General features: G+C 57.9%; 84 protein-coding genes, 4 tRNA genes, 2 rRNA genes and 1 other RNA gene. 40 read left to right on the top strand and 51 right to left on the bottom strand.

Annotated elements, in window-relative coordinates:
* The 13 genes from MUM_RS0122730 to mrcB form a co-directional block, all read right to left on the bottom strand.
* A 23S ribosomal RNA gene (locus MUM_RS0122730) occupies positions 1 to 1,352 on the bottom strand; the annotation flags it as partial.
* 246 nt (positions 1,353 to 1,598) lie between these two features.
* Positions 1,599 to 1,674: transfer RNA gene (locus MUM_RS0122725), tRNA-Ala, on the bottom strand.
* 30 nt (positions 1,675 to 1,704) lie between these two features.
* Positions 1,705 to 1,781: transfer RNA gene (locus tag MUM_RS0122720), tRNA-Ile, on the bottom strand.
* 83 nt (positions 1,782 to 1,864) lie between these two features.
* Positions 1,865 to 3,403, bottom strand: a 16S ribosomal RNA gene (locus MUM_RS0122715).
* Positions 3,404 to 3,947: 544 nt separating this feature from the next.
* Positions 3,948 to 4,568, bottom strand: coding sequence for a protein-methionine-sulfoxide reductase heme-binding subunit MsrQ (gene msrQ / locus MUM_RS0122710; RefSeq protein ID WP_010174441.1), 621 nt, complete (start codon positions 4,566 to 4,568; stop codon positions 3,948 to 3,950).
* On the bottom strand, positions 4,568 to 5,581 hold the full coding sequence (gene msrP / locus MUM_RS0122705; protein ID WP_010174439.1) for a protein-methionine-sulfoxide reductase catalytic subunit MsrP: 1,014 nt from the start codon (positions 5,579 to 5,581) through the stop codon (positions 4,568 to 4,570). The genes msrQ and msrP overlap by 1 nt, the downstream gene beginning before the upstream one ends.
* A 64-nt stretch (positions 5,582 to 5,645) precedes the next feature.
* Positions 5,646 to 6,503 (bottom strand): CDP-diacylglycerol--serine O-phosphatidyltransferase, encoded by an 858-nt coding sequence (pssA, locus tag MUM_RS0122700; protein WP_003212123.1) that lies wholly within the window; start codon positions 6,501 to 6,503, stop codon positions 5,646 to 5,648.
* Positions 6,504 to 6,647: 144 nt separating this feature from the next.
* Entirely contained in the window at positions 6,648 to 7,664 is a 1,017-nt protein-coding gene (gene ilvC / locus MUM_RS0122695) for a ketol-acid reductoisomerase (protein WP_003212125.1), read from the bottom strand.
* Positions 7,665 to 7,714: 50 nt separating this feature from the next.
* Positions 7,715 to 8,206 carry an acetolactate synthase small subunit gene (gene ilvN, locus MUM_RS0122690; RefSeq protein ID WP_003176102.1) on the bottom strand — a complete coding sequence of 164 codons (492 nt, stop codon included), beginning with the start codon at positions 8,204 to 8,206 and terminating at the stop codon, positions 7,715 to 7,717.
* Between the two features lie 2 nt (positions 8,207 to 8,208).
* The gene (locus MUM_RS0122685) at positions 8,209 to 9,933 is read right to left on the bottom strand and encodes an acetolactate synthase 3 large subunit (protein WP_010174427.1); all 1,725 of its coding nucleotides are present in this window, start codon (positions 9,931 to 9,933) and stop codon (positions 8,209 to 8,211) included.
* 431 nt (positions 9,934 to 10,364) lie between these two features.
* Complete coding sequence (locus MUM_RS0122680) at positions 10,365 to 10,694, bottom strand: YqcC family protein (protein ID WP_010174425.1); 330 nt, start codon at positions 10,692 to 10,694, stop codon at positions 10,365 to 10,367.
* On the bottom strand, positions 10,694 to 11,434 hold the full coding sequence (locus MUM_RS0122675) for a tetratricopeptide repeat protein (protein WP_010174422.1): 741 nt from the start codon (positions 11,432 to 11,434) through the stop codon (positions 10,694 to 10,696). Before MUM_RS0122675 ends, MUM_RS0122680 begins: the two co-directional genes overlap by 1 nt.
* A 16-nt stretch (positions 11,435 to 11,450) precedes the next feature.
* Complete coding sequence (mrcB, locus tag MUM_RS0122670) at positions 11,451 to 13,775, bottom strand: penicillin-binding protein 1B (protein WP_010174421.1); 2,325 nt, start codon at positions 13,773 to 13,775, stop codon at positions 11,451 to 11,453.
* Between the two features lie 118 nt (positions 13,776 to 13,893).
* Between mrcB and MUM_RS0122665 the strand changes: the two genes are divergently transcribed.
* The 3 genes from MUM_RS0122665 (at position 13,894) to MUM_RS0122655 (ending at position 16,362) form a co-directional block, all read left to right on the top strand.
* Positions 13,894 to 15,450, top strand: a complete 1,557-nt coding sequence (locus MUM_RS0122665; protein WP_010174419.1) for a bifunctional aminoglycoside phosphotransferase/ATP-binding protein — start codon at positions 13,894 to 13,896, stop codon at positions 15,448 to 15,450.
* A 94-nt stretch (positions 15,451 to 15,544) separates the two neighbouring features.
* On the top strand, positions 15,545 to 15,889 hold the full coding sequence (locus MUM_RS0122660; protein ID WP_010174417.1) for a pentapeptide repeat-containing protein: 345 nt from the start codon (positions 15,545 to 15,547) through the stop codon (positions 15,887 to 15,889).
* Between the two features lie 200 nt (positions 15,890 to 16,089).
* The gene (locus MUM_RS0122655; RefSeq protein WP_010174414.1) at positions 16,090 to 16,362 is read left to right on the top strand and encodes a TfoX/Sxy family protein; all 273 of its coding nucleotides are present in this window, start codon (positions 16,090 to 16,092) and stop codon (positions 16,360 to 16,362) included.
* A gap of 247 nt (positions 16,363 to 16,609) precedes the next feature.
* Here MUM_RS0122655 and MUM_RS0122650 read toward each other — a convergent pair whose 3' ends face one another.
* Genes MUM_RS0122650 through MUM_RS0122640 form a run of 3 tightly spaced genes read right to left on the bottom strand, consistent with a single transcriptional unit; the run spans position 16,610 to position 19,289 of the window.
* Positions 16,610 to 17,377 (bottom strand): heme ABC transporter ATP-binding protein, encoded by a 768-nt coding sequence (locus MUM_RS0122650; RefSeq protein WP_010174412.1) that lies wholly within the window; start codon positions 17,375 to 17,377, stop codon positions 16,610 to 16,612.
* A complete protein-coding gene (locus MUM_RS0122645) occupies positions 17,377 to 18,360 on the bottom strand; it encodes a FecCD family ABC transporter permease (protein ID WP_177325012.1) in 984 nt (327 codons plus the stop codon). Before MUM_RS0122645 ends, MUM_RS0122650 begins: the two co-directional genes overlap by 1 nt.
* A 50-nt stretch (positions 18,361 to 18,410) precedes the next feature.
* Positions 18,411 to 19,289, bottom strand: coding sequence for a heme/hemin ABC transporter substrate-binding protein (locus MUM_RS0122640; RefSeq protein WP_010174409.1), 879 nt, complete (start codon positions 19,287 to 19,289; stop codon positions 18,411 to 18,413).
* 205 nt (positions 19,290 to 19,494) lie between these two features.
* Between MUM_RS0122640 and MUM_RS0122635 the strand changes: the two genes are divergently transcribed.
* Positions 19,495 to 19,812, top strand: coding sequence for a Rieske (2Fe-2S) protein (locus MUM_RS0122635; RefSeq protein ID WP_010174407.1), 318 nt, complete (start codon positions 19,495 to 19,497; stop codon positions 19,810 to 19,812).
* On the opposite strand, the gene sfsA is transcribed toward MUM_RS0122635, so the two are convergent.
* Together sfsA and MUM_RS0122625 are read right to left on the bottom strand one after the other, a co-directional pair.
* Positions 19,809 to 20,522, bottom strand: a complete 714-nt coding sequence (gene sfsA / locus MUM_RS0122630; protein WP_010174405.1) for a DNA/RNA nuclease SfsA — start codon at positions 20,520 to 20,522, stop codon at positions 19,809 to 19,811. The two genes, MUM_RS0122635 and sfsA, sit on opposite strands and share 4 nt — an antisense overlap.
* A complete protein-coding gene (locus tag MUM_RS0122625) occupies positions 20,522 to 21,694 on the bottom strand; it encodes a pyridoxal phosphate-dependent aminotransferase (protein ID WP_010174403.1) in 1,173 nt (390 codons plus the stop codon). Before MUM_RS0122625 ends, sfsA begins: the two co-directional genes overlap by 1 nt.
* A gap of 321 nt (positions 21,695 to 22,015) precedes the next feature.
* Between MUM_RS0122625 and dksA the strand changes: the two genes are divergently transcribed.
* The 14 genes from dksA to MUM_RS0122555 all read left to right on the top strand — a co-directional run bounded on the left by dksA (position 22,016) and on the right by MUM_RS0122555 (position 41,459).
* Positions 22,016 to 22,450 (top strand): RNA polymerase-binding protein DksA, encoded by a 435-nt coding sequence (gene dksA / locus MUM_RS0122620; RefSeq protein WP_010174401.1) that lies wholly within the window; start codon positions 22,016 to 22,018, stop codon positions 22,448 to 22,450.
* A gap of 84 nt (positions 22,451 to 22,534) precedes the next feature.
* Complete coding sequence (gene gluQRS / locus MUM_RS0122615) at positions 22,535 to 23,422, top strand: tRNA glutamyl-Q(34) synthetase GluQRS (protein ID WP_010174399.1); 888 nt, start codon at positions 22,535 to 22,537, stop codon at positions 23,420 to 23,422.
* 62 nt (positions 23,423 to 23,484) lie between these two features.
* Positions 23,485 to 23,661 (top strand): hypothetical protein, encoded by a 177-nt coding sequence (locus MUM_RS1000000133860; RefSeq protein WP_003176118.1) that lies wholly within the window; start codon positions 23,485 to 23,487, stop codon positions 23,659 to 23,661.
* Positions 23,645 to 26,599: a sensor histidine kinase gene (locus MUM_RS0122605; RefSeq protein WP_029616058.1), complete on the top strand. Its 2,955-nt coding sequence runs from the start codon at positions 23,645 to 23,647 to the stop codon at positions 26,597 to 26,599. Before MUM_RS1000000133860 ends, MUM_RS0122605 begins: the two co-directional genes overlap by 17 nt.
* 22 nt (positions 26,600 to 26,621) lie before the next feature.
* Positions 26,622 to 28,058 (top strand): sigma-54-dependent transcriptional regulator, encoded by a 1,437-nt coding sequence (locus MUM_RS0122600; RefSeq protein WP_010174370.1) that lies wholly within the window; start codon positions 26,622 to 26,624, stop codon positions 28,056 to 28,058.
* Between the two features lie 711 nt (positions 28,059 to 28,769).
* Positions 28,770 to 30,176: a polynucleotide adenylyltransferase PcnB gene (locus MUM_RS0122595; protein ID WP_010174368.1), complete on the top strand. Its 1,407-nt coding sequence runs from the start codon at positions 28,770 to 28,772 to the stop codon at positions 30,174 to 30,176.
* Positions 30,177 to 30,180: 4 nt separating this feature from the next.
* Positions 30,181 to 30,678 carry a 2-amino-4-hydroxy-6-hydroxymethyldihydropteridine diphosphokinase gene (folK, locus tag MUM_RS0122590; RefSeq protein ID WP_010174366.1) on the top strand — a complete coding sequence of 166 codons (498 nt, stop codon included), beginning with the start codon at positions 30,181 to 30,183 and terminating at the stop codon, positions 30,676 to 30,678.
* A 215-nt stretch (positions 30,679 to 30,893) separates the two neighbouring features.
* Positions 30,894 to 31,694, top strand: coding sequence for a 3-methyl-2-oxobutanoate hydroxymethyltransferase (gene panB, locus MUM_RS0122585; protein WP_010174364.1), 801 nt, complete (start codon positions 30,894 to 30,896; stop codon positions 31,692 to 31,694).
* On the top strand, positions 31,691 to 32,542 hold the full coding sequence (gene panC / locus MUM_RS0122580) for a pantoate--beta-alanine ligase (RefSeq protein WP_010174361.1): 852 nt from the start codon (positions 31,691 to 31,693) through the stop codon (positions 32,540 to 32,542). The genes panB and panC overlap by 4 nt, the downstream gene beginning before the upstream one ends.
* A 225-nt stretch (positions 32,543 to 32,767) precedes the next feature.
* Positions 32,768 to 34,432, top strand: coding sequence for a glucose-6-phosphate isomerase (gene pgi, locus MUM_RS0122575; protein ID WP_010174359.1), 1,665 nt, complete (start codon positions 32,768 to 32,770; stop codon positions 34,430 to 34,432).
* A gap of 105 nt (positions 34,433 to 34,537) precedes the next feature.
* The gene (acs, locus tag MUM_RS0122570) at positions 34,538 to 36,475 is read left to right on the top strand and encodes an acetate--CoA ligase (RefSeq protein ID WP_010174357.1); all 1,938 of its coding nucleotides are present in this window, start codon (positions 34,538 to 34,540) and stop codon (positions 36,473 to 36,475) included.
* A 6-nt stretch (positions 36,476 to 36,481) separates the two neighbouring features.
* Positions 36,482 to 37,357 carry an oxygenase MpaB family protein gene (locus tag MUM_RS0122565; RefSeq protein ID WP_010174354.1) on the top strand — a complete coding sequence of 292 codons (876 nt, stop codon included), beginning with the start codon at positions 36,482 to 36,484 and terminating at the stop codon, positions 37,355 to 37,357.
* A 43-nt stretch (positions 37,358 to 37,400) separates the two neighbouring features.
* On the top strand, positions 37,401 to 38,417 hold the full coding sequence (locus MUM_RS0122560; protein WP_010174352.1) for a class I SAM-dependent rRNA methyltransferase: 1,017 nt from the start codon (positions 37,401 to 37,403) through the stop codon (positions 38,415 to 38,417).
* A 108-nt stretch (positions 38,418 to 38,525) separates the two neighbouring features.
* Entirely contained in the window at positions 38,526 to 41,459 is a 2,934-nt protein-coding gene (locus MUM_RS0122555) for a DUF748 domain-containing protein (RefSeq protein WP_010174350.1), read from the top strand.
* Between the two features lie 170 nt (positions 41,460 to 41,629).
* On the opposite strand, the gene MUM_RS0122550 is transcribed toward MUM_RS0122555, so the two are convergent.
* The 16 genes from MUM_RS0122550 to rlmE all read right to left on the bottom strand — a co-directional run bounded on the left by MUM_RS0122550 (position 41,630) and on the right by rlmE (position 57,584).
* Positions 41,630 to 41,977, bottom strand: coding sequence for a BON domain-containing protein (locus MUM_RS0122550; protein ID WP_010174348.1), 348 nt, complete (start codon positions 41,975 to 41,977; stop codon positions 41,630 to 41,632).
* A 296-nt stretch (positions 41,978 to 42,273) separates the two neighbouring features.
* On the bottom strand, positions 42,274 to 44,379 hold the full coding sequence (gene pnp, locus MUM_RS0122545; RefSeq protein ID WP_010174346.1) for a polyribonucleotide nucleotidyltransferase: 2,106 nt from the start codon (positions 44,377 to 44,379) through the stop codon (positions 42,274 to 42,276).
* A 194-nt stretch (positions 44,380 to 44,573) separates the two neighbouring features.
* Positions 44,574 to 44,843: a 30S ribosomal protein S15 gene (gene rpsO / locus MUM_RS0122540; protein WP_003177875.1), complete on the bottom strand. Its 270-nt coding sequence runs from the start codon at positions 44,841 to 44,843 to the stop codon at positions 44,574 to 44,576.
* Between the two features lie 115 nt (positions 44,844 to 44,958).
* Positions 44,959 to 45,876 carry a tRNA pseudouridine(55) synthase TruB gene (gene truB / locus MUM_RS0122535; protein ID WP_003212182.1) on the bottom strand — a complete coding sequence of 306 codons (918 nt, stop codon included), beginning with the start codon at positions 45,874 to 45,876 and terminating at the stop codon, positions 44,959 to 44,961.
* Positions 45,877 to 45,879: 3 nt separating this feature from the next.
* On the bottom strand, positions 45,880 to 46,281 hold the full coding sequence (gene rbfA, locus MUM_RS0122530; RefSeq protein WP_003212184.1) for a 30S ribosome-binding factor RbfA: 402 nt from the start codon (positions 46,279 to 46,281) through the stop codon (positions 45,880 to 45,882).
* A 159-nt stretch (positions 46,282 to 46,440) separates the two neighbouring features.
* Entirely contained in the window at positions 46,441 to 48,963 is a 2,523-nt protein-coding gene (gene infB, locus MUM_RS0122525) for a translation initiation factor IF-2 (protein WP_010174338.1), read from the bottom strand.
* Between the two features lie 27 nt (positions 48,964 to 48,990).
* On the bottom strand, positions 48,991 to 50,472 hold the full coding sequence (nusA, locus tag MUM_RS0122520) for a transcription termination factor NusA (RefSeq protein WP_003212187.1): 1,482 nt from the start codon (positions 50,470 to 50,472) through the stop codon (positions 48,991 to 48,993).
* A 47-nt stretch (positions 50,473 to 50,519) separates the two neighbouring features.
* On the bottom strand, positions 50,520 to 50,978 hold the full coding sequence (rimP, locus tag MUM_RS0122515; protein WP_003235029.1) for a ribosome maturation factor RimP: 459 nt from the start codon (positions 50,976 to 50,978) through the stop codon (positions 50,520 to 50,522).
* Between the two features lie 140 nt (positions 50,979 to 51,118).
* Positions 51,119 to 51,195: transfer RNA gene (locus tag MUM_RS0122510), tRNA-Met, on the bottom strand.
* A gap of 96 nt (positions 51,196 to 51,291) precedes the next feature.
* A tRNA-Leu gene (locus tag MUM_RS0122505) sits at positions 51,292 to 51,377 on the bottom strand.
* A gap of 21 nt (positions 51,378 to 51,398) precedes the next feature.
* Positions 51,399 to 51,782, bottom strand: a complete 384-nt coding sequence (gene secG, locus MUM_RS0122500) for a preprotein translocase subunit SecG (protein ID WP_026078118.1) — start codon at positions 51,780 to 51,782, stop codon at positions 51,399 to 51,401.
* A 4-nt stretch (positions 51,783 to 51,786) separates the two neighbouring features.
* The gene (gene tpiA, locus MUM_RS0122495) at positions 51,787 to 52,542 is read right to left on the bottom strand and encodes a triose-phosphate isomerase (protein ID WP_010174326.1); all 756 of its coding nucleotides are present in this window, start codon (positions 52,540 to 52,542) and stop codon (positions 51,787 to 51,789) included.
* 66 nt (positions 52,543 to 52,608) lie between these two features.
* Positions 52,609 to 53,946 carry a phosphoglucosamine mutase gene (gene glmM, locus MUM_RS0122490; RefSeq protein WP_010174324.1) on the bottom strand — a complete coding sequence of 446 codons (1,338 nt, stop codon included), beginning with the start codon at positions 53,944 to 53,946 and terminating at the stop codon, positions 52,609 to 52,611.
* 16 nt (positions 53,947 to 53,962) lie between these two features.
* A complete protein-coding gene (gene folP / locus MUM_RS0122485) occupies positions 53,963 to 54,814 on the bottom strand; it encodes a dihydropteroate synthase (RefSeq protein WP_010174322.1) in 852 nt (283 codons plus the stop codon).
* 8 nt (positions 54,815 to 54,822) lie between these two features.
* Positions 54,823 to 56,733 (bottom strand): ATP-dependent zinc metalloprotease FtsH, encoded by a 1,911-nt coding sequence (gene ftsH / locus MUM_RS0122480; protein ID WP_010174320.1) that lies wholly within the window; start codon positions 56,731 to 56,733, stop codon positions 54,823 to 54,825.
* A gap of 200 nt (positions 56,734 to 56,933) precedes the next feature.
* Complete coding sequence (gene rlmE, locus MUM_RS0122475) at positions 56,934 to 57,584, bottom strand: 23S rRNA (uridine(2552)-2'-O)-methyltransferase RlmE (protein WP_003212203.1); 651 nt, start codon at positions 57,582 to 57,584, stop codon at positions 56,934 to 56,936.
* Positions 57,585 to 57,689: 105 nt separating this feature from the next.
* Between rlmE and MUM_RS0122470 the strand changes: the two genes are divergently transcribed.
* Positions 57,690 to 57,998, top strand: coding sequence for a YhbY family RNA-binding protein (locus tag MUM_RS0122470; protein WP_010174318.1), 309 nt, complete (start codon positions 57,690 to 57,692; stop codon positions 57,996 to 57,998).
* 8 nt (positions 57,999 to 58,006) lie between these two features.
* Here the strand turns inward: MUM_RS0122470 and MUM_RS0122465 are convergent, their stop codons facing one another.
* The 8 genes from MUM_RS0122465 to grpE all read right to left on the bottom strand — a co-directional run bounded on the left by MUM_RS0122465 (position 58,007) and on the right by grpE (position 68,473).
* Positions 58,007 to 58,411: a hypothetical protein gene (locus tag MUM_RS0122465; protein WP_010174315.1), complete on the bottom strand. Its 405-nt coding sequence runs from the start codon at positions 58,409 to 58,411 to the stop codon at positions 58,007 to 58,009.
* 28 nt (positions 58,412 to 58,439) lie between these two features.
* Positions 58,440 to 58,916, bottom strand: coding sequence for a transcription elongation factor GreA (greA, locus tag MUM_RS0122460; protein ID WP_010174313.1), 477 nt, complete (start codon positions 58,914 to 58,916; stop codon positions 58,440 to 58,442).
* Complete coding sequence (carB, locus tag MUM_RS0122455) at positions 58,913 to 62,134, bottom strand: carbamoyl-phosphate synthase large subunit (RefSeq protein ID WP_010174311.1); 3,222 nt, start codon at positions 62,132 to 62,134, stop codon at positions 58,913 to 58,915. Before carB ends, greA begins: the two co-directional genes overlap by 4 nt.
* Before the next feature lie 105 nt (positions 62,135 to 62,239).
* On the bottom strand, positions 62,240 to 63,376 hold the full coding sequence (gene carA / locus MUM_RS0122450) for a glutamine-hydrolyzing carbamoyl-phosphate synthase small subunit (RefSeq protein WP_010174309.1): 1,137 nt from the start codon (positions 63,374 to 63,376) through the stop codon (positions 62,240 to 62,242).
* Between the two features lie 259 nt (positions 63,377 to 63,635).
* The gene (gene dapB, locus MUM_RS0122445; RefSeq protein ID WP_010174307.1) at positions 63,636 to 64,442 is read right to left on the bottom strand and encodes a 4-hydroxy-tetrahydrodipicolinate reductase; all 807 of its coding nucleotides are present in this window, start codon (positions 64,440 to 64,442) and stop codon (positions 63,636 to 63,638) included.
* Positions 64,443 to 64,452: 10 nt separating this feature from the next.
* On the bottom strand, positions 64,453 to 65,577 hold the full coding sequence (dnaJ, locus tag MUM_RS0122440; protein WP_010174305.1) for a molecular chaperone DnaJ: 1,125 nt from the start codon (positions 65,575 to 65,577) through the stop codon (positions 64,453 to 64,455).
* A 316-nt stretch (positions 65,578 to 65,893) separates the two neighbouring features.
* A complete protein-coding gene (gene dnaK / locus MUM_RS0122435) occupies positions 65,894 to 67,810 on the bottom strand; it encodes a molecular chaperone DnaK (RefSeq protein WP_003212222.1) in 1,917 nt (638 codons plus the stop codon).
* A 102-nt stretch (positions 67,811 to 67,912) separates the two neighbouring features.
* Positions 67,913 to 68,473 carry a nucleotide exchange factor GrpE gene (grpE, locus tag MUM_RS0122430; protein ID WP_003212224.1) on the bottom strand — a complete coding sequence of 187 codons (561 nt, stop codon included), beginning with the start codon at positions 68,471 to 68,473 and terminating at the stop codon, positions 67,913 to 67,915.
* A gap of 253 nt (positions 68,474 to 68,726) precedes the next feature.
* Between grpE and recN the strand changes: the two genes are divergently transcribed.
* Positions 68,727 to 70,400 (top strand): DNA repair protein RecN, encoded by a 1,674-nt coding sequence (gene recN / locus MUM_RS0122425; RefSeq protein ID WP_010174302.1) that lies wholly within the window; start codon positions 68,727 to 68,729, stop codon positions 70,398 to 70,400.
* A gap of 98 nt (positions 70,401 to 70,498) precedes the next feature.
* On the opposite strand, the gene fur is transcribed toward recN, so the two are convergent.
* The gene (gene fur, locus MUM_RS0122420; RefSeq protein ID WP_010174299.1) at positions 70,499 to 70,903 is read right to left on the bottom strand and encodes a ferric iron uptake transcriptional regulator; all 405 of its coding nucleotides are present in this window, start codon (positions 70,901 to 70,903) and stop codon (positions 70,499 to 70,501) included.
* A gap of 98 nt (positions 70,904 to 71,001) precedes the next feature.
* Here fur and MUM_RS0122415 point away from each other — a divergent pair, with 98 nt between their 5' ends.
* Positions 71,002 to 71,529, top strand: coding sequence for an outer membrane protein assembly factor BamE (locus MUM_RS0122415; protein WP_010174297.1), 528 nt, complete (start codon positions 71,002 to 71,004; stop codon positions 71,527 to 71,529).
* A gap of 62 nt (positions 71,530 to 71,591) precedes the next feature.
* Here the strand turns inward: MUM_RS0122415 and MUM_RS0122410 are convergent, their stop codons facing one another.
* Both MUM_RS0122410 and MUM_RS0122405 read right to left on the bottom strand, forming a co-directional pair.
* A complete protein-coding gene (locus tag MUM_RS0122410; RefSeq protein WP_010174295.1) occupies positions 71,592 to 71,906 on the bottom strand; it encodes an RnfH family protein in 315 nt (104 codons plus the stop codon).
* Positions 71,899 to 72,333 carry a type II toxin-antitoxin system RatA family toxin gene (locus tag MUM_RS0122405; RefSeq protein ID WP_003212236.1) on the bottom strand — a complete coding sequence of 145 codons (435 nt, stop codon included), beginning with the start codon at positions 72,331 to 72,333 and terminating at the stop codon, positions 71,899 to 71,901. The genes MUM_RS0122410 and MUM_RS0122405 overlap by 8 nt, the downstream gene beginning before the upstream one ends.
* A gap of 168 nt (positions 72,334 to 72,501) precedes the next feature.
* On the opposite strand from MUM_RS0122405, the gene smpB reads away from it, so the two are divergent.
* Positions 72,502 to 72,984, top strand: coding sequence for an SsrA-binding protein SmpB (smpB, locus tag MUM_RS0122400; RefSeq protein WP_003212238.1), 483 nt, complete (start codon positions 72,502 to 72,504; stop codon positions 72,982 to 72,984).
* A 55-nt stretch (positions 72,985 to 73,039) separates the two neighbouring features.
* On the opposite strand, the gene MUM_RS0122395 is transcribed toward smpB, so the two are convergent.
* Positions 73,040 to 73,807: an FCD domain-containing protein gene (locus MUM_RS0122395; RefSeq protein WP_010174292.1), complete on the bottom strand. Its 768-nt coding sequence runs from the start codon at positions 73,805 to 73,807 to the stop codon at positions 73,040 to 73,042.
* Between the two features lie 261 nt (positions 73,808 to 74,068).
* Here MUM_RS0122395 and MUM_RS0122390 point away from each other — a divergent pair, with 261 nt between their 5' ends.
* From MUM_RS0122390 to MUM_RS01000000132655, 12 genes are all read left to right on the top strand, one after another.
* Positions 74,069 to 75,763: a lactate permease LctP family transporter gene (locus MUM_RS0122390; RefSeq protein ID WP_010174290.1), complete on the top strand. Its 1,695-nt coding sequence runs from the start codon at positions 74,069 to 74,071 to the stop codon at positions 75,761 to 75,763.
* 70 nt (positions 75,764 to 75,833) lie between these two features.
* Positions 75,834 to 78,644 (top strand): FAD-binding and (Fe-S)-binding domain-containing protein, encoded by a 2,811-nt coding sequence (locus MUM_RS0122385; protein WP_010174288.1) that lies wholly within the window; start codon positions 75,834 to 75,836, stop codon positions 78,642 to 78,644.
* A gap of 186 nt (positions 78,645 to 78,830) precedes the next feature.
* The gene (locus MUM_RS0122380; RefSeq protein WP_008436825.1) at positions 78,831 to 79,115 is read left to right on the top strand and encodes a hypothetical protein; all 285 of its coding nucleotides are present in this window, start codon (positions 78,831 to 78,833) and stop codon (positions 79,113 to 79,115) included.
* A 103-nt stretch (positions 79,116 to 79,218) separates the two neighbouring features.
* Positions 79,219 to 79,616: a transfer-messenger RNA gene (ssrA, locus tag MUM_RS1000000133470) on the top strand.
* Positions 79,617 to 79,803: 187 nt separating this feature from the next.
* Complete coding sequence (locus MUM_RS0122375) at positions 79,804 to 81,060, top strand: integrase domain-containing protein (RefSeq protein WP_010174284.1); 1,257 nt, start codon at positions 79,804 to 79,806, stop codon at positions 81,058 to 81,060.
* Between the two features lie 566 nt (positions 81,061 to 81,626).
* Positions 81,627 to 83,063: a DUF262 domain-containing protein gene (locus tag MUM_RS01000000132660; protein WP_010174282.1), complete on the top strand. Its 1,437-nt coding sequence runs from the start codon at positions 81,627 to 81,629 to the stop codon at positions 83,061 to 83,063.
* Positions 83,060 to 85,036, top strand: coding sequence for a DUF262 domain-containing protein (locus tag MUM_RS0122360; protein ID WP_010174280.1), 1,977 nt, complete (start codon positions 83,060 to 83,062; stop codon positions 85,034 to 85,036). Before MUM_RS01000000132660 ends, MUM_RS0122360 begins: the two co-directional genes overlap by 4 nt.
* Positions 85,037 to 86,145: 1,109 nt before the next feature.
* The gene (locus MUM_RS0122355; protein ID WP_010174278.1) at positions 86,146 to 87,546 is read left to right on the top strand and encodes a YfjI family protein; all 1,401 of its coding nucleotides are present in this window, start codon (positions 86,146 to 86,148) and stop codon (positions 87,544 to 87,546) included.
* Positions 87,530 to 87,889 (top strand): hypothetical protein, encoded by a 360-nt coding sequence (locus MUM_RS0122350; protein ID WP_010174276.1) that lies wholly within the window; start codon positions 87,530 to 87,532, stop codon positions 87,887 to 87,889. The genes MUM_RS0122355 and MUM_RS0122350 overlap by 17 nt, the downstream gene beginning before the upstream one ends.
* Entirely contained in the window at positions 87,867 to 88,847 is a 981-nt protein-coding gene (locus MUM_RS0122345) for an integrase domain-containing protein (RefSeq protein ID WP_029616055.1), read from the top strand. Before MUM_RS0122350 ends, MUM_RS0122345 begins: the two co-directional genes overlap by 23 nt.
* On the top strand, positions 88,844 to 89,140 hold the full coding sequence (locus MUM_RS1000000134815; protein WP_010174272.1) for a hypothetical protein: 297 nt from the start codon (positions 88,844 to 88,846) through the stop codon (positions 89,138 to 89,140). Before MUM_RS0122345 ends, MUM_RS1000000134815 begins: the two co-directional genes overlap by 4 nt.
* A gap of 165 nt (positions 89,141 to 89,305) precedes the next feature.
* The gene (locus MUM_RS01000000132655; protein WP_010174270.1) at positions 89,306 to 90,322 is read left to right on the top strand and encodes a hypothetical protein; all 1,017 of its coding nucleotides are present in this window, start codon (positions 89,306 to 89,308) and stop codon (positions 90,320 to 90,322) included.
* A 471-nt stretch (positions 90,323 to 90,793) separates the two neighbouring features.
* On the opposite strand, the gene MUM_RS0122330 is transcribed toward MUM_RS01000000132655, so the two are convergent.
* Genes MUM_RS0122330 through MUM_RS0122310 form a run of 5 tightly spaced genes read right to left on the bottom strand, consistent with a single transcriptional unit; the run spans position 90,794 to position 99,182 of the window.
* Positions 90,794 to 91,501, bottom strand: coding sequence for a M48 family metallopeptidase (locus MUM_RS0122330; protein WP_010174268.1), 708 nt, complete (start codon positions 91,499 to 91,501; stop codon positions 90,794 to 90,796).
* On the bottom strand, positions 91,502 to 94,765 hold the full coding sequence (locus tag MUM_RS0122325; protein ID WP_010174266.1) for a type I restriction endonuclease subunit R: 3,264 nt from the start codon (positions 94,763 to 94,765) through the stop codon (positions 91,502 to 91,504).
* Positions 94,762 to 95,367 carry an AlbA family DNA-binding domain-containing protein gene (locus MUM_RS01000000132650; protein ID WP_010174264.1) on the bottom strand — a complete coding sequence of 202 codons (606 nt, stop codon included), beginning with the start codon at positions 95,365 to 95,367 and terminating at the stop codon, positions 94,762 to 94,764. The genes MUM_RS0122325 and MUM_RS01000000132650 overlap by 4 nt, the downstream gene beginning before the upstream one ends.
* A complete protein-coding gene (locus MUM_RS0122315; RefSeq protein ID WP_081480119.1) occupies positions 95,360 to 96,643 on the bottom strand; it encodes a restriction endonuclease subunit S in 1,284 nt (427 codons plus the stop codon). The genes MUM_RS01000000132650 and MUM_RS0122315 overlap by 8 nt, the downstream gene beginning before the upstream one ends.
* Positions 96,636 to 99,182, bottom strand: a complete 2,547-nt coding sequence (locus tag MUM_RS0122310) for a type I restriction-modification system subunit M (RefSeq protein WP_010174260.1) — start codon at positions 99,180 to 99,182, stop codon at positions 96,636 to 96,638. The genes MUM_RS0122315 and MUM_RS0122310 overlap by 8 nt, the downstream gene beginning before the upstream one ends.
* Positions 99,183 to 99,385: 203 nt before the next feature.
* Between MUM_RS0122310 and MUM_RS0122305 the strand changes: the two genes are divergently transcribed.
* The 6 genes from MUM_RS0122305 to MUM_RS0122280 all read left to right on the top strand — a co-directional run.
* Positions 99,386 to 100,306 carry a restriction endonuclease gene (locus MUM_RS0122305; protein WP_010174258.1) on the top strand — a complete coding sequence of 307 codons (921 nt, stop codon included), beginning with the start codon at positions 99,386 to 99,388 and terminating at the stop codon, positions 100,304 to 100,306.
* 660 nt (positions 100,307 to 100,966) lie between these two features.
* Entirely contained in the window at positions 100,967 to 103,978 is a 3,012-nt protein-coding gene (locus tag MUM_RS0122300) for a DEAD/DEAH box helicase (protein WP_010174256.1), read from the top strand.
* A gap of 679 nt (positions 103,979 to 104,657) precedes the next feature.
* Complete coding sequence (locus MUM_RS0122295) at positions 104,658 to 104,945, top strand: DUF6124 family protein (protein ID WP_010174254.1); 288 nt, start codon at positions 104,658 to 104,660, stop codon at positions 104,943 to 104,945.
* Between the two features lie 110 nt (positions 104,946 to 105,055).
* Positions 105,056 to 105,565, top strand: a complete 510-nt coding sequence (locus tag MUM_RS0122290) for a hypothetical protein (RefSeq protein WP_010174252.1) — start codon at positions 105,056 to 105,058, stop codon at positions 105,563 to 105,565.
* Positions 105,562 to 106,110, top strand: coding sequence for a nucleotidyltransferase family protein (locus MUM_RS0122285; protein ID WP_010174250.1), 549 nt, complete (start codon positions 105,562 to 105,564; stop codon positions 106,108 to 106,110). The genes MUM_RS0122290 and MUM_RS0122285 overlap by 4 nt, the downstream gene beginning before the upstream one ends.
* A 111-nt stretch (positions 106,111 to 106,221) precedes the next feature.
* Positions 106,222 to 106,996 (top strand): ArnT family glycosyltransferase (locus tag MUM_RS0122280; protein ID WP_010174248.1); only part of this gene is annotated, 775 nt, incomplete at its 3' end.

Below are 106,996 nucleotides of genomic sequence, written 5' to 3'. Positions count from 1 at the left end.
CCTCGCCTTAGGGACCGACTAACCCTGCGTCGATTAACGTTGCGCAGGAAACCTTGGTCTTTCGGCGTGGGTGTTTTTCACACCCATTATCGTTACTCATGTCAGCATTCGCACTTCTGATACCTCCAGCAAGCTTCTCAACTCACCTTCACAGGCTTACAGAACGCTCCTCTACCGCATCACCCGAAGGTGATACCCGTAGCTTCGGTGTATGGTTTGAGCCCCGTTACATCTTCCGCGCAGGCCGACTCGACTAGTGAGCTATTACGCTTTCTTTAAAGGGTGGCTGCTTCTAAGCCAACCTCCTAGCTGTCTAAGCCTTCCCACATCGTTTCCCACTTAACCATAACTTTGGGACCTTAGCTGACGGTCTGGGTTGTTTCCCTTTTCACGACGGACGTTAGCACCCGCCGTGTGTCTCCCATGCTCGGCACGTTGTAGGTATTCGGAGTTTGCATCGGTTTGGTTAAGCGGGATGACCCCCTAGCCGAAACAGTGCTCTACCCCCTACAGTGATACATGAGGCGCTACCTAAATAGCTTTCGAGGAGAACCAGCTATCTCCGAGCTTGATTAGCCTTTCACTCCGATCCACAGGTCATCCGCTAACTTTTCAACGGTAGTCGGTTCGGTCCTCCAGTTAGTGTTACCCAACCTTCAACCTGCCCATGGATAGATCGCCCGGTTTCGGGTCTATTCCCAGCGACTAGACGCCCTATTAAGACTCGCTTTCGCTACGCCTCCCCTATTCGGTTAAGCTCGCCACTGAAAATAAGTCGCTGACCCATTATACAAAAGGTACGCAGTCACAGAACAAGTCTGCTCCCACTGCTTGTACGCATACGGGTTTCAGGATCTATTTCACTCCCCTCTCCGGGGTTCTCTTCGCCTTTCCCTCACGGTACTAGTTCACTATCGGTCAGTCAGTAGTATTTAGCCTTGGAGGATGGTCCCCCCATATTCAGACAAAGTTTCTCGTGCTCCGTCCTACTCGATTTCATGACTAAGAGATTTTCGCGTACAGGGCTATCACCCACTATGGCCGCACTTTCCAGAGCGTTCCGCTAATCTCAAAGCCACTTAAGGGCTAGTCCCCGTTCGCTCGCCACTACTAAGGGAATCTCGGTTGATTTCTTTTCCTCAGGGTACTTAGATGTTTCAGTTCCCCTGGTTCGCTCCATACACCTATGTATTCAGTGTAAGGTAACCATCTTATGATGGCTGGGTTCCCCCATTCAGACATCTCCGGATCAAAGTCTGTTTGCCGAGTCCCCGAAGCTTTTCGCAGGCTACCACGTCTTTCATCGCCTCTGACTGCCAAGGCATCCACCGTATGCGCTTCTTCACTTGACCATATAACCCCAAGCAATCTGGTTATACTGTGAAGACGACATTCGCCGAAAATTCGAATTTCTCAACTAAGAGAACTCACAAATTTTACCTTAGCCTGATCCGTTACCAGTGAAAGTAACGTTCAGTCTATCTTTCTATCACATACCCAAATTTTTAAAGAACGATCTAATCAAAGACTAGAAATCAACATTCACCATCACAATGATGGAATGCTCATTTCTAAGCTTTCAAGACAGAAGCAGTTAGTGGTGGAGCCAAACGGGATCGAACCGTTGACCTCCTGCGTGCAAGGCAGGCGCTCTCCCAGCTGAGCTATGGCCCCGTATTTCTACAGGCGTTTCCCACACAAAATTGGTGGGTCTGGGCAGATTCGAACTGCCGACCTCACCCTTATCAGGGGTGCGCTCTAACCAACTGAGCTACAGACCCAATTTCGGGCTGCTTCTTTATCGTCTTCTTCAATGAATCAAGCAATTCGTGTGGGAACTTATGGAGCAGCTGATGTCGTCGATTAAGGAGGTGATCCAGCCGCAGGTTCCCCTACGGCTACCTTGTTACGACTTCACCCCAGTCATGAATCACACCGTGGTAACCGTCCTCCCGAAGGTTAGACTAGCTACTTCTGGTGCAACCCACTCCCATGGTGTGACGGGCGGTGTGTACAAGGCCCGGGAACCTATCCCCTGTGTGCCTTCTGATTCGCGATTACTAGCGATTCCGACTTCACGCAGTCGAGTTGCAGACTGCGATCCGGACTACGATCGGTTTTCTGGGATTAGCTCCACCTCGCGGCTTGGCAACCCTCTGTACCGACCATTGTAGCACGTGTGTAGCCCAGGCCGTAAGGGCCATGATGACTTGACGTCATCCCCACCTTCCTCCGGTTTGTCACCGGCAGTCTCCTTAGAGTGCCCACCATTACGTGCTGGTAACTAAGGACAAGGGTTGCGCTCGTTACGGGACTTAACCCAACATCTCACGACACGAGCTGACGACAGCCATGCAGCACCTGTCTCAATGTTCCCGAAGGCACCAATCTATCTCTAGAAAGTTCATTGGATGTCAAGGCCTGGTAAGGTTCTTCGCGTTGCTTCGAATTAAACCACATGCTCCACCGCTTGTGCGGGCCCCCGTCAATTCATTTGAGTTTTAACCTTGCGGCCGTACTCCCCAGGCGGTCAACTTAATGCGTTAGCTGCGCCACTAAGAGCTCAAGGCTCCCAACGGCTAGTTGACATCGTTTACGGCGTGGACTACCAGGGTATCTAATCCTGTTTGCTCCCCACGCTTTCGCACCTCAGTGTCAGTAGTCAGTCCAGGTGGTCGCCTTCGCCACTGGTGTTCCTTCCTATATCTACGCATTTCACCGCTACACAGGAAATTCCACCACCCTCTACCATACTCTAGCTCGTCAGTTTTGAATGCAGTTCCCAGGTTGAGCCCGGGGATTTCACATCCAACTTAACGAACCACCTACGCGCGCTTTACGCCCAGTAATTCCGATTAACGCTTGCACCCTCTGTATTACCGCGGCTGCTGGCACAGAGTTAGCCGGTGCTTATTCTGTCGGTAACGTCAAAACAGCAAAGTATTAATTTACTGCCCTTCCTCCCAACTTAAAGTGCTTTACAATCCGAAGACCTTCTTCACACACGCGGCATGGCTGGATCAGGCTTTCGCCCATTGTCCAATATTCCCCACTGCTGCCTCCCGTAGGAGTCTGGACCGTGTCTCAGTTCCAGTGTGACTGATCATCCTCTCAGACCAGTTACGGATCGTCGCCTTGGTGAGCCATTACCCCACCAACTAGCTAATCCGACCTAGGCTCATCTGATAGCGCAAGGCCCGAAGGTCCCCTGCTTTCTCCCGTAGGACGTATGCGGTATTAGCGTCCGTTTCCGGACGTTATCCCCCACTACCAGGCAGATTCCTAGGCATTACTCACCCGTCCGCCGCTCTCAAGAGAAGCAAGCTTCTCTCTACCGCTCGACTTGCATGTGTTAGGCCTGCCGCCAGCGTTCAATCTGAGCCATGATCAAACTCTTCAGTTCAAACATCTTTGGGTTTTTAAGAAACCCTAAACTTGGCTCAGCAATCGTTGGTTACATCTTTGATTTCTCGCGGAGTAACTTGTGATGCTGATAATCTTGCTGACTATCAGTCTGACTCCACAAGCACCCACACGAATTGCTTGATTCAGTTGTTAAAGAGCGGTTGGTTAAGATCTTTCGTCTCAACCGAGGCGCGCATTCTACAGCAGCCTCATTTGCTGTCAAGTGATTATTTTCAGAAGTTTTCAAAGTTTCCTTTGTAACTTCAACCACTTGCGCTTCCGATCTCTCGTTAGCGGGAGGCGAATTCTACAGCGTTACACGCTGCTGTCAACACCTCTTTTTCTCCGCTTTCGACCGAGAAGATCGAACCGTTAACAGAGCCAAACTACACCGCTCTATCAACTCCTTCTGGGCTTCGATGATCTGAAGTAACTCGCTGTCGAAACCTACATAACTCTTTGTTTACCAAGGAGTTTTCCGTTTCGACTGCGCCGGAAGTGGGGCGAATTATAGACTTCCAGAATCTGCCGTCAAGGGTTAATTACGCTTTTGTTGCAGAAGATGGTTTTTTAGCAATAAGACGAGGAATTCGGCGCATCACAGGCGATACACGCAGCACCAGAAGCAGCGCCCCTATAGATGCATAGATAGCCCACTCCTTCAGATCAGCCCGCACGATCCACAACATATGCAGCAAACCAAGCCCGAGGATCACGTAAACCAAGCGATGCAGCTTCTTCCAGCGCGAACCAAGGCGTCGCTGACTGTATCGATTGGAGGTTACCGCCAGTACCAATAAAGAAAGGAACCCCAGGGCCCCCACTATAATGTAGGGCCGCTTACGCAGCTCGACACCCAATTGCGACCAGTCCAACCCAAGGATGAACACACAGTAAGCCGCAAGATGCAAAACCACATACGCGAAACACCACAACCCCAACTGCCGTCGCACAGCGATCCACCCCGCCCAACCACTGAGTTTCTGCAGCGGCGTCATGCCCAGGGTGATCAACAACAGAATCAAGGTGCCAAGTCCCAGCCGATCCATCAGCACTTTGCCCGGGTCAGGCCCCAGCGCAAAGCTCCAGGCCTCGTACAACCAGAACAGCGGCCACACCGCCGCTGCTATAAAGACGCCAACGCGCCAGATCGGGTAGCGCATCAATAGTTCTTCCGCAGATCAAGGCCCGTATAGAGAGAGGCGACTTCATCGGAGTAGCCGTTGAACATTTGCGTCTCACGTACATTGGGACTGAACAAACCACTAGGCAGGCGCCGCTCGCGTGCCTGGGTCCAGCGCGGATGGTCGACGGTAGGATTCACGTTCGCATAAAACCCATACTCACTCGCGGCAATGCTTTGCCAGGTGGTTTTAGGCTGCTCGCTGACAAGACTGATGCGCACGATCGACTTGACGCTCTTGAACCCATATTTCCACGGCACCACCAACCGCAGCGGGGCGCCATTCTGGTTTGGCAGCTCCCGGCCATACATCCCCACAGCCAGGATCGCCAAGGGATTCATCGCTTCATCCAGTCGCAGCCCTTCGACATAAGGCCAGTCGATCAAGGCGAAGTTGGACCGCTGCCCCGGCATGCTCTTGGGATCTTGCAGCGTTTCGAAACGGATGTACTTGGCATTGGATGTTGGCTCAACGTGCTTGAGCAATTCAGAAATAGGGAAACCTATCCAGGGAATGACCATCGACCACGCCTCCACACAGCGCAGACGATAGATTCGCTCCTCCAGCTGATAGGGCTTCATGAAGTCTTCAAGCGCATAGCGCCCTGGTTTGGCAACCTCACCATCAATCACCACACTCCACGGCTCAGTCTTCAGAGACCCGGCATTGGCCGCCGGGTCGCCCTTGTCCGTCCCAAACTCGTAGAAGTTGTTGTAGTGAGTCGCGTCCTTGAATGGAGTGATCGCCTCATCCTTGACGGTTACCGCCTGCCATTTCGTACCCGGCAACTTTTCGGCAAACCATCCGGGCGCCTTGCCCGGCTCGACATCCGCATAACGCGCAGCATCATCCGCACTAGCCCAACGCGGCAGACTGCTGGCAGCCATGCCGGCAAGCGCACCGCCAAGCAAGCTGCGGCGAGAGAAATAGAGGGATTCAGGCGTAACGTCCGATTCTTTGCAATCAGACGCTTTGGGGAACTTGATTAACATGGCAACTCCGCAGCTTTTGGAGAACAGATGCACCAATAGACTGCGGAGTATGGGGGAAATTACATTAAGGCAACGTTTTGCGCTGCCGAAGATGCAGCAAATACTGCACAGGGCCTGACGCGGCATAGACGAGGAACGCCAGCAGCAGGATTCGCGGCGGGTCGCTGAAGACCACGGCGAACACCAGCACCACTGCCAGGATAGCCACAAACGGTACACGCCCCTTGAGGTCCAGCTCCTTGAAGCTGTTGTACTTGATGTTGCTGACCATCAGCATGCCGGCCGCCGCGACCATCAAGGCCACCAGGAACGACATCTTGGAGCCCTGGATGCCGTAGTCACTGAACGCCCAGACAATACCGGCCACTACCCCAGCCGCAGCCGGGCTGGCCAGGCCAATGAAGTAACGCTTGTCAGCAGTCCCCACCTGGGTATTGAAACGTGCCAGGCGCAATGCCGCACCCGCCACATAGATGAAGGCAACCATCCAGCCGACCTTGCCCATATCTCCCAGCGCCCACGCAAATGCGAGCAACGCCGGCGCCACACCAAAGGCCACCATGTCCGACAGCGAGTCATATTCGGCGCCGAAGGCACTCTGGGTGTTGGTCATGCGCGCAACCCGTCCGTCCAGGCCATCAAGGACCATGGCGACAAAAATCGCAATCGCGGCAAAACCAAAATACTTGCTCGCCCCGGCAGCATCGCCGGCCGCCAGCGCGCTCTGGGCACTCATCGAGTTGATGATGGAATAGAACCCTGCGAACAGGTTCGCTGTGGTGAACAAATTGGGCAGGAGGTAGATACCACGATGCCGGACTTTACGGCCTTCAGCATCATGCCCTTCTTCGACATGTTCATCGATCGGCAGCAGGCTTTCGGCGTCAGAGGCCTGGTTTGGCTCTTCGGGACGTTCGCTCATGGACTTTACCTTGCAACGGTGTGAAAAATTTCGACAGAAACTTGCGGCGAGTGTTCGCCCGCAAACGATGCAGCTTTATACCAGAACCTGCCCCGCAAACGAAAAAACGCGGCCTAGGCCGCGTTTTCCCTTGATACGTACGACTTAGTTTTTGGCTTTGTCGACGATCTTGTTGGCACCGATCCACGGCATCATGGAGCGCAGTTGCTCGCCGATGATCTCGATACCGTGAGCGGCGTTGTTACGACGCTTGGCGGTCATCGAAGGGTAGCCGGTTGCGCCTTCGCTGATGAACATTTTGGCGTACTCGCCGTCCTGAATACGTTTCAGGGCGTTGCGCATGGCCTGACGGGACTCGGCGTTGATCACTTCCGGGCCAGTCACGTACTCGCCGTATTCGGCGTTGTTGGAGATCGAGTAGTTCATGTTGGCGATACCGCCTTCGTACATGAGGTCAACGATCAGCTTCAGTTCGTGCAAGCATTCGAAGTAGGCCATTTCTGGCGCGTAGCCAGCTTCAACCAGAGTTTCGAAACCAGCCTTAACCAGCTCAACGGTACCGCCGCACAGTACGGCTTGTTCGCCGAACAGGTCGGTTTCAGTCTCGTCCTTGAAGGTGGTTTCGATGATGCCGGTACGACCGCCGCCAACGCCGGCAGCGTAGGACAGCGCAACGTTTTTGGCGTTGCCCGAGGCGTCCTGGTAGATCGCGATCAGGTCAGGAATACCGCCGCCTTTGACGAACTCGGAACGCACGGTGTGGCCCGGTGCTTTCGGCGCGATCATGATCACGTCGAGGTCAGCGCGTGGCACAACCTGGTTGTAGTGGATCGCGAAGCCGTGGGAGAAGGCCAGGGTGGCGCCCTTCTTGATGTTCGGCTCGATTTCGTTCTTGTACAGCGCGGACTGGAACTCGTCCGGGGTCAGGATCATGACCAGGTCGGCAGCAGCAACAGCGGAAGCCACGTCAGTTACTTTCAGACCGTGAGCTTCAGCCTTGGCAACAGTGGCCGAGCCTTTGCGCAGGCCAACAGTCACGTCAACGCCGGAATCTTTCAGGTTGCACGCTTGAGCGTGGCCCTGGGAACCGTAGCCGATGATGGCGACTTTTTTGCCCTGGATGATCGACAGGTCACAATCTTTATCGTAATAAACTTTCATGAGGTTCCTCTATATATCCAGGCCGTTTAAGGCCATTCGCTAAATTTGAGTTAGATGCTGAGTACTTTGTCGCCACGAGCAATCCCGGTGACGCCACTGCGTACAGTTTCCAGAATCGAGGCCGTCCCGATCGACTGGATGAAGCTGTCCAGCTTGTCGCTTGTACCGGTCAATTGAACGGTATAAACGCTGGCGCTCACATCGACGATCTGCCCGCGATAAATGTCGGTAGTGCGCTTGATCTCGGCCCGTTGTGCACCCGTAGCCTTCACTTTTACCAGCATCAGCTCACGCTCGATGTGGGCACTTTCCGACAAGTCGACCAGCTTGACCACTTCGATCAGCTTGTTGAGGTTTTTGGTGATCTGCTCGATCACCTCATCATGGCCAACGGTGGTCAACGTCAGGCGCGACAGGGTCGGGTCTTCGGTTGGCGCCACGGTCAGGCTTTCGATGTTGTAGTTGCGTTGCGAAAACAGACCGACCACACGTGACAGAGCACCCGGTTCGTTCTCCAGAAGCAGGGAGATAATGTGCCGCATGATTAGGTCCGCTCCGTCTTGTTCAGCCACATATCGCGCATGGAACCGTCTTTGATCTGCATCGGGTAGACGTGCTCGCTGGTGTCGACCTGAATATCGAGGAACACCAGGCGGTCCTTCATGGCGAACGCCTCTTCCATCATCGGCTTCAAATCCTTCAAATCGGTGATGCGCATGCCGACATGGCCATAGGCTTCAACCAACTTGACGAAATCGGGCAGAGATTCCATGTAGGAGTGCGAGTGACGGCTACCGTAGCTCATGTCCTGCCACTGGCGAACCATGCCCAGTACACCGTTGTTCAGGCAGACGATCTTCACCGGCAAACCATATTGCAGGCACGTCGACAGCTCCTGGATGTTCATCTGGATACTGCCTTCGCCGGTGACGCACGCAACGTCGGTATCCGGGAAGCTCAGCTTCACACCCATCGCCGCAGGGAAACCAAAGCCCATCGTGCCCAGGCCACCGGAGTTGATCCAGCGGTTAGGCTTGTCGAACTTGTAGTACTGCGCCGCGAACATCTGGTGCTGGCCCACGTCGGAGGTCACAAAGGCGTCGCCCTTGGTCACTTCGCACAGGGTTTCGATCACGGTTTGCGGCTTGATGACGCTGCCGTCGCCCTTGTCGTAAGGGAACAGGCCGCGGTCACCGCGCCACTCGTCGATCTGCTTCCACCAACTGGCAACGGAGTCCTTGTTCGGGGCTTCGCCGATTTCCTTGAGCGCAGCGACCATTTCGGTCAACACGCTTTCCACCGGACCTACGATAGGCACGTCGGCCTTGATGGTCTTGGAGATGGATGCCGGGTCGATATCGATGTGGATGATCTTGGCATTCGGGCAGAATTTGCTCGCGCCGTTGATCACCCGGTCATCGAACCGCGCACCGACGGCGAGGATCACGTCAGCGTGGTGCATGGCCAGGTTGGCGGTGTAGCTGCCGTGCATGCCGAGCATGCCGACGAACTGACGATCCGAACCCGGGAACGCGCCGAGGCCCATCAAGGTGTTGGTTACCGGCAGGTTGAGCATCTTGGCCAGTTCGGTCAACGGTGCGGAACCGCCGCCCAGAATCACCCCACCACCCGAGTAGAGCACCGGGCGCTTGGCCGCCAACAGCATTTCTGCCGCCTTGCGGATTTGCCCCGAGTGCCCGCGAACGGCCGGGCTGTAGGAACGCAGCTTGGCTTTCTTCGGGAAGACGTATTCGAATTTCTCAGCCGGGTTGGTCATGTCTTTCGGGATATCGACCACGACAGGGCCCGGGCGACCGGACTGTGCGAGGTAGAACGCCTTCTTCATGACTTCCGGGATTTCCGAGGCATGCTTGATCATGAAGCTGTGTTTCACGATCGGCCGGGAGATACCGATCATGTCGGTTTCCTGGAATGCATCGGTACCGACCATGGTGCTTGCCACCTGGCCAGAAATGATCACCATCGGAATGGAGTCCATATAAGCCGTCGCGATGCCGGTGATGGCATTGGTCGCGCCAGGGCCGGAAGTCACCAGTACCACACCGGCTTTACCGGTGGCACGGGCGTAACCGTCAGCCATATGGGTAGCAGCCTGTTCGTGGCGAACCAGGATGTGGGTAACAGCCGGTTCCTTGAACAGTGCGTCGTAGACATGCAGCAGAGCACCACCTGGGTACCCGTAGATATAGTCGACGCCTTCGTCACGCAAAAAGCGGACGAGCATCTCACCGCCAGATAAAAGCTCCACGTTGTTCACCTCTAAAACGCCAGAATACCGTCCGTTAAAAACCGACGGGTCTTAATAGGTTTACTTCTCAGCAGAGCATGAGCGACGGTGGTCGCCGACTACGTCAGCACTGACTGAGCAAGTATTGGGAGCGTCCCAAGTGTTGCGGGATTTTCCCACCCAGCGCGAGGTAACGCGTTGCGGGTGTAACAGGTCGGCGCGGGTGTGCGCCTCATGATCTGCTGAGTGGGTCTGCTTCTGGCAGTCCCTCTACAGCGGACTTTGGATTCTTCTGTTTCAGCCTCTCCAAGTCAAGCAATAATTGCGCTTTTTTCCAACTAAGCGCATGAGAACGTAGAAGAAAGGGGCTTGAGGAGGGATAAAACTCGCCTGAATGGCGCAAAGCGGTAGAAATATGCGCAAGACTGCCGAAAAAACCGGCAGCCAGGCAATTAACGAGCGTCGACGATCAGTTGATCGAACTTTTTCAGCGCAGTCCGCAGGCCGAGACTCTCAAGCGGCCGATCGGCGTATACCATCTCGGCCATCTCCAGAATCCCCGACGCATTGGGCAGCGGCAGGTCCTGCTCAAGGATTTGCTTCATCCTTGTCAGGAATATCCATTGCAGCCACTGGTGAAAGTCCAGGGTGTCGACGGAAAAGGGTTCAACGCTGCTCAAGGCTTCAGCGCTGGGGGACACTTCGTCCCACCAGCCCTGCATGCGCAGTTCGCGCTCGATCAACAATAACTGTTCGGCAATCGCCGGAAAGCGTGCATCCATCAGAGGCTTACCTTGGCTTTTTGCCGAGCCTGGGCAGCACCGGCGGCATCGCCCTGTTTCTCACGGGCATCACCGATCAGGCTCCACAGGCTGGCCTGCAGATCAGGACGGCCATTGGCCAGGGTCAGGCCGCGACGTGCAAATTGCTCAGCTTGCGGGGCATCGCCCTGGGCCATGCGAACCTGAGCCAGGCGGTAAAGCACTTGCGGCTCACGAGGCGCCACACGCTGGGCGCGCTCAAGGCTCGACGATGCACCGTTCAAGTCGCCGCCAGACTGCTGCTGCTGAGCGGTAGTCAGCAAGGCCAGCACCGGGCCATCCAGCTGCTCATCGGCCGACAAGCCACCAGCGCTGCTGGCAGACGGAATCCCGCTTGGTGTCGACGGCATGTTGTAGGTGCCCTGGTTGATCGGTGCCGCTTGAACCGGCGTGGTGTCGATCGGACCCGAGGTGCTTGGGCCTGGAGTCCATGGCTGAGTACTGATCGGTGCGGAGGTGGCCGCACCACCGCCCGGGATCATTACCACTACACCCGAATCCTGAGGCACGGCCTGCGCCTGAGCGCGGGCCTGAGTTGGACGGTTGGTGACGGTTTGACGGAAGCCGCCGTTGGCCGAGATCCGGTCGTTGTTGGACACCGTTGTACTGGAATCCACCACCGGGATAGAACCCCGCTCCACACTGGCGCAACCACCGAGCAAAGCCAAAACTGTAATAGCTGGAATCAACAACTTGTTCACGTGAAACCCTCTTTGCTTAATTCATCCAGCCCTTGACCCAATCCATCACCGATTCAGCGCTGGCAGGCGCACTGGCGCCGCACGCTGCACCGGGAGGTGGTTCGCTGCCGCGAATATACGGCATCTGCACCGCGCCCGGACAGTTGGCATCGGAGCCCTGCCCCGTATGCGGATCAATCCAGGCCTGAACGATATTGTCCGGCTGCGGCATGTTCAGCGGCAGTGGATCGGCCTTCTTCATGAAACTGGTCCATACCTGCAACGCGCCGGTGGCACCGGTGAATGGTGTCTTGCCGTTGTCATCACGCCCCAGCCAAACCACCGCCAGCAGGTCCTGACTGAAACCGGCGAACCAGCTGTCGCGGGAATCGTTACTGGTGCCGCTCTTGCCTGCCAGCGTCAGGTTGGCCGGCAGCACGTTGTAGGCCGAGCGCCCGGTACCCTCACGCATCACGCGCTGCATGGCGTTCTGGATCAGATAGATCGAGGCCGGGTCAAAGCGTTGCTGAATCTGGAACGGATAACGCTTGAGGGGTTCGCCCTCAGCCGTCAATACGCTACGGATCCCGCGCATCGGTGTATTGAAACCACCGTTGGCCAGGGTCTGGTACATGGTGGCCACTTCCATCGGGCTCATCGCGCCAGCGCCCAGCAGCATCGACGGGAACGCCGGGAACTCGCGAGTGATGCCCAACCGGGCGAGCGTCTTGAGGACATTCGGCACACCCAGCTCAAGGCCGAGGCGGGAAGTCGAAATGTTGTAGGAATGCGCCAACCCCTGGTACAGGAAAATCGTACCGTGGGAACGACGATCAAAGTTATGCGGCGTCCACATCTGGCCATCGGCACCTTTGACCGACAATGGGTCATCGGACAGCCAACTGGTCAGGGTGTACTTGCTCGGTTTTTCCAGCGCGGTCAGGTACACCGCCGGCTTGACCAGCGAGCCAATCGGCCGCACCGCGTCCAGCGCCCGGTTGAACCCGGCAAAGCTGGCCTGCCGGCTGCCGATCATGGCCTGGACTTCACCGGTTTCCGGATTGGTCACCACCATCGCCGCCTCGACGTCATCAGCGCCTTTACGGCCCGCCAGGCGTTTGAAGGTGTCATTGACCGAGGCTTCGGCTTTCATCTGCAGGATCGGGTCGAAACTGGTGAAGATTCGCAGGCCCTCTTCGGTCAAATCTTCGTCGCGGTAGTCGTCACGCAACTGGCGTTTGACCAGGTCGATAAAGCCGGGGAAGGAACTGTCGGCAAGCTTGCCACGGGTGGTTACACCCAGTGGCATTTTCTTCGCGGCAGCCACTTGCTCAGGGGTGGCGACACCTTGCTGTTCAAGCACGTCGAGCACCAGGTTGCGCCGCTCCAGCGCACGCTCCGGGTTACGGCGCGGATTGTAGTAGGAAGGCCCCTTGACCATGCCCACCAGCAACGCTACCTGATGCAACTTCAGCTCGGACAACGGCTGGCCGAAGAAGAACTGGCTGGCCAGACCGAAACCGTGCACGGCACGCTGACCGTCCTGGCCGACGAACACTTCGTTGAGGTAGGCCTCAAGAATTTCCTGCTTGCTGTAATGCAACTCCAGCAGCATCGCCATCATGGCTTCGGTGAGTTTACGGGTCAGGCTGCGTTCGTTGGTCAGGTAGAAGTTCTTGACCAATTGTTGCGTCAGCGTACTGCCGCCCTGGGTCATCTTGCCGCCAGAGGTGTTCACCCAAATGGCACGCGCGATGGATTTGGGCGATACACCCCAGTGGCTGTAGTAGTCCCGGTCTTCCACTGCGATCAGGGTATCCAGCAGGTAAGGCGGCACTTGATCGAGCTTGATCAGAATGCGGTCTTCCAGGTTTTTAGGATAAATCCCACCGATCAATAAGGGCTCCAGGCGCACCACCGGCAGTTTCGAGCCGTTGAGCGAGGACAGTTCGGCCACATAGTCGCCAGAGAAACGCACGCGGACCGGCTGGGGTTTTTCCAGGCCTTCATAGAACTGGAAGCCGCGGGTGTTCAAGTCGACGGTGTTGCCGGTAACGGCTGCGGCGCCGGGGCCATTGCTCACGGCCTCGCGGCGATAGCCCAGGGCATCGAGCTCGGTGAGGAAGTCATCCTTGCTCAGCTTCTGGCCGGTGAACAGCTCCAGCGGGCGTGCATAGACCTTGGCCGGAATGGTCCAGCGCTTGCCAGAGAACTTCTCCTGGACCACAGCATCGAGGTAAACCGCGAAGCCGGCGATCACTACAAGCCCTACCAGACTGAGCTTAAGCGCCCAGCCCAGCCATGGGCGCAGGCCGCGGGAAGGAGGTTTTTTACGGGAACGGGGAGATCGGGTACGAGTCATGGCGGCGGATTATACGCACTTTATTGATGACCAACATGAGCCGGACAGCGGTTTGCACGACCGCTTGTAGGAGCCATAATGCCCGCCATGAATTTTCCCAGACTCTGAAGGATCGCCCGTGAGCCAGTCCCTGATTGCAGCCCTACAAAACCCGGCCCTGTTTCCCCATCCTGTGGATAAGTTCCAAGTCATCGAAACCCATATTTCCTGGGTTCTGCTCACGGGTGACTACGCCTATAAAATGAAGAAACCGGTCAATTTCGGCTTCCTCGATTTCACCTCCCTGGAAGCCCGCGGCCACTTCTGCAATGAAGAGCTTCGCCTCAACCAGCGTCTGACCGACGATTTGTATCTGGAAGTGTTGCCAATCACCGGCAGTGCCGAAGCACCGCAAGTGGGCGGCGACGGCCCGGTGCTCGACTATGTGCTGAAGATGCGCCAGTTCCCGCAAAGCCAGCTGCTTAGCACCCTGCAAGCCAACGGCGAGCTGACCAGCGCGCACATCGACGAAATGGCCAGGCAGATTGCGCACTTTCACCTGAATGCCCCCAAAGTGCCTGCCACCCACTCCGCCGGCACACCGCACGATGTCATGGCACCGGTGCTGCAGAACTTCGAGCAGATTCGCCCGTTCCTCAGCGACAAGGCCGACCTGGCACAACTGGAAGCCCTGCAGGCCTGGGCCGAAAGCAGCTTCGAGCGCCTGAAACCATTGTTCGAACAACGCAAGCTCAATGGCTTCACTCGCGAATGCCACGGTGATATCCACTTGGGCAACGCCACGATGATTGATGGCCACGTGGTGATCTTCGACTGCATCGAGTTCAACGAACCGTTCCGTTTTACCGACGTGTATGCCGACACCGGCTTTCTGGCGATGGACCTGGAAGACCGTGGCCTCAAGAGCCTGGCGCGACGTTTCATCAGCCAGTACCTGGAGCTGACCGGCGACTATCAGGGCCTGGAGGTGCTGAACTTCTACAAAGCCTATCGCGCGCTGGTACGCGCCAAGGTCGCCCTGTTCAGCATGCCTTCCGAAGCGGACGCAGTGCAGCGCGCGACCACCCTGCGCCAATACCGCAACTACGCCAACCTGGCGGAAAGCTACAGCACCATCCCGTCGCGCTTCCTGGCCATCACCCACGGCGTATCGGCCGTCGGCAAAAGCCATGTGTCCATGCGCGTGGTAGAAGCACTGGGGGCAATTCGCCTGCGGTCGGACGTAGAGCGCAAGCGCTTGTTCGGTGAGCAGAAGGTCGAGAACACCCCGCAGGCCGGAATCTACGCAGCAGATGCCAGCGCCGCGACCTACGCGCGCTTGAACGAAATCGCCGACACTGTACTGCGCGCCGGTTTCCCGGTGGTACTGGATGCCACCTTCCTCAAGCGCGAGCAACGCGATGCTGCGGCCAAAATCGCCGAGGCCACCGGCGCGCCGTTCCTGATCCTCGATTGCAATGCGCCACAGGCCGTTATCGCCGCGTGGTTGGCACAACGTCAGGCGGACAAGAACGATCCATCCGACGCCACCCTGACCATCATCGAAGAGCAACAGGCCACCCGTGACCCACTCAGCGCCGAAGAGCTGCTGCTTAGCAAGCGCGTGGAGACCAACGAAAGCGGGACCCTGGACGCACTGGTGGCACATATTCGCCAGCGCTTGCCGGGCCTGTAAGAAATATTTCTTGGTCGTGTAGCCTTCCGGGGCTCACGATCAAGCAATAGTGGCACTATAATGGCGTCATAATTCCAACACGGGAGTCGCCATTGTGAGCCAGCCGAAGCTACTTGATACCCCGCTTTACGCGCTTCTGCATAAAGATGACATCCGCGGCTTCAACCAGGAGCGCCCTAAAGGCGGCGTTATCGATATGCGTGGCGGCGACTTCCGCGGCCTGGACCTGCGCGACCTGAATGCCGAAGGTGTGGACTTTACCGACGCTTATTTCCGCTCCGCCGACTTGCGCGGCCTGGATTTGCGTGGGTGCCCGCTGGAAGGTGCGAGCCTGGCGCACGCACAGATCTCCGGCGCTTACTTCCCGCCCGAGTTGAGCGCCGACGAGATTCTGATGTCCGTCAACTTCGGCACACGTTTGCGCTATCGCACACGGTAAGTCGCTGCATCTGCCCCCGGCTACGCGCAAGGTGTACCGGGGGCATTACCCTTTCCTACGCCAAAATCCACGCCCGCCTTAGAAGCTTTTAGGTCGTTGCCGACCAAAGAACTACGCTTTTCCTACTGAGCGCTACACTCCTTTCAGGCTTGCCTGGTCACGATACCCACCGAACCATTCGGCCGTCGCAAGGAGGCTTGATGAATGATGAGTTGCAACACCTGAAAAACCTTGGCAAGACATCGGCGCAATGGCTGCATGCGGTGGGCATCCACAGCGCCTCTGATCTACGCCGCCTGGGGGCAGTCGACGCTTACCGTGCTGTACGCACCCGTGGCTTCAGGGCATCCAAAGTGCTGCTGTATGCGATTGAAGGCGCACTGATGGATGTGCACTGGAATGACATTCCCGTTGAGCGCAAGGAGGCATTGAACCGTCAGCTGGACGCTCTTTCCGCTCGCCAAAAGAATTGAGACGGCAATTTCCCCCCGCGTTTCCGGGGATTCCGAACACATGTTTGAGGAAATTCAAAAAGCCCGCAAAAACAAATGTTGACTCTCAAATGAGAATCGTTATGATTATCACAACTGATCGCGAGATCAGCCGATAACTGAAAGACCATTGGTTCGGACTCTCAGATTATCTCCTCATCAGGCTAATCACGGTTATTTGACCCGGCTCTTGCCGGGTCTTTTTTTGCCCGTAAAAAAGCGGTGATTTTCAGCGTGCAATGATCAACGGATGCCCGCGCTCCGGATGCGGCTGCACCAACACATCCAGCCCGAACACTGCCTTGAGCGGCTCCGGACGCAAGACCTGCGCAGGTGTATCCAGCGCATGGGGTCGCCCATCCTCCAGCAACAGAATGCGATCACAGTAGCGCGCCGCCAGGTTCAGGTCGTGAAGGATCACCAGCACTGCCGCGCCACGGTCGGCAAAGGTGCGTATCGCTTGCAACGTGGTGTGCTGGTGCAGCGGATCAAGCATCGACGTCGGCTCATCCAGCAACAGGGTCTGCCCTGCTTCCCCCGGCCACAGCTGCGCCAGCACCCGCGCCAGGTGCACGCGCTGGCGCTCGCCGCCCGACAACGCCAGGTAGCTGCGCCCGCTCAGGTGTCCGACATCGGCGGCCTGCAGGGCGGCGTCGGTGATTTCGTCGTCACGCACACGGCCGGTTTGATGGGGCAAGCGGCCCATGCCGACAACCTCTTCGACACGAAAGGCAAAATCCAGGGTCGAGGTCTGCGGCAGGACCGCCAGGCGCTGGGCACGTTGTGCGCCGCCCCAGTCCTTCAACTCGCGCTGATCCAGCCACACACGACCCTGATCAGGCTGCAGCTCGCCGCATAACGCACCGAGCAAGGTACTTTTTCCCGCACCGTTGGGACCCAATACACCGAGCACTTCACCCGGCAGCAGATCCAGGGTGACGTCCGCCAATACGGTTTTGCGCCCTCGGCGAATCTGCAGCTCTTCTACTCGCAGCATCAGGCGCGCCCTCGCAATAACAGGTAGAGAAAAAACGGCGCACCGATAAACGCGGTAACAATGCCGATCGGCAACTCGGCCGGCGCCAAGGCCAGGCGTGCCACCAGATCGGCAAACAACAGCAAACTCGCCCCCGCCAGCACGGAAGCCGGCAGCAATACCCGATGATCAGGCCCCGCCAACAGGCGGACCAGATGCGGCACCACCAGCCCGACAAAGCCGATCATCCCCGCCGCCGCCACGGCGGCGCCCACACCCAGCGCGGTGCAGAACACCAGTTCGCGCTTGAGACCCTCAACATCAATGCCCAAGTGGCTCGCTTCCGACTCGCCCAGCAGCAGCGCATTCAGCGCCTTGGCCCGGCGCGGCAGCCACAGGGCGACGGCGGCGCTCACCAGCAGCAGCGGCCATAAGCGCGAATAACTGGCGCCATTCAGGCTGCCCAGGTTCCAGAACGTCAGGGTGCGCAAGGTGGCGTCGTCTGCCAGGTAGGTGAACAGGCCCACCGCCGAACTGGCGAGGGCCGTCAGGGCAATACCGGCCAGCAGCATGGTCGCGACATTGGTTTGGCCGTTGCGCCGCCCCAGGCGATAGACCAGCGCCGTCACTCCCAGGCCGCCGAGAAAGGCGCACAGCGACAACAAGTAAGGCCCGAAGGCATCCGGCAAACCTCCAAAGAATGATCCGCCGACAATCGCAATCGCCGCGCCCAGCGCCGCACCACTGGAAACCCCGACCAGGCCGGGGTCGGCCAAGGGGTTGCGAAACAGCCCCTGCATGGCCACGCCCGAAAGCGCCAACACGCCTCCCACTGCCAGGCCCAACAGCGTGCGGGGCAGGCGAATCTGCCCGAGAATCAGCTCCGCCTGCTCCAGTCCCTGAGCCTCGATCGGCACACCCAGCAAGCGTAAGGCTGCCCGTAGTGTGTCCATCAGCGGCAGGCTGACCGGCCCCAAGGCCAGTGACAGCCAGATCGCCAGCACACACAACAGGCTCAAGCCAATAAACAGGGTGCGCGGTTTAACCAGAGTGGTCATGGGGCGGTTTTAGCCTGGGACGGATAGAACCCGGCAGACAGCTTGACCAGGCTTTGCGGCAGGCGCGGCCCAAGCCCGCCGACCAGCAAGGTGGGGTCCAGCTCATAGACGCGACCGTTCTTGGCCGCCGGCGTTGACGCCAGGATCGGGTTCTCCTTGAACAGCGCCGCGCGGGCCGCATCGCCCGTCAGCGCACGGTCGGCAAACACCAACACTTCAGGATTGAGCCCCGCCAGGGACTCCACGGAAAACGGTTTGTAACCACTGTGGGTCGCAAGGTTATGGCCGCCGGCCTGTTGCAGCATCCAGTCAGCCGCCGTGTCTTTACCCGCAATCAGCGGCTTGCCACCTGCATGCCCCAGCAACAACAGCACGCCAGGCGCCTTTTGAGTCGCCTGGGCCTTGGTCACCCAGGTCTTTTGTTGATCCAACTGTTGCTGATAGTCGCTAAACAGCTCCGCAGCCTTGGCCTCACTGCCCAGCAATTTGCCCAAATGCTGAAGGTTGCCTTGCAGGGTCGGCAGGTCCGGCTCGGCCGAAAACAGCTCCACTTTCACACCGGCATTGCGGATTTGCGCCAGAACCGGCGGCGGGCCCATTTCCTCGGTGCCCACCAGGATTTGCGGGCGCAGGCTGAGAATGCCTTCCGCCGATAACTGACGCTGATAACCGATGCTCGGCAACGCCTTGAGGGATTCAGGATGCTGACTGGTGGTATCCACGCCCACCAACTTTGACTCACCGCCCAGGGCCGTCACCCATTCCGACAACGCACCACCAGCGCTGACCCAGCGTTGTGGCAGTTCAGAGGCCTGGGCCCCAGCGCTGACCAGCAGTCCGACAACGAGCGCAATAGCACTGGCACTCAGGCGCATAAAAGGGTTTCCTTCCAAGGGTGGGCCCGCTGAAACACTCGCAATGTGACAGATCCAGGCTGCCCGACATCGTACAGAGCGCCCAGTCAGCTTATGGGCGAAGCCGGCATTTGATAATTGTTTGCATTTGCACGTCAAGCACCGGGCTCTCCGGCAAAACCAGGACAGCCTTGCAGCCCGCAAACGGCGGCACTTAAGGACCTATATGAAGTTTCTCTGCGCCTCCAGCGAACTCGCCCCCAACGCGAGCCTCGGCTTCGATATCGACGGCCGCAAGTTGTTGGCAGTGCGCCGTGAAGGCGTTGCCTACTTCTATATCAACCGTTGCCCACATCGCGGGGTACCGCTGGAATGGCAGCCGCACCAGTTTCTCGACCCCAGCGCCAGCCTGATCCAGTGCGCCACCCATGGTGCGCTGTTCTTGATCGAGAGCGGTGAGTGCGTTGCCGGACCTTGCGCCGGACAGAGCCTGACCGCCCTGCCCGGCCGCGAGGACGAACAGGGCCTGTGGGTGCAAATCTAGTCGCCGAGCAGCACTTCCAGGCGACGATCGACGCAGATTTCCTCTGACGTCACCCGCACGCCATACGCCAACACCTCAACACCTGCCGCCTTGGCTTCCCGCAACGCCGCCGCATAACCGGCATCAATTTCTTCGGCAGGACGCACCGAGTCGATCCCCGAGAGGTTGACGCAATACAGTTGCACCGCCCGCACGCCTTCACGCGCCAGGTGTGCCAACTCCCGTAGATGCTTGGCTCCACGCTGGGTCACGGCATCGGGAAACGCCGCAGTCGAAGTCCCGTCAAACCCGAGGGTGACGCTTTTTACCTCGACATACGCCGCGCCCGTCGGGTAATCCAGGCGGAAGTCGATCCGGCTGTTTTCCTGACCGTAAGGCACTTCACGCTTGAGCGCCGTAAAGCCATTGAGTTCGGTGATCAGCCCGGCCCGCAGCGCTTCTTCCACCAACTGATTGGCCCGCGCCGTGTTCACACACGCCAGGCGCCCTTGAGGGGTTTCGCTGATTTCCCAAGTGCCGGGCAGCTTGCGCTTGGGGTCATTGGAGCGGCTGAACCAGACCTGGCCACCTTCCACCATGCAGTTGAACATCGAGCCGGTGTTCGGGCAGTGAATGGTCAGCAACTCGCCGGTAACGGTTTCGATATCGGCGAGAAAACGCTTGTAACGGCGGATCAGCCGGCCTTCTTCGAGGGGAGGATTAAAGCGCATCAGCCTTGCCAGCTCCGCAAGCCACGGGCAATCCGCTCAACGGCCTCCTGTAGGCGATCAAGGTTTTGGGTGTAGGCAAAACGCACATGGTGACCGGCTTGATAACGGCCGAAATCCAGGCCCGGCGTGAACGCCACGTGCTCGGTTTCGAGGAAGTGCCGGCAAAAAGCGAAGGCATCTCCGCCGAATGCGCTGATATCGGCGTACAGGTAGAACGCACCTTCCGGCTCAACGGCGATGCCAAACCCCAGCTCCCGCAAGGTGGGCAGCAGGAAGTCGCGGCGCCGACCAAACTCGGCCCGGCGATCCTCAAGAATGTTCAACGTTTCCGGGGTAAAACAGGCCAGGGCCGCATGCTGGGCCATGCTCGGCGCACTGATGTAGAGATTCTGCGCGAGCTTCTCCAATTCACCGACCGCTGCAGGCGGCGCTACCAGCCAGCCCAGGCGCCAGCCGGTCATTCCGAAATACTTCGAAAAACTATTTAGAACGAAGGCTTCATCGTCGACCTCCAGCACACTGGCGGCATCGGTGCCGTAGGTCAGGCCGTGATAGATCTCGTCCACCACCAGGTGCCCGTTGCGCGCCTTGATGGCGCTCGACAACCCCGCCAACTCATCCCGCGTCAGGATCGTGCCAGTCGGGTTCGCGGGCGAGGCAACCAACGCGCCCACACTGTCCTGGTCCCAATGGCGTGCCACCAGGTCGGCGGTCAATTGATAACGCACGTCGGGGCCGACCGGGACCAGTTGGGCCGCGCCTTCCACCAGTCGCAGGAAGTGCCGGTTGCACGGGTAGCCGGGGTCCGCCAGCAGCCAGTGCTTGCCAGGATCCACCAGCAAACTGCTCGCCAGCAGCAGAGCACCGGAGCCGCCGGGGGTGATCAGAATTCGCTCAGGATCGACGCTCAACCCATAGCGCTGCTGGTAGAAACCGCTGATGGCTTCACGCAACTCCGGCAGCCCGCGGGCCGCGGTATAGCGGGTCTTGCCGTTGGCCAGCGCCGCCTGCCCGGCCTTGATGATGGGCTCGGCGGTGGTGAAGTCCGGCTCGCCGATTTCCAGGTGAATTACGTCGTGCCCGGCGGCCTGCAATTCATTGGCCCGCGCCAGCAACGCCATGACATGGAAAGGTTCGATAGCGCGGCTGCGCGCACTGTAGGGCTGAGCCATTAGCCTTCCTTAACTGTGAGGACAAACCCCGATTCTACCCAACCCGCCGCGCAAAACCCGCTCTATTGCCGCAAGAGATGTAGCAAGCGCGGCGGGCAACTACCTGCAAAACAGCTAAAATCAACATTCGAGACCGTACAAGCCCGCCCTGCTGGGGCCTGCGGCGGTTTGCAACCCTCAGGAGACGGGACCTCGACAACCGGGAGTGGCGCACCCCGAATCTATCTGGTAAGTTCGCCCGCTTGCAGCCGCAGGGCCGGCAGGTGTCGGTGATGTTGCAATCCTGCGCAATGGATTAGAAGAGTGAGAGGCGGTCCATTCATGCCCACCCAAGCAAAGCAACAGAGCATCAGCGGCTTCCAACCCTACGTCGAATCGAAGGGTGAGGAATACATGGGCAAGCCCATGCGCGAACACTTCTCCAAGATCCTGAAGCAGTGGAAACAGGACTTGATGCAAGAGGTTGACCGTACCGTTGACCATATGAAGGACGAAGCGGCCAACTTCCCGGACCCGGCAGACCGTGCCAGCCAGGAAGAAGAGTTCGCCCTTGAACTGCGCGCCCGTGATCGCGAGCGCAAGCTGATCAAGAAAATCGACAAGACCCTGCAACTCATCGAAGACGAAGAGTATGGCTGGTGCGAGTCTTGCGGCGTCGAGATCGGTATTCGTCGCCTGGAAGCGCGTCCTACCGCCGACCTGTGCGTGGACTGCAAGACCTTGGCTGAAATCAAGGAAAAACAGGTCGGCAAATAATCATTGCCGGGCTGAACAAATGGGGCGTGCGAACGCCCCATTTTTGTTTCTGGCGTTTGCCGGTTTTCCAGTAATATCCGGCCCATGACTGCCTCCTCCTATATCGGGCGTTTCGCCCCCACGCCCAGCGGACACCTGCATTTCGGTTCCCTGGTAGCCGCCCTCGCCTCCTATCTCGACGCCCGCGCCAATCAAGGCCGCTGGCTGATGCGCATGGAAGACCTCGATCCGCCTCGGGAAGAGCCTGGCGCCCAGGCAGCCATCCTCAATGCCCTGGAAAGCTACGGCTTCGAATGGGACGGGGAACTGGTCCGACAAAGCGAACGTCACGATGCCTACGCCGAGGTGCTCAATCGCCTGTTCAATCATGGCCTGGCCTACGCTTGCACCTGTTCGCGCAAGCAACTGGAACCCTACAACGGGATTTATCCGGGACTGTGCCGCAATGCCGGCCATGGCCAGCAAGATGCCGCCATCCGCCTGCGCGTACCGGAGCTGGAATATCATTTCACCGACCGTGTACAAGGCGAATTCCGACAGCATCTGGGCCGCGACGCAGGCGACTTCATCATCCGCCGCCGGGACGGCCTGTATGCCTACCAACTGGCGGTAGTCCTCGATGATGCCTGGCAAGGGGTGACCGACATCGTGCGTGGTGCCGACCTGCTCGACTCCACACCGCGTCAGCTGTACCTGCAAGAGCTGCTCGGCCTGCGCCAACCGCGCTACCTGCACGTACCGCTGATCGTCCAGCCAGACGGTAACAAACTGGGCAAATCCTACCGCTCACCGCCCTTGACCACCGACCAAGCCACGCCTTTGCTGTTAAGAGCGCTGCGTGCCCTGGGCCAGCAAGCGGGCAACGAACTGAACCACGCCAGCCCACGGGAACTGCTGGACTGGGGCATTCGACACTGGGACGCCGCACAGATCCCGCGCACACTCACGCTGGCAGAAGCGCAATTGCGCTGAAGGCGCTTGCAGCTTGTGAGCCATCCGTTACCATCGCCGCAGTTTTTCAATCAGAGGCCAACATGTACATCTATCGATTGGTCCTGCTGCTGGTCGTCGGGATCTACCTGTTTTCTCCCGCCATCATGGATTGGTGGATCGACGCCACAGGCGCCTGGTACCGGCCCTATCTGCTTTGGCTGATTCTGATCGTCGTGACTTTCATCCTGCAGAGCCAAAAAGATGCCGATGAGCTTTAGCCTGACCGAGATGCTGCTGATCAGCGCCGCCTACCTGGCCGCGCTGTTCGGGGTGGCCTGGATCAGTGAACGTGGAATGATTCCGCGGGCGATCATTCGCCATCCGTTGACCTACACCTTGTCGCTGGGCGTATACGCCAGCGCCTGGGCGTTTTATGGCACGGTGGGCCTGGCCTATCAGTACGGTTACGGCTTTCTTTCCAGTTATCTCGGGGTGTCGGGGGCGTTTTTGCTGGCGCCGGTGCTGCTGTATCCGATCCTGAAAATCACCCGCACCTATCAGCTGTCGTCCCTGGCCGACCTGTTTGCGTTCCGTTTTCGCAGCACCTGGGCCGGTGCGCTGACCACGATTTTCATGCTGATTGGCGTGCTGCCGTTGCTGGCCTTGCAGATTCAGGCCGTGGCCGACTCCATCAGCATCCTGACGCGCGAGCCGGTGCAGCACCGGGTTGCATTGAGTTTCTGTGCGCTGATTACCCTGTTCACGATCTTCTTCGGCTCACGGCATATCGCCACCCGTGAGAAACATGAAGGCCTGGTGTTCGCCATCGCATTTGAATCGGTAATCAAGCTGATCGCCATCGGCGGCGTCGGGCTGTACGCGCTCTATGGCGTATTCGACGGCCCGCAACAGCTGGAACTCTGGCTGCTGCAAAACCAGACGGCCCTGGCCGCGCTGCACACACCATTGCAGGAAGGCCCATGGCGCACGCTGCTGCTGGTGTTTTTCGCCTCGGCCATCGTGATGCCGCACATGTACCACATGACCTTCACCGAAAACCTCAACCCGCGCTCGCTGGTCAGCGCCAGTTGGGGCTTGCCGCTGTTCCTGCTGCTGATGAGCCTGGCGGTGCCGCTGATCCTGTGGGCCGGCCTGAAGCTTGGCGCCACCACTAATCCGGAATACTTCACCCTGGGTGTCGGCATTGCCGCGAACAGCAAGTCCCTGGCGCTGCTGGCGTATGTCGGCGGGTTATCAGCCTCCAGCGGGCTGATCATCGTCAGCACCCTGGCGCTGTCGGGGATGGCGCTCAATCACCTGGTGCTGCCGCTCTACCAGCCGCCGGCCGAAGGCAATATCTACCGCTGGCTGAAATGGACCCGCCGGGCCCTGATCGTCGCGATCATCATGGCCGGCTATGGCTTTTACCTGTTGCTGGGTGCCGAGCAGGACCTGGCCAACCTGGGCATCGTCGCCTTTGTGGCCACGTTGCAGTTCCTGCCGGGCGTTCTGTCGGTGCTGTACTGGCCGACCGCCAACCGCCGTGGGTTTATCGCCGGGCTGCTGGCCGGGATTCTGGTGTGGACCGTGACCATGCTGTTGCCGCTGGTGGGCAACTTGCAGGGCTTCTACATCCCGCTGTTGAACATGATCTACGTGTTGGATGACACCAGTTGGCACATGGCGGCGATTGCTTCCTTGGCGGCCAACGTGCTGATGTTCACCCTGATCTCGCTGTTTACCAACGCCAGCCCTGAAGAAACCAGCGCGGCCGAAGCCTGCGCGGTAGACAACGTACGCCGCCCTCAACGCCGCGAACTGCACGCCGCCTCCCCCCAGGAATTCGCCACGCAACTGGCCAAGCCGCTGGGCGCCAAGGCTGCGCAAAAGGAAGTAGAGCAGGCCCTGCGCGATCTCTACCTGCCGTTCGACGAGCGCCGGCCATATGCGTTGCGCCGCCTGCGGGACCGCATCGAAGCCAACCTTTCCGGCTTGATGGGCCCAAGCGTGTCCCAGGACATGGTCGAGACCTTCCTGCCCTACAAGGCTGGCGGCGAAAACTACGTGACCGAAGACATCCACTTCATCGAGAGCCGACTGGAGGACTACCACTCCCGCCTCACCGGCCTTGCCGCCGAACTCGACGCCCTGCGCCGCTATCACCGCCAGACGTTGCAGGAACTGCCGATGGGCGTCTGCTCCCTGGCCAAGGATCAAGAGATCCTGATGTGGAACAAGGCCATGGAAGAACTCACCGGCATCGCCGCCCAGCGCGTGGTGGGCTCGCGCCTGAACACCATTGGCGACCCGTGGAAAGAATTGCTCCAGGGCTTCATCAACCTGCCCGACGAGCACTTGCACAAACAGCACCTGGCCCTCGACGGCCAGACCCGCTGGCTCAACCTGCACAAGGCCGCCATCGACGAGCCCCTGGCGCCCGGCAACAGCGGCCTGGTACTGCTGGTGGAAGACCTCACCGAAACCCAGATGCTCGAAGACAAACTGGTGCACTCCGAGCGCCTGGCCAGCATCGGGCGCTTGGCTGCCGGCGTGGCCCATGAAATCGGCAATCCGATCACCGGTATCGCCTGCCTCGCGCAAAACCTGCGGGAAGAGCGCGAAGAAGACGGCGAGATCACCGAAATCAGCGGGCAGATTCTCGAGCAGACCAAGCGCGTTTCCCGCATCGTGCAGTCGCTGATGAGCTTTGCCCACGCGGGCGCCCACCAGAATCACGACGAAGCCGTGTGCCTGGCTGAAGTCGCCCAGGATGCCATTGGGCTGCTGGCCTTGAACCGGCGCAATTTCGAAGTACAGTTCTTCAACCTGTGCGATCCGGAACACTGGGTCGACGGTGACTCACAACGCCTGGCCCAGGTGCTGATCAACCTGCTGTCCAACGCCCGCGACGCATCGCCGGCCGGCAGCGCAGTACGGGTCAAGAGCGAGGCTTTCGAGCACACGGTCGATTTGATCGTGGAGGACGAAGGCAGCGGCATTCCACAGAACATCATGGATCGATTGTTCGAACCCTTCTTCACCACCAAGGATCCGGGTGAAGGTACCGGTCTGGGCCTTGCACTGGTCTATTCCATCGTTGAAGAGCATTATGGACAAATCACCATCGACAGCCCGGCTGACACCGAAAGCCAACGCGGCACCCGTATTCGGGTGACCTTGCCGCGTCATGTCGAAGCGACGTCCGCTGTGAACTGAGACCGTCGAGAGAGTTGAATCAATGCCGCACATTTTGATCGTCGAAGACGAAACCATTATCCGCTCTGCCTTGCGTCGCCTGCTTGAACGTAATCAGTACCAGGTCAGCGAAGCCGGCTCGGTGCAGGAAGCCCAAGAGCGTTTCAGCATTCCCACGTTCGACCTGATCGTCAGTGACCTACGTTTGCCGGGCGCCCCTGGCACCGAGTTGATCAAACTCGGCCAAGGCACCCCGGTGCTGATCATGACCAGCTACGCCAGCCTGCGTTCTGCTGTGGATTCGATGAAGATGGGCGCGGTGGACTACATCGCCAAGCCTTTCGACCACGATGAAATGCTCCAGGCCGTGGCCCGCATCCTGCGTGACCGCCAATCCGCCAGCAGCGCACCGGCTGAGCGCCCGGCAGCGGGCAAGGCCGTCAACGGTGCTGAAAAGCCCGGCGTTGATAACAGTAATGGCGAAATCGGCATCATCGGCTCCTGCCCACCGATGCAGGACCTGTACAGCAAGATCCGCAAAGTGGCGCCAACCGACTCCAATGTATTGATCCAGGGCGAGTCGGGTACCGGTAAAGAACTGGTGGCCCGCGCCCTGCACAACCTGTCCAAGCGCGCCAAGGCACCGATGATCTCGGTGAACTGTGCGGCGATCCCGGAATCCCTGATCGAATCCGAATTGTTCGGCCATGAAAAAGGTGCCTTTACCGGCGCCAGCGCTGGCCGCGCGGGTTTGGTTGAAGCCGCCGACGGCGGCACGTTGTTCCTCGACGAGATTGGCGAACTGCCGCTGGAAGCCCAGGCACGCTTGCTGCGGGTACTCCAGGAAGGTGAAATCCGCCGCGTCGGCTCGGTTCAGTCGCAGAAGGTCGATGTACGACTGATCGCGGCCACACACCGTGACCTGAAAAGCCTGGCCAAGATCGGCCAGTTCCGTGAAGACCTTTATTACCGCCTGCACGTGATCGCACTCAAACTGCCGGCCCTGCGTGAACGCGGCGCCGACGTCAACGAGATCGCTACCGCCTTCCTGGCGCGCCAGAGTGCGCGCATCAACCGAACCGACCTGAAGTTTGCCGCCGATGCCGAACAGGCTATCCGCCACTACTCCTGGCCCGGTAACGTGCGGGAGCTCGAGAACGCGGTAGAGCGCGCGGTGATTCTGTCGGAGAGCCCGGAAATTTCCGCCGAGCTGCTGGGGATCGATATCGAACTCAGCGACCTGGATGACGACGACTTCATCGGCCTGCCGCCGCAGCAGGGTGGCAGTAACAACAGCCACGAGCCGACGGAAGATTTGTCACTGGAAGATTACTTCCAGCATTTCGTCCTCGAACACCAGGACCACATGACCGAGACCGAACTGGCGCGCAAACTGGGCGTCAGCCGTAAATGCCTGTGGGAACGGCGCCAGCGCCTGGGTATCCCGCGGCGTAAAACCGGGGTTGCCAGCGAAAGCTGAGTGGGTCGCCCCCACAGGTAACACCCTCAGATGTGAAAAAACTGTTACCGCTGATTTTTCACGTAACAAAAGCCGGGGCTTACGGTAACGAAGCCCCGGCTTTTTTTCGCCTTCAAAAAAGCCGAAAACGCCTCGAACCCCTTATTTTGCTGGGCCCCGCAAAAGTTGGCACGCACCCTGCTATATGCTTAGTACAAAAACAATAACAAGCAAATGTACAAGACAATAAAAATAAGACGAATCGACTCACGCATAACAAAAACAACACGGCGGAGGCGCAGCTAACTGATTCTTTTGGAGAGGCGTTGCATTTGGGGCTTGCCCCGCAACCAGGCCGAGAACAACAAAAACTGCCCTAAGGCAGAGCCTGAACTGGTTGGATCGTAGATCAGCAACACAGCGACCAAAGCAATCCGTTTGCTCTTGGCTCCCGATTGGGAGTGTCATGAAGGTGAAACTTCATGGCGAGGGCGATCAACAAAAACAAGAAGCCCGAAACCAATAATAAAAATAGAGCACGCAACTACTTCTGGGGGAGCTTCGGCTCCCCTTGTAGTTTCCGCGATTTGGCGCTTGCCACCCTTCTTTTAAGCTTCTGGCTCAAGCCTTGCAGCTAGTTCCTACACCATCCCCTGACTAAATGCTAGAATCCCCGCCCATCATGCGGTCATTCTTCGTTATGGCCGAACATTCCTTCAAACAGTGCATCCCATGCTGAAGAAGTTGTTCCAGTCATTCCGTTCTCCCTTGCGTCGTACGCAACACAAACGCAGCACGCCTGAAGTGCTCAACAGCAGCCAGCATTCGCTGCAACGCGCCCAGTTCAGCCGTTATGCGGTGAACATCGTCGAACGTTTGCAGAACGCCGGCTACCAGGCTTACCTGGTTGGCGGTTGCGTGCGCGACATGCTGCTCAATATCACTCCCAAGGATTTCGACGTCGCCACCAGCGCCACGCCGGAACAGGTGCGTGCCGAATTCCGCAATGCGCGGATCATCGGCCGGCGCTTCAAGTTGGTGCATATCCACTTTGGTCGCGAGATCATCGAGGTCGCGACCTTCCGCGCCAACCACCCGCAAAACGATGAAGAAGAAGACACTAACCAGTCTTCCCGCAATGAAAGCGGACGCATCCTGCGGGACAATGTCTACGGCACGCTGGAAGAAGACGCGCAACGCCGCGACTTCACCATCAATGCCTTGTATTACGACCCGGTCAGCGAGCGCATTCTCGATTACGCCAATGGCGTACACGACATCCGCAACAACCTGCTGCGCCTGATCGGCGACCCGACGCAACGCTACCAGGAAGACCCGGTGCGCATGCTGCGGGCGGTGCGTTTTGCCGCGAAGCTGAACTTCGGGATCGAGAAGCACACGGCCGCGCCGATTCGCGACCTGGCACCGATGCTGCGGGAAATCCCCTCGGCCCGGTTGTTCGAAGAGGTGCTCAAGCTGTTCCTCTCCGGTTATGCCGCCGACACCTTCGAAATGCTGGTGGACCTGCAGTTGTTCGACCCCTTGTTCCCGGCCAGCGCCGAAGCACTGGAGTACAACCCGACCTACACCCACACGCTGATCAGCGAAGCCTTGATCAACACCGACCTGCGCATCAAGCAGAACAAACCGGTCACCCCGGCGTTCCTGTTTGCCGCCCTGTTGTGGCCAGCGCTTCCAAAACGCGTGATGCGCCTGCAAGACCGTGGCATGCCGGCAATTCCTGCCATGCAGGAGGCCGCTCACGAGCTGATCGCCGAGCAATGCCAGCGCATCGCCATCCCGAAACGCTTCACCATGCCGATCCGCGAGATCTGGGACATGCAGGAGCGCCTGCCACGTCGCAGCGGCAAACGCGCCGACCTGCTGCTGGACAACCCGCGCTTCCGTGCCGGCTACGACTTCCTGCTGCTGCGCGAAAGCGCCGGCGAGCAGACCGACGGCCTGGGCGAATGGTGGACTGACTACCAGGACGCCAACGACAGCCAGCGCCGCGAGATGATCAAAGAGCTCAGCAGCAAAGGCGAAGCCACTGGCGATGGCCCGAAAAAGCGTCGCCGCAGCAGTGGCAGCAAGCGCAAACGCAGCGCTGGCGACGCCTCGAGCGCGTCTGGCGAGTAAGCCCGTGGAACGTATCTACATCGGCATGGGCAGCAATCTGGCGGCCCCTGAACAACAATTGCGCCATGCCGTCGAGGCCTTGGCGCAATTGCCGGACACCACGCTGGCGGGCGTCTCTGCCTTCTATCAAAGTGATTCCCTGCTCCCGGGCCAACCGCGCTACACCAACGCGGTCGCGGCCCTGGACAGCGCCCTTGCGCCGCTGGAACTGCTCGATGCGCTGCAAGCCATCGAGAATGACCAGGGCCGCGAGCGTCTTGAGCGCTGGGGTCCGCGCACCCTCGACCTGGACATCCTGGTATTTGGCGACCGGCTGATCGATGAGCCACGCCTGAAGGTGCCGCACTATCAAATGCACCTGCGGGCATTCGTACTGTACCCGCTGGCAGAACTGGCCCCCGCCGGCCTGCAACTGGCCGATGGCCGCTTGCTTAGTGACCTGCTGGACGCCTGCCCGTTTGTCGGCCTGGAACGTCTCGCGCCTGCTGAATCGCATCAGTAACAGCGGTAACACCACCGCCGTAACAATGCGGTAACACATCCAATTGACTTCCAGAGTTCTCCTCACGACTATAGGCGTCCCGCTGCCGCCTACCCGGCGCTAAAGGGCGCAATCCAGGCCTTATAAGCACTGATCCTTAAGAAAGTGCGCCTGTATAAACGAAGACTCACGCGCGTTACTCGCTGTTTCCAAGCGCCTGAATGAGGACCCTTTTCATGCCAAACGTTACCCTGAGCACCTTGCAGAGCCTCAAGCTCAAAGGTGAAAAGATCACCATGCTGACCTGTTACGACGCCACTTTTGCCCAGGCCAGCAGCCAGGCAGGAGTTGAAGTGTTGCTGGTGGGGGATTCCCTGGGCATGGTTCTACAAGGGAATGACAGCACCCTGCCCGTGACAAACGATGAAATCGCCTACCACACGGCCTGCGTCAAGCGCGGCAACGAGGGCGCCTTCATCATTGCCGACCTGCCCTTCATGGCCGATGCCACCATCGAACAGACGCTGACCAACAGCGCTCAACTGATGCGTGCCGGTGCGCACATGATCAAGGTTGAAGGTGCCGCCTGGCTTGCCGAGTCGATCCGCCTGTTGGCCGAGCGTGGCGTGCCGGTTTGCGCGCACATGGGCCTGACGCCACAGTCGGTCAATATCCTCGGCGGCTACAAGGTGCAAGGCCGCGGCGAAGCCCAGGCGCGCCAGATGCGCGCCGATGCCATCGCCCTGGAACAGGCCGGTGCGTGCATGATTTTGCTGGAATGCGTACCCAGCGAGCTGGCAGCGGAAATCACCCAGGCGGTCAAGGTACCGGTGATCGGTATCGGCGCAGGCGCTGACACCGATGGCCAGGTTCTGGTACTGCACGACATGCTGGGCCTGTCCCTCACCGGCCGCGTACCCAAGTTCGTGAAAAACTTCATGACCGGCCAGGACAGCATCCAATCGGCAATCGCCGCCTACGTCAGCGAAGTCAAAGCCGTCACCTTCCCGGGCGCCGAACACGGATTCTCTGCATGAACACCGTCAAGACCGTGCGCGAACTGCGCGCCGCCGTCGCCCATGCCCGCAGCGCGGGCAAACGCATCGGCTTCGTGCCCACCATGGGCAACCTGCACAGCGGCCACGCCACGCTGGTCACCAAGGCCGCGCAACAAGCGGACTTCGTGGTCGCGAGCATTTTCGTCAACCCGCTGCAATTTGGCGCCGGCGAAGACCTGGACAAGTACCCGCGTACCCTGGCGGCCGACCAGGAGAAACTCCTGCAGGCCGGCTGCAACCTGCTGTTCGCCCCCACCGTTGACGAGATGTACCCCGACGGCATGGCCGGCCAGACGCGCGTCAGCGTGCCGCAACTGTCCGAAGGCCTGTGCGGCGCCAGCCGTCCGGGGCATTTTGAAGGTGTGGCCACGGTGGTCAGCAAGCTGTTCAACATGGTCCAGCCCGACCTGGCGATCTTTGGCCAGAAGGACTACCAGCAACTGGCGGTCATTCGCGCCATGGTCCATGACCTGAACATGCCGATCCAGATTATCGGCGAACCCACCGTACGGGCCGATGATGGCCTGGCACTGTCATCGCGTAACGGTTACCTCACCGAGGAGCAGCGAGCCATCGCACCGGTGCTGTACCGCAGCCTCAGCCAGATTGCGACGGCGATTGAAGCCGGCGACCGCGACTTCGCCACACTGCGCGCCGCACAGGTCCGGCAGATCGAAGCCGCAGGCTTTCGCATGGATTACCTGGAGGTCCGCCAGGGCGTGCACCTGCGTCCGGCCACCGCTGAAGACCGGGACGTGGTGATTCTGGTCGCTGCCTACCTCGGCGCCACCCGCCTGATCGACAACCTGCATTTGCAGCTGAACTGACCCCGCGACACACCCCGCCTGTTGCACTGCCTGATCGGCCGGTATAAAAAAGTACCGGCCACAGCGCAGACAAAGCCAAGACAGATCGACACGCTAGGTTTAATGTATTCGCCCTACGCTATTCGTTGGCGTCGACCGGAGCCTGTCATCTTCACAAAGACAGGACATTCCCGGCTTTAAAGTGTCCTACAAGCAGTCCCAGCAATAAAAAGGAAACCCGCAGCGATGGCGTACTACCGCACTCCTCATGACGTTACCGCTCTGCCCGCCTGGCAAGCGCTCAATCAACATCGCCAAGCCATGCAGGATTTCAGCATGCGCGAAGCCTTTAATGCCGATCCCCAGCGCTTTACCCAGTTCACCTTGAGCAGCTGCGGACTTTTCCTCGATTACTCGAAAAACCTGATCACCAGCGAAACCCGCGACCTGCTGGTGGGCCTGGCCAAGGAAGTCGACCTTCAAGGCGCGATCAAGTCGTTGTTCAACGGCGAGCCGGTCAACTCTTCAGAAGGCCGCCCGGCGCTGCACACTGCGCTGCGTCGCCCGGTAGGTGACAAGCTGTCGGTCAACGGCGTGAACATCATGCCGGACGTGCACAAGGTGCTGAACCAGATCACTGACCTGGTCGGCCGCATCCACGACGGCCTGTGGCGTGGCTACACCGAGAAGCCGATCACCGACGTGGTGAACATCGGTATCGGTGGCTCGTTCCTCGGCCCGGAGCTGGTCTCCGAAGCGCTGTTGTCCTACGCCCACAAAGGCGTGCGCTGCCATTACCTGGCGAACATCGACGGCAGCGAGTTCCACGAGCTGACCATGAAGCTGCGCGCCGAGACCACGCTGTTCATCGTCTCGTCCAAATCCTTCAACACCCTCGAAACCCTGAAGAACGCCCAGGCCGCCCGCGCCTGGTACCTGGCCCAGGGTGGTTCGGAAGCCGAGCTGTATCGCCACTTCATCGCCGTGTCCAGCAACAACGCGGCCGCCGTGGCCTTCGGTATCCGCGAAGAAAACATCTTCCCGATGTGGGACTGGGTCGGCGGTCGTTACTCGCTGTGGTCGGCCATCGGCCTGCCGATTGCGCTGGCGATCGGCATGTCCAACTTCAAGGAACTGCTGTCCGGTGCCTACACCATGGACCAGCATTTCCAGACTGCACCGTTCGAGGCGAACATGCCGGTGCTGCTGGGCCTGCTGGGCGTGTGGTACGGCAACTTCTGGGGCGCGCAGAGCCATGCGATCCTGCCGTACGACCACTACCTGCGTAACATCACCAAGCACTTGCAACAGCTGGACATGGAATCCAACGGCAAGAGCGTGCGCCAGGACGGTACGCCGGTTTCCACCGACACCGGCCCGGTTATCTGGGGCGGCGTAGGCTGCAACGGCCAGCACGCTTACCACCAACTGCTGCACCAAGGCACCCAACTGATCCCGGCCGATTTCATCGTGCCGATCGTCAGCTTCAACCCGGTCTCCGACCACCATCAGTGGCTGTACGCCAACTGCCTGTCCCAGAGCCAGGCACTGATGCTGGGCAAGACCCGCGCCGAAGCTGAAGCCGAACTGCGCGAAAAAGGCATGGCCGAAGCCGAAGTGCAGAAACTTGCACCGCACAAGGTGATCCCGGGTAACCGCCCGAGCAACACCATTGTGGTTGAACGCATCAGCCCTCGCCGCCTCGGCGCGCTGGTGGCGATGTATGAGCACAAAGTGTTCGTGCAGAGCGTCATCTGGGGCATCAATGCCTTCGACCAATGGGGCGTGGAGCTGGGCAAGGAGCTGGGCAAAGGCGTCTACAACCGCCTTACCGGCACTGAAGAACAGCCTGCGGACGATGCGTCCACCCAAGGGTTGATCAACTACTTCCGCGGTCGTCACCGCGGTTGAGGGTATGCCTGCAAGGCCAACGTCTGTTTGGACGTTGGCCTTGAACCCGCCTGCCACAGGGTGCATCTTTATTGCTTGTCGCAAAAACAAGAATAAGGATCCCTCATGTTCGATATCAGCACGTTCCCCACCGCCGATGCCGTCCGCCGGGCTGCGCAACTCAGTCAAGAGGACTACCAGCGCCTCTACCGCCAATCCGTCGAGCAACCCGACACGTTCTGGGCCGATCAGGCCAAGCGCTTTCTCGACTGGACCACGCCTTGGCACACCGTCCAGCAGTCCGACATCAAGACCGGCGCCGCCCAATGGTTTGCCGGCGGCCAACTGAACGTCAGCTACAACTGCATCGACCGTCACTTGGCACAACGCGCCGATCAACCGGCCTTCATCTGGGAAGGCGATGATCCTGCAAAATCTTCCAAAATTACCTACCGCCAACTCCACCAAAACGTCAGCCGCCTGGCCAATGTGCTGAAAAGTCGTGGCGTGAAGAAAGGCGACCGCGTGTGCATCTACATGCCAATGATTCCCGAGGCGGCCTACGCGATGCTGGCCTGCACGCGGATCGGTGCGGTGCATTCGGTGGTGTTTGGTGGATTCTCGCCGGACGCCCTGCGCGACCGCGTTCTCGACGCCGACTGCCGCACGGTGATCACCGCCGATGAAGGCGTGCGCGGTGGCAAGCCAGTGGCGCTGAAACAGAATGTCGACAAGGCCCTGGCCAGTTGCCCAGGCGTCAGCACGGTACTGGTGGTGCAGCGCACCGGTGCGGCGGTCAGTTGGACTGAAGGGCGCGACCTCAACTATCAACAGGCCCTGGACGCGGCCAGCGACGACTGCCCGCCCGAGCCGATGGACGCCGAAGACCCGCTGTTTATCCTCTACACCTCCGGCAGCACCGGCAAACCCAAAGGCGTGCTGCACACCACCGGCGGCTACCTGCTGCAAGCTGCAATGACCTTTAAATACGTGCTCGACTACCGCGACGGCGAAGTGTTCTGGTGCACCGCCGATGTGGGCTGGGTGACCGGCCACAGCTATATCGTCTACGGCCCGCTGGCCAATGGCGCCACCTCGCTGATGTTCGAAGGCGTGCCGAGCTACCCCGACAGCTCGCGCTTCTGGCAGGTGATCGACAAACATCAGGTCAACATCTTCTACACCGCACCCACCGCCCTGCGCGCGCTGATGCGTGAAGGGCATGGCCCGCTGGAAAACACTTCCCGCGCCAGCCTGCGCCTGCTGGGCAGCGTCGGCGAGCCGATCAACCCGGAAGCCTGGGACTGGTACTTCAACGCGGTCGGCGAACAACGCTGCCCGATTGTCGACACCTGGTGGCAGACCGAAACCGGCGGCATCATGCTCAGCCCACTGGTCAGCGCCCAGCGCATCAAGCCCGGCTGCGCCACCCAGCCAATGTTTGGCGTGGTGCCGGTGCTGCTCGATGAGCAAGGCAAGGAAATCAGCGGCGCCGGCAGCGGCGTACTGGCGATCAAATCCAGTTGGCCAGGGCAGATCCGCAGCGTGTACGGCGATCCCCAGCGGATGATCGACACCTATTTCAAACCCTACCCCGGCTACTACTTCACCGGCGACGGTGCTCGGCGTGACGAGGACGGCGATTACTGGATCACCGGGCGCATCGATGATGTGATCAACGTGTCCGGGCACCGTATCGGCACCGCCGAGGTGGAAAGTGCCCTGGTGCTGCATGATCAGGTCGCCGAGGCTGCGGTGGTGGGCTATCCCCACGACGTCAAAGGCCAGGGCATCTATGCCTTCGTCACGCCCATGAATGGCGTCGAACCCGACGATGCGTTGAAAAAGCACCTGCTGGACCTGGTGAGCAAGGAAATCGGCAGCTTCGCCAAGCCCGAACTGATTCAATGGGCGCCGGCCTTGCCGAAAACCCGCTCAGGCAAGATCATGCGGCGGATTTTGCGCAAGATTGCCTGCAACGAACTGGACAGCCTGGGGGATACTTCCACCCTCGCCGACCCGAGCGTGGTGGACGGCCTGATCGACAAGCGCCTCAACCGATAGGAACCCATGGAATTCATTCGCAGCCGCATCGAAAACCAGCTGATGAGCCTGACCGGTTTGTCGCTGGGCCAACTCGACCTGGAAAACCCCAAGGGCGATCCAGGTCTCTTTGGACCGAACTCGGTGAGCTGGAAGGTCCATGGCGACTTCAGCAGCATGTTGATTGGCGGCATCAGCGCATTGATGTTGCAGGCATTACACCCGCTGGCGCTGGCCGGCGTGTGGGACCACTCGAACTTTCGGCAGGACATGCTGGGGCGTTTACGACGCACCTCGCAGTTTATTTCCGGGACCACGTTCGGTTCGCGGCGTGACGCCGAATGGCTGATCGAGAAAGTGCGCACCATTCACCTGCAAGTGGTCGGCCATGCCCCGGACGGACGACCGTATGCGGCCAGTGACCCCGAACTGCTGACCTGGGTGCATGTGGCAGAGGTCAGCAACTTTCTCGCGGCCCACCTGCGTTATCGCAACCCGGATTTATCCCCCAGAGATCAAGACCGGTACTACAGCGAAATCGCCCTGGTGGCCGAGCAATTGGGCGCGCGCCATGTGCCGCGCTCACGTCAGGAAATTTCCGATTACCTTGAGCGTATTCGCCCGCAACTGCTGTGTGATGAACGCAGCCACGAAGTCCTGCGCCTGCTGCTTAATGCGCCGTCTCCCAGCACCTTGGCCAAGCCGTTTGGCTCGTTGATGATGCAGGCCGGCATCGACCTGCTGCCGGACTGGGCCAGCGACATGCTCGGGCAGAAGCAAAGCCCGATCCAGCGCCAGATGATCCGCGCGGGGGTCAGGCACAGCGCGCCGTTGTTGCGCTGGGCCATGCGCAATGGTTCGGTACAACGGGCCCACAGGCGGATGGGCCTGCTGGAGCCATAACTGTTAAACTCCCGCGCCCCAATTACCCTGCAAGGCGCGCACTATGTCTCCCTTGAATCAGGCGCTGCGCGCCGCCCTCGATCATCGCCAGGACTTGCTTGCCGAGCTGCATGCCCAAGGCACCGATTGCTATCGCCTGTTCCACGGCAGCCAGGAAGGCGCTGGCGGCCTGACCATCGACCGCTATGGCCCGCAACTGCTGGTGCAGAGCTTTCACCAGTCGCTGGAAAGTGAAGACCTGCTGCAATTGCACCAGGCGATCAACCAGCACCTGGGGCTGGAGCTGCTGCTGGTCTACAACGATCGCTCCCGGGGCAACTCGCGCATCGACCGTGAAGACACGGTGTACCGCGCGGAACCTGCGGCCCTGGAAGACTTGATCGGCCACGAATGGGGCCTCAATTACCGCGTACGCGGGCGGCACGCCGGGCAAGACCCGCTGCTGTTCCTGGACCTGCGCAACACCCGTGGCTGGGTCAAGGCACACAGTGCCGGCAAAAGCGTGCTGAACCTGTTTGCCTACACCTGCGGCGTAGGCCTGAGCGCCGCTGCCGGTGGCGCCCGCGAGGTGTGCAACCTGGACTTTGCCGAGGGCAACCTGGCGGTCGGTCGCGAAAACGGTCAACTCAACCCGCAATTGCCGGCGATGGAATTCGTGCAGTCGGATTATTTCCCGGCAATCCGCCAACTGGCGGGCCTGCCCATCAGCCAGCGCCGCGGTCAGAAACTGCCGAGCTATCCACGCCTGGATCAACGCCAGTACGACCTGGTGCTGCTCGACCCTCCCGCCTGGGCCAAGAGCGCTTTCGGCACCGTCGACCTGCTGCGCGACTACCAGAGCCTGCTCAAGCCTGCGCTGCTGGCCACTGCCGATGACGGTGTGCTGATCTGCTGCAACAACCTGGCAAAAGTCAGCATGGACGACTGGCGCGACCAGGTCCTGCGCTGCGCCGAAAAGGCCGGTCGCCCGGTACGCGACTGGCAGGTCATGACACCCGGCTCAGACTTCCCGTCGCAGGACCAACAGCCACCGCTGAAGACCCTGATACTGCAGCTGTAAGACTTGTCCCAAAAGGGCCCGGGCGCAGTAATAAAGGCCCGGTTCTTCGGAACCGTAAACCCGTGCCATACTCCAAGGCACTCTTGATCGACATAGATGGCGTCACATATGCCCAAAGGATTGATTCGCGCCGCCGGCGCCTTGCTGACCGCCCTTGCCCTGTACAGCTTGCTGGGCTTCCTTATTCTCCCCGGCATTGCCCTTCGTGTGGCCAATCAACAGTTGGCCAATTACGCCACCGTGCCGGCGCATATCCAGCGTATCGAGCTCAACCCGTTCAGTCTCGAATTGACCGTGTGGGGCCTGAATATCGGTGAGCCCGGCAAGGAGCAAGTGGCCTTTGAACGCCTCTATGCCAACCTGCAGATCGACAGTTTGTGGACACGCGCCCTGCACCTGGCTGACGTCCAACTCGACAAGCCAAAGACCGAACTGCTGTTCGACAAGTCCGGCCAGCTCAACCTGGCACAGCTGTTCAAATTGCCGGCCAGCGAGCCGACCCCAACCGATCCGAACGCCAAACCGTTCCCCCTGCGCATCGATAACATCAAGCTGGCGGGCGGCTATGTGCACTTCCAGGATTTGCGCCCTAGCGAGCCGATCGAGTTTCTCTACGACAAACTGGATTTCGAGCTGAAAAACCTCAGCACCCTGCCCGAAGACAATGCCGACATGACGTTGGTGGCAGCCGGACCGGAAGGCGGCCAGATCGACTGGACCGGCAATTTCAGCCTTATCCCGATTGCCTCCGAAGGCAAACTCAAGGTTACCGACGGCAAGATGAAAGTCTGGTGGCCGTATGTGCGTGACGCGGTGCCGCTGGTTCTGGAAGACGGTGTCCTCAACTTCAGCACCGACTACAAGCTGAGCCTGGCGAAAGAAACCGAGCTGAACCTGACCAACGTCGCCCTGAGTGTCGCGCCGTTTGCGATCAAGGCACCGGATGGCCGGCCGCTCGCGCGCCTGGAGAAACTGGATGTCAGCGAAACCACCGTCGACCTGGCCAAGCAGCAAGTGATCGTCGGCAAGATCCGTAGCAATAAACTCGAAACCTGGGCGGCCCTCGAAGCCGACGGCCAGCTGGATTGGCAAAAGCTGTTCGCCAGCCAGCCGAGCAAACCGGCAGCCGCGCCCGAAACCGCCGCCGCCCCGGCCACCGCCGACTCGCCAAAACCTGCGCCGGCCGCGCCGAGCAAGCCTTGGCAAGTGCTGCTCAACGATGTGCAACTGCGCAACTATCAAGTGCATCTGGCGGACCGCTCGGCCAAACCGGCAGTGGCCCTGGAAGTCGGCCCGCTGAACCTTGACCTGCAGGATTTCGACAGCCTTAACCAGAGCCCGTTTACCCTCAAGCTCGATACCGGCGTAGGCAAGCAAGGCAAGCTCCAGGCCACCGGCCAGATCAACCTGAGCCCGGTCAGCGCCAAGCTGAAAGTGGACACAAAAGACATCGACCTGCGTGTCGCGCAGTCCTACATCAGCCCGTTTATCCGCCTGGAACTGCGGAGCGGCATGCTCGGCAGCAACCTGGATGTAAACCTGAAAAGCACCGAGCCCCTGGCGTTCCAGGTGACTGGCCGGGCACAGGTCGACCAGTTACACACCCTGGACACCCTGAAAACCCGCGACTTCCTGAAGTGGCAGCGGTTGGTACTGGAAGGCGTGAACTATCAACACGGCGACAGCCTGTCGATCGACAAGGTCAACCTGTTGCAGCCCTACGTGCGCTTCATGATCAATGATGACCGCACCACCAACATCGATGACTTGCTGATTCCGCAGCCGGCCAACAGCGGCAGCAAGTCGGCCGCGAAACCTGCGGCCGGTAAGGAAAAGCCCTTGGGCATCCGCGTGGGTCAAATTGCGATCAACGACGGCTCGGCCAATTTCGCCGACTTCAGCCTGACCCCGAACTTCGCCACCGCCATTCAACAGCTTAACGGCCAGATCGGCACCATCGACAGTCGCCAGGCGAAACCGGCGAGCGTTGACGTCAAGGGCAAGGTTGACCGTTATGCGCCGGTCACCATCAAGGGCAGCGTCAATCCGTTTGATCCGATGGCCGCACTGGATATCGCCACCAGCTTCAAACGTGTCGAACTGACCACACTCACACCGTACTCGGGCAAATTCGCCGGGTTCCGTATCCGCAAGGGCCGGCTCAACCTGGACCTGCATTACGTCATCACCAAGGGCCAGTTGAAGGCCGAGAACAAAGTGGTGGTCGAGCAGTTGCAACTGGGTGAGAAGGTCGACAGTGCCGACGCCGTGGACCTGCCGATTCGCCTGGCGATTGCCCTGCTCAAGGATTCCGACGGCAAGATCTCCATTGAGCTGCCGGTAACCGGTGACTTGAACAACCCGCAATTCAGCGTGATGCCGATTGTCTGGCAGACCCTGCGTAACCTGGTGGTACGTGCAGCCACGGCACCGTTCAAGTTTATTGGCGGCCTGATCAGCGGTGGCGGCGCCCAGGACCTCGGCAACGTGTCGTTTGCGGCGGGTTCCAGCGAGCTGAGCAAGGACTCCGAGTCGGCGCTGGACAGCCTCGCCAAGGCACTAAAGGAGCGCCCTGCCCTGCGCCTGGAAATCGAAGGTACCGCCGCTGCCAGCAGTGACGGCCCGCTTTTGGCCGCACAACGACTGGAACGCGAATACCAGTACAACTACTACAAGATCCTCCAGCGCCGTGGCGATAAAGTCCCGGCACAGGCGTCGCTGCTTGAAGTCCCTGAAAAGGAGAAGGCGCCACTGCTGGAAGGCATCTACCGCACCCGCTTGAAACTGCAGCCGCCTCCCGAGTGGAAGGACCTGGGCAGCGATGAGCGCACTGCCAAGCTGCGGGACGGTGTGATCAAGTTCTGGAGCGGCAGCGACGTGCTGCTACGCCAACTGGGCCAGGACCGCGCCAGCGCGATCAAGGACTACCTGGTGGACAAGGGCCAGCTGGAAGATGACCGGGTTTACTTTATCGATGCAAACCTGGGTGAAGCCGAGAAAGATGGTCGGGTGGTGACGCCAATGCATCTGGATGCCGAGTAACTACTCCCGCCAGCTTTTCCCTTCCCCAATAGAACAGGCCCCGGCACAAGTGCCGGGGCCTGTAATGACCACATCCGTGTGGCCGGTCGCATGAACCTGTGAGGTGCATTGAGCGGATGTCTTGACTCGCTCGTGGCCGCCTCTGCCTAGTTCAGGCGATTCGTTAAGCGTTACTCTGCTTTCAGGCCGTCGGCCGATACAGCTTTAACGCCTTTGATTTTCTTGGCGATGGCAACAGCAGTCGTTTTCTGAGCTTCGGTGATAGCTACGGTCGACGACAGGGACACTACGCCTTTGTTGGTTTCGACTTTGATGTCGGTACCAGGAATGCCTTTCTCGGTAACCAGGTCACTTTTCACTTTGGTAGTGATCCAGGTATCGGAGGTCGCTTCCTTGGCTTTGGTCACTTCACCGGCCGCTACAACCATAGGCGCCTGGGAAGTTTGAGCGAAGGCCACGTTGGCCATGGTCAGGGTCAGAGCGGTGGCAGTTGCAGCAGCGATAGCGAACTTTTTCATACGAGTAACTCCTGTTTTATCAAAAGTCTGCAGCGTGTAAACGTTAAAGCTGCAGGGCTATCAGTACTATTGCAGGCGCTGTGCCAAGTTTTTATTTCTAATAAAAACCTTATAAATCAATATCTTATAAAAATACCCAATTTTCGAAATCGTGCAACTTGCATGAAGGCGATCGTGCCTGCATGCAAGTTGCGGCTTTTGGGTATGGCTAAACGCCTGATTTCGCGACACTTTCCCACAGGCATAAAAAAAGGACTCCGAAGAGTCCCTTTTTTCAGCTGGCAGCGACGGGGTGATTAAACGCCCGAAGCCTTGGCTGCTGCTACGTCCTTGATGGACAGCTTGATACGGCCGCGGTTGTCCACGTCCAGTACCAGCACTTCCACTTCCTGGCCTTCTTTCAGGATGTCGGTCACTTTCTCAACGCGAGCGTCGCTCAGCATGGAGATGTGAACCAGACCGTCCTTGCCTGGCAGGATGTTGACGAATGCGCCGAAGTCGACGATGCGCTCAACCTTACCGACGTAGATCTTGCCGATCTCTGCCTCAGCGGTGATACCCAGAACGCGCTGGCGTGCAGCCTCAGCCGCTTCCTTGGTTTCGCCGAAGATCTTGATCGAGCCGTCGTCTTCGATGTCGATCGAAGCCTTGGTCTCTTCACAGATCGCACGAATGGTCGCGCCGCCTTTACCGATAACATCACGGATTTTGTCGGTGTCGATTTTCATCGCGATCATGGTCGGAGCATTTTCCGACAGTTCGGTACGGGACTGACCAATGATCTGGTTCATCTGACCGAGAATGTTCAGGCGCGCTTCCAGGGCTTGGCCCAGAGCGATTTCCATGATTTCTTCGGTGATGCCCTTGATCTTGATGTCCATCTGCAGCGCGGTAACACCTTTGGCGGTACCGGCTACTTTGAAGTCCATGTCGCCCAGGTGGTCTTCGTCGCCCAGGATGTCGGTCAGGATGGCGAACTTCTCGCCTTCTTTAACCAGACCCATGGCGATACCGGCAACCGGTGCCTTCATCGGAACACCAGCGTCCATCAGCGCCAGGGAAGCACCGCAGACCGAAGCCATGGAGCTGGAACCGTTGGACTCGGTGATTTCCGACACAACACGAATGGTGTACGGGAACACGTCGGCGGCAGGCAGCATGGCCGAAATCGAACGACGGGCCAGGCGGCCGTGACCGATTTCGCGACGACCAGCGCCACCCATGCGACCACACTCACCTACCGAGAACGGAGGGAAGTTGTAGTGCAGCATGAACGGGTCTTTTTTCTCGCCTTCCAGGGTGTCCAGCAGCTGTGCGTCACGGGCAGTACCCAGTGTTGCAACAACCAGGGCCTGGGTTTCGCCACGGGTGAACAGCGCCGAACCGTGGGTTTTTGGCAGAACGCCGACTTCGATGTTCAGCGGGCGTACGGTGCGAGTGTCGCGACCATCGATACGTGGCTTGCCGTTTACGATGTTTTCGCGAACGGTGCGGTATTCGATTTCGCCGAATGCTGCTTTGACTTCGCTGGAAGAAGGCTGGCCTTCTTCACCGGACAGCTTGGCAACAACCTGGTCCTTCAGCTCACCCAGGCGAGCGTAACGATCGGCCTTGATGGTGATGGTGTAGGCGTCGGAGATGGCGGTGCCGAACTCGGAGCGGATAGCGCCCAGCAGTTCAGTCGCTTCAGGCGCAGGAGCCCAGGTCCAGGTTGGCTTGGCAGCTTCAGCAGCCAGTTCTTTGACAGCGTTGATCACAACCTGGAACTCGTCGTGAGCAAACAGCACCGCACCCAGCATCTGGTCTTCGGTCAGCTCTTTGGCTTCCGATTCAACCATCAACACGGCTTCCGAAGTACCGGCAACGACCATGTCCAGGCTCGAAGCTTTCTGTTGTTCGTAAGTCGGGTTCAGCAGGTAGCCGGTGCTTTCGTGGAACGCAACACGGGCAGCGCCGATCGGGCCATCGAACGGAATACCGGAGATGGCCAGGGCAGCCGAGGTACCGATCATCGCAGCGATGTCCGGATCGGTCTTCTTGCTGGTGGAAACGACGGTGCAGACAACCTGCACTTCGTTCATGAAGCCTTCTGGGAACAGCGGACGGATCGGACGGTCGATCAGTCGGGAAGTCAGGGTTTCTTTCTCGGAAGGACGGCCTTCACGCTTGAAGAAACCGCCAGGGATCTTACCGGCAGCGTAAGTCTTTTCCTGGTAGTGAACGGAAAGAGGGAAAAAGCCTTTGCTCGGGTCAGCGGTCTTGGCGCCAACAACGGTCACCAATACGGTGACGTCGTCGTCAACGGTGACCAGCACTGCGCCGGAGGCTTGACGGGCAATACGGCCTGTCTCGAGGGTAACGGTCGACTGACCGAACTGGAATTTTTTGATAACCGGGTTCACGGTGTCCTACCTTCTTTGTGGCTCTTGGGGAACTTGTCTTCTTGCGAAATTCTTGGGCAATGTCGGGAATCGGCCCAACGCCTGTCCAGGGTAAAACGTGTATCCAGATAAAACTTGAGGCTGGAAGCCTGCCATGGGCCAGCGGGAAACCCACTGACACACGACAGCCAACCAACCTCTAGCGCAATCGCTTATTAGCGACGCAGACCCAGGCGACCGATCAGAGTCTGATAACGACCCAGATCCTTGCCTTTCAGGTAGTCCAGCAGCTTACGACGCTGGTTTACCATGCGGATCAGACCACGACGGGAGTGGTGATCTTTACCGTTGGCCTTGAAGTGACCTTGCAGCTTGTTGATGTTGTGGGTCAGCAGTGCAACTTGCACTTCTGGCGAACCAGTGTCACCAACAGCTTGCTGGTAGTCAGCTACGATTTGAGCTTTTTCTTGAACGTCGAGAGCCATGAGGCAATCCTTTTTTCAGGAAACCATCCAAAGGACAGTTTCAACAGGCCAGGGACAAATCCCTGTATCTAAAAATGAGTAGTGACCGTGCCTGTTAACAGCCACCCTCGTTCGGTCATTCTGACCGAATCAGTCGACGCGGCGCGATGCGCCCGTCTTCGCTCACTTCACCGATACCGATGAAGCGACCGTTGTGATCTTGTACCCGCACCATGCCGAACTTCGGGGCATCCGGTGCACGTACCGGCTGGCCGTTAAGCCAGTAGAACGCGCTGTGCTCCGAGAAGTGCAGCAGTGGCCAATCCAGCAAACCGCTGTCCGATGGCATCAGGAAGCGATCAACCGCTTCGTTGCCGCCTTCGGCATGTACCGCTTCCAGCTCTTCCAGCGTGACCGTCTGGGCCAGGGTGAAAGGGCCTGCCTGGGTGCGTCGCAGTTCTGCAACGTATGCGCCACAGCCTAGTTGCTCACCAATATCCTCCACCAGGGTACGGATATAGGTGCCTTTGCTGCAGTCCACCGCCAACCGGGCAGTGTCGCCTTCGGCGGCGAGCAATTCCAAGCGCGCAATAGTAACAGAACGCGGTTCGCGCTCCACCACTTCACCTGCACGTGCCAGCTTGTAAAGAGGCTGGCCATCACGCTTGAGAGCCGAGTACATCGGCGGTATCTGACTGATTTGCCCACGAAAAGCGGGTAAGGCAGCTTCGATATCAGCACGACCAACGGTCACCTCGCGAACCTGCAAAACATCACCTTCGGCGTCTGCCGTGGTGGTGGTCTTGCCCAGTTGCATCAGGGTTTCGTAACCCTTGTCGGAATCGAGCAGGTATTGCGAAAACTTGGTGGCCTCGCCAAAACACAACGGCAACACGCCGGTGGCCAGGGGATCGAGGCTGCCGGTGTGCCCTGCCTTCTCGGCATTGAGCAGCCAGCGGACCTTCTGCAACGCCGCATTGGAGGTAAAGCCAATGGGCTTGTCGAGCAGAATGATGCCGCTGACGTTACGACGGATACGTTTGACCTGAGCCACCGATTACTCCTTGGCGTCTTCAGGCGTGGCGGATTCCGGGTGCTGATTGTCTTCAGCCACGGCCCGCTCGATCAGTGCCGACAGGTGCGCGCCACGCACGACGCTTTCGTCGTAGTGGAAATGCAACTGTGGAACGCTGCGCAGCTTCATTTCGCGGGCCAGCTGCATGCGCAGGAAGCCTGCGGCAGAGTTGAGCACCTTGATGCTTTGCGCGATTTCTTCGCTGTTGTCCTGGCCCATCACGGTGATGAAGATCTTGGCGTGACCAACGTCACGGCTGACTTCAACGGCGGTGATGGTGACGAGGCCAACACGTGGGTCTTTTACTTCACGACGGATCAGCTGTGCGAGCTCGCGCTGCATCTGATCGCCGATACGTTGGGTACGGCTGTATTCTTTTGCCATGTCTTGTTACCTGTTACTGCCACACGGTGAAACCCGTGGGGTCTGAAAGCGGCAAACGCCCGGCCTGACAAAAGCCAGACCGGGCGTTGCGTTTAGAGTCCGGACGCTGCGCCCGGCATTTGCATGCCTGGGCGCCGCGTGGCCCTTGAAGTGCGCGAGTTAGAGGCTGCGAGCAACCTGGACCTTCTCGTAGACTTCGATCTTGTCGCCAGCCTTGACGTCGTTGTAGCTCTTGACGCCGATACCGCATTCCATGCCGGCACGTACTTCGGAAGCGTCATCCTTGAAGCGGCGCAGGGATTCCAGCTCGCCTTCGAAGATAACGATGTCTTCACGCAGTACACGGATTGGACGGTTACGGTGCACAACACCTTCGATAACCATGCAACCGGCGATCGCGCCGAATTTCGGCGAGCGGAACACGTCACGCACCTCGGCCACACCCAGGATGTTCTCCCGGACGTCGCTGCCAAGCATGCCGGTGAGGGCCTTCTTGACGTCTTCGATGATGTCGTAGATGACGTTGTAGTAACGCATGTCCAGGCCTTCCTGCTCGACAATCTTCCGTGCGCCCGCATCGGCACGCACGTTGAAGCCGAACAGTACAGCGTTGGAAGCCAGTGCCAGGTTGGCGTCGGATTCGGTGATACCACCGACACCGCCACCGACAACACGCACTTGCACTTCGTCGTTACCCAGGCCGTTCAAGGCGCCGTTCAACGCTTCGAGGGAACCACGAACGTCAGATTTGAGGACGATGTTAAGCGTCTTCTTCTCTGCCTGGCCCATGTTCTCGAAGATGTTTTCCAGCTTGCCGGCGTGAGCACGGGCCAGCTTGACTTCGCGGAACTTGCCTTGACGGAACAGAGCCACTTCACGGGCTTTCTTCTCGTCCGACAGCACGCTCATCTCGTCGCCAGCGTCCGGGGTACCGTCCAGGCCGAGGATCTCGACAGGGATGGAAGGACCGGCTTCTTTGATTGGCTTGCCGTTCTCGTCGAGCATGGCACGCACACGGCCGTAGTTCGAACCGACCAGGACCATGTCGCCTTGGCGCAGGGTACCGTCTTGAACCAGAACGGTTGCAACCGGGCCACGACCTTTGTCGAGACGCGATTCAACCACAACACCACGACCCGGGGCCGATGGGGTTGCTTTCAGTTCGAGTACTTCGGCTTGCAGCAGAACAGCTTCAAGCAGTTCGTCTACACCGGTACCGACTTTCGCCGAAACCGAAACGAACGGCGTATCACCGCCCCACTCTTCGGACGTCACGCCGTGAACCGACAACTCGCTACGGATGCGATCGAGATCGGCGCCCGGCTTGTCGATTTTGTTCACTGCAACTACCAGTGGAACACCAGCGGCCTTGGCGTGCTGGACAGCTTCAATGGTCTGCGGCATGACGCCGTCGTCCGCTGCAACTACCAGGATCACGATGTCAGTCGCCTTGGCACCACGGGCACGCATCGCGGTAAACGCGGCGTGACCTGGGGTGTCGAGGAAGGTGACCATGCCGCGTTCGGTTTCAACGTGGTACGCACCGATGTGCTGGGTGATGCCGCCGGCTTCGCCTGCAGCTACCTTGGCACGACGGATGTAGTCGAGCAGCGAGGTCTTACCATGGTCAACGTGGCCCATTACGGTCACGACTGGCGCACGGGAGAAGGTCTCGCCTTCAAACTTCAGGGACTCGGCCAGGGAATCTTCCAGGGCGGTGTCGCTGACCAGGGTCACTTTGTGGCCCAGCTCTTCAGCAACCAGTTGGGCAGTTTCCTGATCCAGTACCTGGTTGATGGTGGCTGGAGTACCCAGCTTGAACATGAACTTGATGATTTCAGCAGCCTTGACCGACATCTGATTGGCGAGATCGCCAACAGTGATGGTCTCGCCGATCTGCACATCACGCACGACAGGGCCGGTTGGGCTCTGGAAACCGTGGGCGTTGCGCTTCTTCAGCTTGGCCTTGCCGCGACCACCGCGACGGAAGCTGTCGCTTTCTTCGTCGGTAGTACGTGGAGCAACGCGTGGCGCTGGCGCCTTCTCTTTGACCGAAGCACGATGCGGAGCGTTTTTGCGCTCACCATCGCCACTGCCACGACGATTGTTATCGTCGGCACGTGGTTTGTCCGGGCGACGAGGTTCTTCGCGTTTGCGAGCGTCGGCTGCAGGAGCAGGCGCGGCGGCAACCGGAGTGGCCTCACGAACAGCTTCTACAGGCGCGCTAGGCGCAGCAACGGCCTCAGTGTTAGCAGGTTGCGCAGCAGCAGGCTGGCGACGCGCTTCTTCTTCGGCGCGACGCTTGGCTTCTTCTTCAGCCTTCTGACGAGCAGCATTTTCTACTGCGCGACGTTCTTCCAGTTCGCGTTTGCGCTCGGCTTCGATTTCTTCCGGGCTGCGCTGTACGAAGACTTTCTTCTTGCGTACTTCAACGCTGATGCTCTTGCTACCAGCAACACGCAGGGTGCTGGTGGTTTTGCGCTGCAATGTAATCTTGCGCGGTTCTTCCACTTTCGCCTTGTGGCTGCTCTTCAAGTGAGTCAGCAAAGACTGCTTCTCACTATCGCTCACACCTTCATCGGCGGCGGTGTGCGGCAGACCTGCCTCACGCATCTGCTGCAACAGGCGCTCTACCGGTGTTTTGACCTCATCGGCCAGTTGTTTCACCGTGACTTGCGTCATGCACTTCTCTCCTCAGGCCGCGCCTAATTACTCGAACCAATGGGCTCGGGCGGCCATGATCAACTTGCCGGCACGATCATCGTCAATGCCGTCGATGTCGAGCAGGTCGTCAATAGACTGCTCGGCCAGGTCTTCGCGGGTAATTACGCCGCGCACCGCCAGTTCCATCGCCAAATCCTTGTCCATACCCTCAAGCGAGAGCAGGTCTTCGGCCGGATGGGCGTCTGCCAGCTTTTCCTCAGTAGCGATGGCTTTAGTCAACAAACGATCCTTGGCCCGAGCGCGAAGCTCGTTGACGGTGTCTTCGTCAAAGCCGTCGATGTTGAGCATTTCTTCCAACGGTACGTAGGCAATCTCTTCCAGGCTGGTGAAGCCTTCATCTACCAGCACCTGCGCCAGGTCTTCGTCGACTTCCAGCTCGTCGATGAAGTTGCGCAGGATGTCACCGGTTTCTGCTTGCTGCTTAGCCTGGATGTCCGATTCGGTCATCACGTTCAGGGTCCAGCCGGTCAACTGGCTGGCCAAACGTACGTTCTGACCACCGCGACCGATGGCCTGAGCCAGATTGTCTGCGCCAACGGCGATGTCCATTGCATGGGCATCCTCGTCAACGATAATTGCCGCCACTTCAGCAGGCGACATTGCGTTGATCACGAACTGCGCCGGGTTATCGTCCCACAGGACGATGTCCACACGCTCACCGCCCAATTCGCCCGACACTGCCTGGACGCGCGAACCGCGCATACCAATGCAAGCACCTTGCGGGTCGATGCGTTTGTCCTTGGAGCGGACCGCGATCTTGGCGCGCGAACCCGGGTCGCGGGACGCAGCCATGACTTCGATCAGGCCTTCGGCAATTTCCGGCACTTCGATGCGGAACAATTCAATCAACATTTCCGGCGCGGTACGCGACAGGATCAACTGAGGGCCGCGGTTCTCGGTGCGGATTTCCTTGAGCAGCGCACGCAAACGCACGCCAACCCGGAAAGTTTCGCGGGAAATGATGTCTTCGCGAGCCAGCAACGCTTCAGCGTTGTTGCCCAGGTCGACGATCACGTTATCGCGGGTGACTTTTTTCACGGTGCCGGAGATGATTTCCCCCAGGCGCTCGCGATAGGCGTCAACGACTTGAGCGCGCTCGGCTTCGCGGACCTTCTGCACGATGACTTGCTTGGCAGTCTGTGCAGCGATGCGGCCGAACTCGATGGATTCGATCTTTTCTTCGACGACATCACCGACCTGGGCGCCCGGGTGCGTTTCAGCAACCTTGCTCGGCCAGGTTTCGATGGCCGGATCATCAAGATCGGCTTCTTCGACGACCGTCCAGCGACGGAAAGTCTCGTAGGCACCGGTGTGGCGGTTGATTTCCACACGCAGATCAACTTCGTCTTCAAAACGCTTTTTGGTAGCAGTGGCCAGGGCCAGCTCCAGCGCTTCAAAAATCACGTTTGCCGGTACGCCCTTTTCATTGGATACCGACTCAACAACCAGCAGTACTTCTTTGCTCATCGTACGCCTCGCCTTTCGCAAGCCATTGGATCCGCGGGATCCGCGTCTCAGTCAAAACTGGGAATAATGTTGGCCTTGTCGATCATATCGATCGGCAACAGGAACTCATGGTCTTCTACCTGCACCACGACGTCCTGCTCTTCTACACCGCGCAGAAGGCCCTGAAAGTTGCGTCGCCCTTCAAAGGGAGAACGCAGCTTGATCTTCACTTGTTCACCGGCAAATTTTGCAAACTGATCAATAGTGAACAGTGGGCGTTCCATGCCAGGCGAGGAAACTTCGAGGGTGTATTCAACGGAGATCGGATCTTCAACATCCAGGACACCGCTGATCTGACGGCTGACAATGGCACAATCGTCCACCAGCACGCCGCCCTCTTTATCGATATAAACGCGCAACATTGAGTGGCGACCTTGAGCCGAAAACTCAATACCCCAGCATTCATAGCCTAGGGCCACGACCACCGGGGCCAACAAGGCCTGCAACTCTTCTAGCTTGCTCGACACCTGAACCCCCTCGTGCATGTATGTGCATGCTGTGCAAAATAAAAAAATGGGCGAAACGCCCATCCTTGAAACGCCGTCGAACAGCGGCGTTGAAAGTGTCCAGCTAACAAAAAGCCCCTTAAAAGGGGCTCCGCTAAAACTGGTTGCGGGGGCCGGATTTGAACCGACGACCTTCGGGTTATGAGCCCGACGAGCTACCAGACTGCTCCACCCCGCGACAAAGCTGGGGCGGAAGTATACGACCGATCCCTTACAGGGTCAATGTAACCTTCCACCTACAAGAAAGCCCGCAACAGCGGGCTCTCCTGATAATTGGTACCGAGAAGGGGACTCGAACCCCTACACCCTATGGGCACAACCACCTCAAGGTTGCGTGTCTACCAATTCCACCACCTCGGCAATACAGCGTTTACAACCTTCTTACTTCTGCTCTTGAGCTGGAGGCACGTCAGTCGCTGGAGTAGCCGACTTTTGCTCTTGAAGCACCGGGACATCATCAGAAGCCGGTTTTGCTTTTGGAACTTCCAACACTGCTGGATTTGGGAGACCTACTTGAGTCAGCACATGAGCTTTCTCTTTAGCAAAGTAACCTAACCCCAAGCTGGTTATGAAGAAACCGGCGGCAAGTATAGCAGTAAACTTACTAAGAAAGGTAGAGGAACCTTGGCTTCCGAACACAGTATTTGAAGCACCTGCCCCGAAAGACGCACCAGCGTCCGCACCTTTACCCTGCTGCAGCAAAACCAGAGCAACTACGCCCAGTGCACCCAGCAGATGAAAAACAACGATGACTGTTTCCAGCATTTTTTCAGTTTCCCGCGGCGCGACAAATCGCACCGAACTCATCTGCATTCAGGGAAGCTCCACCAATGAGCCCCCCATCGATATCCGGCATGCCGAACAGTTCGACCGCATTGGCCGCCTTCACGCTGCCGCCGTATAGAAGCCGCACACCTCGTGCGACTTCAGAATTCTCTGCCGCCAACTGCGCGCGGATGGCTGCGTGCACATCCTGCGCCTGTTGCGGCGAAGCAGTCAGCCCGGTGCCAATGGCCCAGACCGGCTCGTAAGCAATTACTGCATTTGCAAAGGCACCGACTCCCAGCTCCTCGATGATGCTGCCCAGCTGACGCCCGACAACCTCAAGAGTTTTACCCGACTCACGCTGCTCAAGGGTCTCCCCTATGCACAACACCGGAATCAAGCCGCAAGCCTGTGCCGCCGCGAATTTGCGATTGAGTGTCCCATCGCGCTCACCCATGATCTGGCGACGCTCGGAGTGCCCAACAAGCACCAGGGAACAACCCGCATCAACCAACTGACTCGGTGCAATCTCACCGGTCAATGCACCTTGCATGGATTCCACCGCAGAGTTCTGCGCGCCGACCTGAATCGACTTGCCTTTCAAGCCATCAATCACTTGATTGATATACAAGCAAGGCGGGAATACCGCGACATCAACACCGCCAGGCAAGGCCAAATGACGAAGGCCGTTGATCAGCTCAGCGACACTGGCGCGGGTACCGTGCATCTTCCAGTTACCAGCTACCATAGTGCGACGCATGCTGTACCTCGTCGGTCAAAGTGGGCGCAGATGTTACCCAACCACATCATCACTGGCAAGCCGAATTCAGGCGCAAACTTCAGTTACCAGTTTTGCCAGCTCTTCGGCATAGCCGCGAACCTGTGTTTCGTCCTCGCCTTCGACCATTACGCGCACCAAAGGCTCGGTGCCCGACTTGCGCAGCAAGACCCGGCCACGGCCCGCCATGGCCACAGTGACGCGCTCGCTGGCCTCTTTGACGGCCGGATGCTCGATAGGGTTATCACCGCCCGCAAAGCGCACGTTCAGCAGTACCTGCGGGCACTTGCGAAGCGCCTGGCGTGCCTGGGCGAGGCTTTCTTCGCGACGACGCAGCGCCAACAGCACCTGCAGCGCCGCAATGATCGCATCGCCGGTAGTCGTGTGCTGGAAGCAGACGACATGCCCGGAGTTTTCGCCACCCACCTGCCAATTGCGCTCCAGCAGCTCAGCGATCACGTAGCGGTCACCGACATTGGCGCGCACAAACGGAATGCCCAGATCTGCCAGGGCCAGTTCCAGGCCGAGATTACTCATCAGGGTGCCGACGACACCGCCTTGCAGCTTGTTACGTTCGTGCAAATCACGGGCGATGATGAACAACAGGTCGTCGCCATCAACAATTGCACCGGTGTGATCGACCATCAATACCCGATCGCCATCGCCATCAAACGCGATGCCCAGGTCAGCATGTTCGGCCAGGACCGCTGCCTGCAACTGGCCCATATGGGTGGAGCCGCAGTTGTCGTTGATATTCAAGCCATTGGGCTGGGCCGACAGCACGGTCACCTGCGCGCCCAACTCTTTGAACACGCTTGGCGCAACCTTGTAGGTCGCGCCGTGCGCACAGTCGATGACGACTTTCAGCCCCGCAAAATTGGTACTGCTCGGCACGCTGCTTTTGCAGAACTCGATGTAACGGCCGGAAGCGTCGTTAATCCGCGACACCTTGCCCAGCTTGCTCGATTCGACGACGGTCATCGGCGCATCCAGCAACTCTTCGATCATGTGCTCGATCTCGTCCGGCAGCTTGGTGCCCTGGCCCGAGAAGAACTTGATGCCGTTGTCATCGTGAGGATTGTGCGAAGCGCTGATCACGATACCGGCTTCAGCGTGAAAGGTACGCGTCAGGTAAGCGATCGCCGGCGTAGGCATCGGCCCCAGCAGCATCACATCAGCACCGGCGGCGGACAACCCAGCCTCCAGCGCGGACTCAAACATGTAACCCGAGATACGGGTGTCCTTGCCCACCAGGATGCGACACGCACCCATGCTGCGGAACGCCATACCGGCGGCCCAACCCAACTTGAGCATGAAATCTGGGGTAATCGGGAATTCGCCGACCCGACCGCGGATGCCATCGGTGCCAAAATATTTTTTAGTCATAAGTGCTCCATCATTCTTATTCGGCTGATTCAACCGCTGCGATCATTCGCACGACATCGACCGTCTCGGCCACGTCATGCACGCGCAAGATACGCGCGCCTTTGACTACGGCAAGTGCCGCGAGTGCCAGGCCGCCATGCAGCCGCTCACCCACCGGACGATTCAACGCCAGACCTATCATGCTCTTGCGCGAAACCCCAACCAAAAGGGGCCGACCAAGGGCATGCAGGGATTCCATATGCTTGAACAGGCTCAAATTGTGCTGCAGGGTCTTGGCAAAACCAAATCCCGGATCAAGGATGATCCGCTCGGGGGCAATCCCCACAGCAGCGCATTGAGCCATGCGTTCGGCTAGAAAGCCTTTCACTTCACCGACCAGATTGTCGTAATGCGGATCGTCCTGCATCGTGCCCGGCTCACCAAGCATGTGCATCAGGCAAACGGGCAGACCCGTGGCGGCGGCCGCATCAAGGGCGCCGTCGCGCTGCAGAGAACGCACATCGTTGATCAACCCCGCGCCAAGTCGCGCAGTTTCGCGCATGACGGCAGGAGTCGAGGTGTCGACAGAGATGATGACGTCCAACTCTCGATGGATGCGCTCGACAATCGGCGCAACCCGTTCCAACTCCTCCAGAGGAGAAACCGCGCGCGCACCAGGACGAGTCGATTCACCACCGACGTCTATCAGGGTCGCCCCGGCAGCCACCATCGCTTCCGCATGACGCAACGCAGCATCCAGCTGACTGAAGCGGCCACCGTCGGAAAAGGAATCAGGGGTTACATTAAGAATGCCCATAACGTGTGTATGGGCCAAATCAAGAACCCGGCTGCCGCAAGGCAACCGGGTCGAGGACAACGCAGAAGTCATTTCAAACCTTAATGGTCAGCAGCCGGGCCGCCGATCGGGGTTTCAGGGCGTTCGTTCTGTACCACCGGCGGCGTGCCCGAAGTACCCGACCCCCCTTCCCAATCGCGAGGCTCACGAGGCGTACGACCGGCCATGATGTCGTCGATCTGCTCGGCATCAATGGTCTCGTACTTCATCAGGGCATCAGCCATGGCGTCGAGCTTGTCACGGTTGTCGGTAAGGATCTGCTTGGCCGTGCCGTAGCACTGATCAATGATGCTGCGCACTTCCGAGTCGATCAGCTTGGCCGTCTCGCCGGAGAAGCTCGCAGCTTGACCGCCACCACCGCGACCCAGGAACACTTCGCCTTCTTCCTCGGCGTACATCAAAGGACCAAGCTTTTCCGACAGACCCCATTTGGTGACCATGTTCCGTGCAATCTGGCTGGCACGCATGATGTCGTTGGACGCACCGGTAGTCACACCGTCGAAGCCCAGGGTCATCTCTTCAGCGATCCGGCCGCCATACAGCGAACAGATCTGGCTGATCAGCGCACGCTTGGAGAGGCTGTAGCGATCCTCTTCCGGCAGGAACATGGTGACGCCCAGCGCCCGACCACGTGGAATGATCGACACTTTGTAGACCGGGTCATGCTCAGGCACAACGCGACCAACAATGGCGTGACCCGCTTCGTGATAAGCGGTGTTCTGCTTCTCTTTCTCGGACATGACCATGGATTTGCGCTCGGCGCCCATCATGATCTTGTCTTTCGCCAGCTCAAACTCTTTCATTTCAACGATGCGCTTGCCGGTACGGGCAGCGAACAGCGAAGCTTCGTTCACCAGGTTGGCAAGGTCGGCACCGGAGAAGCCTGGAGTACCGCGGGCAATCACGGCCGGAGCCACGTCGTCACCCATTGGCACTTTGCGCATGTGCACTTTCAGAATCTGTTCGCGACCACGAATGTCCGGCAGACCCACCACAACCTGACGGTCAAAACGGCCCGGACGCAGCAGCGCAGGGTCAAGCACGTCAGGACGGTTGGTCGCAGCGATCACGATGATGCCGTCATTCATTTCAAAGCCGTCCATCTCAACCAGCAACTGGTTGAGAGTCTGCTCACGCTCATCATGACCGCCGCCCATGCCAGCGCCACGATGGCGACCAACGGCGTCGATTTCATCGATGAAGATGATGCATGGCGCGTGCTTCTTGGCCTGCTCGAACATATCGCGAACACGGCTGGCACCCACACCGACGAACATTTCGACAAAGTCGGAACCGGAAATGGTGAAAAACGGCACCTTGGCTTCCCCCGCAATGGCCTTCGCCAACAGGGTTTTACCGGTACCTGGCGGGCCAACCATCAGCACGCCGCGAGGAATACGACCACCCAGGCGCTGGAACTTGCCTGGATCGCGCAGGAATTCAACCAGCTCGCCTACTTCTTCCTTGGCTTCGTCGCAACCGGCGACGTCAGCCAGGGTGGTTTTCACCTGATCTTCGGAAAGCAGGCGTGCCTTGCTCTTGCCGAAGCTCATCGGCCCGCCCTTGCCTCCCGCACCACCTTGCATCTGGCGCATGAAGAACATGAACACGGCGATAATCACCAATATCGGGAAGCTGGCCACCAGCAACTGGGTCCAGATGCTCTGCTGCTCAGGCTGCTTGCCTTCAACAACCACGTGGTTATCCACCAGGTCGCCGATCAGGCCATTGTCCTGGATTGCCGGACGGATGGTCTTGAAGCTGTCACCATCGTTGCGCTTGCCGGTAATCACGTAGCCATCAACTGCTACGCGCTCGACCTTGCCATCCTTAACTTGCTGGATGAAGTCGGAATAGTTGAGGGTCTGCGGCTCGTTAGGGCTGGAGAAGTTGTTCATCACCGTCACGAGGACAGCCGCGATGATCAACCACAGGATCAGATTCTTTGCCATATCGTTCAATTAACTACCCTCTGAAGCAAGCTCCGCTACTGGCGCGTGCTTCGCATGATATTCACCGGCCTAACTTACTACATTACCTACAACTCTGGCAGGCGCCGTCTGTAACCCTTTGTGAAACTTTGACTACACAATATTCGTAAAGCTTCGTGACGAAAGCGATATAAAAAAACCTATCGACTCCGTCAAATTTCTCAAAAACGCTCTTCACTGGCAGCGCCTTCAATGCCACGGAAACCGCGACCCAGCAAATACTGCTCGCGAGACCTGTCCCGGGAAGAGTCAGGCTTGCGTGTCTGTACCTTGTCGAACAGCTTGCGGATGTTCTTGTGATACTCGTCGAAGCCTTCACCCTGGAAGACCTTGACCAGAAAGTCACCACCCGGACGTAGTACCCGTCCCGCCAGATCCAATGCCAATTCACAGAGGAACATGGCCCGCGGCATATCAACAGCGGGTAATCCACTCATATTGGGGGCCATATCGGAAATCACAAGGTCTACCTGCGAATTTCCGACCGCCTCCAGGATCTGTGCCAACACTTCATCCTGGGTAAAATCGCCGTGAACAAAGGTCACATCCGGGATGCTGTCCATTTCCAGGATGTCGGAAGCGATCAAACGACCTTGCCCACCAATCAGACGACTGGTCACCTGGGACCAGCCACCCGGGGCGGCACCAAGGTCGATAACGCTCATGCCAGGACGGATCAACTTGTCCTTTTCCTGAATCTCCAGCAGCTTGTAGCTGGCCCGGGAACGGTAGCCATCCTTTTGCGCCATTTTGACGTAAGGGTCGTTGAAATGCTCTTGCAGCCACTTAAGGCTAGTTTTGGAACGGGCCACGGGCCACCTCGAAAATAAAACGGGTCGTGATTAACTGGGCGGTCCCGGACTCGCTCGGGTAAACTGGCCGCCGCTTTTTACAAGATCAGACGCAGGGGTCAGATTATGCCGCTCACTCAAGAGCAGAAGAAACAGTACAAATCCATTGGCCACCATCTGAAACCAGTTTTGATTGTGGCAGACAACGGTTTGACTGAAGGTGTGTTAGCCGAACTTGAACGCGCATTGGGCGATCATGAGCTGATTAAGATCAAGGTCAGCATCCTTGATCGCGAGGCGCGCCTGGCAGCCATTGCAGAACTGTGCAAGGTTGGCAAAGCGGACCTGGTTCAGGTCATCGGCAAGATGGCGCTGCTGTATCGCAAGAACTTCAGCGTCAACAAGCAATTGTCGAACGTACACCGCTTCAAGTGAAACAAGGGTCACGGGCGTGCTTCGCGCGCCCTGCCACTCCATCCTGGCGCCGGCTGTACAACCAGCACCAACCCGGAAAACCCTAGCACAAGATAGCTGAACAACTGCCAGCGCAACGCTTCCGGCAGAAAGATGCGCACCACGCAAAACATCGCGCACGCATACAGCGCCATCAACAGCAGTTGCCCGCGAATATCCCGCCACAAACTCCCCAAGCCTTCGGCCTTGATCAGCACCAGCGCTTGAAGCGTCACGCACGCCGCTGCAAAACCCACCAGCAACGCACTTAATAATCCGCCGACCTCATCGATCAGCAACGGTGCCAGGCCAATCAGGCCCAGCGCCGGCAGTACACCAATATGTAACAGCCATAGGCCGCCAACCCAAAGCATCTGGGCAAACTGCCAAAGCATGGCGCCCGCATGAAGCGGGCGCCGTCTTTCAGATGTGACGAACTTCGACAATCTCGTACTCGATCACGCCACCAGGCGTCTTGACGGCCACCACATCGCCCTCTTCCTTGGCAATCAAGGCGCGGGCCAGCGGCGAACCGACAGAGATCTTGCCGAGTTTGAAGTCGGCCTCGTCCTCACCCACGATGTGGTAAACCACGCTTTCGTCAGTCTCGACGTTGGCGATTTCCACGGTGGTGCCGAAAATCACCTTGCCAGTCTTCGGGATGGTGGTGACGTCGATAACCACCGAGTTCTGCAGGCGGCCTTCGATATCACGGATCCGCGCCTCGACCATACCTTGCTGCTCGCGGGCAGCATGGTATTCGGCGTTTTCCTTCAGGTCACCCAATTCCCGGGCCGTACCGATGTCCTGGCTCAGCTTCGGACGGACGACCTTGGTCAGGTGGGCGTGCTCTTCTTCCAGGGCTTTTGCGCCCTGGACGGTCATTGGGTATTTGATCATGCCTTCAATCCTGCGTGTAGATCCTGCAAGCGGCGTACGGTTTTTTCAGGACCGAACTTGAGCGCTTCGCAGATAGCTTCGCCAGCAGCAATGGTGGTGGTGCAGTAGATCTTGTGCTGCAAGGCGTTACGACGAATGGAGTAGGAGTCCGCGATCGACTGGCGACCTTCGGTGGTGTTGATGATCAGGGTGACTTCGTCATTCTTGATCATGTCGACCACGTGCGGACGGCCTTCCGTCACCTTGTTCACGCGACGTACTTTCAGGCCGGCAGCCTCGATCAGCTTGGCGGTCCCGGCAGTAGCCACGACTTCGAAGCCCAAGTTGATCAGATCACGGGCCACGCCTGCAACCAGTGGCTTGTCATCATCACGCACGCTGATGAACGCAGTACCGCCGGTCGGCAGCACTTCGCTGGCGCCCATCTGGGCCTTGGCGAACGCTTCACCGAAGGTATCGCCCACGCCCATCACTTCACCAGTGGACTTCATCTCTGGGCCCAGGATCGGGTCCACGCCAGGGAATTTGGCGAATGGGAACACCGCCTCTTTCACACTGTAGAAGTTCGGAATGATTTCCTTGGTGAAGCCGATTTCCTTCAGGGTCTTACCGGCCATCACACGAGCGGCAATCATCGCCAGGGAAACACCGATGCACTTGGAAACAAATGGCACGGTACGCGAAGCGCGCGGGTTGACCTCGATGACGTAGATGTCTTCGCCTTGCAGCGCCAACTGTACGTTCATCAGGCCTACCACACCCAGTTCCAGGGCCATTTTCTTGACCTGTTCGCGCATCTCGTCCTGGATGTGCGCCGGCAGCGAGTAAGGCGGCAGCGAGCAAGCGGAGTCACCGGAGTGAACGCCAGCCTGTTCGATGTGCTGCATGATCGCGCCGATCACGACGTCGGTGCCGTCGCAGACCGCATCCACGTCCATCTCGATGGCGCAGTTGAGGAAGTGGTCCAGCAGCACCGGGCTGTCGTTGGACACTTTCACCGCGTCACGCAGGTAACGCTTGAGCTCTTCTTCTTCGTAGACGATTTCCATCGCCCGGCCGCCCAATACGTAGGACGGACGCACCACCAGCGGGTAACCAATCTTGCTGGCTGCGCGGATCGCTTCGTCTTCGCTGCGCACGGTGGCGTTTGGCGGCTGACGCAGGTTCAGGCGCTCAACCATCTGCTGGAAGCGCTCACGGTCTTCGGCACGGTCGATAGCGTCAGGGCTGGTACCGATGATCGGCACGCCAGCAGCTTCGAGTGCGCGAGCCAGTTTCAACGGGGTTTGGCCGCCGTACTGGACGATCACGCCTTTTGGCTTCTCGACGCGACAGATTTCCAGTACGTCTTCCAGCGTTACCGGCTCGAAGTACAGACGGTCGGACGTGTCGTAGTCGGTGGAAACAGTTTCCGGGTTGCAGTTGACCATGATGGTCTCGTACCCGTCTTCGCGCAGGGCGAGAGCGGCGTGTACGCAGCAATAATCGAACTCGATGCCTTGGCCGATACGGTTTGGACCGCCACCCAGGATCATGATTTTGTCGCGGCCCGACGGCGCGGCTTCGCACTCTTCCTCGTAGGTGGAGTACATATACGCGGTGTCGGTGGCGAACTCGGCCGCGCAGGTATCAACGCGCTTGTAGACCGGGAAGATATCCAGCTTGTGGCGATGCGTGCGCAGGTTCTTCTCGGTCACACCCAGCAGCTTGGCCAGGCGCATGTCGGAGAAGCCTTTGCGCTTGAGGCGGAACATCAGGTCGCGATCGATAGAGGACAGACCCAGGGTCTTGACCTTCTCTTCTTCCTTGATCAGATCTTCGATCTGCACCAGGAACCACGGGTCGATCATGTTCATGCCGAAGATGTCTTCGACGGTCATGCCGGCGCGGAAAGCATCGGCCACGTACCAGATACGCTCGGCACCCGGCACGGTCAGCTCGCGCTTGAGCACGCTCATGCTTTCCGGGTTGCTCAGGTCGAGCTTCTCGTCCAGGCCGCAAACACCTACTTCCAGGCCACGCAGGGCTTTCTGCAAGGACTCCTGGAAGGTCCGGCCGATGGCCATGACTTCACCGACCGACTTCATCTGCGTGGTCAGGCGGGCGTCGGCTTTCGGGAATTTCTCGAAAGCAAAGCGTGGCAGCTTGGTGACGACGTAGTCGATCGACGGCTCGAAGGATGCAGGTGTTGCGCCGCCAGTGATTTCGTTCTGCAGCTCGTCCAGTGTGTAACCGATCGCCAGCTTGGCAGCGATGCGCGCAATCGGGAAGCCGGTAGCTTTCGATGCCAGCGCCGAAGAACGCGATACACGCGGGTTCATCTCGATCACAACCATGCGGCCAGTGTCCGGGCAGATGCCGAACTGGACGTTGGAGCCACCGGTTTCCACGCCGATCTCACGCAGCACCGCCAAAGAGGCGTTACGCATGATCTGGTATTCCTTGTCCGTCAGGGTCTGTGCAGGCGCAACGGTGATCGAGTCACCGGTGTGCACGCCCATCGGGTCAAAGTTTTCGATGGAGCAAACGATGATGCAGTTGTCCTTCTTATCGCGGACAACCTCCATCTCATATTCTTTCCAGCCGATCAGGGATTCGTCGATCAGCAGCTCTTTGGTCGGAGACAGGTCCAGGCCGCGGGCGCAGATTTCTTCGAACTCTTCACGGTTGTAAGCGATACCGCCGCCGGTGCCGCCCATGGTGAAGGACGGACGGATGATGCACGGGAAGCCCAGACGTTCCAGGACCGCATTGGCCTCTTCCATGCTGTGGGCGATACCCGAGCGCGGGCAGTCAAGGCCGATGGATTTCATCGCCTTGTCGAAACGCGAGCGGTCTTCAGCCTTGTCGATGGTGTCGGCATTGGCGCCGATCATCTCTACGCCGAACTTCTCCAGGACGCCTTCGCGCTCCAGGTCCAGTGCGCAGTTCAGGGCGGTCTGGCCACCCATGGTTGGCAGCAGCGCGTCCGGACGCTCTTTCTCGATGATCTTGGCAACGGTCTGCCACTTGATCGGCTCGATGTAGGTGGCGTCGGCCATGTCCGGGTCGGTCATGATGGTGGCCGGGTTGGAGTTCACCAGGATGACGCGGTAGCCCTCTTCGCGCAGGGCTTTGCAGGCCTGGGCGCCGGAGTAGTCGAATTCGCAGGCCTGGCCGATCACGATCGGGCCAGCGCCGAGAATCAGGATGCTTTTTATGTCTGTACGTTTTGGCATGGGTTTGTCACTCAAATCCGCAGGTCAGTCGGCAAGCCGTCTTGAACAATCTTTGAAGAGCCTGAGGGGGCCGCCGGTTTCCCGGGCCACCCTCAGGCCGCTCAGTTAGCGTCGCTTGGCCATCTCATTGATGAAACGGTCGAACAGCGGCGCTACGTCGTTCGGGCCCGGGCTTGCTTCAGGGTGGCCCTGGAAGCTGAACGCGCTCTTGTCGGTGCGCTCGATGCCTTGCAGGGAACCGTCGAACAGCGACTTGTGAATCGCCCGGACGTTGCCCGGCAGAGTCGCTTCATCCACCGCAAAACCGTGGTTCTGGCTGGTGATCATTACGACGCCAGTGTCCAGATCCTGCACAGGGTGGTTGGCACCGTGGTGGCCGTGACCCATTTTCAGGGTCTTGGCGCCGGAGGCCAGGGCCAACAGTTGGTGGCCGAGGCAGATGCCGAATACCGGGATCTCGGTTTCCAGCACTTCCTTGATCGCCTTGATGGCGTAGTCGCAAGGCTCAGGGTCACCCGGGCCGTTGGACAGGAACACGCCATCCGGCTGCAGGGCCAGCACATCGCTGGCCGGGGCTTGCGCAGGCACCACGGTCACGCGGCAACCGCGCTCGACCAGCATGCGCAGGATGTTGTGCTTGATACCGTAGTCGTAGGCCACGACGTGGTAAGGCAACTCGGAAGCTTCGATAGTCGCGTGGCTGTCGGTCTTCAAGTCCCAGACAGTGGAGCGCCACTCGTACTGTTCCTTGGTGCTGACGACTTTCGCCAGGTCCATGCCTTTCAGGCCAGGGAAACCTTGGGCCGCTGCAATCGCCGCTTCTTCGGAGATGTTGTCACCGGCCATGATGCAGCCGTTCTGCGAACCTTTTTCACGCAGGATGCGTGTCAGGCGACGCGTATCGATACCGGCGATCGCCACAACGTTGTTGGCTTTCAGGTAATCGGACAGGGACATCGTGTTACGCCAGTTGCTCGCAACCAGTGGCAGGTCACGAATTACCAGACCCGCCGACCAGACACGATCAGACTCGGCGTCTTCCGGTGTAGTACCGGTGTTACCGATGTGCGGATAGGTCAGGGTAACGATCTGTTGGGCGTAGGAAGGATCGGTAAGGATTTCCTGATAGCCGGTCATGGCGGTGTTGAACACCACCTCTCCAACGGTCTGACCGTCGGCTCCAATGGCTTCGCCGCGAAAAATGCTGCCATCAGCAAGGGCGAGTATGGCTGGCTTAGTCAAGAAGACCTCCCGTAAATAAAGCCTGAAAGGGCGATCGCAGGTTGTAAAAAAGCGGAGTGACGTATGGACACGTCACCCCGCTTCTTCACCGAATTATTCTGCGCGCTTTTAGTGGACACACTAAAGCTGTAGCTTACAGAAAAAGGCTTTTTTGGTCCACCGCTAATGAGCCTTAAAGGCAGGGGAATGCGACAGGACGTCGCCTAGCGGGTAAAAACGGGGCCCTAGAATAGTCCTGAGGCCCCGTTTTAGCTACTTCTTAATGCAGATCCAGCACGTCACGCATGTCGTAAAGGGCCGGCGTACGACCCTCCAGCCAAAGGGCCGCACGTACGGCACCCTTGGCGAATGTCATGCGGCTCGACGCCTTGTGAGTAATCTCAAGACGCTCGCCCTCGGTTGCGAACAGCACCGTGTGGTCGCCCACCACGTCACCGCCGCGAACAGTGGCAAAGCCGATGGTGTCGTGAGCACGAGCGCCAGTGTGGCCTTCACGACCATACACCGCGACCTTCGACAGATCCCGCCCAAGGGCATCGGCAATCGCCTCGCCCATGCGCAACGCCGTACCCGACGGCGCATCGATCTTGTGCCGGTGATGAGTCTCGATGATCTCGATGTCAGCCTCATCACCCATCACCCGCGCCGCCATGTCGAGCAGCTTCAGCGACAGGTTGACGCCGACACTGAAGTTGGCCGCGAACACGATAGGAATGTCCTTGCCCGCCTCCACCAGCAGTTGCTTCTGCTCGGCATTCAGGCCGGTCGTACCGATCACCATGGCCTTGCCCGCCTTGCGGCAGAACGCCAGATTCTTCAGCATCACTTCCGGCAGGGTAAAGTCGATCAGCACGTCGAACTCGTCGGCGACCTGCTCCAGGTTGCCGCACAACGAAACACCGATCCGCCCCAGGGACGCCAACTCACCCGCATCTGCACCAATCAAGGTGCTGCCGGGACGAACAATCGCCGCTGTCAGCCCGGACGCCGGCGAGCGCGCCTGTACGGCCTCGACCAGGGTCTTGCCCATGCGCCCGGCAGCGCCCATCACCGCGATACGTCGCATACTCAATTCCTTACAGGTCGCCGAAGAAGCGCTTCACGCCTTCGAACCAGCCAGTGGTTTTGGGCGAATGAGTGTCGTCGCCCGCCAGGGAACTGCGGAACTCTTCCAACAGTTCGCGCTGACGACGCCCCAGGTTCACCGGCGTCTCTACCGCCACACGGCACATCAAGTCGCCAGCACCGCCACCGCGCACCGGCGCAACGCCTTTGCCACGGATACGGAACTGCTTGCCGGTCTGCGTGCCCTCAGGAATCTTCAGCTTGACCCGGCCGTCGAGCGTCGGGATTTCAAGCTCGCCACCCAAGGCCGCATCAACAAAGCTGATCGGCACTTCACAGAACAGATGCTTTCCGTCGCGCTGGAAGATCGAGTGCTCACGCACATTGATCACCACGTACAGGTCGCCCGTCGGGCCACCCTGAGTGCCCGCCTCGCCTTCGCCCGACAGACGAATACGGTCACCGGTATCAACACCCGCCGGCACTTTCACCGAGAGGGTCTTGTACTCTTCGACACGCCCTTCGCCATGGCACGAGTCGCACGGGTCGGAAATGATCTTGCCCTGGCCATGGCAACGCGGGCAGGTTTGCTGCACCGAGAAGAAGCCTTGCTGCATGCGCACCTGGCCGATACCGCCGCACGTCGGGCAAGTGATCGGCGAGGAGCCTTTCTTGGCGCCCGAACCGTCGCACGGCTTGCAGTTGACCAGCGTCGGAACCCGGATATTAACGCTGGTGCCGCGCACCGCTTCTTCCAGGTTCAGCTCCAGGGTATAGCGCAGGTCGCTGCCACGCTGGGCACCGCCACGCTGACCACCGCGGCCGCCGCCAAAGAAGTCGCTGAACACGTCACCGAAAATATCGGAGAAGTTCTGGCCACCAAAACCGGCACCGCCGCCACCCATGCTCGGGTCGACGCCGGCATGGCCGTACTGATCGTAAGCGGCTCGCTTGTTTGGATCACACAGGCATTCGTAGGCCTCGTTGGCCTCTTTGAACAGGTCTTCGGATTCTTTGTTATCCGGATTACGGTCCGGGTGGTGCTTCATTGCCAGGCGACGGTAAGCCTTTTTCAGGTCCGCCTCGCTGGAGCCGCGCTCCACACCCAACACTTCGTAATAGTCACGCTTTGCCATAAGTCTTTGCACTCTTAAGGACGTCCGGCAAAACCCTCCTGAGCCTTGCCAAACTCGTTGAGCCCCAATACAGGCCCGGACCCAACTCACGTCAATTCAACGATCCTGGTCGTTACTGCTTTCAGCCGGCAACCGGCCAAAAACGCGGTGAATGTCGTCCGGAAAGCAGGAGCATTCCCGATCACACCGCCAGCATCCGAGCGTTGTCGCATGCTGTAAAAATTCGCGTACCCCAGACACGCCAACGCGGGAGCAAGCTCCCGCGCGGCGACATCCTACCAGTCACCGCTTGTGAGCGGTCAACCGGGCGACCAAGTTACTTCTGGTCTTTAACTTCTTCGAACTCGGCATCGACAACATCGTCGTGCTTGGCTTCAGGTTCTGCCTGGTGTGCAGCACCGTCAGCCGGCTGGCCTTGTTCGGCGTACATTTTCTGAGCGACTGGCGCAGAGACTTTCGACAGCTCTTCAACCTTGGCTTCGATAGCGGCCTTGTCGTCACCTTTAACGGCGGCCTCCAGGGCAACTACTGCGGCTTCGATTGCAGTTTTCTCTTCGGCAGTCACTTTGTCGCCAGCGTCAGCGATCATTTTGCGAGTCGAGTGAACCAGCGCGTCGCCTTGGTTGCGGGCTGCGGCCAGCTCTTCGAACTTGCGGTCTTCGTCGGCGTTGGCTTCAGCATCACGGATCATCTGCTGGATTTCTTCCTCGGACAGACCCGAGTTAGCCTTGATCACGATCGACTGAGTCTTGCCAGTGGCCTTGTCTTTGGCGCCTACGTGCAGAATGCCGTTGGCGTCGATGTCGAAGGTCACTTCAATTTGTGGCACGCCACGTGGTGCTGGTGGAATCTCGGCCAGGTCGAACTTGCCCAGGGACTTGTTCTGACCCGCTTGCTTACGCTCACCTTGCAGCACGTGAATGGTCACGGCGCCCTGATTGTCGTCGGCAGTCGAGAACACTTGCGATTTCTTGGTAGGAATCGTGGTGTTTTTCTCGATCAGCGCGGTCATCACGCCGCCCATGGTTTCGATACCCAGGGTCAGCGGGCTTACGTCCAGCAGCAGAACGTCTTTCACGTCGCCGGCCAATACCGCGCCCTGGATGGCAGCACCCATGGCAACTGCTTCGTCCGGGTTCACGTCTTTACGCGCTTCTTTACCGAAGAACTCGGTAACCAGCTTCTGAACCAGTGGCATACGGGTCTGACCGCCTACCAGGATCACGTCGTTGATCGCGCCAACGTCGATACCCGAGTCTTTCAGCGCAATGCGGCAAGGCTCGATGGTACGTTGAACCAGGTCTTCTACCAGCGCTTCCAGCTTGGCGCGGGAGATTTTCACGTTCAAGTGCTTAGGACCGGTAGCGTCTGCAGTGATGTACGGCAGGTTCACGTCGGTCGAATTGCTCGAAGACAGTTCGATCTTGGCTTTCTCAGCGGCTTCTTTCAGGCGCTGCATGGCCAGCGGGTCACCTTTGAGGTTCATGCCGCTTTCTTTCTTGAATTCGTCAACGAGGTAGTCGATCAGACGAATGTCAAAGTCTTCACCGCCCAGGAACGTATCACCGTTGGTGGCCAACACTTCGAACTGGTGCTCGCCATCGACTTCAGCGATTTCGATCACGGAAACGTCGAAGGTACCGCCACCCAGGTCGTAGACGATCACGGTGTGGTCGCCCTTGGCCTTGTCCATACCGTAGGCCAGAGCGGCTGCGGTTGGTTCGTTGATGATACGTTTTACGTCCAGGCCAGCAATACGGCCGGCGTCTTTGGTCGCCTGGCGCTGGCTGTCGTTGAAGTAGGCCGGAACGGTGATCACCGCTTCAGTCACTGCTTCACCGAGGTAGTCTTCGGCGGTTTTCTTCATCTTTTTCAAGATTTCAGCCGAGATTTGTGGCGGCGACATTTTCTGGCCGTTCACTTCAACCCAGGCGTCACCGTTGTCAGCCTTGGCGATTTTGTACGGGACCATCTTGATGTCTTTCTGTACGACTTCTTCGTCGAACTTACGACCGATCAGACGCTTCACCGCGTACAGGGTGTTATGCGGATTGGTCACAGCTTGACGCTTGGCGGACTGGCCCACCAGGATTTCGCCGTCGTTGGCATAGGCCACGATGGACGGGGTGGTACGTGCGCCTTCGGCGTTTTCAATAACTTTGGATACGCCGTTTTCCAGCACGGAGACGCAGGAGTTGGTAGTCCCCAGGTCGATACCGATAATTTTGCCCATGATTTACTCTCCCGAAACTTAGATTTTGTTGCCGCAGCAGTGGTGGCTAACTGCGGCAGTACTTAAACGCTTGACTTATAGATGGGGCCGTTACGACTTATTTCAAGCCTGCTCATCAATCGAAGGTGCAACCGGTGCAGGAGCCTTGCTCACCACAACCATTGCCGGGCGCAGAAGGCGACCGTTGAGCTGGTAACCCTTCTGGAACACCTTCAATACGCTGTTCGGCTCAAGATCAGCGTTTTCCTGCATCGCCATCGCCTGGTGATGTTCGGCATTGAACGGCTCACCGCCTTGCGGATCGATGGCTTCCAGCTGATAACGTTTCAGGGTGTCCTGGAACATTTTCAGGGTCAGTTCGATCCCTTCGCGCATTGGGCGGATGTTTTCGTCGTCCGGGTTGGACAGCTCAAGGCCACGCTCCAGGCTGTCGATGATCGGCAACAGATCACCGGCAAATTTTTCCAGGGCGAATTTGTGAGCTTTTTCTACATCCTGCTCGGCGCGGCGGCGGACGTTCTGCAGATCGGCGGCAACACGCAACGATTGATCCTGTGCGCCGGCCAATTGCTCTTCGAGCACTTGCACACGAGCGGCCAGGTCTTCACCTGCTGCCTGATTGGCGTCTGGATTTTGCGTATCCTGCGTCTGTTCGTCAGCCATAGATTTCTCCTTTCAAAATCATGCGCGAACTCGACTCGCGCTTCTGTTCCGGTATATGGGGCCACAATTTTCAGGTTCAAGGGTTGAGGCGTTACCAAAAGTCTTTCACTTGTCCTGGATCAATTCCTGCCGGTCATTCCTCGTCGCACTTAAAAAGACATCCATTCAAGCAAATCGGACTAAGCATCAGGATTGTCACCCCCAAACAAAACACTGTATAAATAACCAGACCTAAAGCCTGGGAGCGGCCGTCATGCTGGTGCACCTGTCCGTACATAACTACGCCATCGTTGAACACCTGGATCTTGAACTGGATCGCGGGATGAGCGTAATCACAGGCGAAACCGGCGCCGGCAAGTCGATCATGCTCGACGCCCTGGGGCTGACCCTCGGTGACCGCGCCGACAGCGGCGTGGTTCGCCCCGGCGCCGACAAGGCCGACATCCTCGCCACCTTTGACCTGGCTGACATCCCGGAAGCCGAAGCCTGGCTTGCCGAGCGCGACCTGAATAATGACGGGCCGTGCATCCTGCGCCGGGTGATCACTGCCGAGGGGCGCTCCCGCGGCTATATAAACGGTACGCCCTGCCCGCTCGGTGATCTGAAAGCCCTGGGCGAGCTGCTGATCGACATCCACAGCCAGCATGAACACCAATCCCTGCTGAAAACCGACACCCATCGCCGGCTGCTCGACGAATACGCGGGTGCCACCGACCTGGCGCGCCAGGTGCAATTGGCCGCCCAGCGCTGGCGCCAAACGCGTCAGGAACTGGAGCGCCTCTCAAATTCCGGCGACGAGCAGCGCGCCCGCCACCAGTTGCTCAGCTATCAACTGGAAGAACTCGAAAGCCTGGGGCTCGGCGAGACCGAACTGGAGCAACTGGAACAGGAACACAAGAACCTGACCAACGCCGAGACCCTGCTGGGTATCTGCCGGCAAGTGGTGGAACAGTGCAGCGAAAGTGATTCCGGGAATGTGCTCAATGCCCTGACTGCGAGCCTGAACCGACTGTCCAGCGTGAATAACGCCTCAGGCTCGCTGAATGAAGCCACTACGCTGCTGACCAGCGCGCAAATCCAGGTGGAAGAAGCCGTGGGCGAGCTGAACCGTTTTCTTGATCACTTCGATGCCGACCCGGCTCGCCTGCAAGATATAGAAGAGCGCCTGGACACCATCTACACCCTGGCGCGCAAACACCGGATCCAGCCGACCGAAGTCGCGACCCTGCAGCAAAAGCTGCTGGATGAGATCGAAACCCTGAACGCGAACGATGAATCCATCGAGCGACTGGGTGAAGAGCTGGCCTCCTTTGCTCGCCATTATCAGGAGAAGGCCCGGGAGCTGAGCGACCTGCGCCATCAGGCAGCAACCGGCCTGGCCAGCGCAGTGGAACAGGAAATCCAGCGCCTGGGCATGCCCGGCGGGCGCTTCACCATCGAGCTGCACACCAACACCAGCAACGAGCTGCTGCCCAACGGCCTTGAACAGGTAGAACTGCTGGTCAGTGCGAACCCGGGCCAACCCCTCAAGGCATTGGCTAAAGTAGCGTCCGGTGGCGAGCTGTCACGGATCAGCCTCGCGATCCAGGTGATCACCGCGCAGACCTCCCGTGTGCCAACGCTGGTATTCGATGAAGTAGACGTCGGCATCGGTGGCCCGACTGCCGAGATCGTTGGCCAACTGTTGCGCCGGCTGGGCGATCGCGGCCAAGTGCTCACCGTCACCCATTTGCCACAAGTGGCCGCCCAAGGGCATCAACACTTGTTCGTGCACAAGGTGCGGGGCAGTGATGCGACCCATACTGCGGTGTCCAAGCTGAACAAGACCGAACGGGTAGAAGAAGTGGCGCGGATGCTGGGAGGCATCGACCTGACCAAGGAATCCCTGGCTCACGCGAAGAAAATGGTGGTGACCGCGAAGGTCTGAAAAGCTCGGCTTACTGACCCTTTTCTTCCTATAGAAAGCACGAAGGCGACCCTAGGGTCGCCTTCGATCGTTTCGCAGAGCGAATCTGCGTAGCTTTCTTACTTTTTCTTACGTATGTACAGAACCAAATTGTGATCCACCAATTCGACTCCGTGCTCTTCGGCGATCGCCTTCTGGAGCTTCTCGATTTCCGGGCTGACGAACTCGACCACTTCGCCAGTTTCCACATCGACCATGTGGTCGTGGTGGCCGCTGTCGGCCAGTTCGAAGACTGCATGACCGCCGTCGAAATTATGACGAACCACCAGTCCTGCTGCTTCAAACTGGGTCAGTACACGGTAAACCGTGGCCAGGCCGACGTCCTCGTTAGACTCCATCAGTGCCTTGTATACATCCTCGGCACTCATGTGGCGCTGCTCAGCAGAATCGAGCATTTGTAGAATCTTGACTCGTGGCAGAGTCACTTTAAGACCGGCTTTGCGTAGTTCGCTATTTTCAACCATGGTTAGCTTTCTCGCGGATGCTGCTTCGCAGCTTCTCTTAATACGGGTATGATCGGCGTTTACGTTGTCCCAGCCAAGATAGTGGAAGTCGCCCACCGATGCAAAACACCAAGCTCTTGCTAACCAGTTTCACCTTTGTGGGACTGCTCGCACTCGCCGGTTGTTCATTCCCCGGGGTTTACAAAATCGACATCCAGCAGGGCAATGTCGTCACGCAGGACATGATAGACCAGTTACGCCCGGGAATGACCCGACGGCAAGTACGGTTTATCATGGGCAATCCCCTGCTGACCGACACATTCCATGCCGATCGCTGGGATTATCTCTATAGCATCCAACCTGGTGGCGGTGAACGTCAGCAGGAGCGGGTCAGCGTCATCTTCAATGGCAATGACCAGCTCGTCAGCCTGTCGGGGGACTTCAAACCGGGCGTAAGCCGCGATGAAGCCTTGCTGGGCAAGGACAGCGGCACCACCACGCCTGCGCCCGCGCAGAACGAGGAGAAGCCCCAGTCCGAAGTACCGGCCAAGCCTGGCTCGTTGCTCGATCAGATCCAGAAAGGCGTCGACGGCGTACAAACCGTTCCGGTGCCGACTCCAGAACCTCTGGACGCCAGCCCGCAATAAGTTTGTAACGCTCGATAAAAAGCCCGGCATGCCGGGCTTTTTGTTGCCTGCCATTTCGCAAGCTAAGAACTCTGCTGTTTTGCCTTGGCAGCCTTGGCCGCACGCAAGCGCCGTATCTCCATCGGATCGGCCAGCAATGGCCGATAGATCTCGATTCGGTCTCCGGCGCGCACAGCACGAACATCCGCATCCGCAACCACTTTGCCGAAGATCCCCAAGGGACAACTCTGCAGGTCCAGTTCCGGAAACTGCGCAGCCATTCCCGAGCCCAACACTGCCGCCCGCAGGCTTGAGCCCGGCGCTACTGCCAGACTCATCAGCACCTGACGATCCACCGCGGCGTACACCACCTCAATCTCAACCAATGGCTCAGCCATGCATTTGCTTGGCGCGTTGGCAGAACGCGTCCACCAGGGTATTGGCCGCTTGATTGAACAGCGGGCCCAAGGTGGCACGCACGATAGGGCCCGCATAATCGAACGACAGGTCCAGGCTGATCTTGCACGCCTTCTCGTTCAACGCCTTGAACACCCACACACCGTGCAACTGAGTGAACGGGCCTTCTTCGAGGTTCATCTCGATGGACTGCCCGGGCACCAGCGTGTTGCGCGTGACAAAGTGCTGGCTCAAGCCGCCCTTCGCGACTCCTACGCTGGCGACCATGTGCTCATCACTGCTCTCCAACACCTCGGCAGTTGAACACCAAGGCAGGAACTCCGGGTAACGCGCCACGTCGTTGACCAGGTCATAGAGCGCCTGTGCCGGGTAAGGCAGCAGGGCCGAACGTTGAATATGCGTCGTCATGTGAGCGTTATTTCCACAGCTGAGCGGCAAACATCGCGAAAGGGCAACAGGATTCGCGAAAGAAAAAAATCAAAAATCAGCCTGCATTGTCCGGGATTCACTCAACACGCTCAAGCACGCAGGTTGACCGTAGCCGACGCGCTCGCAACTCCCTATAATGCCGCCCCTATGGCTAAACAAAAGAAACACCCAACAGGGACCATCGCGCAAAATAAAAAGGCGCGACACGATTACTTCATCGAACATCGGTTCGAGGCTGGTCTGGTCCTGGCCGGCTGGGAAGTAAAAAGTCTGCGTGCCAGCAAGCTGCAACTGGTCGACAGTTACGTGCTGCTCAAAGACGGTGAGGCATGGCTGCTCGGCAGTCATATCACGCCGCTGATGACCGCCAGCACCCACGTGATCGCCGACCCGGTACGTACGCGCAAGCTGCTGCTCAATGCCCGCGAACTGGAAAAGCTCCACGCCGCCGTGCAGCAAAAGGGCTACGCCTGTGTCTGCCTGTCGTGGTACTGGAGCAAGCACCTGGTCAAGTGCGAGATCGCGCTGGGCAAGGGCAAGAAGGAATACGACAAGCGTGACACCGAGCGCGAACGCGATTCCAACCGGGAATTGCAGCGTGCCGTGCGCAACAAGGGCAAGGAAGACTGACTTTCTTGTGACTTGATGTGGCCGAGGGAGCCCACTCCCTCAGCCACAACCATCGCTACATCCCCTTGCGCCGTTCCGCCCGGGCCATGCGCTGAACCTCCTGACGCACTTCCTCCAGCACTTCCTGCACATACAGCAGGTGACGTGTTGAGACTTCCCGTGCCTGCTCCGCACGCCCCTCAATAATCGCCAGGTACAAATCACGATGCTGATTAATCAGCATGTCCCGGGTCTCGGTACGCTGCTGATACATGCCGCCAATGTTGGTCACCACATTGCGCTTGAGCAGGTCGAACAGGCCACGAATGGTGTGCAGCAGTACCGCGTTATGGCTGGCCTCGGCGATGGCCAGGTGAAACTTCGCATCCGCCGCGCCCTCTTCCGCCCGGCTCACTTCATCTGACCGCGTGTAGCAATCCTGCAATTCTTCGAAAGCGGCGGTCAGCCGCTCACGGTCCACTTCAGTGGCGCGCAGGGCAGCGTAATACGCGCACGAGGCTTCCAGGGTCTGGCGAAACTCCAGAAGGTCGCGCTGGGCCTCGGGATTATTTTCCAGCAGATGCAGCAGCGGATCACTGAAGGTTGAACCCAGCGACTCCACCACATAATTGCCGCCACCCTGACGACTGACCAGCAAGCCTTTGGCCGCTAGCTTCTGGATCGCCTCACGCAGCGACGGACGCGACACCCCGAACTGCTCGGCCAGTGCGCGCTCGGCCGGCAAGCGCTCGCCCGACTTCAGCGTGCCCTCAAGGATCATGCCCTCAAGCTGCTCGACGATATCGTCAGACAAACGGCGCTGACGCACCTGATCAAACCCCATAACTCACTCTCCACCATCCCGACCACTCGCCGGGGCCCCTATTCTGGCCTATCGCCGCGCATCCGGCACCTATCAGAACACCCTCGTTTCAGCCAATCAGACCCCGCTCACGCCGACCTACGACCAAAGATTCACAAGCGGCAAATTGACACATCCCCCTGAAGGCTTTTAACCTAGCCAACGGTGATTGTAAATTGGTAATACCAATTATCCAAATCACCCAAGCAGTGCCTGACCAACAACAATTAGGGGCCACCCCACATGCAAACCTGGCAACAGCTCTACAGCCCGCTCGGCAGCCTCGGCCTGTCCGCACTGGCCGCCGTTATTCCCATCGTATTTTTCTTCCTGGCCCTGGCCGTGTTTCGCCTCAAAGGCCACGTTGCGGGCAGCATCACCTTGGCACTGTCGATCCTGGTGGCGATCTTTGCCTTCCAGATGCCGGTCGACATGGCGCTCGCCGCCGCCGGCTATGGCTTTGCCTACGGTTTGTGGCCAATCGCCTGGATCATCGTCGCCGCGGTATTCCTCTACAAATTGACGGTCAAGAGCGGCCAGTTCGAAATCATCCGCAGCTCTGTGCTGTCGATTACCGATGACCAACGCCTGCAAGTGCTGCTGATCGGCTTCTGCTTCGGCGCCTTCCTCGAAGGGGCCGCCGGTTTCGGAGCACCCGTGGCGATTACTGCTGCACTGCTGGTAGGACTGGGCTTCAACCCGCTGTACGCCGCCGGCCTGTGCCTGATTGCCAACACCGCACCTGTAGCGTTCGGCGCACTCGGGATTCCGATCATCGTGGCCGGCCAGGTGACCGGCATCGACGCATTCAAGATCGGCGCCATGGCCGGGCGCCAACTGCCGCTGCTGTCTTTGTTCGTGCCGTTCTGGCTGGTGTTCATGATGGACGGCCTGCGCGGCGTCAAAGAAACCTGGCCAGCCGCACTGGTCGCGGGCCTGAGCTTTGCCGTCACACAGTTCTTCACCTCGAACTTCATCGGCCCGGAACTGCCGGACATCACCTCGGCCCTGGCCAGCCTGATTTCCCTGACCCTGTTCCTGAAAGTCTGGCAGCCCAAGCGCAGCGCCAATGCGCAAATCGCTGGCGCAACGTCCGGCACCGCCGTCACTGCCAGCGCCGGTGGTTTCGGCCTGCCTCGCAACACCCTGGCTTCGCCTTACAGCCTGGGGGAAATTTTCAAGGCCTGGTCGCCGTTCCTGATCCTGACAGTGTTGGTCACCATCTGGACCCTCAAGCCCTTCAAGGCGATGTTCGCCGCGGGTGGCGCGATGTACAGCTCGGTGTTCAATTTCGCGATCCCGCACCTGGACCAATTGGTGATCAAGGTTGCGCCAATCGTTGCTGCGCCTACCGCGATCCCAGCGGTGTTCAAGCTTGACCCGATTTCCGCGACCGGCACGGCGATTTTCTTCTCCGCCCTGGTGTCGATGCTGGTGTTGAAGATCGACTTCAAAACTGGTCTGACCACCTTAAAAGAAACCTTCTATGAGCTGCGCTGGCCGATCCTGTCCATCGGCATGGTGCTGGCCTTTGCCTTCGTCACCAACTACTCGGGCATGTCATCGACCATGGCCCTGGTACTGGCGGCTACCGGCGCGGCATTCCCGTTCTTCTCGCCATTCCTCGGCTGGCTCGGGGTGTTTCTGACCGGCTCCGACACCTCATCCAACGCCCTGTTCAGCTCACTTCAAGCGACCACCGCGCACCAGATCGGCGTCAACGACACCTTGCTGGTGGCGGCGAACACCAGCGGCGGCGTAACCGGCAAGATGATCTCGCCGCAGTCGATCGCCGTGGCGTGCGCCGCCACTGGCCTGGTGGGCAAGGAATCCGACCTGTTCCGCTTCACCCTCAAGCACAGCCTGTTTTTCGCGACGATTGTCGGGCTGATCACCTTGGCCCAGGCCTACTGGTTCACCGGCATGCTGGTGCACTGAGTCCTGCGTGTAATAGGGTAAGAACCGACGCCGGACAGCGATTCCGGCGTCTGCTATTTCTGGAGGACCGATGAGCCTGCCTGCTGCTTTTCTGAGCGACGCCGCACAACTGATCCCGAAAGATCGTCGTTTCGACGATCCACTTTCCACCCTCGCCTTCGGCACCGACGCCAGCTTTTACCGACTGATCCCACAGTTGGTAATCCGCGTTGAATCGGAAGATGAAGTAGTGGCGCTGCTGCAACTGGCCCAGCGCGACCGCGTCCCGGTGACCTTTCGCGCGGCGGGCACCAGCCTTTCCGGGCAGGCCATCAGCGACTCGGTATTGATTGTGTTGGGGGACAATTGGAACGGGCGCGAGATTCGCGGCCAGGGCACGCAAATCCGTCTGCAACCCGGCGTGATCGGCGCCCAGGCCAACGCCTGGCTGGCGCCTTTCGGCCGCAAGATAGGACCGGATCCGGCATCGATCAACGCCTGCAAGATCGGCGGCATCGTCGCCAACAATGCCAGCGGCATGTGCTGTGGCACGGCCCAGAACACTTATCACACCCTGGCGGGGATTCGCCTGGTACTGGCCGACGGCAGCCGCCTGGACACAGAAGACCCGGCCAGCGTTTCGGCCTTTCGCCAGCGTCACAGCGACCTGCTTGAACGCCTGGCAACACTGGGTCGCGAGACGCGGGCAAATGCCGAATTGGCTGCAAAAATCCGCCACAAATACCGTCTGAAAAACACCACCGGCTTGTCACTCAACGCCCTGGTCGATTTCGACGAGCCGCTGGATATCCTCAGCCACCTGCTGGTGGGCTCCGAAGGCACCCTGGGCTTTATCAGCGCAGTGACCTACGACACGGTGATCGATCACCCGAACAAAGCCTCGGCCCTGATCGTGTTCCCGGATGTGGAAACCTGCTGCAACGCCGTGACTGTACTCAAAACCCAACCGGTTTCAGCGGTCGAACTGCTGGACCGCCGCAGCATGCGTTCGGTGCAGGACAAACCCGGCATGCCGGCTTTCGTACAACAGCTATCGGAAAATGCCTGCGCCCTGCTGATCGAATCCCGCGCAGCCTCGCCTTCGTTGCTGCATGAGCAACTGGCGCTGATCATGGCCTCACTGGCCAGCTTCCCGGTAGAGAAACAAGTCGACTTCACCGAAGACCCGGTGGAAAACGCCCGCCTGTGGGCAATCCGCAAAGACACCTTCCCCGCCGTGGGCGCCGTGCGCAAAACCGGCACCACCGTAATCATCGAAGACGTGACCTTCCCGGTGGAACAACTGGCCATCGGCGTCAATCGCCTAATCGAGTTGTTCGACAAACATCACTACGACGAAGCCATCCTTTTCGGACACGCCCTGGAAGGCAATCTGCACTTCGTGTTCACCCAAGGCTTCAACAGCGCGCAAGAAGTCGCACGCTACCAGGCGTTCATGGACGACGTCGCCCAGTTGGTGGCGGTGGAGTTTGGCGGTTCGCTGAAGGCCGAACACGGCACCGGTCGCAACATGGCGCCCTTCGTCGAACTGGAATGGGGCAGCGATGCCTATCAGCTGATGTGGCAACTCAAGCGCTTGCTCGACCCCAACGGCATTCTCAACCCCGACGTGGTGCTCAGCGAGGACCCGCAAATTCACCTCAAGCACCTCAAGCCGCTGCCTGCCGCCGACGAGCTTGTGGATAAGTGCATCGAGTGTGGCTTCTGCGAGCCGGTTTGCCCGTCGAAGGGGCTGACCCTGAGCCCACGCCAGCGCATTGTGATCTGGCGCGATATCCAGGCCAAAAAGCGCGCAGGTATCGACACCACCGAACTGGAAGCGGCCTATCAATACCAAGGCATCGACACCTGTGCGGCCACCGGGCTTTGCGCCCAACGCTGCCCGGTAGGAATCAATACCGGCGACCTGGTGAAAAAGCTGCGCAGCCGCGACGCCGACCGTACGAAAACCGCCGAATGGCTGTCGACGCATTTCGCCACCGCCTTACAAGGGGCGCGCTTCACCCTGCACGTGGCCAACGGGGCGCGCATGCTGCTGGGCGCGCCGCGACTGACGAAGCTCTCGGCCACGGTGACCCGGCTGTCCAAGGGGCAAATCCCCCAGTGGACCAACGCCATGCCGCAGCCGGAAAAAGCCATTCGCTTCAGCCCCGCCGTGAACGATGAGCGACCCCGCGTGGTGTACCTCGCCGCCTGCGTATCACGCGCAATGGGCCCGGCAGCCGGTGACAAGGAACAGATGTCGCTGTACGACAAAACCCGTGGCCTGCTGGAAAAAGCCGGTTACCAGGTCGTCTTTCCCGACAATCAGGACAACCTCTGCTGCGGCCAGCCTTTCGCGTCCAAAGGCTACGCCGAGCAAGCCGAACACAAACGCCAGGAACTGATCGGCGCCCTGCTCCACGCCAGCCGTGGCGGCCTTGACCCGATCTACTGCGACACCAGCCCGTGCACCCTGCGCCTGGTCCAGGACCTGGCCGAAACCCGCCTCGACTTCTACGACCCCGTGCGTTTTATCCGCACCCACCTGATGGACCGCCTCGAGTTCACCCCCCAGGAAGCCCCGATCGCCGTGCACGTCACCTGCAGCACCCAGCACCTGGGAGAAAGCCAGGCGCTGATCGACCTGGCCAGGCGTTGCAGCAAAACCGTGGTAATCCCCGAAGGCATTCACTGCTGCGGTTTTGCCGGCGACAAGGGCTTCACCACACCGGAGCTGAACGCCCACTCCCTGCGCAGCCTCAAAGACGCCGTGCAATATTGCAGCGAAGGCATCTCCACTAGCCGTACATGTGAGATTGGCCTGACACAACACGGTGGAATTGATTACCACGGCCTGGTGTACCTGGTGGATCGAGTAACCCAGGCGCGCGCCCACTAGGGCCGCCCTCTTTGGGTGCAAAACCTAATGATTTCGGGGTTTTTCGACTAATCCAGCGACAAAACAGAACCCCTGCGCGCCGGCGTAGTCATCTGCATAGGCCTCGACACACGAGGCTCATCAGTGACCTCGCTGGCTGCACGGAAAACCGGCAGCATCGAGCCCTATTTGCACAAGGAGATACCCATGAAGCGTTCCGCTCTTGCTGGTTTGTTCATTACCGCTGCGATGCTGGCCTCCCCCGCGTTTGCAGCCGGAACAAAAGACGATCTGTGCCAAATCAACCTGGACAAAATCAACAACGGTAAAGCGTTGCTCGCCACCGACACCAGCGGCAAATCTGGCGAAATTGACACCGCCGTTTCCCAAGCCAAAGCGGCCCATGCGGCAGGCGATGACAAGAAATGCATCGAGATCACCTCCAAGGCCCTGCAAAGCCTGCAAGACTCGGACAAAGGCGGCAATCAGTAACTCGCTGATTGCCCAAGGCCAACCTTCGGGTTGGCCTTCTGTGACCGATTGGCGTACACTGCACAGGCTTGTCACTCACTAAGAAACAACGAGTTACAAGCACGGGGCCGTTTAGGATTCGACGCCGGTTGCGAAACTTTAGGTGCATGCCGAGTTGGTAACAGAACTCGTAAATCCACTGTTGCAACTTCTTATAGTTGCCAATGACGAAACCTACGGCCAGGAATTCTCTCTCGCTGCGTAAGCAGCTTTAGATCCTGAGCTTCTGGTACCTTCGGGTCCAGCAATCACCAGGGGATGTCTGTAAACCCAAAGTGATTGTCATATAGAACAGAATCGCCGTGCAGTACGTTGTGGACGAAGCGGCTAAAACTTACACAACTCGCCCAAAGCACCCTGCCCTTCGGGTCGCTGAGGGTTAACTTAATAGATACGGCTAAGCATGTAGTACCGACAGCGGAGTACTGGCGGACGGGGGTTCAAATCCCCCCGGCTCCACCACTTCATCATCTAAAGACGTCCACGGACGTCTTTTTTTGTGCCTGAAATCGAGTGAAATCAAGGGTTTCAGCGCTACTTGGCTCCGCAGAGGTTTTTTGAGTTCTAGCCGTTTGGGTATTCCAAATGGTATTCCAAGCTCACCGGTGCTATTTTTTGGAATACCAAAACGGTGTCAGAGGTAGCTCTCATGCCTGCTCCAGCCCTCCGCCTATCAGACCGCCAGCTCAAGGCAGTCAAGGCAAAAGACAAGGATTACGTCCTCAGCGATGGTGACGGCCTCCAGCTCCGGGTCAGGAGCAACGGCTCAATGCTGTGGAACTTCAACTACCGCGAGCCGGTAACCAAAAACCGTATCAATATGGGGCTTGGCACGTACCCAGAGCTCTCGCTAGCGAACGCCAGGAGGAAAGTGGTTGAAGCGCGCGAGCTGCTTGCACAAGGCATTGACCCCAAGGTGCAACGCAATGCACAGGACGAAGCCAAACGAGCGGAGACGGAGCACACCTTCGAAAACGTGGCCTCGGCCTGGTTCGAGCTGAAGAAGGACTCCGTCACGCCGGCGTACGCCGAAGACATTTGGCGATCGCTCACGCTGCACGTATTTCCAGACCTGAAAACAACGCCGCTCTCGAAAATTACCGCACCGATGGTCATCGAACTGCTTCGCCCAATCGAGGCCAAAGGCAGTCTCGAGACAGTGAAGCGATTGAGCCAACGGCTCAACGAGATCATGACCTACGGGGTCAACTCCGGGCTGATCTTTGCGAATCCCCTCAGTGGTATTCGCGCGGTATTCAAGAAACCCAAAAAACAGAACATGGCCGCGCTACGACCAGAGGAGCTGTCCGAGCTCATGATGGAAATCGCGAATGCCAGCATCAAACGGATCACCCGCTGCTTAATCGAATGGCAGTTACACACCATGACCCGTCCCGCCGAAGCAGCCACAACCCGATGGGCAGATATCGACCTCGACAAACGCATCTGGACCATCCCGCCAGAGCGCATGAAAAAGCGCCGTCCGCACGCCATCCCGCTGACCAAACAGGCACTCGCATTACTGGAGACGCTCAAGCCCCACAGCGGCCACAGGGAATACGTGTTCCCCGCAGATAGAAACCCACGCACTCATGCCAATAGCCAGACTGCCAACATGGCGTTAAAACGCATGGGCTTTCAGGACCGCTTGGTCAGCCACGGTATGCGCTCCATGGCCAGTACCATCCTGAACGAACATGGCTGGGATCCGGAGCTGATAGAGGTCGCACTGGCGCATGTCGACAAGGACGAAGTCCGAAGCGCCTACAACCGAGCGGACTACATCGAACGTCGGCGTCCGATGATGGCTTGGTGGAGTGAGCACATCCAAAAAGCAGCAACGGGCAGTCTTTCGGCAGCTGCCATCAATGACACCAGGAACTGCAATGTCGTGCCGATACGGTGAACGCTCACCGGACGCCGCCGGTAACCGAAAATAACTCACCAGATGGAGTGATGGTTGATTTGGCGACAGCGGCGACACCGGCGACAACCCGCGTAATACCCGGTTTGCAGCATGGCGACAGAAGTGGCGACTGTCGCCGTTGCAAGCCTCTCTCTTGGGGCTTTCTCGGCCAAGCCCACGCGAGCGGGAAGGCTCTGCATTCCCACTCGCATGGGCTCTGCGTAATTGCATCTCACTTGACCACCTAATTGCATTGCCACTGACCAGTCATTCGCATTCACGCTGACCAGCCGTTTGCAGTTGATGGATGTCAGCGGATGCCACTCAGCCGCGAGTGCGTCAGCCAAGCACTGAAGGACTGCAACCTCCTCATACCTGCCGTTCACTGATGGTTGAAAACGGAAAGGAGCAAGCATTCGAGTGCAATGGTATCGTCCAACCTTTTTTTGAAAGCGAGCACGTCCAGGCACTCTATCTGTTCAAATTGACAGCCTGTGGCCATCATTCACCCTCAGCTATACGATGGCTCTTCTATCAAGATCTGTCAGCGCAAGGACTCGCCAGCGATGAGTAAGAACAAGGCCGTAGCGGTCTCGATCAGCAATTTCGAGGCGCTGCTAGCCTCACCGCGGATGCCACTGGCTCTGGACACCTATCAGCGGCCCTATGTCTGGGGCAAGGGCAAGGTCAGGCAGTTGCTTAAAGACCTGCGCGAGTTTCAGCTGGGGCTGGTCAGCGGGCTCGACTACTACATGGGCGCACTGCTGATCCATCAGGATGCTGGGCAGAACAAGCAATTCGTCATCGACGGCCAGCAGCGTCTAACCACGCTGTGTGTTCTCTACCATGCACTCCATGGCACACTCCCAGACGGGGCAGATTTTGCTTACCGGTCACCAGAGTCGGTCAACAATATCCAGCAAGCCCAGCGGATCATCGCGGCCGAAGGCTTGCAGGATGATTTCAAGACCCTGCTCCGGCGCATCGTTTTCACAGTGATCACGGTACCCAACGAAGACCTGGCGTTCACCTTCTTCGATAACCAGAACAGTCGGGGAGTCCCGCTGGGGGCCGCGGACCTGCTCAAAGCCTTTCACCTGCGGGCCATCGAGGGCGAACACCGAGAGAAGCTGCAGTCGCTGTTTGCCAAGCGCTGGGAATATTGGCAGGAGCATAACCTGTGCCAGGGCATCGCCGGCCACTTCGACGCGCTGCTGTTCGGCAAGCTGCTCTGGCGCGGCCGGCGCTGGCGTGGACAGAAGGTGCTTGGTGAAGAGTCCCGTGACGGCATCATCGATGAATTCGAAGCAAGTACCCTGCGCAACGAACCGGGGAATCGGTTAGGCATTGCGCCTTCACCGGTCGCCTATGCCTCGGCACAGTTGCTGGTCTCCCGGGCAGGCAACGTCAGGATGAGTCGCGGCGTGCTGCCCGAGCCGGACGACGCTTCTGCCTTGCCCTTTTCGCTGCGTCAACCCATCCAGTGTGGACTGGGTTTCTTCCTGTACGTCGAAAAGTACGCGGCTGTTGTCGACCAGTTGTTTGGTCCGGCGCGCCAAGCTCCACAGCTGCGGGAATTCCGGCAGTTCTACAGCCAAGTGATTCTGCGCCTGTCGCCGTACTTGCGGGAGTTTTTCTGCTTGGCTGTGCTGATGTTCGTCGACCGTTTCGGCACCCGCGACCTTCTGCGCTTTGCCCTCACTCTGGACTACGTGCTGGGGGCTATCCGTATGGGAAAGAGCTACATCTTCGCAGCGGCGGTCACCGTTTATCTGCGCGACGCGTCGCTGAACCTGCTGGATGTCATCGCCCAGGCCTACACGCCTGACGAAGTCATCGACTTCCTCATGTCCGACTCACACCCCGACACGGTTTATGCGACCGAGGATATCGAGCCGAACGCTACGGTTCGGGGGAGCTACAAGGCCGCAGTGCTCGCGTTCTATGGGAAGCAAGGCAAGCTGGCTGGGCGAGCGGCCTGGATCGAGGAGCAATGCGCATGACCATTCAATCGCAAGCCGTCACCCTGCAGCATATCGTCAAGCAGGGCATGTTCTTTCAGATTCCTGTCTACCAGCGTCTATATGTCTGGAGCGATGAACAGGTGCGGACCCTGCTGGACGATCTTTGGGCCGCCTACGAGGACCAACGCCCCATCGCCTATCTGGGGGGCATTCTTGTCGTGACCCGGCGCCAGGACAGTACGACCGTAGAATACGACCTGATCGATGGCCAACAACGCTTCACCACCCTGTGGTTGCTGGCCTTATCGCTTGGGCGCAAGCTCAAGCCATTCCTCGCTGCCGAACACGCCGAGGGGGTACGACCGCGCCTGGGCTTTCCCATCCGCCCGGATATCGAGAAGGCCTTCAAGGCAAGTTGCGTATCCGGCCAGGCACCTTCGGTGGAGCATGAGAGGATCGACAACGCGCTCGGTATCATCCAGCGCTTCAAGCAAGGGCTCAATGACTCCGATCTGGCCGCGTTTACCCAGTATGTGCTGAACAGCACAACCGTCATCATGACCCACTTTCCAGCGTCGATGGACCTCAACAGGATATTCGAGGTGATCAACAACCGGGGCGTGCAGTTGCAGCACCATGAAATCCTCAAAGCCAGGCTGCTCCAGCACATTCGCAGTGCCGCAGAGCGTGAGCGTTATGCCGCGCTCTGGGAATCCTGCGCCTACATGGACGACTATGTGGAGCGCAATCTGCGCAGAATTACCAGGCTCGACGTGCACCCGCTGTTCTCGACAGTGGCGGCAAGGCAGGATGACGAAGCGCTTGCCTGGTCGGACTGCGTGTTGCAGTCGCTGGCGGATGAATATGAGGCTACCCTAGAGGCTCGTCCGTTAACCTTGCGCGCGATTCTTGCCGGGAAAACGGCAGCATTCACCGAACCTGCTGAAGAGCTTCCAGAGGTGTACCAGGGCTCGCGCAAGGTGCGCAGCATCATCAGTTTCTCGATGCTGCTGCAGCATACGTTGCGCATTTGGCTGCACGAGCAAGATAAGCCTGACATCGCAAGGATCAGTGACAAGGACCTGCTGTCCCTGTTCGACGCGCATTTCCTGAAACCGACCTGCACGGGCGCCAATGTGAAAACATTCCTCGCCTTGCTGTGGGAAGTCCGTTACTGCTTCGACAAGCATGTCATCAAGTGGGTGGTAGTCGAGGGTGAGGAACACCACCTCATCCTCGACCTAAACAAACGAAAGAGCGAATCTGTCTCCGGCAGAACCTATACAAGTCTGGTCCGCGAAGAGGGCAGCGATTACGAGTTCGCCCTGTTGCAAAGTATGCTCTACCACTCACAGCAGATCACCACTCACTACTGGCTGACCCCCTTGCTAGCCACCATCCGGGCCAGCCGGGCGGGCCGGGATAGCTACCTACAGCACCTGAAACACCTCGATAACCACTTGCTGTGCAGCAGCGACAGCACAAGGCCACTGATTGAGCGCAGCCATGACTTCCTCGACGATCCCTTCGCCACCTCGTCACTGATCGACCCAGTCTCATATTTTGCCAAGCCTCTGGGCCTGAAATTCCCTCACTACTGGTTCTACAAGCTGGAGTTCGTACTCTGGAGCTCCAACGCCGCGCGCTTGAGTACCCAGCAGCGCAGCCAATTCAGAATGACGGCAAAGAACTCCATCGAGCATATCTCACCGCAGACTGCACAGGCGGTGGACCGCCAGCGCGTCTCCGCCTGGACGCTCGATACATTCGGCAACCTGGCACTGGTCTCGCGAGGTATCAACTCCGAATACGGCAACAAACCCTTTGACGAGAAGCGCGCGCATTTCCTGAACCATAATCGGGAACGCATTGACTCGCTGAAGATGAAGCTGATCTATTCCCAGGAGCATTGGGGAGACGTCCAGGCCGCACAACACCAGCAGCACATGATCGATGTGCTGAGCCACTATCTGGGCCTGACAGAGTTGAAACTTCCAACTGTCCCAGCTTGACTTGCTGCCAGTCGTTGCGCCCGCCGTGGAGCACACCGGCTAGCCGGGTCATTTGCCAAATATCACCTGTCGGGCCGTCAGCTTGTGGCGCTCCCGCAGATCTTAGCGTTAGTGCGGTTATTGAGTGTCACCCTTGGGTCGATAAATGCTGCTAGCGGCTGCTTCTGGCCGTTCTCCGCCGGTCGTCACTACGGCGTGTGCTGGTCAAGTCGAATGCAAACGGTTGGTCAGCACGAATGTAATTGACTGGTAAGTGACAATGCAAATGGTCAAGTCCATGCACTTACGTAGGCTCACATTAAAACCCGACGAACGACCACCCGGCCATGGAATGCCACCGATCTCCAAGGTCTTCCAGCACTACCGATTGGCGCAAGAGCCGCCCCCAAAATACTGTTGACCGCGAGCGAAACGAGCGCTAAACCAGAACCATACCAGCGCTGTCCTCGACAGCAACCCAGGTAGCCAGAACCTTTGAGGCTACGCCACATCGTGGTGGTTCACCCCCAAGTGCGATTAGCGTCCGGCGGCTCGCACGGTCACAGCGATGTGATGGATGCCACTTCTTCCAGAATGCCCTCTGCGGCAACTGATGCCCTCTCCTGGCTGCTCTGCAGCAACTTATCCGCTTGGCCATTTCTTGCGCCGACCTGTTGCCCGTCTCTTTGCCCCCTAAAGAGACGGGCGCATATCACATTGCTGCAGCCCTGCTCGCACGGGCCTTTGCGGCTTTCCCCCTCGTGACAATCGGCGTGACAAACACCGAATGCTCACTCACCACAGCGATGCCGATGATGGTGCCGCAGCCCAAGAAATGGACTGCACCTGACTGACAGTCAGGCATGCCCCGGTCATCGCATCACTGCCTTCACCTGACTCAGGATCTCGCGGCATTGGTCTCGTCAGCCAGTACAGCCTCCACCCGCCCACTTCTTCGGAAGTGTTCAGGAGGCCAGATCATGAGATGCCCAAGCTCCCGGTCGTAAGGAGCCGTCAGTCCCGCGTTAGTGGACAAACCTCACAGGCCGCAGGGGCCTTGATCCCTGATAACACTCAACAACCGTGGCGGGATGAGTGAGGACGAAGTCGATAATCTCAGGAGAATAGCGATGCAACTGTGCGAAGCGTTCGAGCCACCACAACCATTGCTGGACTACCAGCAGGCGCCACTGCTCTACCCGGTCGACGCACTCGGGGAACTGTTGGGCCCTGCGGTCGAACGACTGGCCGAGGTGATCGGCGTGCCCTGCGCCATGGCTGCACAATCGGTGCTGGCCAGCGCTGCTCTGGTGAGCCAGGGTCATGCCAATGTCCAACTCGATGGCCGAACCTATCCGTTGTCCCTCTATCTACTGACAGTGGCGTCCTCGGGTGATCGCAAAAGCGCGGTGGATCATCTGGCACTGAAGGCGGCGCGCGACTGGGAACGACAGCAGTGGACCCTGTATGCGGAAAAGCTCAAAACCTATCGCGCCGTTACCAACATCATGGCCAAACCCAAAACCTCAAAGAAACCCTCGGAGGCGGAAGGCGGCGAAGTATCCGAGCCGGTACCGCCGAGACTGATCATTGCCGAGCCCACTATCGAGGCCCTGGTCAAAAGTCTGTGCCATGGTTTGCCCAGCATGGGCTTGTTCAATGATGAAGGTGGCCAGTTCTTGGGCAGCAGCACCATGAGCAAAGAGAATCTGCTCAAGGCAATCACCACCTTGTCGACACTGTGGGATGGCAGTCCTATCGACCGGGCGCGCTCCATGGCTGGGGAAAGCCTGCGTGCCTATGACCGCCGCCTCAGCCTGCATCTGATGCTGCAACCCTACCTCGCCAACCAGCTGTTCAAAGACCCGGTGATCAATGGCCAAGGCATCCTTGGCCGTTGCCTGATCAGTTGGCCCGAGCGCCTGGCCGGCCAGCGTCTCTACAAGGCAATCGACCTGACCCGAGATGCCAAAGTCCAGCGCTACCAACAGCGAATCACCGCCCTACTGCAAAAGCCCTGGTCACTCCACAAGGATGGCTCACTCAATCCTGCCGCGCTGGAGCTGACGTCCCGTGCCCGCCGGGCCTGGATTGATATTCACGACACCATCGAGTGCCAGTCTGGCGAGTTCGGCGAGCTGGCCGGCGTCCAGCCTGTCGCGAGCAAGGCGGCGGCAAACGTACTGCGTATCGCGGGCGTACTGGCCATGGTTGAAGAGGTCAGTGCGTTGGACGAAGCACACATCCAGCGCGCCTCCACGTTGATGGATTACTACCTGGCCGAGATTCAGCGCCTGACCGAACAGGAGCCAGTCAATAGCCGATACGAAGAGGCGGATCGGCTGCTGCGCTGGCTGGTACAGAAAGGCTGGACCCACTTCAGCATCCGAGACATCAATCGCAACGGCCCTCGTTTTGCCCGCAAGAGCGCTGACCATACCGCCTCTTTATTGGTCGTACTGATCACTCATCGCTGGTTGAGCAGTCGCGATGGAAGAACCTTCGAGGTCCGCCATGTTCCGCCTCAATGACGCGGTGCGCCGCTACCAGGCGCAACATCAACCACAGCCAGAATCGCGGCGTGTCGCCGTCTCTGTCGCCACCCTGTCGCCACGCGCTAGGCCAGAAACGACGCGGGTTGTCACCACTGTCGCCGCTGTCGCCACACCACCTCTAGAGCCTGCCAACCTCGCCCTGCTGATCGAGCAACTGCGTGAGGAAGGGGCACTGCTGCAACACCACGAGAACACCCTCCTGATCCGTCCGACACACTGGCAGCAGGTGGACAGGCTCAGCTCTCACTGGAAAGCCCTGCTGCTCTTTCTGCAAACAAACGAAAACGGTGATGACGATGGCTCTGGTCGGTCGGCGTGATGGTCGCAACTTTGGCTACGGCCGCCAGCTAAGTTATGCCGGCCCGCAAGCGCTAGAGGATTTGTTTGCCGGTGGCCACTTCGCCACGGTCAAAGCGCATAGCGATCGCTGGCAAGCGTTCGTGCGTTGGTGTCGGTCCGAGGGAGGCCCCGGTTACAACGATGCACGTCAGATCGATCGACGGACGCTGCAAGACTACGCCGCTTACCTGCGCCAGCAGATCCAGCAAGGTGAACTCTGCATCGCTACCGCGCAGAACCGCCTGAGCAGCGTCAACCGCACCCTCGCTGCGCTGCGCGGTGATCAGGACGTGAGGATCGCCAGTCCGAGCCAGGCGTTAGGCCAGCAGCGCTCGACCGTACGCACCCGTTCACCGGATGGCCAAGACCGCCAACAGGTGCGGCGAGTGCTTGAGGTGCTTGGCGAACGGCAACATGAGCGGGTGGCCGCGATTGTCCGTTTGGCTCGAGAAACCGGTATGCGCCTGCGCGAGGCGATCCTGGCTGACCTGCCACGCTTGCAACGCGAAGCCGAGCGCCTCGGCCGCATCAACATCCAGGAAGGCACCAAAGGCGGCCGCTCAGGCGCGTCAGCGCCGCGATGGGTCGTGGCGAATGAAGAGGTGAAGGCGGCGCTGCAGTTGGCTCGTCATGCGTCGCCAACCGGCAGCCGCAACATGCTGGCCCGCGACGAAAGCTACGCCGCGTTCCTGCAACAGACCGTGCTCCCCGCCCGCGAAGTGCTGCATGAACACGGGCTGAAGGGTTTCCATGAACTGCGCGCGGCCTATGCCTGCGAGCGTTATAAGCAACTCGCTGGCCACGCTGCACCGGTCAATGGTGGACACTGCTATCGCATTGACCGCGAACTAGATCGACAGGCGCGTCAGCAGATCAGCTACGAGCTCGGACACCACCGGATCGATGTGGTGTCGGCCTACATTGGTGGCCGAGCGTGACCAAGCCCTTCGATATGGCACTCTTCCTGAGCGGCGTACTGAGCGGCTCAAAGGTCACCCAGCAACGCCACTTACGGCAAGCCCGAATCATGCAAGCGGCCATTCAACAACGATGGCAGCGAGACACTCCCTGGACCTGGCAGCTCAAGCATGTGCGCTGGTTTCTCACTCAGCACCTGAAAAACCACTCCGACGCCACCCGCTATTACTATCGGCTCACGGCCCTACTGATCTGGAGACGGATAGGAAACAGCCCGCTGAGCGGTGGGGATGGGGCCGATTGGTTTTGCTAAGTACGCAGCTAGGTTTCATCTTTGTAACCGCTGAGTGGATGAATGATAGTTAGGGAGTGGCATGCAAGGTTGCTGCATCTGTGCCACGGGACGTAAAGTCCCTCAACAGTCTCTCCGGCAGCAATGTGGAGGGCATCCACAGACTCGGGCTACGGACGACCAAACATGAGCGAATCCCCCTTTCTCAGATACAAGGACGTGCTCGTCAATGACCACAGTGCCTCCGCTAAATGTTTACGGTCGATCGTACTGTCGATGCGTGGACCTTACAGGTATGCCGTGGCCGCAGATGAGCTGGGGCAGCTTAGTCCGGAACATTTTGATGCGGCGCAAGCCCTATTGAGCGTTTACAAGAAAGGGTTGGACAAAGACCCTGAGGCCGGGGATGTTCTCCGTGAGATTGAGCAGCGCTGGCCGGATTATAGGAAGGTACCTTATGGGCTGTACCCGTTCCCGGCCCCCGAGACGGTTTTCGTGCCCGATCAGGCCGACCTCATCGAGCACTTGCAACCGTTTTTTGGCATTGACCTCAATGTGGTTAACCGCGAGTGGTCTGGGTATCTGACCATGCTGGGGCCGTTGGAGCCGACAGAACATAAATTCGTGGGCCAAGCGACCGAAGATACCCCGTGGCATTCCATGCTTTTGCATACTAACTGGATTGGCTTCAAGGTCGAGGAAGGGCGGTACCGCCTGATGGGAGACCCGCGCTATTTCTTCCTCCATGCGGATAACGAGCAATTGGGCGACCCGTATGAGGGCGCGCGCGAAAGTTTGCTTGCGCTGTATGCTGATCAGAAAGCTGCCTATGAGGCGGCCAAAAAGCTTTATCACGACTCGGGGCGCCTGTTCTTCCCATCAGCGTTAGCGGAGAGAGTCCCCCTGTACGACGTTGAGCCGATGACGTTTGTTGAGCAGATTGGCGGTGTGGCGGACTTCTCAAAGTTCCCGAATTCCAGCCTGTCGCTTAGTTATGTGGAAGGCGAGAAGAACGGAGTCACAGCGGGATACCCGCGCAGCCCCGCTGGCCGTCTGTTTCATCACGTGGCCAGCGTGCCTGCACATCATTACCAGAGTTGGGGGGCGGATCTGATAATGATGTTTTATGAACCGGTGGAGCAGTTGGTGCTATTTACGTTTTATTGGGAGGCTAGCGAGGACGAAGGGCGTGCCGGATATTAGCCTAGCCGACTGACCTACAATCTCTTTTGGTTTTCGGCTCGGCCGCACGTTGGGCTTGGACGCGCCCTAGCAGCACGCTGGCCTGTTCGTCGCTTGGGGCCTACGGCGGATCCACTTATGTAAAAGATTGGCGTTGATCCCGTGGTATTAGGCCACGCTGGCAATAGAGGCGTCCGGTTGGGCGTATTCCTGGATGATTTGGGCTTTGAAAGTCTTGGTGTAAGAGCGTCGTTTTGGCTGCTGCTGGCGCTTAGAGCTCTCTTTACTGGCGGAAAATCGGCCAGTAACTGACCTGGGGTGGCCAGTCATACGTTCGTAGCGTTTACAGCCGTAGGCTGTGCGTAAGTCGTGAAAGCACCTGAAGGACCGTGCCATAGGAGCCGCTACCGCCAGAGCGTACTGCTGATAGTTAGACGTCTGGGGAAAGTTGAGATGGCAACGTGCATGCAAAGGCAATTCTTCGCTTACTCGTTAAAGGTCAAGACCAGCTCCACGCCCCCGCAGCCACTCCTTCCGGTCGCGATAATCGGGTAGCACCTTGTCGACCTCATTCCAGAACGCATCAGAATGATCACGATGATGCAAGTGACACAACTCATGAACGACTATGTAGTCAATGATGGTCAGCGGAGCCATCAGGCACTTCCAGTGAAAATGCAAATCTCCGTTTTTCAGACAGGATGCCCAGCGGTAACCGATATCTTTGACGCGAACATTGCCCGGCGTCACCCCCACCTTGCTGGCGAAGAAAGCGACCCGCTTGCTCAGCCGGGCAAGACCTTTTTCCTTATAGAAGGATTCAAAGATCTGCTGCGCAAGTTCGTGCCCCCCCGTTTCTACAACGGACCGTAAAAGGCAGAACCGTCCATCCTTGAGTTTCAGAGACTCATCCTGCTCTTGTACCAGCTGCAAGCGATAGCTGCTGCCCAGATACAGAAAAGACTCCCCACCGACCCACTCACGTGTCACGCGAGTGGCGTTGAGGTCACGCCAATCGGCAAGGTTGCGATAGATCCACATACGTTTGCTGAGTACGGTTTCATCCACTTGCTCAGGGGTCATACGCCTGGGCGGGCGCACTGTGATCAAACCATCTCGCTCAATTACGATATCTGTAGTCTGGCGGTCTGAGCCTGGCAGTAACTGATACTCGATGTCTCGAACCTGACGAAGTTGCATTTATGCGTCTCCACGGCGCAGGGCTCGGATTAGTTCATCATGACGGTTCTTGGCCAACTTCATGACCTCGATTGCCACGCGCTCACGATTCTGCTTGAGTTCCTCAATGCCCGCTTTGGTGATTTCAGCCTTGAGCAGTCCTCGAACACGTTTTTGTTTGTCCGGATTTTGCCAGAAATCAATGCTGGCAATGGTTTCCTGCAAAATCTCCACCGTAACGCCCATCAATGCTTTGAACTTGGGTTTATCCCCGCCTTCAACTGTGCCGTTTGGAAAGCCAACCTGGACGATATGCTCGAAGAAGGTCGTCACCTCCTTACTCATCCCCTCTTCGCCCTGCTGACGGCCGGCGATAGCTTGGTTTCTAAGTTCGGCCAATTTTTCCGCTAACAAATCCCACTCGTCGTGGTGCTTCTCAATGAGGGCATCTACCTTTTCCGATAGGCTCTTGAAGAAGGATGGATCCTCATCATGATGGACAGTGCAATGCTTGCGGATGGCATGCTCCATCTCACTGGCCTTGGCCTCACTGTTTTTACCAGCATGAGCATTGAGTTTCTCCAGGAAGTCCTCGGCTAATAGCTCCACCGGTTCAATCTTGGGGTTAATACCCAGGCTAATTAAGTGCTCGTTGATTAACGCCTTCACTTTTTCACCTGCGCTGCCCAAATCGAGGCTGGAATCTTTGTAGCGCTCCTTGGTGACTTGCAGGATATAACCAAAACGCTTGGCGGGGACGCGGTAGAGCTGTGCAGACGAGTGAGGCAAAATGATGTCCAAGCTCATCAAAAATTTCTTGAGGTAAACCTCGAAATCCGCCCGTTGTTTTTCATCCTTCAGGGCCTTGACGGCCTCATGCACCACCCTTGCATCCGCATCCAATGTGAGTAAAGCCCCCGTGACGAACGCCTTGATGTTATTCACACCCAAGGTTGTGAAATGTTGCAGTAAACGCTGATAACGCTCCTCCAACACCGGCAACTCGGAGGTAATGTTTTGCATACCGTCCTGCAGCTCTTGTAGCTCATCACTGGCCGCGTACAGCGTCAGCGCATCGGTCAGATGGTTGGCCAAACCGATGTAATCGACGATATAGCCGCGCTGCTTGCCCCTCTTGACCCGGTTAGTACGGGCAATAGCTTGAAGCAGGGTGTGCTCGCGCAGTTTCTTGTCGATGTACATCACCTGCTCGATGGGCGCATCGAAGCCCGTCAGCAGCATGTCGCAGACGATCAGAAACGCGATGCCTGTGTGCTCTTTGTCCGGATCGTCAAAATCGAAACTACGGCAAAAATTATCAACCGCGTTCATCCGCACGGCCTGTTTGCGTGCATCAGTGATGAACGCCGCCTCGTTAGTGCCGTCTGACGACACCACGACGGCTGTTTTCAAAAAACTCAGCCGTCGGATCAATTCTGTGTCAGGCAGTGCCCGGGCCTGTTCTTGTTTGATACGGTCGGACAACGCCGCTTTGATACCTGCTTGATAGCGCACACAGGCCAGCTTGGAATGACACACCACCTGTGCCTTAAAACCGTTGGGCAAGATGTTGTCGACGTAATGCTTAACTAGGTCGCGGGCAATCGCGTTGATGCGGTTCTCGGCCTCCAGGATGTCGCCGGTAGCGCCATACTTCTTTTTGATCGCCAGCAGCTCTTCTTCGCTGCGGTCGCGGAACAGGTCTTCAAAGGCCTCATCAAACGCATGTTTTTCATTCAGCGCACTATCGGCCGTTTTACCTTCGTACAAAATCTGCAGGGTGGCACCATCCTTGACCGCATCCATCAGCCGGTAAGTGTCGATGTACTCACCAAAGCGTTTGCGGGTTTTGCGCTCACCGTGGCGCTCGGTCAGCAACGGAGTGCCGGTGAAGGCCAAGCGAGTGGCATTGGGAAAAGCCTCAAACAGGTTTTCACTCAGGTCCGAGCTTTGAGTACGGTGCGCCTCGTCGATCATCAGGATGATCCGCTCTGACGGATTCACCACACCAAAGGTCTTGCCTGACGGTATGGCCAGGTAGGTGCCCAGCGCCTCAGCCACGGTATTACTCAAGGTCTGTTTGTGTTCCTGAAACTTGTGCACCATGACCATATTGATGTCGGAGCTGCCGGTCGCCAGATGTTGGCGTAACGCTTGACGGTTCTCGATCACATTAACCCGGCCACCAATCAACGTAGCGGTTTTTCCAAGCTGCTCTTCTAGATCTTGCCGATCATTGACCAGCACGATCTTGTAGTCCGCGAGATCGCGGCTGGCTCGCAGCATCCGCGCCAGAAACACCATCGTCAGTGATTTCCCCGAGCCTTGGGTGTGCCATATCACACCACTGCGCGCCATGGCCGTAGTGCCGTTACGCAAGCGCTCCATTACTTTGTTCGCCGCGCGAAATTGTTGGTAGCGGCATACCACCTTCACCCGAGGGCCGCCATCTGTATCCATCACAACTGAGCTAGTGCGCAGAATCTGCAGCAGGTTGGCTCGACTCAACATCCCAGCGATCAGTTGCTGCTGCGGGTTTAATCCTTCGAGGGCCGCATCGTCCTGCGGATAGAGCGTCTTCCAGGTATAGAAATGCTCCGCCTCTGAGGTAATGGTGCCGTAGTCTGCTTGCAAACCACTGCTGCGAATCAGTAGCAGGTTGCTATGGAATAGGGCCGGTTCACCCTCCTTTAGCCCAGCGCTTTGGGATTCCGGACGTTTGCGCATATAACGCTGAAGCTGCACGAAGGCTTCCTGCATCGGATTGGCGCAGGTTTGAGAGGCTTTTTTGCACTCCACAACTCCGAGGGGGATGCCATTCACGAACAGAACAATGTCCGGAACGATGAAGTCCTTTACGCACCCGGGAGTATCAATACGGAACTGATTGATAGCATGGAACTGATTATTCTCAGGCGTTTTGAAATCGATCAGTCGCACCACAGGATCAGCTTCGCCGGTCAGCTCATTGACATCTACCTGCGCTTTAAACAGTAAGGCCTGGATCGTTTCATTCGCCTCCAGCAGGCTGCGGTTGGGATGGCGCAGCAATTGGCTGCGTAAATCTTCCAGCTGGCGATCAGTCAGCCAGAGCTGGCCTTCATCCGTGCGGTTGTTCTCCCGGACAGCGTTATTGAATACTTCGGGCAGCAACCATTGGCGAAAGTTAGTACGCAAGCTTCCGTGTGCGCTCTGCGGAATACCCGTTCCTTGGTCTATCACTGTCCAACCCTGTTCGGCCAACTGCTGCAAAAAGGGTTGTTCGACTTCGCTGTACTCACTCATCGTGTGCTTCTTTGGCTATTGGCCTGCAACCAGTGCTGGCCTGTGGCGGTGAGGCGGTAGCGTTGCAACCGACTGTTGGGTTGCTCGGGCAATGTCATTTCTAGGCATCCGGTCGCAATGGCAGGCAGACTCAACAGCTCCTGCTCGGTCTCATCCTTGGCTTCCACCGTACTGCTATAGTGACGAATATAGTAGCGCCAGCTTTTCTGCTTGGCCGTCACTGACACCGTCGCCTTATAAGGCCGGTTTTGCCCGCCCGGCGCCCATAGCACGATCAGCTTGCGGCCTTCGACCAGTTCCACACTTAGCACTGGGAAGTAGGCCGGCTGAATCAACTGACAGGCCGCCTGTAGCTCCTGCTGAATTTTATCCAACTGATTGTCGGCCAGGCCCACTGGGGGAATCAGCGGCTGGCCGTTGGCATCGCAATCCTGCCCGATCACCACATAACCGCCGCCCAGGTTTTCAAAGTCATTGGCAAAGGCACAAAGCGTACGAAGAATGGCGTCCGGATTCCAGCCCGCCTTGTATTCGATACGCTCGCCCTCCACCGTGCGCTGGCGTAGCAGGTCGTTGAGGTTGATGGGCAGTTTGTCAGGCATCGGCGGTCTCTGGGGTATCGATTTTTACTGGGACTTTGCCGGTTAGGAGATCGTGCATTAGGCCGAACTTTTGTTGCCGAGTTTTTTCGAGACTATTCCGTATCGTTTGAATCTCCAAATTGATCGCTTTGATACGAGCGGACATAGCCAGTTGCTCTGCGTAAGGCGGCAAAACAATTGTTAGGGCACGAACATCGGCGACATTCAGGTGGGGATTGGTAGTACCTGCGGTCAACTCGTAAATTCGCGTGCTCAATTTTCCGCCATAAATTTGCTCTACAAGATATTCTCCGTTGAGCACCATCGGGGACGGTTTGATTAGCATAACCCGTTGCCCCAGGCATATCCGCATGCCCTTTGGAATTACGAATGCCTCCCCAACAGGTGCCTCGCGCGTAAGAATGACGTCTCCAGGAATAGGGGTCGCTCGTGAAACGCGCGCGATGTACTCACTCTCTGAAACTCTTGAAGCTGTCGCCTCAAGAAAAACGCCGTCTTTGATGTGCATGGTCCTCGCAACGAGGACTCCATCTTGGGTGAATTGCGGTGTTGAATGGGGGCAGTCAATGATTGCTTGACAAGCACTTTCTAAAGAGCAGAGCTGCCACTGACTTGGAATCCACCCAACCGCCGTTTCCTGATACAACTCCGGCGCTTCATTACGAGACGGACGCAGTTGGCCGTTTGGCAAAACACCACGGTCGAACAAATCACGCATCAAACCAATCTTGATCTGCTGGTATTTGGCGATCAGGGCCTCGGTTTTTTCGATGGCTGTATCGGTAGCTGAGAGGATCGTGGCAATTTTTTTCTGCTGAGGTACAGTCGGCAAGGGGATTTTGACTTTGGCAAGTTCGCCAAGGTATAGCCCTGCTTGTGCTGTCACATTACAGCGGCGCTCCAGTTGACGCATGAAGCTCTCAGAACAGCTTGCTTGAAACAAAAACTCAGGTAGAACACGACTACCGCAGCGGACAAACGCTACGCTTCGCTGAAACGCTACCCTGCAACCGTCAAATAGTGCCGCTCGTCCGATGCTACCAACGACGGTTAACAGTAAGTCTCCCTGCTTGGGAATGAATGTTGCTGTTATCGCTGAATAGTCAAATTCACTGACGAAATCATCGCTTTTATCCCAACTTAAACGCCCATTGCGACCAATATTTTTTGCGCTCAAAAAAGGGATACCGGACTCCACTCGCTGATGAGTACCGTGTGTTCCGTCCTTAATATGGGTCGAAATGTCTCCAAGAGCGACTGAGCTCCACTCACTCATATCCCAACTCCACCAAGAATGTATGCAGCGCCTGCGCTGCTAGATCCCGCTCGGCCTCAATCTGCTTGGCCGTCACCGCATACTTGCCCCATAGGTTCTCAATCACGGCAATGCAGGTCCGCTGATCAGCTCGCAAATATTGGCGGTAACTATCAAACAGCACCTTGCCCAGCCGCTCGACAATCACCACACGGGCCTCGTCGCTGCTGATCTTCTCTCGGGCTTTTTCAACCAACTCATCGCGGCTTCGCTCGGTCGCCTTGATCAAGGCCCTTAGGCCTTTTGCTTCGTCTTCCAGCGCTTTATGGCGAGCCAGTAACTTCCCAATGCGCTCAGCCTCGTTCTGGTGACTTTGCCAGTTGCCAAAGCTGGTATCGCGCTTGGCCAGCTTTATCAACCCTCGAGCTTCTTTCAGGCTGGCTTTGAGGGTTTTCACCTCATCGGCTGGCAGCACACCACTGTCATCCGAGTCCTCGAAATCCTCTTCGCCCGCTGCGGCGAACAGCGCTTGCAGTTCTGCCAGACGGCTGTGTTGTTGTTCCAGTTCGGCCAACACTTCGGGGAACTGGCTTTGCAGAATATCCTCATTGGGAATCAGCTCCGGGCCCCAACCGCTAGCAGCGATAGATTTGAAATCGGCGGCCAGCAACTTGTAATAGTTGGCGAAGGCACCGCGCACTTGATAACGGTTCAGCAGGTGCTGACCAGCAAAAGTGCGCTCGATGCTGTCCAGCAAGGTGGCGCGCATCTGGTAGACATTGTTGGCGCGAGCTTGCTGGTTCGTGGTATCCGGCGCCAGCGCTTCGACGATGGGCAAGTACTGTTGCCACCAACTGTGCAGTTCGGCCATAAATTGGGCCTGCCGCTGAGTGACTCCAGGGTGTGCGTTAACGTACTCGGCAATGGCGCGTTTATCTTGCAGCTCAGTCGAGAAGTCGGCATAAGCCACGCCGGTGGCCGGCAAGGCGCGGGGTACAAAACAACTGTCACGCAGACCGGCATAGTTTTGCCAGAAGTGCTCGAGCGTATTGATCTCGCTGACCGGCACACCGCCGTGCAGATGGGCCCGCACATCGTGGGGCTCGGGCGGCGGAGCATTATCAACATAGCGTCGAATATTGCAGTTGAAGTCTTCCGCACGAATGTCGGCCACCGGAATCCTCTGGGCATAGCCAGGAATATCTTGCCCGGCCCGATAAGCGTGCACGATCTTATCGATGTCTTCGGGCCGTAGATGGTTCTGGGCCTTGCCTTCGCGGTACTCACGGTCGGCGTTGATAAACAGCACATGGTCACGGTCAGCCGCCCCGGCCTTATTCAGCACCAGAATGCAGGCAGGAATTCCAGTGCCATAGAACAGGTTACTCGGCAGGCCAACTACTGCTTCGAGATAACCTTTTTCAATAAAGTATTTGCGCGCCTCACGCTCTTCACCACCGCGGAACAGCACGCCATGGGGCATTACCGTCGCCATCCGACCATCGCTTTTGAGCACGGCTAGCATGTGCTGCACGAACATCAGATCGGCTTTCTTACCCTTTTCGGGCATCCACACCGGGAAGCGGCCGGGGAATTTAATGTCCTTCTTGATGTAGTTCTGGCTGAACGGAGGGTTGGCCAACACACGGTCGAAACGCTTGAGATGGTCACTTTCACGCTCATCTCGGTGTTGCGGCTCGCGCAGGGTATCTTGCTGGCGAATCACTGCGTGAGAGATGCCGTGCAGTAACATGTTCATTTTGCATATGGACCAGGTGGTGCCCATCTTTTCCTGACCATACAAAGCCAGCTCGGAGGCATCGGCGCCGCACTCGCGCAGGTAATCACGCGCCTGGATCAGCATGCCGCCCGACCCCACGGTGGGGTCATACACACTCATGCTTTCCTGAGGGTCGCAGATTTCGACGCAGATACGTACCACTTCGGCCGGGGTATAGAACTCACCGGCCTTCTTGCCTGCAGAGTCGGCAAAGTGCTTGATCAGCCATTCATAAGCAGTGCCCAGTAGATCTGGGAATTCGAAGTCTTCGTCGCGCAGCGGAATTTTTTCAAAGTTTTGAATAAAGTTGACCAGTGTGTCGTCATCCAGCGTGTTCTGGCCGATTTTTTTGTTGAAGTTGATGTGTTTAAGCACATCCTGCAAAGCCTCGGGGTTGGCCTCTTCCAATGCTTCAAGAGCTTTATTGAGGGCCGTGCCAACGTTTTCTTTGACGTGTTTGAGAGCCGGGTGCAGATTCCAGGTGCTATCGACCCAGCCCTGATTCCATCGAGCCCGCTCCGGTACGAAGAAATATTTGCCGGAATACTGATCAGGGTCCTCAAGGTGGGCCTTGATGTCATTCTCGCTCAGACCATTGGCCTTGCCTTCTGCGGCAATCTCTTCGCGCCGCTGATCGAACAAATCGCTGGCACGCTTGAGGAACAGCATGCCGAAAATGTATTCCTTGTACTCGCTGGCATCCATGTTGCCACGTAGGTCATCACAGGCTGTCAGCAACAGATTTTCAAGCCGTGCGAGTGTTAATTTGGCGCTTGCCATAGGTATTCTGGTTCCTGTCACAACGTCGAACGGAGTGCTAATTGGGTGCAGCGAAGCACCTGAAAGATGTCCGTGCAAAAAATGCCATAGGATACCCCACTACGTTCGTCGAGACTGCTCAGCTGGTCTGCCGAGATTTCACCTACTCCTGCAAGCTGCTCAGGTGACTCCCCCAATAAATACCTCTGCCAAAGGAAGGCAAAATGCCCGTTCCCACTTACGACCAGTTCATCGAACCAGTGCTGCGTTTTTTAGCGACCAAGCCAGAAGGCGCGCCTACGCGGGATGCCCAGGAAGCTGCGGCGAAAACGCTGCACCTGACCGAAGAGCAACGGCAGGAACTGATCGCCAGCGGTCAGGCGACCTACAAAAACCGCGCAGGTTGGGCGCATGACCGACTCAAACGTGCAGGTCTGTCTAGCAGCGCGAAGCGCGGTTATTGGAAGCTGACTGACGCTGGAATCAGCTATGCAAAAGAGAACGCTGCGCCACTCCCTCACAATGAAGTGGAGCATTTGGCTATAGGCTATATGGATGTGAAGCTGAAAGTCGCAACCGATGCCGCCCCACTGGATGATCAGGCTCAAATTGAGCCTGACGTCACTTCAGCCACCGCTAGCCCCGATGACCGTCTTGAGCAGGCGTTGCAAGAATTGCGCGAAGCTACCGCCGCCGATTTGCTTGATAACCTGTTGCAGGTGACTCCCAATCGCTTTGAAGTGATTGTGCTGGATGTACTGCACCGCCTGGGTTACGGCGCCAGTCGCAATGATCTACAGCGTGTCGGAGGCTCAGGCGACGCTGGTATCGACGGCATTATCTCTCTCGATAAACTGGGGCTTGAGAAGGTCTACGTTCAGGCCAAGCGCTGGCAAAACACGGTCGGCCGTCCTGAGCTGCAAGCGTTCTATGGAGCCCTCGCAGCGCAGAAAGCGAAGCGCGGCGTATTCATCACCACTTCCGGCTTCACCGCCCACGCTATTGATTTTGCCAAGTCTGTTGACGGAATCGTTCTGGTGGACGGTAATCGCCTGGTGAATCTGATGATGGATCATGAGGTCGGGGTTACCTCACGACTGCTGAGGCTTCCGGCATTGGACCGTGATTATTTCGACGATGAGTGAGCGAAGAGTCTGTGTCGAGTGCAATTTGGTCAGCAGGCCGCTGACCAAATCGGCCGCCACCACATCGCTGAACCAGCCAAGCTGACTGCATTTGGGTAATGAGAGAATCAAAGTACCTAGTGCCTGCCTAGGATCTGAGCTTCCCAACTGACATAAGAGAACATAAGACATACTTTCAAATGGCAGGTCCTACTTGATAGTTTTTTTCGCCGTCTACTCAATGCAAAAACAGGGACCAACGAAGAGCAAAAACCGCCAAAAAAGCTGGTCTTTTGCCGGAAAAAAATCAGGAAAACTCATATGAATCACTGCGATCGCGGATCAATGGAGCAACACGTTGGTACCCTGCAGCCTTGATGACCTATCGAAGCTCTACTACTCAGGGGCTCCGCCTGGAGCAACCCACGTTGCCCCCTTTCGTGCAGAGCAGTGCATCACGGACGACTGAACAGCTTGGTACCTAAGTGCGAAGCCGTACATGATGAGAAGCAAGAATGAGCATCGACCTCTTGCTCCCGTGCGGTTGTAATCGCTCACTTTACCGTCACTTAGTATCAAGATACTGTTAGTCATGGCATTTTGACACTCCCGCCTGCTAAGGCACTGCTTTAGCAGGCAGAGGCATTACGAACACGCCCTACTTCGACATGGACGAACGTTGTGAAAATTCTCGAGTATTTGGATTCAGCGAAAGAAAAACTAAGAGACTGCCAACTCGGCGCGGTGCGAAGTTTCGTGAAGTATGCCGAGGAAAATGAAGCGGACAAGGCCTTCTTAATAAATCTGCCCACCGGCGCGGGAAAAACGGGTGTCATTTCGCTTATATCCCATCTCTCGAGTGCAGCTAAAGTCCTTGTCATATGTCACCGCAAAGCAGTGAAAGATCAACTTTTCCGAGAGATTTCTAAAAAATTCTTTCGCATCACAATCAATGATTCGAATTTCAAACTTAAGAAAACTTTCAGGGATTCTGATTTCGGGCAAGGTGATGGTGTTTATATAACCAGCTTTCAGAAACTAACATTTATCGGAGATGAGGCTCTTGGGAAAATTCAGCAGGACTTCGATTTAATTATCGTTGATGAAGGCCATTCAGAGCCGTCACCCGTTTGGCGAGAAATAATCCGACAATCTTCCGCTATGAAGGTGGTGATTACCGCGACGCCTTATAGGAATGACCTGTTTGAATTAAACGTGAGTACAGACCACTTCTATGTATTTACGTTCAAAGACGCTGTAGCCGATGGAGTAATTTCGGAGCCTTTATATGAGCAGATTGCCGATGAAGCGAAAATGCTCGCGAAGATTACGGACTATTTGGAAGTCGACGACAGTCTAAAATGCATCGTTAAGTGCAAGAGTCTTGAGGAAATCGAGAGATATCACGACCTAATAGCTCCACTTTTTTGCACCGCAAGTGTCCATGAGCGTTTGGAAAATGAGGACGAGAAAAATAAGTTTAAGCGGGTTGGACGAGCGCTTAAAGTTGAGGGCCTCAGGGTAATCATCCACCAGCACAAGCTTGACGAAGGCATAGACATTCCCGAAGCCAAATTATTGGTCTTGACCTACGAGTTGGGTAGTGGGCGAGAGCTGGTACAGGCCGTCGGCCGGATCGTCCGGCGTTACGGGGAAGCGCGGCCCTTGGTATTGGATCTTAGCCGGGGGGCGAATGAGGGGATGTGGGATGGCTACCAAAAATTTGACGATTATCTCGCCAGTGGAGGAGCGTCAGAATTCGTAAAGTCTCTCAGTACGAGTTACCTAATCGAGTCCTTCCTCGATAGCTTCCCCAAGTACAGCTATTTCGATGGCAAATTCAAGGAGCGAGTGGATCTCAATGAGCTAGTTCCTGAGGACGACATCAAAATCCCTCACGCTTCGGTGTGCTTCGTGCAGAAGGAGGAAGAATTTTCCCTGTCCCTACTTATGGATCGCCTCTACTGGGAGCTTCATGGATCCGGGGCTTTGGTCAAGAGCTATGAGGAGGTCCTCGACCTAAAAGTCATGGTCTACGTGTCGTTTAATAGCTCAAAATTCTTTTCTAACAAGCTGTTTTTTGAGCCAAAACTTCATGTAATTGTCGTAAAGGAGATGGGGTCAGGTGTAGCAATATTCGATAGCGGCGGCGGGCGATACTACAACCAAGAGCAATATCGGCTTCGTAATGCCATCCATATCGACAAGCTTACTGCGTTAGCGGCCAGGACTGCGATTCATCAGGTCAAGGAGACTCACGCACGAGCTATTGGCCAAGCTGTACGACGTCCGGAGTCTGTGGCTTTAAAGGGACAAAACCTAGATGGAAGTCGTAGTAATCAGAGCAATTCCAGGTACGCCTTAACGATGGTGAAAGTCGACAATATTGGCCTGGACGGCAAGAAAGACAGCAGCTACTACATTGGCGCCAGATCAGGCCGAGTGGTCGATCAGAAGGAATCCAATTTCACGCTGTATGATCTTTCTCAATGGATCGACGTGGTCAGCGAATGCATCGAGGCAGGAGGCAATGCTGGACGGCTTATCAAGTCCTACGCGCAACCGATAGCCGAAAGGCCGGATACAAAGATTCTTTCCGTATTGCTGGATTTCAATGAACTCGATGGACCTACGCAGATTGGCCGGGGCGAGATCCATGCAGAGTTTCTTTACGTGGACTTCAATGATGGAATCAGCTTCCATGCGCATGGTGAGTTGGTGGCACTAGCTTTGACGTACTCGGACGACGTTTCATGTTTCGAAGTCCAGCTCGCTGGTGTTTCTGAAGGAAGGGCTGATCATGAATGGGTAGTGGAATATCTAAATTTTGGCCATCGATTGAAAGTTCTGTATGAGGATGGGGTCACGTATCTAGGAGGAAATTTTTACCGATTGGCACTTCCTTATGAGCGGGGAATCGAGGCAGAACAAAGTTTCGCGGGGGCGTCGCTGTTCCCACTTCCAGAGATGCGGAGCCAAAATCTTAAGGAGAAAGGTCACGTCCGGGATCACAAATATTTTCGAACCACCAAAGACAGCTTTGATACGGACTCGATTTTCCATCTCATCGACAGGCTAAAGGGATATGGGAATTCAGGCACGCCACACGGCGAGCTGGGGCCGTTCGCCAAGTTCATACCTGGTTGTGATCTCGTGCTTTGCTGCGATATGGGCGTTGAGCCGGGCGATTTCATTTTGTCATCCCCTGAGAGGCTATGTTTCGTTCATGTCAAGTGTGGCAACACCCTCAATCCAAAATCATCAGCAGGTGCTCTCGCCGAGGTCGGCAGTCAAGCGATCAAAAATATTCATATGCTTGTTTCTAATAACAAGAATATAAAACCGGGAAATTTCAAAACGTGGAATGGATGCTGGCCATCCAATGATGCAACTTATCCGCTCGGGACGCGCTATAGATTATTCGATGGTCAGATTAATCATCCGGTAGCACCTGACGGCTCTCTTTCTGAGCGAGTTTGGGATCTTATCTGCGAACGAAGAAAATCAATGAGATGTAAAAAAGAGATCTGGATCGTTGGCGGAAATTCATTTTCCAGTGACCATTTCATCAAAAGCATGGGAAATCCACTCAAGTCTTCGCCCGAGAGTATTCAAGCCTTTCAGCTTATCGAGGATTGGCTAAGCACTGCGGATGAATTAGATGTGGATTTGAGGATTTTTACTTCGCCCTGAGGAGGCTACATGACTAGCCTTTCAGCCGAATGAATGCCTTTGGCCGATCTTTGCCGATGTTGATTGGCAGCAATGGGTTGACTGCGGCCCTTTGTGACTAGCAGCCATCGGCAGCTATAGGCAGTTCACTGCCAATCATGGTTACGAAGCGTTCTGGTAAGATCGAATGCAAGCGGGTGGTCAAGTGGAGTGCCGTATTCCAATTGGTATTCCAACCAAAAATAAAAAAAGATATAAATGCTATAAATCAATATCTTACCGATCGGATTCAAATTACCCCGGCCCACCAAACACGAAGCACCACCAAAACCCGCCTAGTGCGGTTTTTGGTGTTTCTGTTCTCCTGGAAACACACCGCCGATTAGCCCTTCGGATTTTTCCCGCAAGACATCGCGCCCTTGGTGAACTGGTGCTCATCAATCGACACGACTAGCCTTGAAACGTCGCTGCAAAATCAGCGACCGGGTTTAGCAGCTCGGTTAATATCAAGGCATGCAATGCCATCATCCGTTCAAGCGAAGCATCTAGCGTCCGCTTGTTCACGTTATGGCGGCTGTGCGTGGGGCACTTTCGAGTGCGCTGGGTTCCTTGATTCCTGGTCTGCTAACCCGCGTACAGTCGCCACCCTTTTCGTTTAGCAGCGATGTCTGGCGACTCCACCAATCAAGGAGTTGCAGTCATGAAAAAGCACAGCCCCAACCCTCCACACCCGAGCCAATCCGGCACGGATATCTTCTGTATCGCCCAAAACATCGACCCCGAAACCCTGCTGGTACAAGCCTGCGAAACCCTCGCCTCACTGAACGCGCTCACGACCGACCTGGCTTTCGAGCTTGATGGCGCCTTTCGCCATAAACTTCTGGCCACCCAGCAATTAAGCTCCCTGGGTGAGTTGCTGGTGACGCGCGCACTGGACATTCTTGCGCCAACGGCAGATTCAGAAGCTGCGGAGAGGGCCGTTTCCTGACAGGGAACATAGCGATCCGCTTGAGTACCCCAACAGTAAGAAAAAGGTGAGGGTCTATTTTCTTTTAAGATAAACCCCACCTTTGTTGAAACATAAGGATGTGTGCCGCAGTGAACAAGAATTCCTACGCCTACCTGATACCTGTCGTGCTGGGCGTACAGCTTCTGTTGGCCCTGCTCTTTATATGGCAGTTCAGCATTTCGCCGGCCATCCACTTCAAGCCGATCGCTGGGAAAGCCTGTTTATTCGTATCGCTCGTCCTGACCCTGGCTGGGTCCGTGATTGTCTGGCGCGTAAGAAAACCTCAGATACTGCTCGAAAAAAAATGGACCCTGCTTAAGGCGTTTGCCGGGATGTTCGTCCTATGCACGCTGTTATCGGTGACGCTGTTTTCGTTGGCCATTTTATGTTCAGGCGGCACCCGCAGCAGCTATACGGCTCACTACGAATATTCGTCAGGCGGAAGTAAAAGCTGCAGCGGAATCAGGGTCTTCGATCCTGAACTGAATAAGACGATTAAAATCTGCCGCCCCACGTGGATCGGTCACCGCGATGAAGTGAGGGTGGTGAAAGTCAGCAATGACCTGGGGATCGTTGTAAAAGAGGCCGTAATCCTTTGAGCGAGAAAGCCCTCCAGACACTGATCAGCAGCGATCCTTTACGCTGGCACCTACTGGCCGTCGTCCGCTCCCTCGCCCTCCCCGACTGCTGGATCGGCGCCGGCTTCGTACGTAACGCCGTGTGGGATCACCTGCACGGTCGCCCCCTGTCACCACTGACCGGTGACGTCGACGTACTGTGGTTCGACGCCACCTGCACCGACCCCGCCGAAGACCGCCGCCTCGAAGCGCTGTTACGCGCAGCAGAACCCTCCATCGACTGGTCAGTCAAAAACCAGGCCCGCATGCACCGGCGCAACGGCGACGCGCCCTACTGCAACGCCAGCGACGCCATGCGCTTCTGGCCAGAGACGGCCACCGCCGTAGCCGTCAGAAGAACCGCAGAAGACCTGTGCGAAGTTTCAGCACCACTTGGCCTGGATGACCTGTTCAATCTCCAACTCAACCCCACACAGCGCTTCACCCAAGAAAAACACGCCATTTACCAACAACGCATCGCCTCCAAACGCTGGCTAACCCGCTGGCCGCTGCTGAAACAGCCCTGACCCTGCAAAAACCTCACATTCATTCACGAATTATTAAGAATCGCCCTCGTATACTCACCGATCGCCCGGACTGTTCCCCCGAACGGTCCCCTGCCCCGGTAGCCAGAATCCATGACGCGTTCCGCTCCTCTGCTGCTCCTGCTTGCTGCGCTGTTGTTTTTCTTTGCCCTTGGCAATCACGAGTTGCAAGGCTCGACCGAGGCCCGTGTGGCCGGGATTGCCATGGCCATGCATCTGGATAACGACTGGGTGGTGCCGCGATTGTTTCGTGAACCGTTCCTGGAGAAACCGCCGCTGAGTCTGTGGCTCGACGCCGGGGCGATTCGTCTGTTTGGCGGCACCACCTGGGCGGTGCGCCTGGCGTCGGCGTTTGCCGGGCTGTTCAGTGTGATGCTGCTGTACGGGATGCTGCGCAAGTTTGGCCGGCCCAAAACCCTGGCGTTTATCGCGGCGTTGATGCTGGCGACCATGGCCAGTTACTGGAGCAACGTGCGCGGCGTGGGTGAAGACTCGCTGCTCACCCTCGGGGTCACCACGGCCCTGCTGGCGTTCTACCAGGCCAACCGCCCCGAGTCGGAGCGCGACAGTTCCAACCTGGGCACCTGGTTGCTGTTCAGCCTGGGCATGGTGATCGCTACGTTGAGCAAAGGTGTGCTGGGCCTGGCCATGCCGGGCATCGTGATCTTTGTCTATCTGGCCAGCACCAGCCTGATGGACAAACGATTCAAGCTGGGCGACTGGATCAAACCCGGGTTGTTCACGCTGCTGGCGCTGGTGCCGCTGATGATCTGGCTGGGTTTCCTGTACCAGCGCGACGGGCTGCAAGCGGTACGTGAAGTGCTGCTGACCAACAGCGTCGGGCGTTTCAGCGGCTCGTTTGTCGAAG

Origin of the sequence: Pseudomonas sp. PAMC 25886 (assembly GCF_000242655.1) — a bacterium.
GTDB lineage: Bacteria > Pseudomonadota > Gammaproteobacteria > Pseudomonadales > Pseudomonadaceae > Aquipseudomonas.
The sequence above is the reverse complement of the archived record's forward strand: the minus strand, read 5'-3'. Positions and strand labels throughout refer to the sequence as shown.

What these genes read in the sequence shown, in the direction of transcription:
- MUM_RS0122330 (WP_010174268.1), bottom strand. Translation starts at nt 91,501, where the DNA reads ATGCAACTTCGTCAGGTTCGAGACATCGAGTATCAGTTACTGCCAGGC.
- infB (WP_010174338.1), bottom strand. Translation starts at nt 48,963, where the DNA reads ATGACGCAAGTCACGGTGAAACAACTGGCCGATGAGGTCAAAACACCG.
- panC (WP_010174361.1), top strand. Translation starts at nt 31,691, where the DNA reads ATGAACACCGTCAAGACCGTGCGCGAACTGCGCGCCGCCGTCGCCCAT.
- MUM_RS0122345 (WP_029616055.1), top strand. Translation starts at nt 87,867, where the DNA reads ATGGCTCTGGTCGGTCGGCGTGATGGTCGCAACTTTGGCTACGGCCGC.
- MUM_RS0122295 (WP_010174254.1), top strand. Translation starts at nt 104,658, where the DNA reads ATGAAAAAGCACAGCCCCAACCCTCCACACCCGAGCCAATCCGGCACG.
- dapB (WP_010174307.1), bottom strand. Translation starts at nt 64,442, where the DNA reads ATGCGACGTATCGCGGTGATGGGCGCTGCCGGGCGCATGGGCAAGACC.
- MUM_RS01000000132655 (WP_010174270.1), top strand. Translation starts at nt 89,306, where the DNA reads ATGAGCGAATCCCCCTTTCTCAGATACAAGGACGTGCTCGTCAATGAC.
- dnaJ (WP_010174305.1), bottom strand. Translation starts at nt 65,577, where the DNA reads ATGGCAAAGCGTGACTATTACGAAGTGTTGGGTGTGGAGCGCGGCTCC.
- MUM_RS0122595 (WP_010174368.1), top strand. Translation starts at nt 28,770, where the DNA reads ATGCTGAAGAAGTTGTTCCAGTCATTCCGTTCTCCCTTGCGTCGTACG.
- glmM (WP_010174324.1), bottom strand. Translation starts at nt 53,946, where the DNA reads ATGACTAAAAAATATTTTGGCACCGATGGCATCCGCGGTCGGGTCGGC.
- MUM_RS0122565 (WP_010174354.1), top strand. Translation starts at nt 36,482, where the DNA reads ATGGAATTCATTCGCAGCCGCATCGAAAACCAGCTGATGAGCCTGACC.
- dksA (WP_010174401.1), top strand. Translation starts at nt 22,016, where the DNA reads ATGCCCACCCAAGCAAAGCAACAGAGCATCAGCGGCTTCCAACCCTAC.
- MUM_RS0122555 (WP_010174350.1), top strand. Translation starts at nt 38,526, where the DNA reads ATGCCCAAAGGATTGATTCGCGCCGCCGGCGCCTTGCTGACCGCCCTT.
- tpiA (WP_010174326.1), bottom strand. Translation starts at nt 52,542, where the DNA reads ATGCGTCGCACTATGGTAGCTGGTAACTGGAAGATGCACGGTACCCGC.
- ftsH (WP_010174320.1), bottom strand. Translation starts at nt 56,733, where the DNA reads ATGGCAAAGAATCTGATCCTGTGGTTGATCATCGCGGCTGTCCTCGTG.
- fur (WP_010174299.1), bottom strand. Translation starts at nt 70,903, where the DNA reads ATGGTTGAAAATAGCGAACTACGCAAAGCCGGTCTTAAAGTGACTCTG.
- MUM_RS0122625 (WP_010174403.1), bottom strand. Translation starts at nt 21,694, where the DNA reads ATGGCTCAGCCCTACAGTGCGCGCAGCCGCGCTATCGAACCTTTCCAT.
- ilvC (WP_003212125.1), bottom strand. Translation starts at nt 7,664, where the DNA reads ATGAAAGTTTATTACGATAAAGATTGTGACCTGTCGATCATCCAGGGC.
- MUM_RS0122350 (WP_010174276.1), top strand. Translation starts at nt 87,530, where the DNA reads ATGTTCCGCCTCAATGACGCGGTGCGCCGCTACCAGGCGCAACATCAA.
- MUM_RS0122465 (WP_010174315.1), bottom strand. Translation starts at nt 58,411, where the DNA reads ATGCTTTGGCAGTTTGCCCAGATGCTTTGGGTTGGCGGCCTATGGCTG.
- MUM_RS0122650 (WP_010174412.1), bottom strand. Translation starts at nt 17,377, where the DNA reads ATGCTGCGAGTAGAAGAGCTGCAGATTCGCCGAGGGCGCAAAACCGTA.
- MUM_RS0122405 (WP_003212236.1), bottom strand. Translation starts at nt 72,333, where the DNA reads ATGACGACGCATATTCAACGTTCGGCCCTGCTGCCTTACCCGGCACAG.
- MUM_RS0122680 (WP_010174425.1), bottom strand. Translation starts at nt 10,694, where the DNA reads ATGGATGCACGCTTTCCGGCGATTGCCGAACAGTTATTGTTGATCGAG.
- MUM_RS0122355 (WP_010174278.1), top strand. Translation starts at nt 86,146, where the DNA reads ATGCAACTGTGCGAAGCGTTCGAGCCACCACAACCATTGCTGGACTAC.
- recN (WP_010174302.1), top strand. Translation starts at nt 68,727, where the DNA reads ATGCTGGTGCACCTGTCCGTACATAACTACGCCATCGTTGAACACCTG.
- sfsA (WP_010174405.1), bottom strand. Translation starts at nt 20,522, where the DNA reads ATGCGCTTTAATCCTCCCCTCGAAGAAGGCCGGCTGATCCGCCGTTAC.
- folP (WP_010174322.1), bottom strand. Translation starts at nt 54,814, where the DNA reads ATGACTTCTGCGTTGTCCTCGACCCGGTTGCCTTGCGGCAGCCGGGTT.
- MUM_RS0122470 (WP_010174318.1), top strand. Translation starts at nt 57,690, where the DNA reads ATGCCGCTCACTCAAGAGCAGAAGAAACAGTACAAATCCATTGGCCAC.
- acs (WP_010174357.1), top strand. Translation starts at nt 34,538, where the DNA reads ATGTTCGATATCAGCACGTTCCCCACCGCCGATGCCGTCCGCCGGGCT.
- MUM_RS1000000133860 (WP_003176118.1), top strand. Translation starts at nt 23,485, where the DNA reads ATGTACATCTATCGATTGGTCCTGCTGCTGGTCGTCGGGATCTACCTG.
- MUM_RS0122390 (WP_010174290.1), top strand. Translation starts at nt 74,069, where the DNA reads ATGCAAACCTGGCAACAGCTCTACAGCCCGCTCGGCAGCCTCGGCCTG.
- msrP (WP_010174439.1), bottom strand. Translation starts at nt 5,581, where the DNA reads ATGTTAATCAAGTTCCCCAAAGCGTCTGATTGCAAAGAATCGGACGTT.
- MUM_RS0122380 (WP_008436825.1), top strand. Translation starts at nt 78,831, where the DNA reads ATGAAGCGTTCCGCTCTTGCTGGTTTGTTCATTACCGCTGCGATGCTG.
- mrcB (WP_010174421.1), bottom strand. Translation starts at nt 13,775, where the DNA reads ATGACTCGTACCCGATCTCCCCGTTCCCGTAAAAAACCTCCTTCCCGC.
- nusA (WP_003212187.1), bottom strand. Translation starts at nt 50,472, where the DNA reads ATGAGCAAAGAAGTACTGCTGGTTGTTGAGTCGGTATCCAATGAAAAG.
- MUM_RS0122385 (WP_010174288.1), top strand. Translation starts at nt 75,834, where the DNA reads ATGAGCCTGCCTGCTGCTTTTCTGAGCGACGCCGCACAACTGATCCCG.
- rbfA (WP_003212184.1), bottom strand. Translation starts at nt 46,281, where the DNA reads ATGGCAAAAGAATACAGCCGTACCCAACGTATCGGCGATCAGATGCAG.
- MUM_RS0122550 (WP_010174348.1), bottom strand. Translation starts at nt 41,977, where the DNA reads ATGAAAAAGTTCGCTATCGCTGCTGCAACTGCCACCGCTCTGACCCTG.
- MUM_RS0122310 (WP_010174260.1), bottom strand. Translation starts at nt 99,182, where the DNA reads ATGGCAAGCGCCAAATTAACACTCGCACGGCTTGAAAATCTGTTGCTG.
- MUM_RS0122395 (WP_010174292.1), bottom strand. Translation starts at nt 73,807, where the DNA reads ATGGGGTTTGATCAGGTGCGTCAGCGCCGTTTGTCTGACGATATCGTC.
- gluQRS (WP_010174399.1), top strand. Translation starts at nt 22,535, where the DNA reads ATGACTGCCTCCTCCTATATCGGGCGTTTCGCCCCCACGCCCAGCGGA.
- MUM_RS01000000132660 (WP_010174282.1), top strand. Translation starts at nt 81,627, where the DNA reads ATGAGTAAGAACAAGGCCGTAGCGGTCTCGATCAGCAATTTCGAGGCG.
- grpE (WP_003212224.1), bottom strand. Translation starts at nt 68,473, where the DNA reads ATGGCTGACGAACAGACGCAGGATACGCAAAATCCAGACGCCAATCAG.
- rpsO (WP_003177875.1), bottom strand. Translation starts at nt 44,843, where the DNA reads ATGGCTCTCGACGTTCAAGAAAAAGCTCAAATCGTAGCTGACTACCAG.
- greA (WP_010174313.1), bottom strand. Translation starts at nt 58,916, where the DNA reads ATGATCAAATACCCAATGACCGTCCAGGGCGCAAAAGCCCTGGAAGAA.
- MUM_RS01000000132650 (WP_010174264.1), bottom strand. Translation starts at nt 95,367, where the DNA reads ATGCCTGACAAACTGCCCATCAACCTCAACGACCTGCTACGCCAGCGC.
- MUM_RS0122635 (WP_010174407.1), top strand. Translation starts at nt 19,495, where the DNA reads ATGAAGTTTCTCTGCGCCTCCAGCGAACTCGCCCCCAACGCGAGCCTC.
- pgi (WP_010174359.1), top strand. Translation starts at nt 32,768, where the DNA reads ATGGCGTACTACCGCACTCCTCATGACGTTACCGCTCTGCCCGCCTGG.
- MUM_RS0122325 (WP_010174266.1), bottom strand. Translation starts at nt 94,765, where the DNA reads ATGAGTGAGTACAGCGAAGTCGAACAACCCTTTTTGCAGCAGTTGGCC.
- MUM_RS0122315 (WP_081480119.1), bottom strand. Translation starts at nt 96,643, where the DNA reads ATGAGTGAGTGGAGCTCAGTCGCTCTTGGAGACATTTCGACCCATATT.
- smpB (WP_003212238.1), top strand. Translation starts at nt 72,502, where the DNA reads ATGGCTAAACAAAAGAAACACCCAACAGGGACCATCGCGCAAAATAAA.
- dnaK (WP_003212222.1), bottom strand. Translation starts at nt 67,810, where the DNA reads ATGGGCAAAATTATCGGTATCGACCTGGGGACTACCAACTCCTGCGTC.
- MUM_RS0122305 (WP_010174258.1), top strand. Translation starts at nt 99,386, where the DNA reads ATGCCCGTTCCCACTTACGACCAGTTCATCGAACCAGTGCTGCGTTTT.
- MUM_RS0122410 (WP_010174295.1), bottom strand. Translation starts at nt 71,906, where the DNA reads ATGGCTGAGCCATTGGTTGAGATTGAGGTGGTGTACGCCGCGGTGGAT.
- MUM_RS0122655 (WP_010174414.1), top strand. Translation starts at nt 16,090, where the DNA reads ATGAATGATGAGTTGCAACACCTGAAAAACCTTGGCAAGACATCGGCG.
- secG (WP_026078118.1), bottom strand. Translation starts at nt 51,782, where the DNA reads ATGCTGGAAACAGTCATCGTTGTTTTTCATCTGCTGGGTGCACTGGGC.
- MUM_RS0122560 (WP_010174352.1), top strand. Translation starts at nt 37,401, where the DNA reads ATGTCTCCCTTGAATCAGGCGCTGCGCGCCGCCCTCGATCATCGCCAG.
- MUM_RS0122375 (WP_010174284.1), top strand. Translation starts at nt 79,804, where the DNA reads ATGCCTGCTCCAGCCCTCCGCCTATCAGACCGCCAGCTCAAGGCAGTC.
- pssA (WP_003212123.1), bottom strand. Translation starts at nt 6,503, where the DNA reads ATGAGCGAACGTCCCGAAGAGCCAAACCAGGCCTCTGACGCCGAAAGC.
- MUM_RS0122605 (WP_029616058.1), top strand. Translation starts at nt 23,645, where the DNA reads ATGCCGATGAGCTTTAGCCTGACCGAGATGCTGCTGATCAGCGCCGCC.
- MUM_RS0122360 (WP_010174280.1), top strand. Translation starts at nt 83,060, where the DNA reads ATGACCATTCAATCGCAAGCCGTCACCCTGCAGCATATCGTCAAGCAG.
- panB (WP_010174364.1), top strand. Translation starts at nt 30,894, where the DNA reads ATGCCAAACGTTACCCTGAGCACCTTGCAGAGCCTCAAGCTCAAAGGT.
- MUM_RS0122640 (WP_010174409.1), bottom strand. Translation starts at nt 19,289, where the DNA reads ATGCGCCTGAGTGCCAGTGCTATTGCGCTCGTTGTCGGACTGCTGGTC.
- ilvN (WP_003176102.1), bottom strand. Translation starts at nt 8,206, where the DNA reads ATGCGGCACATTATCTCCCTGCTTCTGGAGAACGAACCGGGTGCTCTG.
- msrQ (WP_010174441.1), bottom strand. Translation starts at nt 4,568, where the DNA reads ATGCGCTACCCGATCTGGCGCGTTGGCGTCTTTATAGCAGCGGCGGTG.
- MUM_RS0122600 (WP_010174370.1), top strand. Translation starts at nt 26,622, where the DNA reads ATGCCGCACATTTTGATCGTCGAAGACGAAACCATTATCCGCTCTGCC.
- carB (WP_010174311.1), bottom strand. Translation starts at nt 62,134, where the DNA reads ATGCCAAAACGTACAGACATAAAAAGCATCCTGATTCTCGGCGCTGGC.
- MUM_RS0122415 (WP_010174297.1), top strand. Translation starts at nt 71,002, where the DNA reads ATGCAAAACACCAAGCTCTTGCTAACCAGTTTCACCTTTGTGGGACTG.